The sequence below is a fragment of the Candidatus Competibacteraceae bacterium genome, assembly GCA_016713505.1.
Lineage (GTDB): Bacteria > Pseudomonadota > Gammaproteobacteria > Competibacterales > Competibacteraceae > Competibacter_A.
In genome coordinates this window covers 286,130-401,472 of the sequence record JADJPA010000002.1, presented here as the reverse complement: position 1 = coordinate 401,472, position 115,343 = coordinate 286,130, and the positions used below count along the sequence as shown (strand labels likewise).

Annotated in this window: 106 protein-coding genes and 3 pseudogenes (2 of these 109 running past the window's edge); 50 read left to right on the top strand and 59 right to left on the bottom strand. The window is 60.2% G+C overall.

Features of this window, described 5'->3' with window-relative positions:
• The 3 genes from IPK09_16800 to IPK09_16790 all read right to left on the bottom strand — a co-directional run.
• Positions 1–2,396, bottom strand: partial view of a response regulator gene (locus IPK09_16800; protein ID MBK7985257.1) — the 5' portion only. The gene continues 55 nt to the left of window position 1, outside the view; the window shows 2,396 of its 2,451 coding nt (coding positions 1–2,396); the start codon lies at positions 2,394–2,396; its stop codon lies beyond the left edge, outside the window.
• A gap of 89 nt (positions 2,397–2,485) precedes the next feature.
• Complete coding sequence (locus IPK09_16795; protein ID MBK7985256.1) at positions 2,486–3,511, bottom strand: ABC transporter substrate-binding protein; 1,026 nt, start codon at positions 3,509–3,511, stop codon at positions 2,486–2,488.
• Between the two features lies 1 nt (position 3,512).
• Complete coding sequence (locus IPK09_16790; protein ID MBK7985255.1) at positions 3,513–4,235, bottom strand: response regulator; 723 nt, start codon at positions 4,233–4,235, stop codon at positions 3,513–3,515.
• A 149-nt stretch (positions 4,236–4,384) separates the two neighbouring features.
• Between IPK09_16790 and IPK09_16785 the strand changes: the two genes are divergently transcribed.
• Positions 4,385–5,128 (top strand): response regulator transcription factor, encoded by a 744-nt coding sequence (locus tag IPK09_16785; protein ID MBK7985254.1) that lies wholly within the window; start codon positions 4,385–4,387, stop codon positions 5,126–5,128.
• 29 nt (positions 5,129–5,157) lie between these two features.
• On the opposite strand, the gene IPK09_16780 is transcribed toward IPK09_16785, so the two are convergent.
• Entirely contained in the window at positions 5,158–7,239 is a 2,082-nt protein-coding gene (locus tag IPK09_16780) for a PAS-domain containing protein (protein MBK7985253.1), read from the bottom strand.
• Positions 7,240–8,265: 1,026 nt separating this feature from the next.
• On the opposite strand from IPK09_16780, the gene IPK09_16775 reads away from it, so the two are divergent.
• From IPK09_16775 to IPK09_16670, 22 genes are all read left to right on the top strand, one after another.
• Entirely contained in the window at positions 8,266–10,296 is a 2,031-nt protein-coding gene (locus IPK09_16775; GenBank protein ID MBK7985252.1) for an AGE family epimerase/isomerase, read from the top strand.
• Positions 10,297–10,298: 2 nt separating this feature from the next.
• The gene (locus IPK09_16770; GenBank protein MBK7985251.1) at positions 10,299–10,937 is read left to right on the top strand and encodes a DJ-1/PfpI family protein; all 639 of its coding nucleotides are present in this window, start codon (positions 10,299–10,301) and stop codon (positions 10,935–10,937) included.
• Between the two features lie 4 nt (positions 10,938–10,941).
• Positions 10,942–11,787 carry a type 1 glutamine amidotransferase domain-containing protein gene (locus IPK09_16765; protein ID MBK7985250.1) on the top strand — a complete coding sequence of 282 codons (846 nt, stop codon included), beginning with the start codon at positions 10,942–10,944 and terminating at the stop codon, positions 11,785–11,787.
• Positions 11,788–11,848: 61 nt separating this feature from the next.
• A complete protein-coding gene (locus IPK09_16760) occupies positions 11,849–13,546 on the top strand; it encodes a thiamine pyrophosphate-binding protein (protein MBK7985249.1) in 1,698 nt (565 codons plus the stop codon).
• Between the two features lie 66 nt (positions 13,547–13,612).
• The gene (locus tag IPK09_16755; GenBank protein ID MBK7985248.1) at positions 13,613–14,023 is read left to right on the top strand and encodes a nuclear transport factor 2 family protein; all 411 of its coding nucleotides are present in this window, start codon (positions 13,613–13,615) and stop codon (positions 14,021–14,023) included.
• Positions 14,024–14,094: 71 nt separating this feature from the next.
• Complete coding sequence (locus IPK09_16750) at positions 14,095–14,577, top strand: nuclear transport factor 2 family protein (protein ID MBK7985247.1); 483 nt, start codon at positions 14,095–14,097, stop codon at positions 14,575–14,577.
• 9 nt (positions 14,578–14,586) lie between these two features.
• Positions 14,587–14,991 carry a nuclear transport factor 2 family protein gene (locus tag IPK09_16745; protein ID MBK7985246.1) on the top strand — a complete coding sequence of 135 codons (405 nt, stop codon included), beginning with the start codon at positions 14,587–14,589 and terminating at the stop codon, positions 14,989–14,991.
• 17 nt (positions 14,992–15,008) lie between these two features.
• Positions 15,009–15,302, top strand: a complete 294-nt coding sequence (locus tag IPK09_16740; GenBank protein MBK7985245.1) for a tautomerase family protein — start codon at positions 15,009–15,011, stop codon at positions 15,300–15,302.
• A 42-nt stretch (positions 15,303–15,344) separates the two neighbouring features.
• Positions 15,345–15,764, top strand: a complete 420-nt coding sequence (locus IPK09_16735) for a nuclear transport factor 2 family protein (GenBank protein MBK7985244.1) — start codon at positions 15,345–15,347, stop codon at positions 15,762–15,764.
• Between the two features lie 11 nt (positions 15,765–15,775).
• Entirely contained in the window at positions 15,776–17,308 is a 1,533-nt protein-coding gene (locus IPK09_16730; protein ID MBK7985243.1) for a GMC family oxidoreductase N-terminal domain-containing protein, read from the top strand.
• Positions 17,278–17,748 (top strand): VOC family protein, encoded by a 471-nt coding sequence (locus IPK09_16725; protein ID MBK7985242.1) that lies wholly within the window; start codon positions 17,278–17,280, stop codon positions 17,746–17,748. Before IPK09_16730 ends, IPK09_16725 begins: the two co-directional genes overlap by 31 nt.
• Positions 17,749–17,796: 48 nt before the next feature.
• Positions 17,797–20,298, top strand: a complete 2,502-nt coding sequence (locus tag IPK09_16720) for an alpha amylase C-terminal domain-containing protein (GenBank protein MBK7985241.1) — start codon at positions 17,797–17,799, stop codon at positions 20,296–20,298.
• A gap of 51 nt (positions 20,299–20,349) precedes the next feature.
• Entirely contained in the window at positions 20,350–21,249 is a 900-nt protein-coding gene (locus IPK09_16715) for an ester cyclase (GenBank protein ID MBK7985240.1), read from the top strand.
• A gap of 32 nt (positions 21,250–21,281) precedes the next feature.
• Entirely contained in the window at positions 21,282–21,722 is a 441-nt protein-coding gene (locus tag IPK09_16710; GenBank protein ID MBK7985239.1) for an ester cyclase, read from the top strand.
• Positions 21,723–21,737: 15 nt separating this feature from the next.
• On the top strand, positions 21,738–22,385 hold the full coding sequence (locus IPK09_16705; GenBank protein MBK7985238.1) for a hypothetical protein: 648 nt from the start codon (positions 21,738–21,740) through the stop codon (positions 22,383–22,385).
• Between the two features lie 75 nt (positions 22,386–22,460).
• Entirely contained in the window at positions 22,461–22,886 is a 426-nt protein-coding gene (locus tag IPK09_16700; protein ID MBK7985237.1) for an ester cyclase, read from the top strand.
• 26 nt (positions 22,887–22,912) lie between these two features.
• Entirely contained in the window at positions 22,913–23,320 is a 408-nt protein-coding gene (locus IPK09_16695) for a hemin receptor (GenBank protein ID MBK7985236.1), read from the top strand.
• 48 nt (positions 23,321–23,368) lie between these two features.
• Complete coding sequence (locus IPK09_16690) at positions 23,369–24,706, top strand: hypothetical protein (GenBank protein ID MBK7985235.1); 1,338 nt, start codon at positions 23,369–23,371, stop codon at positions 24,704–24,706.
• Positions 24,707–24,775: 69 nt separating this feature from the next.
• Complete coding sequence (locus tag IPK09_16685; protein ID MBK7985234.1) at positions 24,776–25,426, top strand: NAD(P)-binding domain-containing protein; 651 nt, start codon at positions 24,776–24,778, stop codon at positions 25,424–25,426.
• 60 nt (positions 25,427–25,486) lie between these two features.
• A complete protein-coding gene (locus tag IPK09_16680; GenBank protein ID MBK7985233.1) occupies positions 25,487–26,539 on the top strand; it encodes an aldo/keto reductase in 1,053 nt (350 codons plus the stop codon).
• Between the two features lie 33 nt (positions 26,540–26,572).
• Entirely contained in the window at positions 26,573–29,203 is a 2,631-nt protein-coding gene (locus IPK09_16675; protein MBK7985232.1) for a chitobiase/beta-hexosaminidase C-terminal domain-containing protein, read from the top strand.
• Between the two features lie 182 nt (positions 29,204–29,385).
• Positions 29,386–30,138 (top strand): hypothetical protein, encoded by a 753-nt coding sequence (locus IPK09_16670; GenBank protein ID MBK7985231.1) that lies wholly within the window; start codon positions 29,386–29,388, stop codon positions 30,136–30,138.
• 159 nt (positions 30,139–30,297) lie between these two features.
• Here IPK09_16670 and IPK09_16665 read toward each other — a convergent pair whose 3' ends face one another.
• From IPK09_16665 to IPK09_16555, 23 genes and pseudogenes are all read right to left on the bottom strand, one after another.
• Positions 30,298–30,501 carry a hypothetical protein gene (locus IPK09_16665; protein MBK7985230.1) on the bottom strand — a complete coding sequence of 68 codons (204 nt, stop codon included), beginning with the start codon at positions 30,499–30,501 and terminating at the stop codon, positions 30,298–30,300.
• 307 nt (positions 30,502–30,808) lie between these two features.
• The gene (locus IPK09_16660) at positions 30,809–31,132 is read right to left on the bottom strand and encodes a hypothetical protein (GenBank protein MBK7985229.1); all 324 of its coding nucleotides are present in this window, start codon (positions 31,130–31,132) and stop codon (positions 30,809–30,811) included.
• 261 nt (positions 31,133–31,393) lie between these two features.
• A complete protein-coding gene (locus IPK09_16655) occupies positions 31,394–31,783 on the bottom strand; it encodes a VOC family protein (protein ID MBK7985228.1) in 390 nt (129 codons plus the stop codon).
• 5 nt (positions 31,784–31,788) lie between these two features.
• Positions 31,789–32,340, bottom strand: coding sequence for a hypothetical protein (locus IPK09_16650; GenBank protein ID MBK7985227.1), 552 nt, complete (start codon positions 32,338–32,340; stop codon positions 31,789–31,791).
• A gap of 5 nt (positions 32,341–32,345) precedes the next feature.
• Positions 32,346–32,942 (bottom strand): LexA family transcriptional regulator, encoded by a 597-nt coding sequence (locus IPK09_16645; GenBank protein MBK7985226.1) that lies wholly within the window; start codon positions 32,940–32,942, stop codon positions 32,346–32,348.
• A gap of 226 nt (positions 32,943–33,168) precedes the next feature.
• Entirely contained in the window at positions 33,169–35,532 is a 2,364-nt protein-coding gene (locus IPK09_16640; GenBank protein ID MBK7985225.1) for a tetratricopeptide repeat protein, read from the bottom strand.
• Complete coding sequence (locus IPK09_16635; GenBank protein MBK7985224.1) at positions 35,529–36,656, bottom strand: ATP-binding protein; 1,128 nt, start codon at positions 36,654–36,656, stop codon at positions 35,529–35,531. Before IPK09_16635 ends, IPK09_16640 begins: the two co-directional genes overlap by 4 nt.
• A gap of 341 nt (positions 36,657–36,997) precedes the next feature.
• On the bottom strand, positions 36,998–38,629 hold the full coding sequence (locus tag IPK09_16630) for a cache domain-containing protein (GenBank protein ID MBK7985223.1): 1,632 nt from the start codon (positions 38,627–38,629) through the stop codon (positions 36,998–37,000).
• Positions 38,630–38,673: 44 nt separating this feature from the next.
• Positions 38,674–39,648: a PHB depolymerase family esterase gene (locus tag IPK09_16625; protein MBK7985222.1), complete on the bottom strand. Its 975-nt coding sequence runs from the start codon at positions 39,646–39,648 to the stop codon at positions 38,674–38,676.
• A gap of 42 nt (positions 39,649–39,690) precedes the next feature.
• Positions 39,691–41,277, bottom strand: coding sequence for a PAS domain-containing protein (locus tag IPK09_16620; GenBank protein ID MBK7985221.1), 1,587 nt, complete (start codon positions 41,275–41,277; stop codon positions 39,691–39,693).
• A 49-nt stretch (positions 41,278–41,326) separates the two neighbouring features.
• Positions 41,327–42,400 (bottom strand): hypothetical protein, encoded by a 1,074-nt coding sequence (locus IPK09_16615; GenBank protein ID MBK7985220.1) that lies wholly within the window; start codon positions 42,398–42,400, stop codon positions 41,327–41,329.
• A complete protein-coding gene (locus tag IPK09_16610) occupies positions 42,397–43,491 on the bottom strand; it encodes a chemotaxis response regulator protein-glutamate methylesterase (protein MBK7985219.1) in 1,095 nt (364 codons plus the stop codon). The genes IPK09_16615 and IPK09_16610 overlap by 4 nt, the downstream gene beginning before the upstream one ends.
• A complete protein-coding gene (gene cheD / locus IPK09_16605) occupies positions 43,491–44,153 on the bottom strand; it encodes a chemoreceptor glutamine deamidase CheD (GenBank protein ID MBK7985218.1) in 663 nt (220 codons plus the stop codon). The genes IPK09_16610 and cheD overlap by 1 nt, the downstream gene beginning before the upstream one ends.
• 11 nt (positions 44,154–44,164) lie before the next feature.
• Positions 44,165–45,016 (bottom strand): protein-glutamate O-methyltransferase, encoded by an 852-nt coding sequence (locus IPK09_16600; GenBank protein MBK7985217.1) that lies wholly within the window; start codon positions 45,014–45,016, stop codon positions 44,165–44,167.
• 73 nt (positions 45,017–45,089) lie between these two features.
• Entirely contained in the window at positions 45,090–45,644 is a 555-nt protein-coding gene (locus IPK09_16595) for a purine-binding chemotaxis protein CheW (protein MBK7985216.1), read from the bottom strand.
• 8 nt (positions 45,645–45,652) lie between these two features.
• Positions 45,653–47,722, bottom strand: coding sequence for a chemotaxis protein CheA (locus IPK09_16590; protein ID MBK7985215.1), 2,070 nt, complete (start codon positions 47,720–47,722; stop codon positions 45,653–45,655).
• Between the two features lie 6 nt (positions 47,723–47,728).
• Positions 47,729–48,094, bottom strand: a complete 366-nt coding sequence (locus IPK09_16585; protein ID MBK7985214.1) for a response regulator — start codon at positions 48,092–48,094, stop codon at positions 47,729–47,731.
• A gap of 76 nt (positions 48,095–48,170) precedes the next feature.
• On the bottom strand, positions 48,171–48,455 hold the full coding sequence (locus IPK09_16580) for an STAS domain-containing protein (GenBank protein MBK7985213.1): 285 nt from the start codon (positions 48,453–48,455) through the stop codon (positions 48,171–48,173).
• Between the two features lie 838 nt (positions 48,456–49,293).
• Positions 49,294–49,476, bottom strand: a pseudogene (locus IPK09_16575) (methyl-accepting chemotaxis protein).
• Positions 49,455–50,525 carry a hypothetical protein gene (locus IPK09_16570; GenBank protein MBK7985212.1) on the bottom strand — a complete coding sequence of 357 codons (1,071 nt, stop codon included), beginning with the start codon at positions 50,523–50,525 and terminating at the stop codon, positions 49,455–49,457. Before IPK09_16570 ends, IPK09_16575 begins: the two are co-directional and overlap by 22 nt.
• A gap of 86 nt (positions 50,526–50,611) precedes the next feature.
• Complete coding sequence (locus IPK09_16565; protein MBK7985211.1) at positions 50,612–51,022, bottom strand: cache domain-containing protein; 411 nt, start codon at positions 51,020–51,022, stop codon at positions 50,612–50,614.
• Positions 51,023–51,192: 170 nt separating this feature from the next.
• On the bottom strand, positions 51,193–53,268 hold the full coding sequence (locus tag IPK09_16560) for a methyl-accepting chemotaxis protein (protein MBK7985210.1): 2,076 nt from the start codon (positions 53,266–53,268) through the stop codon (positions 51,193–51,195).
• Between the two features lie 559 nt (positions 53,269–53,827).
• Positions 53,828–54,454 carry a hypothetical protein gene (locus tag IPK09_16555; GenBank protein MBK7985209.1) on the bottom strand — a complete coding sequence of 209 codons (627 nt, stop codon included), beginning with the start codon at positions 54,452–54,454 and terminating at the stop codon, positions 53,828–53,830.
• 593 nt (positions 54,455–55,047) lie between these two features.
• Here IPK09_16555 and IPK09_16550 point away from each other — a divergent pair.
• From IPK09_16550 to IPK09_16425, 26 genes are all read left to right on the top strand, one after another.
• Positions 55,048–57,576, top strand: coding sequence for a chemotaxis protein CheA (locus IPK09_16550; GenBank protein ID MBK7985208.1), 2,529 nt, complete (start codon positions 55,048–55,050; stop codon positions 57,574–57,576).
• 4 nt (positions 57,577–57,580) lie between these two features.
• Entirely contained in the window at positions 57,581–58,048 is a 468-nt protein-coding gene (locus IPK09_16545; GenBank protein ID MBK7985207.1) for a chemotaxis protein CheW, read from the top strand.
• A gap of 67 nt (positions 58,049–58,115) precedes the next feature.
• Positions 58,116–60,350, top strand: a complete 2,235-nt coding sequence (locus IPK09_16540; protein MBK7985206.1) for a cache domain-containing protein — start codon at positions 58,116–58,118, stop codon at positions 60,348–60,350.
• 29 nt (positions 60,351–60,379) lie between these two features.
• Entirely contained in the window at positions 60,380–60,751 is a 372-nt protein-coding gene (locus tag IPK09_16535; protein MBK7985205.1) for a response regulator, read from the top strand.
• A gap of 2 nt (positions 60,752–60,753) precedes the next feature.
• A complete protein-coding gene (locus IPK09_16530) occupies positions 60,754–61,941 on the top strand; it encodes a chemotaxis response regulator protein-glutamate methylesterase (GenBank protein MBK7985204.1) in 1,188 nt (395 codons plus the stop codon).
• A gap of 33 nt (positions 61,942–61,974) precedes the next feature.
• Positions 61,975–62,814 carry a protein-glutamate O-methyltransferase CheR gene (locus IPK09_16525; protein ID MBK7985203.1) on the top strand — a complete coding sequence of 280 codons (840 nt, stop codon included), beginning with the start codon at positions 61,975–61,977 and terminating at the stop codon, positions 62,812–62,814.
• Complete coding sequence (locus IPK09_16520; GenBank protein ID MBK7985202.1) at positions 62,781–63,278, top strand: chemotaxis protein CheX; 498 nt, start codon at positions 62,781–62,783, stop codon at positions 63,276–63,278. The genes IPK09_16525 and IPK09_16520 overlap by 34 nt, the downstream gene beginning before the upstream one ends.
• Complete coding sequence (locus IPK09_16515; GenBank protein MBK7985201.1) at positions 63,259–63,624, top strand: response regulator; 366 nt, start codon at positions 63,259–63,261, stop codon at positions 63,622–63,624. Before IPK09_16520 ends, IPK09_16515 begins: the two co-directional genes overlap by 20 nt.
• 86 nt (positions 63,625–63,710) lie before the next feature.
• Positions 63,711–64,199, top strand: a complete 489-nt coding sequence (locus IPK09_16510; protein MBK7985200.1) for a hypothetical protein — start codon at positions 63,711–63,713, stop codon at positions 64,197–64,199.
• 500 nt (positions 64,200–64,699) lie between these two features.
• Positions 64,700–65,257: a flagellar basal body-associated FliL family protein gene (locus IPK09_16505; GenBank protein ID MBK7985199.1), complete on the top strand. Its 558-nt coding sequence runs from the start codon at positions 64,700–64,702 to the stop codon at positions 65,255–65,257.
• Between the two features lie 4 nt (positions 65,258–65,261).
• Positions 65,262–66,299, top strand: coding sequence for a flagellar motor switch protein FliM (gene fliM / locus IPK09_16500; protein MBK7985198.1), 1,038 nt, complete (start codon positions 65,262–65,264; stop codon positions 66,297–66,299).
• 52 nt (positions 66,300–66,351) lie between these two features.
• Positions 66,352–66,690 (top strand): flagellar motor switch protein FliN, encoded by a 339-nt coding sequence (gene fliN, locus IPK09_16495; GenBank protein ID MBK7985197.1) that lies wholly within the window; start codon positions 66,352–66,354, stop codon positions 66,688–66,690.
• Positions 66,687–67,112, top strand: coding sequence for a flagellar biosynthetic protein FliO (gene fliO / locus IPK09_16490; protein ID MBK7985196.1), 426 nt, complete (start codon positions 66,687–66,689; stop codon positions 67,110–67,112). Before fliN ends, fliO begins: the two co-directional genes overlap by 4 nt.
• Complete coding sequence (gene fliP / locus IPK09_16485; GenBank protein ID MBK7985195.1) at positions 67,093–67,872, top strand: flagellar type III secretion system pore protein FliP; 780 nt, start codon at positions 67,093–67,095, stop codon at positions 67,870–67,872. The genes fliO and fliP overlap by 20 nt, the downstream gene beginning before the upstream one ends.
• Before the next feature lie 14 nt (positions 67,873–67,886).
• Positions 67,887–68,156, top strand: a complete 270-nt coding sequence (fliQ, locus tag IPK09_16480; GenBank protein ID MBK7985194.1) for a flagellar biosynthesis protein FliQ — start codon at positions 67,887–67,889, stop codon at positions 68,154–68,156.
• A gap of 5 nt (positions 68,157–68,161) precedes the next feature.
• Positions 68,162–68,941, top strand: coding sequence for a flagellar biosynthetic protein FliR (fliR, locus tag IPK09_16475; protein MBK7985193.1), 780 nt, complete (start codon positions 68,162–68,164; stop codon positions 68,939–68,941).
• Positions 68,941–70,062: a flagellar biosynthesis protein FlhB gene (gene flhB, locus IPK09_16470; protein MBK7985192.1), complete on the top strand. Its 1,122-nt coding sequence runs from the start codon at positions 68,941–68,943 to the stop codon at positions 70,060–70,062. The genes fliR and flhB overlap by 1 nt, the downstream gene beginning before the upstream one ends.
• Positions 70,063–70,174: 112 nt before the next feature.
• Positions 70,175–72,262 (top strand): flagellar biosynthesis protein FlhA, encoded by a 2,088-nt coding sequence (gene flhA / locus IPK09_16465; GenBank protein MBK7985191.1) that lies wholly within the window; start codon positions 70,175–70,177, stop codon positions 72,260–72,262.
• 60 nt (positions 72,263–72,322) lie between these two features.
• Complete coding sequence (flhF, locus tag IPK09_16460; GenBank protein ID MBK7985190.1) at positions 72,323–73,630, top strand: flagellar biosynthesis protein FlhF; 1,308 nt, start codon at positions 72,323–72,325, stop codon at positions 73,628–73,630.
• A gap of 25 nt (positions 73,631–73,655) precedes the next feature.
• Complete coding sequence (locus IPK09_16455; protein MBK7985189.1) at positions 73,656–74,507, top strand: MinD/ParA family protein; 852 nt, start codon at positions 73,656–73,658, stop codon at positions 74,505–74,507.
• Positions 74,504–75,220 carry an RNA polymerase sigma factor FliA gene (locus IPK09_16450; protein MBK7985188.1) on the top strand — a complete coding sequence of 239 codons (717 nt, stop codon included), beginning with the start codon at positions 74,504–74,506 and terminating at the stop codon, positions 75,218–75,220. The genes IPK09_16455 and IPK09_16450 overlap by 4 nt, the downstream gene beginning before the upstream one ends.
• Positions 75,221–75,255: 35 nt before the next feature.
• Complete coding sequence (locus IPK09_16445) at positions 75,256–75,999, top strand: flagellar motor protein (protein MBK7985187.1); 744 nt, start codon at positions 75,256–75,258, stop codon at positions 75,997–75,999.
• Between the two features lie 10 nt (positions 76,000–76,009).
• Positions 76,010–76,948 carry a flagellar motor protein MotD gene (gene motD / locus IPK09_16440; GenBank protein ID MBK7985186.1) on the top strand — a complete coding sequence of 313 codons (939 nt, stop codon included), beginning with the start codon at positions 76,010–76,012 and terminating at the stop codon, positions 76,946–76,948.
• A 45-nt stretch (positions 76,949–76,993) separates the two neighbouring features.
• Positions 76,994–77,524, top strand: coding sequence for a DUF2802 domain-containing protein (locus tag IPK09_16435; protein ID MBK7985185.1), 531 nt, complete (start codon positions 76,994–76,996; stop codon positions 77,522–77,524).
• A gap of 316 nt (positions 77,525–77,840) precedes the next feature.
• Positions 77,841–78,728: a DUF1566 domain-containing protein gene (locus IPK09_16430; GenBank protein ID MBK7985184.1), complete on the top strand. Its 888-nt coding sequence runs from the start codon at positions 77,841–77,843 to the stop codon at positions 78,726–78,728.
• A 236-nt stretch (positions 78,729–78,964) separates the two neighbouring features.
• The gene (locus IPK09_16425) at positions 78,965–80,347 is read left to right on the top strand and encodes an IPTL-CTERM sorting domain-containing protein (protein MBK7985183.1); all 1,383 of its coding nucleotides are present in this window, start codon (positions 78,965–78,967) and stop codon (positions 80,345–80,347) included.
• A gap of 9 nt (positions 80,348–80,356) precedes the next feature.
• Here IPK09_16425 and IPK09_16420 read toward each other — a convergent pair whose 3' ends face one another.
• The 32 genes and pseudogenes from IPK09_16420 to flgB form a co-directional block, all read right to left on the bottom strand.
• The gene (locus IPK09_16420) at positions 80,357–82,312 is read right to left on the bottom strand and encodes a flagellar hook-length control protein FliK (GenBank protein ID MBK7985182.1); all 1,956 of its coding nucleotides are present in this window, start codon (positions 82,310–82,312) and stop codon (positions 80,357–80,359) included.
• A gap of 42 nt (positions 82,313–82,354) precedes the next feature.
• Positions 82,355–82,822: a flagellar export protein FliJ gene (fliJ, locus tag IPK09_16415; GenBank protein ID MBK7985181.1), complete on the bottom strand. Its 468-nt coding sequence runs from the start codon at positions 82,820–82,822 to the stop codon at positions 82,355–82,357.
• Positions 82,823–82,847: 25 nt separating this feature from the next.
• Positions 82,848–84,221, bottom strand: a complete 1,374-nt coding sequence (fliI, locus tag IPK09_16410) for a flagellar protein export ATPase FliI (protein MBK7985180.1) — start codon at positions 84,219–84,221, stop codon at positions 82,848–82,850.
• The gene (locus IPK09_16405) at positions 84,205–84,999 is read right to left on the bottom strand and encodes a flagellar assembly protein FliH (GenBank protein MBK7985179.1); all 795 of its coding nucleotides are present in this window, start codon (positions 84,997–84,999) and stop codon (positions 84,205–84,207) included. Before IPK09_16405 ends, fliI begins: the two co-directional genes overlap by 17 nt.
• Entirely contained in the window at positions 84,992–86,002 is a 1,011-nt protein-coding gene (gene fliG, locus IPK09_16400) for a flagellar motor switch protein FliG (GenBank protein ID MBK7985178.1), read from the bottom strand. The genes IPK09_16405 and fliG overlap by 8 nt, the downstream gene beginning before the upstream one ends.
• Positions 86,003–86,005: 3 nt before the next feature.
• Positions 86,006–87,781, bottom strand: coding sequence for a flagellar M-ring protein FliF (gene fliF / locus IPK09_16395; GenBank protein ID MBK7985177.1), 1,776 nt, complete (start codon positions 87,779–87,781; stop codon positions 86,006–86,008).
• A gap of 38 nt (positions 87,782–87,819) precedes the next feature.
• On the bottom strand, positions 87,820–88,146 hold the full coding sequence (gene fliE, locus IPK09_16390) for a flagellar hook-basal body complex protein FliE (protein ID MBK7985176.1): 327 nt from the start codon (positions 88,144–88,146) through the stop codon (positions 87,820–87,822).
• Between the two features lie 174 nt (positions 88,147–88,320).
• Entirely contained in the window at positions 88,321–89,946 is a 1,626-nt protein-coding gene (locus IPK09_16385; GenBank protein ID MBK7985175.1) for a sigma-54-dependent Fis family transcriptional regulator, read from the bottom strand.
• Between the two features lie 41 nt (positions 89,947–89,987).
• Positions 89,988–90,563 carry a PilZ domain-containing protein gene (locus IPK09_16380; protein MBK7985174.1) on the bottom strand — a complete coding sequence of 192 codons (576 nt, stop codon included), beginning with the start codon at positions 90,561–90,563 and terminating at the stop codon, positions 89,988–89,990.
• Between the two features lie 25 nt (positions 90,564–90,588).
• Positions 90,589–90,831, bottom strand: a complete 243-nt coding sequence (locus IPK09_16375; GenBank protein MBK7985173.1) for a PbsX family transcriptional regulator — start codon at positions 90,829–90,831, stop codon at positions 90,589–90,591.
• A 93-nt stretch (positions 90,832–90,924) separates the two neighbouring features.
• Positions 90,925–91,245, bottom strand: coding sequence for a flagellar protein FliT (locus tag IPK09_16370; protein MBK7985172.1), 321 nt, complete (start codon positions 91,243–91,245; stop codon positions 90,925–90,927).
• Positions 91,242–91,678 (bottom strand): annotated as a pseudogene (gene fliS, locus IPK09_16365) (flagellar export chaperone FliS). Before fliS ends, IPK09_16370 begins: the two are co-directional and overlap by 4 nt.
• A 66-nt stretch (positions 91,679–91,744) precedes the next feature.
• Positions 91,745–93,772, bottom strand: coding sequence for a flagellar filament capping protein FliD (fliD, locus tag IPK09_16360; protein ID MBK7985171.1), 2,028 nt, complete (start codon positions 93,770–93,772; stop codon positions 91,745–91,747).
• A 74-nt stretch (positions 93,773–93,846) separates the two neighbouring features.
• Complete coding sequence (locus tag IPK09_16355; GenBank protein ID MBK7985170.1) at positions 93,847–94,377, bottom strand: flagellar protein FlaG; 531 nt, start codon at positions 94,375–94,377, stop codon at positions 93,847–93,849.
• Positions 94,378–94,457: 80 nt separating this feature from the next.
• The gene (locus tag IPK09_16350) at positions 94,458–95,918 is read right to left on the bottom strand and encodes a flagellin (GenBank protein MBK7985169.1); all 1,461 of its coding nucleotides are present in this window, start codon (positions 95,916–95,918) and stop codon (positions 94,458–94,460) included.
• A 117-nt stretch (positions 95,919–96,035) separates the two neighbouring features.
• Positions 96,036–96,647, bottom strand: a complete 612-nt coding sequence (locus IPK09_16345) for a tetratricopeptide repeat protein (protein ID MBK7985168.1) — start codon at positions 96,645–96,647, stop codon at positions 96,036–96,038.
• A gap of 125 nt (positions 96,648–96,772) precedes the next feature.
• A complete protein-coding gene (locus IPK09_16340) occupies positions 96,773–101,116 on the bottom strand; it encodes a glycosyltransferase (GenBank protein MBK7985167.1) in 4,344 nt (1,447 codons plus the stop codon).
• A 322-nt stretch (positions 101,117–101,438) separates the two neighbouring features.
• Positions 101,439–101,897 carry an IS1 family transposase gene (locus IPK09_16335; protein ID MBK7985166.1) on the bottom strand — a complete coding sequence of 153 codons (459 nt, stop codon included), beginning with the start codon at positions 101,895–101,897 and terminating at the stop codon, positions 101,439–101,441.
• The gene (locus IPK09_16330; protein MBK7985165.1) at positions 101,885–102,001 is read right to left on the bottom strand and encodes a hypothetical protein; all 117 of its coding nucleotides are present in this window, start codon (positions 101,999–102,001) and stop codon (positions 101,885–101,887) included. The genes IPK09_16335 and IPK09_16330 overlap by 13 nt, the downstream gene beginning before the upstream one ends.
• A 507-nt stretch (positions 102,002–102,508) precedes the next feature.
• Positions 102,509–102,990, bottom strand: a pseudogene (locus tag IPK09_16325) (DUF4351 domain-containing protein).
• A 152-nt stretch (positions 102,991–103,142) separates the two neighbouring features.
• Positions 103,143–104,351 carry a flagellar hook-associated protein FlgL gene (gene flgL / locus IPK09_16320; GenBank protein MBK7985164.1) on the bottom strand — a complete coding sequence of 403 codons (1,209 nt, stop codon included), beginning with the start codon at positions 104,349–104,351 and terminating at the stop codon, positions 103,143–103,145.
• 3 nt (positions 104,352–104,354) lie between these two features.
• Positions 104,355–106,256 (bottom strand): flagellar hook-associated protein FlgK, encoded by a 1,902-nt coding sequence (gene flgK / locus IPK09_16315; protein ID MBK7985163.1) that lies wholly within the window; start codon positions 106,254–106,256, stop codon positions 104,355–104,357.
• A gap of 58 nt (positions 106,257–106,314) precedes the next feature.
• Positions 106,315–107,322 (bottom strand): flagellar assembly peptidoglycan hydrolase FlgJ, encoded by a 1,008-nt coding sequence (gene flgJ / locus IPK09_16310; GenBank protein ID MBK7985162.1) that lies wholly within the window; start codon positions 107,320–107,322, stop codon positions 106,315–106,317.
• Between the two features lie 10 nt (positions 107,323–107,332).
• Entirely contained in the window at positions 107,333–108,154 is an 822-nt protein-coding gene (locus tag IPK09_16305) for an SPOR domain-containing protein (protein ID MBK7985161.1), read from the bottom strand.
• Positions 108,155–108,159: 5 nt separating this feature from the next.
• Positions 108,160–109,266: a flagellar basal body P-ring protein FlgI gene (locus IPK09_16300; GenBank protein ID MBK7985160.1), complete on the bottom strand. Its 1,107-nt coding sequence runs from the start codon at positions 109,264–109,266 to the stop codon at positions 108,160–108,162.
• Positions 109,267–109,280: 14 nt separating this feature from the next.
• Entirely contained in the window at positions 109,281–109,961 is a 681-nt protein-coding gene (gene flgH, locus IPK09_16295; GenBank protein ID MBK7985159.1) for a flagellar basal body L-ring protein FlgH, read from the bottom strand.
• Positions 109,962–109,967: 6 nt separating this feature from the next.
• Positions 109,968–110,753 carry a flagellar basal-body rod protein FlgG gene (gene flgG, locus IPK09_16290; GenBank protein ID MBK7985158.1) on the bottom strand — a complete coding sequence of 262 codons (786 nt, stop codon included), beginning with the start codon at positions 110,751–110,753 and terminating at the stop codon, positions 109,968–109,970.
• A gap of 11 nt (positions 110,754–110,764) precedes the next feature.
• The gene (flgF, locus tag IPK09_16285; GenBank protein ID MBK7985157.1) at positions 110,765–111,508 is read right to left on the bottom strand and encodes a flagellar basal-body rod protein FlgF; all 744 of its coding nucleotides are present in this window, start codon (positions 111,506–111,508) and stop codon (positions 110,765–110,767) included.
• Between the two features lie 16 nt (positions 111,509–111,524).
• Positions 111,525–112,838 (bottom strand): flagellar hook protein FlgE, encoded by a 1,314-nt coding sequence (flgE, locus tag IPK09_16280; GenBank protein MBK7985156.1) that lies wholly within the window; start codon positions 112,836–112,838, stop codon positions 111,525–111,527.
• Positions 112,839–112,865: 27 nt separating this feature from the next.
• Positions 112,866–113,570: a flagellar hook assembly protein FlgD gene (locus IPK09_16275; GenBank protein ID MBK7985155.1), complete on the bottom strand. Its 705-nt coding sequence runs from the start codon at positions 113,568–113,570 to the stop codon at positions 112,866–112,868.
• 14 nt (positions 113,571–113,584) lie between these two features.
• Positions 113,585–113,998 (bottom strand): flagellar basal body rod protein FlgC, encoded by a 414-nt coding sequence (gene flgC, locus IPK09_16270; GenBank protein ID MBK7985154.1) that lies wholly within the window; start codon positions 113,996–113,998, stop codon positions 113,585–113,587.
• A gap of 3 nt (positions 113,999–114,001) precedes the next feature.
• Entirely contained in the window at positions 114,002–114,391 is a 390-nt protein-coding gene (gene flgB / locus IPK09_16265; protein MBK7985153.1) for a flagellar basal body rod protein FlgB, read from the bottom strand.
• Between the two features lie 250 nt (positions 114,392–114,641).
• Here flgB and flgA point away from each other — a divergent pair, with 250 nt between their 5' ends.
• Positions 114,642–115,343, top strand: partial view of a flagellar basal body P-ring formation protein FlgA gene (gene flgA / locus IPK09_16260; protein MBK7985152.1) — the 5' portion only. 6 nt of this gene lie beyond the right edge of the window; only the first 702 of its 708 coding nucleotides appear in the window; the start codon lies at positions 114,642–114,644; its stop codon lies off the right edge, out of view.

The window sequence follows — 115,343 nt, the reverse complement described above, 5'->3', positions numbered from 1 at the left end:
TCCAGCAAGGGCCGGCCGGTTTGCGCCAAAAACTCACTTGCCTCCATCCTGAACGTATCGCCGCTAATAAAGATAATCCGGTCGAGCAACTGGGGATGGGAGTGTTGCAAGTGCCGATACAGGCCCGGACCGTCCAGGTCGGGCATCTTCAAATCGCTGAGAATCACGTCGTAGCTTCTAACCGCCAGCCGCCGCAGCGCCTCGTTACCGCTGGCGGCGGTATCGACCCGATGGCCCGCCGCAACCAACATTTCGCTCAGCATTTCGGCGATATCGGCTTCATCGTCGACGATCAGGATGGTGCGGGGCTGACTCCCGAGGTGTTTGGGCAGAGCGTCGTCCACCGACGCCGCCGAAACCGCCAGCGGCAGGCTGATGACGAAGCGGGCGCCGCCCGTCTCAACCGGTTCCAGGCTGATCTGGCCGCCGTGCGAAGCGATCACCCCGTAACTGAAGGATAAGCCGATTCCGGTGCCCATCCCCACCGGCTTGCTGGTGTAGAACGGCTCGAAGATGCGGGAACGGATGGCCTCCGGCACTCCTGGACCGTTGTCGGCGAATTCGATCCTTACCCGCTGTTCGTCCCGCGCAAAAGAGCTGGTGATTTCCAGGTAGCGCGGAGGATCGATCTCCAGCAGCGCCTGCTGGGCGTTGACAATCAGATTGGTAAAAACCTGAGTGAGTTGATCGGCGTCGGCGGACAGCTCCGGCAACAGCGGGTCGAGGTCCAAAACCGTACCGATGTCCGCGGTGCGCAGGCTGTAGGCGGTCAATTCGACGGCGGCCTCGATCAGCCCGTTCACCGACACCGGCCTGCGCTCTGGCGGTTGTTGTCGGGCGATGGACAAAAAAGTTTTGACGATCCGCGCGCAGCGCTCGGCGGCTTGGCGAACCTTGCTGAGTTTGGTTTTGAGCGCGGGATCGGTCGTTTCTTCTTCTAGCATGATCGCTCGCCCGACCACCACCGAGAGCGGGTTGTTGAGCTCGTGCGAAACCCCCGCCAACAAGGAGCCGAGCGCGTTGAGTTTCTCGCTCTGATGCAGCGCTTCCCGCTGCCGCGCGATTTCCCGCTCCGCCCGCTTGCGCTCTTCCAATTCTTGCTCCAGTTGCTCGTTGAGCAGAGCCAGCTTCACGCTGCGTTCGTTCAGGGCATTTTCCCGAGCGCCTATTTCAAGCGACATGGTGTTCAAGGATCGCGCCAACCGCCCGATTTCATCCAGGCGGTGATTGGCTAGATGAATATTGAAATCCCCGACGGCAATGCGATTCGTCGCCTCCATCAAACTGGTCAACGGCTTGGATAACTGCGTTCTCAGCACAAAAAACGAGGTGACGATTTCCACCAACAGCGCAATAACGCCCAAGAGTAAAATAAGGCGCGCGGTGACAAAAGCTCCCCTGATAATAATAGCCTTCGGAAACACGGTCACCAAATACCAACCCGGCCCTTGCAGCCGAGTGACCGCGAGATATTCATCATCTTCATCATTGTCGATGATGATAGCGGTATCAGCTTGGTTTTTCACTAACTTAAAGATCCGCTTTAAATTAGCATCGCCCGCTTTTGCAATCGACAAGTTGCCATTTTGGGCTTGAATGGCATCCATAAAACGCGGATGAGTCAACAACAGGCCATCTTCACGCAGCAGAATATTGTAAGTCCCTTCAATGCGGCTGCTGAGCATGCGTTCGATCAATTCATGCAATAACATGTCATGCCCCACGGACAACATATATTTGCCGTCAAAATTGACCGGCTCCGTCGTGGAGACCATCCAGTCATTGACGGCGTAATCAAAATAAAGCGTGGACCAGGTTGTTTTCCGCGCGGCGCGCCGATCGTCAATCACTAATACTTCGTCATTTTCATTTTCGTTTAAGGCCAGTTTGGCGTTGACCTCCCAGGAATTGGCGTTCAACCCCCAAGGCTTTCCAGGCCAGTAGATCAAGATCCCGTGCTCGGGGGTAGTGATGTAAAGGTTGACAAAACGCTGTCGCCAGGCGGGCCCGTACTGAGCCAGCAGGTCATAGCCGATCACCAAGCGCCGCCGCAGCTCGGCATCGAAATTGACGTACTTGCCGATAACCCCTGTAATATCTGATTTTTCAAAGAAAAAATCCCGCAGGCGAGTACTGCCATCTTCGCGCTCGGCAAACAGTTCCCCAAACCTCGTCTGCGGGTCAATCCCATCGAAATTTTCAAGGCGCTTGGCGTAGTCCTGGGCGAAGGTCCGCAAATTATCCTGAGCCAATACAAAAATAGCGCTTTCCCGCGCGCCCCACTCTTGCACGTAGCGCTGCAATTGCTCCAACGTCTGGGTTTGCAGGTTATGCTTGACGTGAAAATAACTGATGACAGTGGCCACGGTGACGATGGCGGTAATCCGAATCGCCATCTGAAAGAGGGTTTGCCGCGTTAACGAACGCGACGGGCGAGGAGCGGCCATACCGGTTCAACCCTCGCTGGAGGGATCGCTCGACGGGCTTAGCGAACGAGTTCCGCCAACGGCGGAACCGTGTCGATCCCCAGCTTCTCCGCCATTCTCACATTAAACAACAGTTGACCTTTCTTGTTGGCGGTAATGGGAATTTTGCTGGGCGCAACGCCATCGAGAATCTTGAGCGCGGCGTAAGCCGACCAGGTTCCCATCTCTTCAAAATCCTTGGCGACGCCCACCAGCGCGAAGGGTATCGACCAGCGGTGCTCCGTTCCAATCGGTATCTTGACATGGTTTTCAGCAAAAGCTCGCGCTTCTTGATCGTTCCAATCCACAATACCGACATGGCTGGTCATCATCGCCATATCGACTTCATCCTGAAGTTTTAAATAGCTTTGTTTCCACTCCTCGAAGGTCGTGGCAAAATAGATTTTGCTGAACTCGATATCAAAGCGTTTGATGTAATATTCCAAATTTTTTCGTTCGGACAAAGTATCACCCGCAATAAAGCCGATGCGATTTCCTTTTGCGTATTTCTTAAGATGCCTGAAGATTTCCGAAACCAGCGCCACCTCGATCATTCCCGTAACATTTTTATAAGGAAAGCCATAGACCGATGCATCCCAATTCACTCCGCAAAAGACAAAAGGCAGCTCGGCATCTTTATAATAAGGCATGATCAAATACTTGGACGCGTTATCGTCGCTGGCGATCACCACGTCCGGCCGAAACTCCTCGATCACGGCCTTTGCTTTGAGCGCGGCCGCCTGACTGAAATCCTCGGCGGGATTGCGTTTGGTATCCATGTAAATGATCTGGAGCTCGATCGGATACTTTTTTAAAACAGCCTCGATGCCCTGGGTGATAGGGTCGCTTCCTTCATAGCCGACATGGTAAGAATTGATATACAGGATTTTCTTACCTTCATAGGTTTGGCTGAAGGCGGCACCGATAACAGCAAGCATCCCCAGCAAGAGCCAGAGGCACTGCTTGCTCGACGGATAGCGGGTCGCGCCGATGCGCCCCTGCCAAGAGTGAGGGTTCGTGACCTTTACGGCAGTGCGGAATGGCATATCATTCCTCCTTATCGGGAACGAAGAGGTAACCTTTGCCCCATACCGTTTTGATAATTTGCGGTTTGGCGGGATCTTTTTCGATCTTGCGTCGAATCCTGGTAATGCGGACATCGATGCTGCGGTCGAAAGGATCCCAATTGCGGTTGTGCGCCAGGTCCAGGATTTGATCGCGGGTCAGGACTCGATTGGGATGCGTTGCGAACGCTTTGAGCAGGTCGAACTCCATCCCGGTAATGGTGATTTCCTCACCGTCGGTGTTGAACAGCTGATGCGATTCCAGATTCAGCACATACTTGCCAAAGCGGATGCCGGCCAGCTCTTGCTCGGCAGCGCGTTCAGCCGCCTCCGCCCGCGACAGCCGCCGCAGCACGCTTTTGATGCGGGCCAACAACTCGCGGGGATCGAAGGGTTTGCTGATATAATCGTCAGCACCCATTTCCAGGCCCACGATCCGGTCGACCACCTCGCCGACAGCGGTCAGCATGATGATGCCGACCGGGTGATGCTCGCGCAGGAAGCGAGCCAAGCTCAAGCCGTCTTCACCGGGCATTTTGACATCCAGCAGCACTAGATCGACGGCTTGTTCCGCCACGATGTGGCGCATGGTCGGGCCATCTTCGGCCGTCGTGATCTTGAAACCCTGCTTGACCAGGTATTCTTCGACCATCTCCCGCAATTCGGGCTCGTCATCGACAACTACAATATGTGCTTGATCGCTCATGGCACCTTCTCCGGCTCAGCGGCGCTAAAGATTTTGATGCAGTCCTGGTCCTGGTTTAAACACAGTCTAGTCGTTCGAACGACGCCAAACCGCTCCGATCTCCGCAAATATCCGAGCATGTTGATCGGGTATCGCTCAGGTGACAAGCCATGCGAATTCTTCTGGTTGACGACCACACTCTATTTCGCGAAGCGCTGCTGCACGTTCTCAAACAGTTCGACAGCACCGCCGTGGTGATCGAAGCGGCGACCGCCCAGGAAGCCATGCGCATGGCCGCCCACTATCACGACCTCGACCTGATCTTGCTGGATCTGGCCTTGCCGGGCGCGAGCGGCTTGGCCGCCTTGCCGGAACTACGCGAGTTGCGCCCGACCGTACCTCTGGTCATCCTGTCCGCCTCCGAAGAACCGCTCGCCGTCCGCCAAGCGCTCAAAACCGGGGCGATGGGCTACATCCCAAAATCGTGCAGCAGCCACGAGATGGTCTCGGCCCTGCGTCTGGTGATGGCCGGCGAGATCTACATTCCACCCGCCTTGCTGGCGGTTCTGGAAACCGTGGCAACCGCGCCGGACGCAACGGTCGACCCCGCCGCCGGAGCGGGCGGCCCCGAGACCACGGCCGCCCGCGCGCTACCGGCCCGATCTCCCGACCCAACTTCCGTTTCCGAAGAAGCCCGCTTCGACGGGCTGACCCCCCGGCAACTGGAGGTCTTGCGCCTGATGGCTCAGGGCTTATCCAACAAGAGCATCTGCAAGCACCTGCATGTGGCGGAAGGGACGGTCAAGCTGCACGTCACCGCCGTCATGCGGGCGCTTAAAGCCGCCAACCGAACCCAAGCGGTCCTTGAAGCCACCCGGCTGGGTTTGCTGGCCGCCGCGGCCAAACCGGATTGAAGGCGACGCCACAACCCCAGTGCCTTCGATCATTCACGCTCGTTGGCGCGGATCAGATGGCGCACGGCCGAGCGCAGCTTGGCGGGTTGCACCGGTTTGTGCAGCAGGGGATAGCCGCTCGCCTCCGCTTCGCGCAGGTGTTCGGGGTCGGTATCCCCGGTGATGATTAACGTCGGCACGTAGCGGCGCAGGTTCTTTTGCAAGACCGCCACCGCTTCCAGCCCGGAGACTTCGCCGCGCAAGCGATAATCCACCACCAACAGTTCGGGCGGCGCTTGGCTTTCAAGCTGGTTTTGGGCCTCGACCAGCGAAAGCGCCTTGATGACGGCGCAACCCCACCGCCCCAGCAGTCCGCTCATCGCTTCCAATACCGGGCTGTCGTCGTCCAGCACCAGCACCCGTCGTCCCTGCAACTCGCGGCCGGGAACCGCCGCCGACGCGGGCGAGGGGTAACAGGCGGAGCGCTCGGCAAGCGGCGGCGCGATGGTAAAACAGGACCCCCGCCCCAGCCGCGAGCGGACGGTGATGGGATAGCCCAGCAGCGCGGCCAAGCGCTTGACGATGGCCAAACCCAAGCCCAAACCCAAGCCCTGATGGCGGTCGCGCTCCGGGTTGCCCAACTGGTGGAACTCCCAAAAGATCGCTTCCAGCTGGTCCGCCGGAATGCCGGAGCCGGTATCGTGCACTTCGATCCGCAGCTGGCCGGCGCGGCAGCGGGCGCCGACCAGGACGCGGCCGTTGCTGGTATAGCGCAAGGCGTTGGCCAGCAAATTTCGCAAGATGCGTTCCAGCATCGCCAGATCGGTCTGGACGATGGCCCGGCTGAGCCGCACCCGCAAGCTGTTGGCGGTTTCCCGCGCCAGCGGCTGATATTCGGCATCTAGCCGTTTGAACAGTTCGGCCACCGCCACGGGCCCGATATGCGGGCGGATCACCCCGGCGTCCAGTTTGGAAATATCCAGCAAGGCGTTGAGCATACCGTCGATGGCGGCGATGGACTCCTCGATCTGCCCGATCAAGGGCTCGGTCTCGGCATTGCGGACCCGATCCGCCAGGTTGGCGAAAAACAGGCCCAGCGCGTGGATGGGCTGGCGCAAGTCGTGGCTGGCGGTCGCCAGAAACCGGGTCTTGGCCGCGTTGGCCTGCTCCGCTCCCTGGCGAGCGGTGTTCAGAATCTCCTCGCGGCGCTTGAGTTCGCTGATGTCGGTATAGGTGAAAATCTGGCTGCCGTCGGTCAGGGCGCTTTGGCGGATCTCGATGATCGCGCCATCCGCGCGCCGGTACTCTAGTTGCCCCGTTGACGGCAGCGCCAGCGGCGGGTCGGCGGCGTTCAAAACCGCGCTAAACGACTGACCCGCGTGCGGGCTGCGCTCATCCAGATCGAGCAAATTCAGCCATTGCCGGTTCCACATCCGCAGCCGGCCTTCATGATCGATCAAGCTGATACCCTGTTGGATGTTTTGCAGCGTCGTTTCCAGCAAGGCGGATTTTTCCTCGGTTTCCCGCCGCAGCGCGGCGTTCTCGAAGCGAAGCTGTAAGGAGCGGTTAAGCGTTTTGTAGACGTTTCTGGCATAGAACAAGCTCGCCGCCAGATTCAGACTCACCAGCAGCGCGACATCCGCGCCCGCCGCGCCGGCCCGCAGGATCAGGACCGCCGCCAGCGACAGCAAGGTCAGCGCCGAGGCCAGATAGGCCGGCGGATAAGACACCACCGCCATCAGCGCCTGAGCGTTCAAGACCACCAGCATCACGGTGATGATGATGAGGTTGAGCGGTTGCGCCGGGTCCAAGAACAAAACCGGCACGGCACCCCACGCCAGGCCAAAAGCCCAAGATAGCGCGGCGGCGGCCCGCCCCCAGGGAGGTATCGCTTCCACCGCCGGCCGGCGCCGCTGATACGCGCGCATCAACAGCCAGCGCACCGCCGCCAACCCGTAAAGCACCGCCAGCCAAACCGACAAACGATCGCGCGCCGCCTTATCCCACAGCATGAACACCAAGACGGTGCTCGACACCACATGAACCGCAATGGCGACTGGGATAGAGCGGAATAGAGTGCCGATCAGCTCGGCCTGAATTTCAGCCTGCGTAACGCGGTCACCGGGGTTCATGGCTTGGCTCATCTTGGTTACTCGGAAACATCAAAAACCAGCTCCATTCGCAGGTTGCGGTAAAAACGAATGCCGGCCCTCGATCAATACCCTGACTTGGCATTGTACCCGTGCCCCGAATAGCCCGGTTTTTGTTCGGGCCGACGCCGAACGGCACGATTCCTTTGCAACGGCTCATCAGCTCATTATTCGAGACCTTAAACCGGCTCATAGCGATAGCTCCATTGCAAAGCCTCCGGCTCCGCGAGCGACGCGGGATCGAGCAGGATGCAGGTTATCGGCTCGTATTTTCCGATGGCGGGACAGCCGGTTTGCTCCCAGCGAACTGGCTCGAACTCGGAAACGGCAACTCTACCGGCAATTTGTTACTTTTCAGTATTTTCAGTGCATTTTGATTCTTGCACCGAATGCCCCGATTGAGTATAGGCCTTCCGCTTTATAACTTTAGTCATAGTACTAAATGACTAAATCGTTTCAATTGTTTCAGTTGTTTCACGTCAGGTCAAATTGAATCATACGATAGGTTCAATTTGAACTGTCTTTCAAGACCAATGTTTCTAATTGCAATTAATTAAACGTAATTCTTTTTAAAATTTGCCAGAAAAATAGACAAAATCTTTTACTTTTCTCACTGGAAATAATAAAAAACTAATAACCTCTAAATTTTGGCCAACCGCTGATGCTTATATAAAAAATTAAATATTTTCATGGCATTATAAATATATCAACGGCTATATCGACTCAGAAATAACCACCCAGAAAGGCATTTTATAATTCCTTACTTTATGATTGGCACGATAGTGGCTTACATCTTCTGCGTCATTTGTTACTGCACTGATAAGTTGATGGCTTTTGGTAAGTCACTCGTTCTATGACTTCTGACTTATTTGAAAAAATTGATTTCCAACTTATAGTCAATAACAAGCAAAACTTAATGCAATTCAATCTGCGAACTGCTTGAGTCGGTAGAATGATAGAAGCAGTCATTCTTAGGCAAGCAGCCCAGGAGAAACCATGAAAGAACCCATGAAGTATTTCTCGCAAAGCATGACCCTGTTAGGCAAGGTCACGGATGTCAACGTCAAAGAGGCGTGCTTTACTCTGCGCTGCCGCAGCGGAGACAGTTTTCTGGTTCGGACCAGCTCGCAGACCACCTTTAACGTATTGCGCAATTTGGATGAACTCAGCCGGGATCGCGTCCCCGCGCCCCCGGATTTCAATTCTGGCGGCGGCATATCCGAGCTGGTGCGTAAATACGTTCATTCCGATGAGCTGGTCATTATTTACGGCATCTATCAGGCGCATCAAGGCAAGGAACAATTCCAAGCCAGTACCGTCACCCTACCCCATTACGAGAAAGGACGGTACATCTTCGAGGAATCGCACTGGTGGCTGACCCAGATTTCCCGCTTGGCCGACGAATGGCTGGACGATCTGTTCGGTGATCGCCGCACCTATGAAATGGATGACTTCGCCGAGTTTTATCAAACCAATCTCAACATTTTCGGCTTGCCGATGCAGGATGATAACGTGCAGGAATGCGCGACCTTATCCCGCCTGATCTACGGGCTTTCCTCGGCTTACTTATTGACTGGCAACGAGCGGTATCTGTGCGCCGCCAAGGCGGGCGTCCGCTATCAACGCTACACCTTCCGCACGTTAAGCCACGACGGACAAAGTTGTTTCTGGAGCTTTGGCAAACGCAAAATCCGCGACCGAGGGGCGAAAATCGCGGTGGCTTCGGAAAATCCGGACGACCGCGACACCATTCCGCTCTACGAGCAAATCTACGCGCTGGCCGGTTTGGCGCAGTACTACCGCATCACTCAGGATTGGGAAGTCTTGGAAGATATTCAGCGCACGGTTCGCACGTTCCAAAGATTCTATTTAGATTCACCCAAGAATGGTTTTAGTGGCTTGGAGGGTTATTTCTCCCATATCGATTACGCAACCCTGCGGCCGGATACCGAAGCACTGGGCGACAATCGCTCGCGCAAGAATTGGAACTCCATCGGCGATCATATCCCCGCCTATCTGGTCAATCTGATTCTGGCGCTGGACCCGCTGCCGCGCGGCGGTAAAGGCTGGGAAGAAATCGGCGAGTTTTTAAACACGTGTCGGACGATTCTGGACACGACTTCCCGACTGATCCTGCAGAAATTCCCCGACCCCAATCCCGAAGTACCGTTCGTCAACGAACGCTTTCACGCCGATTGGACCCCGGATCAAAACTGGCGCTGGCAGCAAAACCGCGCCGTGGTCGGCCATAACTTGAAGATCGCCTGGAACCTTACGCGCGTGGCGAGCTATTACCGGGTCTTGGCCGAAGAAGACCGCGACCGGGGCCGGGACACCCAAGCGCAACAGCACGAGCTTTATGCCACCGATTTTCTGAATCTGGCGAAAAAACTGGGCGATGCGATGGCCATTCATGGCCTCGATCAAGTCCGGGGCGGCTGTTTCGATGCGGTGGAACGCGAGCCGCAGCCCAACGTGCCGATCGAATTCACCTGGGGTAATACCAAAGACTTCTGGCAACAGGAGCAAGGAATTCTCGCTTATCTGATCCTCTTTGGCTCCACGCAGGAATACCGTTATTTGGAGCTGGCGCGCGAAATGGAGATTTTTTGGAACGCCTGCTTTTTGGATCACGATAACCGGGGCATCTTCTTTCGGGTCAACGACAACGGCCACCCCATTATCGAAGGCGCTTATGGCCAAAAAGGCGGCCATTCCGTTTCCGGCTATCACGTCTTTGAATTGAATTATCTGGCCCATATCTACACTCGTTCCTTCGTGCGTCCGGTGCTCGATCAAGATGAGGACGGCGCTAATTTCTGCCTGTTCTTCTGCCCGGATGCCAAGACGGGGCGCGCCACTCTCAATGTCTTGCCGGATTTCTATGCTCCCGGCGCCATAGAGATCGCGGGAATCTCAGTCAACGGCGTACCGCGCGCGAGCTTCTCCGAAGACAACTTCCAAATCGACCTGGAGGAAGAAGAACTCGGTTCTCCCATCGTCGTGGAATTCCGTCCCAAGCTTCTCAAGAAGGTGTGACCGTGGCTCTTCAACCGCTAGCGAGCAAAAAAATCGCGGTGCTGGTGGAAAGCCAGTACGTGCCCGGCGAAATCGAAGCGTACCGCTACGGCTTCGGCGCGCTGGGGGCGGAGGTGCACTTCATGTCGCGGCTGTGGAATCAGCCGAAACAGACCTTCGTCGGCGAGGTGGAACAACCGGGCCAAACACCGCAGACCTTGGATGTCAGCATCGACTTCCAACACGTCGCGCTGGAGGACTACGCGGCGGTGATCATGGCGGCCAACTACACCAGCGTCCGGCTGCGCTATTTCGAGCCGCCACAGGGACAACTCATTGCCCCGGAAATGGTCCGCGCCGCGCCGGCGGTCGAGTTCTTCGCCCGCGCCATGCGGAACCGGCGCATCGTCAAGGGACCGCTGTGCCACGGCTTGTGGATTCTGACGCCGTACCCGGAGTTGCTGAAGGGGCGCAAGGTGATTTGCCACGAGGTGGTGCTGGCGGACGTGTTGAACTGCGGCGCGATTTACGTCCCGCAAGACGCGGAAAACGGCGGGGTGGTGGTGGACGGCGATCTGGTCACCGGTCGCAGTTGGCATGTAGTGGAACCCTTCATCCAGGCGGTCGCCCGGCAGATTTTGGCGTTAAACGCGGAGGTTTGAACTCATGAGTCGCAAGATTTTGATCGTGTTGTCGGAATGGGGTTTTTGGGGCGAGGAGCTGATCGGCCCGCTGGACGTATTCGACGCCGCCGGCTACGAATCCGTGTTCGCCACCCCGACCGGCAAGCGGCCGGTCGCCATCACCGTCAGCAAGGATGCGAGCTTCGTCGATCCGCCGCTGGGCCGGCCGGTCACCACGCCGGAAATGGCGGCCAAGGTACAGGCCATCGACGATCCGGCCAACCCGCGCCTGGACAACCCGATCAACCTGTCGGCCTGGTTTCCGATGCAGCCTTACTGGAGCGCCCCCGAAGTGTTGCGCCAGTGGGAGAACTACTACCGGGAGGTGGCGCGCGCTCAGGAACAGCTCAGCCAATACGACGCCTTGTTGATGGTCGGCGGCAGCGGCCCGCTGGTCGACATGGCCAACAACTACCGGGTCCACGAGCTGATTTTCGGCTTCTTGCGCCAAGGCAAACCGGTGGCGGCGGAATGTTACGCCGTGACCTGTCTGGCCTTCGCCCGCGATCTCAACGACCGCAAAAGCATCATCTGGGGCAAGCGGGTCACCGGCCATTGCAAGGAATACGACTACCTGGACGGCACCGGTTTCATGGAGCGCTACAACCAGTTTCTGAATTTCAACATGGGGCCGCCGCCCTACCCGCTGGAATACATCCTGCGCGACGCCACCGGTCCGGACGGCGGCTACATCGGCAACGTCGGCCGGGAAACCTCGGTCATCGTCGATTACCCCTTCATCACCGGCCGCTCCACCCCGGATTCCACCCTGACCGGACAGATGGTGGTGGAAACCTTGGAGCGGGGCCTGCGCCGCTTCGGCTGGTGAGCGCGGGCGAGACGGCGACAAGCGAACGAGCATCGAAATCTCGATGAATAAAGGTGAAGTCATGACCGGGAAAACAGGACACCGCAAGCTCTTGGAGCAACTGGAAGCGGACGGCGTTCGCTATTTGTTCGGCAATCCAGGCAGCAGCGAGGAAGGCTTGCTCGATGAAATTTCGCGCTTCCCGGCCATCGATTACATCCTGGGCTTGCAGGAAGCGGCCATCGTCGGCATCGCCGACGGCTACGCTCAGGCGACGCAAAAACCGGCGGTGGTGCAACTGCATTGCAGCGTCGGCCTCGGCAACGCCATCGGCAGTCTGTATCACGCCAAGCGGCGGCGCTCGCCGCTGGTGGTGATCGCCGGCGAGGCCGGGGTCGCCCACGACGCGATGGACGCGCAGATGGCGGCGGATTTGGTCGCCATGGCCCGGCCCGTCACCAAGTACGCCGCCCGCGCCATCGACTCGCGCAGCTTGCTGCGGCTGCTGCGGCGCTGCCTGAAGATGGCGGCGACCCCGCCGTTCGGACCCGTGTTCCTCTCGGTGCCGCAGGATGTGCTCGACGCGATCAACGACGAGCCGGTCCTCCCGACCGTCACGCCCTCGGCGCGGGTCGTCCCGGAACCGTCGATCGTGGCCGCCGTCACAGCCATGCTGCGCGGCGCGCAGAACCCGCTGATTCTGATGGGCGACGGCGTGGCGCACGCGCAGGCCCAGCCGGAGCTGGCGCAATTGGCGGAAATTTGGGGCGCGCGCGTTTACGGGGTGATGGCCTCCGAGTTGAATATCTCCTGGACCCACCCGCTCTATTGCGGCCTGCTCGGCCACATGTTCGGCCATTCCAGCCAGCGCGTGGTGGCCGAGGCGGATGCCGTGGTCATCTGCGGCACCTACGTCTTCCCGGAAGTGTTCCCGCTGCTGACCAATCCGTTCCGGCCGGACGCCAAGATCATCCATATCGACCTCGACCCTTACGAGATCGCCAAGAACCATCCGGTCACGGTGGGGCTGCTCAGCGACCCGAAACTGACCTTGAAGGCGTTGGCCGACGCGCTGGCCGACACCGTGACACCGGCGCAGCGGGTCGCGGCGGCCGAACGTATTCGGACCATCGGCGCGGCCAACGCACGGACCCTGCTGGATGCCAAGACGCGGGACGAGGCGGCGCGCGACGCCCTGCCCCTACACATGTCCGCCTTCGCGGCGGAATTGGCCAACCACCTGCCCGAGAACGCGATTCTGTTCGACGAATCGCTGACTCACTTCCCGGAGCTGACTCGCTGGCTGCCGCCGCACGCGCCGGGCTCTTTCTTCCAAACCCCCGGCGGCACGCTCGGGGTCGGCCTGCCCGGCGCGATCGGCGCCAAGTTGGCCCATCCGGAGCGGACGGTGCTGGGTTTCTCCGGCGACGGCGGCTCGATGTACACCTTTCAGGCGCTGTGGACGGCGGCCCATTACCGGATCGGGACCAAGTTCGTGGTCTGCAACAACGGCGGCTATCGGCTGCTCAAGCTGAACTTGCTCGATTACTGGCGCGGCCTGGGCCTGACGCCGAACCAGTTCCCGGAGTTCCCGCCGTCGTTCGACATCGCCGATCCCGGCCTGGATTTCGTCGGGCTGGCCCAGGCGCTGGGCGTACCGGGTCAGCGAGTCGCAACACCCGCCGACATCACGCCGGCGATTGAGGCGATGCTGGCGCACGACGGACCGTTTTTGATCGATTTGCTGTTGGACGGCAGCGTCCAGCGGCCCGTGAGTTGAAAGGGGGTAGCCGTTATGCCGGATCACAACACGTCGAGGGGCGCGGGGCCTTTCCGCCGCGCGGAGATCGAGGCCTTCGTCGCCGACTGGTATCACAAACTCGATATTCACGCCCCGGCCGACCGCTTGGTCGCGCTGGTGGACGAACGGGTTGAGATGCAATTTCCGGAGGGGACCGTCCGGGGCGCGGAGCAATTCCGCGCTTGGTACGAAGGTGTGATCCGGCTTTTTTTCGACGAACTGCACACCGTCACCCGCGTCGGCATCGACTGGCGAGACGATCGCTGCTTGGTCGACGTGGTGGTCAACTGGCAAGCCCGGCGCTGGCGGCCGCCCGCGCCGCGCAGCGAGTGGATCGGCTTCGACGCCTACCAGCGCTGGGAAATGGTTCCCGCGCCGAGCAATAACAGTCGATGGGTGGTTTCCCGTTACACCGTCGACGAACTCCGGCCGATGCCGGGGTCGCCGCCGCTGTGACCGCACTCGCCCCAACCGCCAATTACTTTCATACAACCCATTGAAATTTTAGCAAAAGAGAGGACTACCCCATGGCAGACACCCATCCCAATATCGCGCTGGTGCAACGCATGTACGAGTGCTTCAACCGCAACGACATGGCGACGATCCGCAACGAGATTTTCGCGCCGGATCTGGTCTGGAACCTGCCCGGCCGCCACCCGCTGTCGGGCACCAAGAACGGTGCGGAGGAAGTACTAGCGTTTTTCGCCCAGTTGGTGCGGGCCAACATCCAGGTCACCCTCGACCCCCAGCGCGACCCCAGCACCGGCGTCGATACCTTCGGCGACGACACGGTGGTGGAAGTCCATCGCGGCCAAGGCACCACCACGGTGCGCGACGCTGGCGGCAACGAATCGCAAGTGACCCTCAACGCCCTCAACTGCACCCATTACCGCATTCAAAACGGCCGGATCGCGCGGGTGCAGGTGTACATCAGCGACCAGCACGCGGTGGATAACTTCTTCAACACCGTCTACCAGCTCAGGCCGATCCCCGACCGGCTGGCGGCTTAGGAGATTCTCATGGCCATCATCACCGCCGAACACGTCGCCGCCGCCTACGCGGCGCTCGCCACCGGCCAACGCAGCCAAATCGCCGAACTGTGGGGCGAGGATTTGCGCTGGCTGGTCCCCGGCCACAACCCACTCTCCGGCTGGAAGAACAATCTAGACGAGTTCATTCAGTTTATGGGCACGGTCGGCCGGCTGTCGGACAACAGCTTCCGCATGGCCTCGGTCGCGGTCATGACCGCCGACAACTTCTCGGCGGACGTGACCCGCAACACCGGTTACCGCGCCGGCCAGCCGGAGCGCCAGCTCGATATCGACGTGATCCATTGGCTGACTTGGCGCGACGGCAAGGTGGTCGAGGGCCGGGGCGCGATCTTCGGCGACGGCACGGCCCAGTACGACGAATTCTGGACCTGAGACCGGGAGCAACCGCCATGCCCATCGTCAGCGTCAAGGTCATCGAAAACTTCTTCACCGACGAACAGAAAACCGCGCTGGTCAAGGATCTGACCGACGCCTTCTGCAAGGCCACCATGGAAGCGGCCCGGCCCTACGTTTACGTGATGGTCGAGGAGGTCAAGCAAGGCCAATGGGGGCTGGCTGGCCGGCCGTTGCCGGACCCCGATTTCCTGATCAACGACTTCGTACCGATCATCGAGGACGCCGCCGACGAATTCGTCAAGGCGTACAACGTGCCGCGCCGACGGCCGCGCGGACCTTCAGCCTAATCGCCCTTTTGCCGGACTTCGCCTGATACAGGAGCACGCTTTATGAGCACCCGCGATGTGATCGACCGCTATTACGAAACCGCCCGGCGCGGCGCTTGGGACGAGTGGCTGACGCTGTTCTCCGAGGACGTGACCGGCGACGAGCAACTGGCCGGTCATTTCGAAGGCATCGGCGTACTGCAAGGCGCGATCGGGGCCATCAGCTACGGCTACCGCAAGTTCCAGATGCTGCCGCTGGAGATCGTGGTGGACGGTGAGCGGGCCGTGGTGATCTGGCGCTGCGACGCCGCCAACCGGGCCGGCACCCCCATCGCCTACAACTACCTGCCGGATCGCGAGGTGGTGGGCGCGAATTACTTCCGCCTCGAAAACGGCAAGATCAAGTACCTGCGCACCATCCACGACGAAACGGCGTTCGCGCCCTTCAACCACCCCACCAACCCCAAAGCGCCGCCGGGTTGAGGACACGTCCCATGAGTGCTTACGACTTCGTTATCGTCGGTGCGGGATCGGCCGGTTCGGTGCTGGCCAACCGGCTGAGCGAAGACCCGAACGTCCGGGTGCTGGTCCTGGAAGCCGGCCGTTCCGACATCCCGACCGAAATCGAAAATCGGATTCAAGTTCCGGCCGCGTGGCCGACCCTGCTCGGCTCCGAAGTCGATTGGGGCTACCGCAGCGTGCCGCAACCGGGCCTTGACGGCCGGGAAGTGTACGAGCCGCGCGGCAAGCTGCCCGGCGGCACCAGCAACCTGTACGTGCTGATGCACATCCGCGGCCACGCCTCCGATTTCGACGGCTGGGCGGCGCAAGGCTGCGCCGGTTGGGACTACCGCAGCGTGCTGCCCTACTTCCAAAAACTGGAAGATCAAGAAGATGAAACCGGCCCCTGGACCGGCAAGGGCGGCCCGATCTCGCTGTTGAACGCCGGACTGCACGAACCGAATCCGACCTCGGCGGCCTTCATCGCCGCCTGTCGGGAATTGGGTTATCCGGCCACGGACGATTTCAACGGCCCCCAAATGGAAGGCACCGGCTGGCATCACGTCAACATCCGCGACGGCAAGCGCTGTAGTTCGCGGGAAGGTTATTTATTTCCCGCCCTGGCGCGGCCGAACGTCACCTTGAGCGCCAACGCCCAAGCGACCCGGCTACTGTTCGAGGGAGCGCGCTGCGTCGGGGTCGAGTACAGCCAAAACGGCCAATTGCAGAGCGCGTGGGCGGAGCGGGAAGTGCTGGTCTGCGCCGGGGCGATCGAATCGCCCAAGCTGTTGCTGCTGTCTGGCATCGGCGACCCGGAGCAGTTGCGCCGGTTCGATATTCCGGTCGTGGCGGCCTTGCCGGGAGTCGGCGAGAACTTTCACAACCACATTCTGACCGGTCTGATCCAGACCACCGCGCGGCCGGTGCCGCCGCCCCATCTCAATCTGTCGGAAGCGGCGCTGTTCTACAAATCCGATCCCAGCCAAAGCGGGCCGGACATCCAGATCGCGTTCGTGCATGTGCCGTTCGACATCCTCATCGGCCAACAAAACCCCAACGCGGTCAGTATCTTGCCCGGTGTGGTGCGGCCGACTTCGCGCGGTTGGGTGCGGCTGGCGAGCGCCGATCCCTTGGCCAAACCGCTGGTCAATCCCAACTACCTCGGCACCGAGGACGACACCCGGCGCTTGGTGGGCGCAGTGAAACGCTCGCGCGAGATTTTCGCCACCCGCGCTTTTTCCGAGTGGGTGACCGGCGAGGTGCTGCCAGGGCCGAGCGTCAGCAGCGACGCGCAACTGCGCGAGTTCGTGCGGCGGCGGGCCGACTCGTACCACCATCAAGCCGGCTCTTGCAAGATGGGGGCGGACGACCGGGCGGTGGTGGACCCCAGCCTGCGCGTGCGCGGCTTGGAAGGGCTGCGGGTGGCCGACGCCAGCGTGATGCCGGCGGTGCCGTCCGGCAACTGTCACGCCGGCATTCTGATGATCGCCGAAAAATGCGCCGACTTGATCAAGGCCGGACCGTAGGAGACGCTCTCATGCAATTTCACCACCTTTCCCTGAACTGCAACGATCAACTCGCCATCGAGCGCTTCTACAGCCAGCATTTCGGCTTCCACCGCGCCCGCGTCATCGACCTGCCAGACGGCCGCCAGATCGTGTTTCTGAGCGACGGCGACATCTATCTGGAGCTGTTTCCAGCCCAAGGCGCGCGGCCCGCGTCGCTGGATGCGAATAACGAGGGACTGCTTTATCCCGGCGTGCGCAATTTCTCGTTTCAGGTGGACGATGTGGAGGCCCAGCTCGCGGCGATGGGCAATGACGCGAGGATCACCTTCGGGCCGCTCAGTTTCGACGCCTTCATCCCCGGCTGGCGCAGCGTGTGGCTGTCCGATCCCGAAGGCAACATCGTGCAGGTGACCCAAGGCTTCACCGATCAGGACCACCCGCCCCCGCCGCCGGCTTGAGCGGATTTCGGGCGCGTTAGCGAGCGGAAGGCTGAGAGGGAGATTTTCATGGCATTGATTCCCGTGCGGTTCGAGTATCTGACCGGATTGCGGCCCGCGTTGTTCGACAACGCCCGACTGTCGGGCAATTGGGACGCGCGAGGCTTGCGGTCGGAAACCTGGAGTTCGACGCCGATGGAGGCGTTCACCGCCGAGGACGGCTGCCCCGCGTTCCGAGCCACGGTGCGATTGGACGACAGCCAGCTCGGCCAAAGTTTCCGCTGGGGCGTGACGGCGGATGCGCCGCAGCGCGCCGACGCCTGGGCCATTCCCACCGAAGTCAGCGACGCGGGCGCGACCGAGCGTCACCGCCTCTTTACCCTGCGCGCCGCCGGCCAAGCCGAACGCTATTACCTGACTCACTGCCGCCGGCTGGGCGCGAACAAGCTGTCCGTCGCCGGTCAACCCGCGCCGGCGATCCGTTTCGCGGTGTGGGCTCCGAACGCGCGCAACGTGGAACTGGTGCGCGGCGAACCGGCGGGCGGTTACATCTGGAACGATGGGCGCGGCGTCACGGCGACTTTGCCGATGCACCGCGCCGAGGATGGCGTGTGGACGACGCAGGTCGGCGATGCGCCCGAACTGACGAGCTTCGCCGCTTTCGATCATACCCTTTACCTGTTCCGCATCACCCGCGAAGACGGTTCGGTCGCTTATCGCACCGACCTTTATTCCCGCTGCCAAATCGGCAGCGGCGGCAAGAATCCTGACGCCCCCGCACCCGGCGCAGCGCCGTGGAACGGCACTCGGCAAGACTTGGACGGCACGAAAAGCTGCTCGGTGGTGGTCGATCCCGACCGGATCGTGCGGCCGTTTCGCCAACTGGACGCCGGCGGCAATCCGGTCTGGCCGGAAACCGATTGGGTGGATGAGGCAGCGTTTTGGCGGGATGAGTTCGATCCGAACCGACCGTTGCCGACCCGCATCGACGATCTGGTGATTTACGAACTGCACGTCGACGGGCTGGGCGCGGGGCAAGTGCCGCGCGGCACCTTGGCCGAAGCCATCGCGCTGCTCGATTATCTGGTCGATCTCGGCGTGAACTGCGTCGAGTTGATGCCGACTTCCGAGTTCGAGGGCTGGACTAACTGGGGCTACGGCACCTCACATTTTCTGGCCATCGAATACGCCGGCGGCGGCCGCGATCAATTCAAGCATTTCGTGCGCGAATGCCACCGGCGCGGCATCGCCGTGCTGCTGGACGTGGTGTACAACCACTACACCCACGACGGCGAGCGCGCCGAGTGGGCTTACGATTCCACCGCGCCCGAACGCAATATCTACTACTGGTATCAAGGGCGGCCCGACGATTATCCCGCCTACGAGGCGGCGGCGCGGCGCGACCCGCAACAGACGCCCGCCGGCCACGGCGGTTACATCGACAATATGTCAACGGGCTACGCGCCGCGCTACTGGGAAGAAACCGTGCGCAAGCTGTTTATCAGCAGCGCGGCCATGCTGGTGAGCGAATTTCACCTCGACGGCTTCCGGGTCGATCAGACCACCTCGATCCACTCCTACGCGGTCTTGCACGCCAACGGCGCGCCCGCCGACGCCGCGCGGGCCTTCGGCGCGAAATTCCTGCGCGAGTGGACGCGGACGCTCAAGCTGATCAAGCCGAACGTGTTGCTGACCGCCGAGGATCATTCTGGCTGGACGGCGGTCACCCAATCGAGCGAACAAAACGGCCTCGGCTTCGACGCCACTTGGTACGCGGATTTTTATCACCACCTGATCGGCGACGCCCAGAACGACGCCAGCCGCGCCCGGCTGCTCAAATTCGCCGGCTACGGCGACGACCGGCCGCTCGCGATGAACGCATTCGCCGGCGCGCTGGCGGACAGCGCCACCGCCAAGGTGGTCTATCACGAATCGCACGACGAAGCCGGCAATTCCTATTACGAGGAAGGCGGCCAACGCGTTTATTCGGCGCGAACCTTGGTGGTCGCGGTCAACGGCGCGTCGCTCGGCAACGCCGAGACCCGGCGCTACGCCGAAGCCCGCGCCCGCGTCGCCGCCGCCCTGACGCTGCTGGGGCCGGGCGTTCCGATGTTTTTCATGGGCGAGGAAGTCGGCGCGACCGAACCGTATCGCTACGGCGATTTCATCAACCACCGGGAGAACTTTCCGGCGCTGCGTCAAGGGGCGGGTGCGAACCTGTTTCGCTTCTATCAAGAACTGATCCGCTTGCGGCTCGCCCGCCCCGCCTTGCGCTCGCGCAATATCGAGGTGCTTTACACCCACGACGCCAACCGCGTGCTGGCCTTCCGGCGCTGGAATGACAACGAAGATTTGCTGGTGATCGCCAGCTTCAACAACCGTTTCTTTGTCGACGGCTATCAGATCGACAGCGCGCGGATCGGCAACGGCCCATGGCGGGAGATTTTCAACAGCGACGCGGCCGGTTACGGCGGCGGGAACTTGCTCAACACCGGCGCGATCACTCGCAACGGCGGCGGCTTCGCCGCCCGCCTGCCGGCTAACAGCGTGCTGGTGTTCCAGCGGCAGTGATTTTTCTCGCAACCGGCGCACAGTCCGGTCGAGCGACAACCGAGGTGGATCATGACTCAAACCAATCTGTTGGAACAGAACAAGCGCATCGTGCGCCGCGCCATCGAGGAAGGCTGGAATCCGGCCAACCTCGCGGTCATCGACGAACTGTACGCCGCCGACTTCCTGTTTCATCAGGAAAGCGGCGAGGCCGCGCGCGGTCTGGAGGCTTTCAAGACCTGGATCGCCACGATTCACGGCGCGTTCCCGGACATTCGCTACCAGATCGAGGCGATGCACGCCGAAGGCGATAGAGTCGCCACCCGCTACACCGTGCGGGGCACGCACACCGGCGATTTCCGGGGCCTGCCGCCGACCGGCCGGTCTTTCAACCTGAGCGGGCATCTCATTCACCGCGTCGCCGACGGCAAAAAGACCGAAGGCTGGGGGATTTGGGACACCTTGGGCTTGATGATCCAACTCGGCGTCATCCCGCCGGTTCGGCTGGGCGGCCCGCCGCCCGTCGATACCGCCGCCAACATCGCCGCCACCCGTCGCCTGTTCGACGCCTTGAGCAGCCGCGATCCCTCGGTGTTACCCGCCGCCATCGACGACTTGATGGTCCCCGAATTCGTCACCCACGGCGATGCCCTGTTCCCGCTGGTCTACGGCCGCGACGCGCTGCGCCAGGCGATTCCCCGCTTCAAGGCCGCCTTCCCCGACGCCACCGCGACCGTCCAACAGATTTTCGCCGAAGGGAACAAAGTCGTGGTGCACGTCCGGGTCAACGGCACCCAGGAAGGCGACTGGATGGGCGCGCCCGCCACCCGCCAGCCGATGAGCTGGACGGCCAGTTCCATCATCCGCTTCAACAGCGCCGGCCAGATGGCGGAGCGCTGGGTGATCGAGGATGAATTGGGCGTGATGCAGCAGCTCGGCCGGGTCTCGCGTTTTTCGGGTCAAGCGGGCTGACGCCTTCACCCATCGACATCAGGAGCACAGCAATGGCAACGGTTGAAGACAGAAACAAGGCCAGCATCAGGCGCTTCTACGACGAAATTATCAACCAAGGCAAGGTCGCCGTCGTCGATGAACTGATGGAGCCGAATTTCGTGCATTACGGCGAGACCCTGTTTCCGCGCATCGAAGGCAGCGCGGCGATCAAAGCCGGGGTACAGGGCGTGATCAACGGCTATCCCGACGGCCATACCACCGTGGAAGACCTGGTGGCCGAAGGCGATACGGTGGTGTGTCTGCTGTCCTGGCGCGGCACCCATCGAGGCCCGTTCATGGGCGTTCCCCCGACCGGCAAGGTTTCGACCTGGCGGGGCATTTCCACTTACCGCTTCAACGCGGCGGGAAAAATCATCGAACGCTGGGCCAACATGGATGTGATGGGACAATTGCGCGATCTCGGCATGATTTCAGAAATCCCTTTAGGGTAATCGGGGTACCGATCCATGATTATGGACCAGAACGCCTTAACGAAAGACAGCGCTACAACCGGTTGGAATAAAAAATCCGACCATTCGCAGCACCATTACCAACCATCGACGTGGTGGCAGTGGTTGTTGGTGTATCCCACCGTCATTATTGCCGTGATCGGCGCGATTCCAACTTTTGTCGAGCTTTACAAATCGTGGGATCGAAACATTCCTTTCGGCATGAGCCGCATGGCTTCCGAGGAAAACAAACTCTGGAAGAAAAACTTCGAATGCAGTAAGGGCGAATTTCTCAGCGTCAAGAATGAGTTAAATATCGAAGTGGGCACCATCATCTGCCGTTCCGGCGATGTGCTATTGCGCATACAGACGCCCGGTCAGACCTCCATTTACCGGTGGGTCGGCTTGGAATCGCTCACTTCCGAGAAAATGGCCGTTGCTAATTTTTTCATCAGTTCCGCCCATGCCGCCCGCGCGGGCGCGGATTTGAACCCGATCCTTTTGGCTCAGGCCAATTCCACCGTTTTATGCCAACGCTGGGTCAATTCTTGGAAATTACTCAGGCGTATTTCCATTCAAGGCCAAGGTTGTTTTGACGAAATCGTCAATACCTATAACGGTCGGATCGAACAACGCAACAGCGCGACCTGCAATCAGAAATGCTAATCCAACAATCGATTCCCCGCGCATTTGACTCGGTTCGCCATTGTCCACGCTCCAAAGTTCACAGGAGAGCACGCCATGTCAGAAACCAATAAAGCCCTCGTCCGCCGTTTTTACGCGGAAGTGATGAGTCAAGGTCAGGTCGAGGTCTTGGACGAGATCATGGCCGCCGATTTCCGGGATCATGGCGAAACCCTGTTCGGCAGCCCGCAAGGCCGCGAAACCTTGAAACAAGGCATCACCCGATCGCGCGGCGTCTTGGGCAATCTGAACGTGCAACTGCACGATGTCATCGCCGACGGCGAGATGGTCGGCGTGCGCGGCACCATGCGTTGCATCCACCAAGGAGAATTCCTGGGCGTCGCCCCCAGCGGCAACGAATTGAGCTGGAACGGCGTGGCGCTATTTCGGGTGGTGGACGGAAAAATCACCGAGCGCTGGTTCAATTCGGACAGCTTGAATATCGCGCAGCAGCTTGGCTTGGTGACTCCGCTCGTATCTTAACCGAGCCATTCTAAGAGGAAATGGCCATGAACCAGCAAGCCATTGATCTTTTGCAAGATTCTTGGAAAAAGGTCGAACGCATCGCGCCTCAGGCGGCGGCGTTCTTCTATCAAAATCTATTCTCCGCCGACCCAAGCCTCAAACCTTTATTCAAGGGAGATATGGCAGATCAAGGAAAAAAACTCATGCAAATGATAGGAATGGCCATAAGCACTTTCAACGATCAGGAAACGCTGGTTCCCGCCCTTCAAAACTTGGCCAAGCGTCATGTTGGATATGGCGTTCGAGAGTCGCAATACGCAACGGTTGGAGACGCATTACTCAAAACGCTCGGTCAAGGTTTGGGCGGGGATTTCACGCCATCGGTCAAGCAGGCTTGGGCAGATGCGTATGGCCTCATGGCGGCCGTCATGATCGCCGCCGCTCAATCATGATCCCGCAATAAGTTTACTCCGTTCCATGCGAGCGTAGAGGCACGGGCAATGATGGATGAAGCGTTGGCGAATCTCGATAAGATCGAGCACATCGTGGTGCTCATGATGGAAAACCGTTCCTTCGACCATCTGTTGGGCTACCTATCGCTTGAAGGCGGTAGAACCGATATGGATGGCCTGACCGGCGATATGTTCAACCGATCCCAAAACGGTACCGTTCATCGCATCCATCATCTGAATCATACGGTCTTTGAACTGGACCCCTGTCACGCGGGCAGTTGCGTGGACGAGCAGATTTCCGACAACAACGGCGGATTCGTTTTGAATTTCGAACGGATGTGCCAACCCGCCGATCCCGGCGCGATCATGGGCTATTACAACGCCGCCGATTTGCCCATTTACGACCATCTGGCGAGGGAATTCGCGATCTGCGACCGCTGGTTTAGCTCGGTGCCGGGGCAAACCTGGCCCAACCGGCTGTATGCGGTGACCGGCGGTAGCGACGGCAGCCGCGAAAACCGGCGAATCCCTTTTTATAACCGGCCCTCCTTCATCCGCCATTTGGACGCTCAAGACGTGTCCTGGCGCTGGTATTGCCACGATTTCGCCACCCTGCGGCTGGTCGATGGGCGCTATCGGCTGGGAAACACCGACAAATTCTTTTCCTTCGCGGAACACTCGATTTTTGAGACCGAGGATTTTCTCAGCCACGCGGCGGCGGGCGAGCTGGCCGCCGTGTCGTGGATCGATCCCAATTTCGCCGATTACGGCAATTTTCAGTATTCCAACGACGATCATGCGCCGGCGGACATTCGGATCGGACAAACCCTGATCAACCGACTTTATCAGGCCCTGCTCGAAAGTTCGGTTTGGAACAAGACGCTGCTCGTCGTCGTTTACGACGAGCACGGCGGCTTTTACGATCACGTCCCGCCGCCGGCGGCGGCCGACGACCATCCCCTCTTGCGCCGCTACGGCTGCCGCGTCCCGGCGCTGATCGTTTCACCTTGGACGCGGCGGGGAAGCGTGGCCCACACGGTGTTCGATCACACCTCCATCATCAAAACCGTTCTGCTTCGGTTCTGCCGCCGACCGGACGGAACGATTCCCGACATGGGCGCAAGGGTCGCCGCCGCAAACCACCTCGGCGGCTTGTTGGTCGAACCGGCTCCACGACCCGCTCCGCCGCAAACTGACCTGCTGGCCTTGAGCGAGCGAGTGGCCTCCCAACGCGCTGCGGCGAGCGTGGCGGCGCGGGCTTCGCCAGCAACGCTCGACCCCAACGAATTCCAGCGCGGGCTGCTGGCGTGCCAGCGCGAGTTGCTCGCGCGACAGCCGTATTCGTCACCACCCATCGAATCGATTTCCGTCAAATCTGGCCAATGATGTCCGCGCGCTTAAGACGCTCGGACAATTTGCAATTCCTGTTCGGATAAAACAGCGAGGAGAGAAATCATGAAAATCGGCATTCTCGGCACCGGCAACGTGGGTCAAGCCCTCGGACTCGGCTTCGCGGCTCTCGGCCACGAGGTCAAAATGGGATCGCGAGACCCCCATCAAGAAAAAATCAAGAATTGGGTCAATCAAGCAGGCTCGAAAGCCTCCTCCGGCACCTTCGAGCAAGCCGCCGCCTTTAGCGAGTTGGCGGTGCTGTGCACGGTTTGGAGCGGCGCGGAGAACGCCATCAAGTTGGCTGGCCCGGATAATCTGGCCGGTAAAATCGTGATCGATACCATCAATCCGCTCGATTTCTCCGACGGTATCCCGCCAAAACTCGCCATCGGCCACACCGAATCCGCCGGCGAGCACATCCAGCGCTGGCTGTCCTATTCACGGGTGGTCAAGGCCTTCAACATCGTCGGCAGCCCGCACATGTTCAAACCGGACTTTCCCGATGGTCCACCGGATATGTTCATTTGCGGCAACGACAATCAGGCCAAGGCCACCGTGACGGAAGTGCTGAAAAGCTTTGGCTGGTCGGTGGTCGATATCGGCGGCATCGACTGCGCCCGCTATCTCGAACCGATGGCGATGGTTTGGATCCGTCATTTCTTCCGCATCAATTCCGTCAATCACGCCTTCAAGCTGTTGCACAAAGCAGCGTGAAGGCCGCGGTTCCCGCGCTCGCCTTGCGCGAGCGGGAACCGTAACAAAGGAGTTCACGCCATGCGTTACAAACTCTTTGGCAATAGCGGCCTGCGGGTTTCGGAGTTGTGTCTTGGCGCCATGACCTTCGGCGAGGAATGGGGCTGGGGCGCGTCCAAGGACGAAAGCCGCCGGCTTTTTGAGGCGTTCGTGGCAGCGGGCGGCAACTTCATCGACACCGCCAACCATTACACCAACGGCACCAGCGAAAGCTATGTGGGCGAATTCATCGCCGCCGAGCGCGAGCGCTTCGTGCTCGCCACCAAATACACCCTGAACGGCCGCCCGGACGACCCCAACGGCGGCGGCAACCACCGCAAGAGCATGATGCAGGCGATCAACGCCAGCCTGAAGCGGCTCGGCACCGATTACATCGACCTGTATTGGTTGCACGCCTGGGATTTCATGACCCCGGTCGATGAGGTGATGCGCGCCTTCGATGATCTGGTGCGCTCCGGCAAGGTGCTCTACATCGGCATTTCGGACGCGCCGGCCTGGATCGTGTCCCGCGCCAACACCCTGGCGGAACTGCGCGGCTGGAGTCCCTTCGTCGGCCTGCAACTCCAGTACAGCCTGATCGAACGCACCCCCGAACGCGATTTGCTGCCGATGGCGCGGGCGCTGGATATCGCCGTCACCGCCTGGGGACCGCTGGGCGGGGGGCTGCTCACCGGCAAATACAATCCCGAGGCCGACAAAAGCGTCTCGACAGACGCGCGCTACACCGTCAGTCCCTGGGGTCAGGATTTGATGAGCGAGCGCAATCTCGACATCGCCGCCGCCGTGGTCGAGCTGGCCGAGGAAATCGACCGCACGCCTTCGCAAGTCGCCATCAACTGGATTCGACAGCAGCGGCGCGGGGTCATCATTCCGATTCTCGGCGCACGCAAGCTCTCGCAGCTTCAGGACAATCTGGCGGCGCTGGACTTCCTGCTGAGCGACGAACAGCTACGGCGATTGGATGCGGCCAGCGCCATCGCGCCCGGTTTCCCGCACGACTTCCTGACGCGGGAAGGCGTCCGGCAAGTCATTTACGGCAACACCTTGCCGTCCATCGACAACCACCGCGTCTGACAGCGGACGCGGATCGCCAAGGAGAGTCAGGCCATGCCACTCGTCGTCCATTTCAAGAAACCCAGCGATTGGCGCGCCAGCGTCAATATCCATTATTGGGATACGACTCCCGCCATTCCGCCGACGGCGTGGCCGGGCGCGGCCATGACCGCCGAGGGCGACGACTGGTTCAGCTATTCGTTCGAGACCGCCGAAACGGCTAGCCTCGTGTTCAACGACGGCGAGGGACGGCAGACCGCCAACCTGCGCCGCGATCAGATGGGCTGGTATTACCGCAACAGCCAGTGGTACGACGCCAACCCGGAACGACCCGCCGTGCCGGTCATCACTGTGTCGCCGCCGGCGCAAACCTACCTGACACCGCAACAGGTGGTCTTGCAGGGCAGCAACCGGACCGATGTCATCCATTACACCACCGACGGCGCGACGCCGACCGCTTCCTCCCCAATCTATGCCGGACCCATCGAAATCGCCCGGCCGACGACACTGATGGCGTTCGGGATCAATTCGGCCGGCGATGTGGGGGGCATCAGCACCTTCCGCTACACCATCGATCCCAACGCCGATCTGGAACGGCCGACCATCGGCGCGAGCGTCGCCAGCGGCACCTATGAAACTCCGGTCTCCGTCGTTTTCACCGTCCGCGACAACCGGCCCGCGCCGGTCGTGGCCTATTTCACCACCGACGGTTCCGCGCCGACGCCAGCTTCGCCGGTTTACGCGCGCGGCGACGCCACGACCGGATTGACGGGGAATGCCATAGCGGTCGCCTCCAGCGCAACGATTCGTTTTCTCGCCATCGACGGCGCGGGCAACGAAACTCGGCAAAGTTTCTACTACAACATCGGCCCGGCCAGCGCGCCGGGCGACTTCCGCGAGGAAACCATCTATTTCCTCATCACCACCCGCTTTTACGACGGCGACCCCAACAACAATTATTTCTGTCGCGACCGGATCAAGTTCAACGCCGCCACCGGTCAAGCCGAAGACCCGCACTGGCGCGGCGATTTCAGGGGCTTGATCCAACAGCTCGATTACCTCCGCGATCTCGGCTTCACCGCCATCTGGATCACCCCGCCGGTCGAGAATCGCAGCGGCCTCGACTACCACGGCTATCACGCCTATGACTGGACCCGGATCGACCCCCGGCTGGAATCGCCGGACGCCACCTATCAAGACCTCATCAACGCGGCGCACGCGCGCGGCATCAAGATCGTGCAGGACGTGGTGATCAACCACTCCTCGCAATACGGCATCCGCGATCAGGTGTGGGTCGATCATCTGCCGATCAAATACTACGTGCCGCGCGGCTCGCAACCAGGGCGGGTCAACAACGGTCCCTATCAAGGCAACCTCGGCGATTACCGCAACCCCAACCGCGAGGACAACGACAACCCGCTGGCTCCCGCGTGGTTTCGCGAGCGGCAAAGGTCCGACCCGGCGGGCGCGCAACCGCTGGTCGATCCGCGCACCAGCGCCACCGTGCCGAGCCCCGGTTACGACCCCAACCGCTTTTTCGGGGTGGACGCCAACACCCTGAACCCGGAGTGGTATCACCAGCAGGGCTTCATGGCCGGCGGCGATTGGGAAAGCGTGGCGATTCAGACCAAACATCTGGCCGGCGATTGCCTCGATCTGGCGACCGAGCGGCAGAACGTCAAGGACTACCTCATCAACGCCGTCAACCGCTATTTGGATATGGGGGTGGACGCGCTGCGCATCGATACCGTCAAGCATCTTGCGCGCGAGAACCTGCTGGAGTACGTCAACGCCTGGAAGGCGCACAAGCCGGGGTTGTTCGTGTTCGGCGAAAACTTGGTCAAGGGCACCGGCTGGGGCGATTTGGGCGGCGATAACGCGCCGAGCGACCTGCGACCTTGGTGGTATACCCGGCTGGGCAACGACCGCCGCGACCCGAATTCGGGGGGCGATTCCGGCTTCGCGGTATTGGATTTCTCGCTGTTCTCCACCTTTCGAGACAACCTCAGCCGAGGCGGCTACGGCGGCATCGGCGGCATTCTGGGCATGGATTGGGTCTACGGCGACGCCACCCAGCTCGTGACCTTTTTGCAGAATCACGATGTCGGCCCCGACAACGATTTCCGCTTCCGCTTCCGGGGCGAGCAGTGGATGGCGGCGGCGGCCTACAACCTGCTCTGGACGATACGCGGCATTCCCTGCCTCTATTACGGCGAGGAAATCGAGTTCATGAAAGGCGCGCCGCAAGACATCATCGGCAACGACGACACTTTGGACAGCACCGGCCGCGCCTATTTCGGCGACCATCTGAGCGAGCAAGCCATCGCCGTCACCCAATCCCATCCGCTCTACCAGCACATCAAGCGGCTGAATCTGATCCGCCGCGCGATTCCCGCGCTTCAGAAAGCACCGATGAGTCAGGTCAGCGAATGGGGCGGCGGCATGAGCTTCGTCCGCGACTACAACAACGGCGAAAGCTACGCGGTCGTCGGGCTGGCGATGGGCGGCGATCAGGACATCACGGTCGGCAACATCCGAAACGGTGCTTATGCCGACGCCGTGACCGGCAACCGGATCACAGTGTCCGGTGGGAACATCGCTTTCCATGTCCGGGGCAACTCCGCCGGCATCTACGTTTTGAACGGACCGGGCAGGATTGGCGAGGATGGGGTTTATTTGAGGTAGACGTTGGATCGAAAATAAATACATCGCCAAACCTGTTGATTATGCAAAATAAATTTTATGGCTTCTTCATACTTTCTTCCGTGGCTACCGGAATGCTGCTCGCCGGATTACGCGCGTTCGATGTTGATTTTTCAGGCATGTTGGGGCGACTGTTTTTCCGCCAAGCTGCTGCGGGAGAACACATGACCGTCAGACATCCACCCGAGAGCTGGTTCTGGTCGCACGACATCGATCCCGAGCACATCGATGATGTGATGATGCCCGGCTTTTGCCTGGTGCGCTTGTCGAGCTATGGCGCGGGCAGCCGTCGACGGTTTGCCGCGGTGGCATTCAAAGCACCTGGACCCGAGCGGAGTTATGTGACCGATCTTGATGCGGCGGCGGCCGATGCGTATTTGCGTCAAAACGATGTTCGGCTGGTGGCCATCACGGCCGGTATTGATGACTCACAACCGCGCTTTTCGCTGCTGGTGGAAAAAGGACCAGGACCGCGGACTCGCCTTCATACCGATCTCGATGAGGCCGGCGTACAAAAGCTGCTCGACGGTCGCCACGGCATCGTTGACTTCGTTACGTATCGGGTGGCTGGCGTTCGTAAATATGCGGTGATTCTGGAGGAGCGGCCTGAACCCTCATGGTTTTTTACCCAGGTCACGGCGCGCGATCTCGACGCCAAGCTGGCGGCGCTGGATGCTACCTTGCTGCGTTCGCGCGCCTACGTTGCTGAGGGCGGCCAACGGTGGTTCGCGGCGGTCGCCGAACGCTCCAATGTCGGCAAACGAGCGTGGTGGTATAGCGATATCGATGGCGACACCGTCGCCAAACATCTGGAGCGCAATAACGCTTATCCTATCGATCTCGATGCCACGCAAGACGAACGAGGCGTTCGATTTACGGTGGTCATGTATGAAGCGAAGGCTTTGGAGAATGAGTGAGGCTGGCGGGGCTGCTTCAGAAATACGAAGGCGCGGTAAAACTTTCCCTTATGAAAAACTTTCCCTCATGACCGCATCGGAGACGAAACGGGCGCTGCCGCTGGTCTCCGATGTGGTATTGCCAGCAAGAAACCTCGCGTTTCACCGGCCAGTTCCCGCTCACACATACTGCGGTTCCTGGCTTTGATACTGCGGCAACAGGTTGAACCGGGCCGGCGCCAACAAGGCGATCCGATCCGAAATCAACCGCAGGATGTAGTTGTGATCGTGCGCGCGAATCGCCATATCTGGCGAATAATAGATCGCGTGAGGCTCGCCGCGCCATTTGAACCGGCGAATTTCTGGCGAATGGGTTTCATTCATGGAATAGCCCTCGAAGCTAGTGACGGTCATTAAAAATAAGCATTATTCATGCCATTTTATAAGCTATTTCGGGGGTTATTCCGTTCCCGCATGAAGCGTGCTCGCGCTAAAAAGATGCGGGAACCGACGGCGAAAAGGCGATGTTGGCGACCCGAGCAAACCTCTAGCGAGGGTGGGTACGGCCTCATGAAAACACCCGAACGGTCGGCTCCGCGCCTTCAGGGTGTGCCGGGAGGATGATGGGCGGCTGTTTCCAACTCAGGTCAATTTGGACCGGTTCAATTTGCCAAGCGGGCAGCAAAACCGCTTAATTCATGACCAGGGCGGCGGCTTGTTCGCGGGTGAAAAACTGCGTTCCTCTCACGAAACCCGCCATCACGGACGACAGAATCGCAGTGACGCGACCGCCGGCATCGCGCTCCGCCACCAACGCGGACGGCAAGCCTTCCAGCAAATGCATGGGCGCGGGCCGCCCATCGGCAAAGCACGCCCGATACACCACGCCGGTCTGCGTATCCAGAAAGGCCGGCGCAAAGCCTTGTGATCGATTTCCGGCACTGACGCCACCCGTACCCCGAAAAACACGGTTCTGCCGCCGCAGCACGTTGGCGGTCAAACCGACCGGTCTCATCTGTCTGGCTGCGCATTGGGCGCTGGTGCGATGGCTCAAAGACTCAGTGTTCATTGCGGTCTCCGGTGCTGGAAAACGTGCCCTCGACGAGACTTTTGCAAGTAATACGCCAGAACGACCCTATCAGATACGCTAACCGCGATATTAATTTGCAGCCGAAGGAACCCCTTAGCACAGGATTTCCGCCGACATGCCAGCAGAGGCAACGGGCTTAACCGCCGCTCTCGCCCGACGCCAGCGCGCGGTGAGAGCGGGTTTACCTCAGCAGGATTTCAATAATTGAATGGCGCACAGAACCGCCCCTTGCGGGTCCTGTAGCACGCAAAACCGTCCGACCTCCGGGATATCCATGGGCGGACGGAGCAGTTTGCCGCCCAAGGCCTCCACTTGGCCGGCGGTGGCGTCCACATCGTTCACGGTGACGTATACGCCCCAGCTGGGCGGCATCCCCGTGCAATCGGGCGGCAGGGTCATGATGCCGCCGACTTGTTCGCCACCGACCTTGATCAAGGTGTAATTGACACCGGTGTTTGAATCGTCCTCGGTCGTCCAGCCAAACAACGTCCCGTAGAACTGTTTGGCCGACGCCACATCGGTGGTCATCAGTTCGTTCCAGCAAAAAGCGCCGTGTTGCAAGCGAACATCGTCCATCGTCATCACCTCGTGGTTGGAGAAATCGCCGATAAATCTCGAAAAGACAGTGACTCACCTTCGGGCGACGCATCCCGACTCGGCCAAAGCCGATGCACCACCCAACGCGCCACGCCCAAAATTTCAAAATCCTGAACCGCACGAGCGCCGTCGGCTGAACGATGGCAACCAGCCGGCTCCAGGGTTAATTTCCCACCGGCATCGCGGTCCAGACGCCGCAGCACGAATCCGTTCGCAACCGCCACCAACACCACGCTACCCGCCAGCGGCGGCACGGCCCGATCGATCACCACCAGATCGCCGTCGTGCAGGCCCGCCTCCCACAACGCGTTACCATGGACGCGGGCCAGGAAACTCGCCTCGGGATTCCGAATCAGATGAGCGTCCAGATTCAGCCAGCACTCCACTTCATCATCGACAGGCGCGGGAGCCTCGGTCGGCACTGGACCCGCCAGCAACGGCCAGCCGATAGCCGATTCCGGCGCGGCGGCATGATCGGAAACGGGCTGAGGATGGCCTATCCGACCGACAGTCGGTTCAGGAGCAAGAGCCAACATGGGCGTTACCTCCGAGGTGAGCGATAAGAACGAATCAGGCCGACCACCACGCCGAAAATGTCCAGATTTTCGCCGGGTCGAATGATCGGATAACGCGGATTGGCCGGCCGCAGGATGGCAGCGCCGTCCTCCACCGCCAACGTCTTGAGCGTCAGCTCGTTGTTCAGCACGGCCACGACCAGATCGCCGGGTCGGGCGGGAATATCCCGCTCCACCACCGCCAGATCGCCTTCATAAATACCGGCTTCGATCATCGAATCGCCGGTGATCGGAATCAGCGTGGTCCGAGAGGGATGGCGGACCAGCAAGCCATCGATAGAGCAAGCTTCGCCGCCGTCGCCGGCCAACGCCGGCAGGCCAGCCGGAACGGCGGTTTCCGCCAGTGGCCGTTCGAAGAAACGCGCGGTCGGCGTCCAGCGGTTATCGGGCGCGCGATCCAAATAGCCCGCCGCGCGCAAGCGTTCCAGCACCTTGGCCACGCCGTCACGCGAGCTCAGTTGCAAGATGCCGCGCAACGGGCCATACGCCGGCAGGCTGCGCCAGCGGGCGTAGTAATCCTGCAAGCGGGCCAGATAAATCCGATCATCGGAACGTTTGGGCATGAGCGCGACCGTTAGCGTACATTTGTACGCCAAAAATAGGCCGGGAGTCGTAAGGTGTCAAGTAAAACTTGTATCGAGACTGATTTTCGAACGGCGGAAACGCGTCCTACTCGCTCGTGGCGTCAGGCGGTTTCATCGGGAGCGACCGGCTTGGGAAACGACGCTTCGAAAACGACGCGCCCACCAAGCGCACGAGCCGCTTGGCGGAGCCCGCCTGATGAATGTTCTAATACCGCCGCGCATCGCGCTTGTTGATCCGGGCCATGATATCCAAGATGAAATCGCGTTTTTCACGGGCGATTTGATAGAGCACCGTGCGATCTTGCAGAGCTTTCAAGGCGAGGATTAACGGCTCGAAGCTCGCTTGAACCCCTTTGTCCAGCGTGAGAAGAATCTCTAGAAGCTGAGTGCGCAGCGGCGCCAAAGACGCCAGCACGATGGCATGTTCCAAAACAATTTCATGCAAACGCTCTTGTTCGAGCGGAGACGCTTGGCAATAAAGCTGGATGATTTTTCCAAAGACAGCCTCGACCTCCGCGTAGCGATGCTGGTCCGCGAGCAGCGCGCTCAACGCAGCCCAGCCGAGAACGTCTTCCCCATCCAGATCGAGCGCTTGCCGGATGGCCGTTTCCGTTTCCGGGTAGCGGTGCTGAAAAGCCAGCACGCTGCTTAAAGCGAGCCAGACAAGCGGATTGTTATCCTCGATGGCGATGGCTTGCCGGAAGGCCGCTTCCGCTTCTTCATAACGCCGTTGGTCGGCCAGCGTAAGACCCAGCTTTTTCCAGACGTAGATGTTCTTGGGATCAAAGGCCAAAAACTGCCTGCACGCTGCTTCAGCCTCGACGTGGCAATTCTGGCTGTCGAACAAAAAAATCAAATGCCCCCACGCCACGATGTCGTGCGGCGCAAATTTCAGCACCTCGCGAAAGGCCGCCTCCGCTTCAGCCAGCCGACCAAAAATTTCTGACAACAAAAATCCTGCCACCCTGGCATGATCGATCGTATCGCATTGAAAACCGCCCAGTTCTGACACCCGCGATCCGGCGGCGGCCAACAGGCCCGCTTTTCGAAGCTGCTGGTTCACCCGGCTCAGCCAGCCGCTCTCACGCGGTTTGAAATCGAGTTCCCGGCGCGTTTCACGATCCAATAGCCACAGCAATTCAGCCACCGGGTAGCGCCAGCCAAAGCGTTCGATGGGATCGGCCGGCAAGGCTTCCGCAAAATGGCCGCGATCGTCGGCGGCGATCGCATGGCGCACGCAAACCTCGAAAGCCAGCGTGCGATCGCCGGGTTCATCCGCCGCTACCAGCAGCGTGTGCAAATGCGCCAGTTTTTCTTGCCGGTCAAGGTGCGATACGGTGTTCTTCAGTTCCCGCTCCAAGCGTTCCGCCCAATCCTGGTAATCCTCCGAGGTGTAAAACACCTTCATGAACGCCACCAGCCAACGCAACCTGGCTCGGCCGTCACGGCTGTAACGCATCAGGTAATAAATGTTGTAAAAGCGTTCGGCAACCTGATAGCGCTTTTTCTTCTCGGTGCCGCTCGCCTCCTCGATGAAGCCCTCGTCCACCAGCCGCTTGATCTGAGCGCTGATGTTATTGGACGGCTTGCGCAGTTCCTTGCGCAGCTCATCCACCGTCACCGGGTCCCAGCGACGGGCGATGGCATCGAACACGCGCCGGCCCTCCTTGGCCAGCCCCTCAATGCGATGCTTGAAAAACGGCGTGCATTCATCCAGCAGCCGCTCCAGATCGCGCCGTACATCCCCGTCCAAGCCTTCCCGCAAAATGCGATAGCCGAGCTTGGCCAAACGCGGGTTGCCACCGGTGAGAATGCGCAAGGCCCGCACCCGCTCCGGCGCTTTCTCTAGAATCTCCGGCACGGCGGGATCATGGTTGGCGGCCGCCAGCGCGCGCAGCACGGTTTCCAATTCGGTCTGATTGAATCGTTCCAATAAGAACGTGCGGAAAAAATCATGAAAGGGTTGGCCGATTTCGGTGATCTCGGCGAAATAGCTGGCGGCCGTGCCGATCAGCATCAGCCGCGCATCGTCCATCAACAGCGCGCGCAAACGATGCAGCGACGCTTCATCGTGGACGGCGGCGAAGATGTCATTCAGGTTGTCCACCAACAGCAGCGCCCGCTTGCCCGACGCCGCCAGCAACTCGAAAAAACGGGCCTCGGCGCACGCCGCCAAGTCATCATTGGGATGATCCAGCAATTCATCGGCGGCTTGCGGCGAATGGCGCAATGCCGCCTCCAGATGGCGGATCGCCTCCAACCAGAAATCCGCCAGATCACCGATGCCGTACTGCTCCTCGTGAAAGCTGACCGGCAACCATTCGGCGCCCAGCAACGCATCGCCCTTGACCCGGTGGCGGATGGCGCACAGCAGCATGGTCTTGCCCATCCCGCGCGAGCCAATGACGATCAGGTGTTGCTGGGGCTTGTCGGCCGTGTTCTGGCGGATGATGTCCAGGATGCGTTCGAGCAAGCCCTTGCGGTCGATGAATTCCCGCAACAGCCGCTCGGCGCCGAGCGTGGCCGGATTGTAGAGGTTCAGATACGAACCGCCGCGCCGCTCGTTCATACTCGCCCCTTGCGCCGCCAATAGTCCCGAAGCAGATTGGAGAAAAAGACCAAACGTCCGTCGTCGCTTTCGCGCAGGTAGCCATCGTGTCCCAACACGTCGAGCACGTAGTTGAAATCCTCGGGCTCGATGGCGGGCGCTCTGGCCGGGAGTTCGGCTTCAGTCATCCCAGCGGTCGAATCGGCGATGCACCGGAGAACGGCGCGCGCCGCCTCGGCCAGCGGCGACGGGAAGACATCGTTCAGCCGTTTCCACATGTGTTCGGCGTACTGATTGCGCCTGCCGAAAACCACCTTGTCATAAAGCGGCTTGACCTCGGCGACGGTCGTCGGCCGGGGCGTGGCGTCCTGCAATTCGGCGACGAACAATTGGAGAAAGTACGGCCAAGCCGTCCGTGACAGCTTCAGAAATTCCGCCGCCATTTCAGCGGCGAGCACCGCGTCCATGCCGCAGTTGTCGCAGGCCAGACGCTGGGCCAGCGCGATGGCTTCGGCCTCTTGCAACGGCCACAATTCCTGTCGCCGCAGATCGTTGATGGCGTCGGGAAACCCCAACCGCCGCACCACGCTGTCCAATCCGATCGAGCCGGTCAAGAGAAACCGCACCCTGCCGCCGAGGTTCTCTTGCCGCCACGCCCGAAACCAGCGCAAGGCGTTTTCCGCTTCCAGCTCGCCGTGCTGCTTGGCGAACAGATTCAGCATGATCGGGAACTCATCCAGCAGAAACAGCACCGGCCGATCGAGCTGGTTCAGTTCCGTCAGCAGCCGGTCGGCCGAAACCGTCCAGTCGCTTGGCGCCAGCTTGAAAAACCGCGATTCGATACGGGACAGCAAGCCGCCGACTTGCTGCTTCGCCTCAAACCATCCCTGGTGCTCGACCAATGCCTTCGCCATCTGGGCAATCCAATCTTTGGGATGGCTGAAACGTTCCAAGTCGATATAGAAAGCTTTCGTTCCAGCCGAGGATTGTCTCGCCAAGGCTTTCAACAAGCTGGTCTTGCCGGTCCGACGGGGTGCGATGAACAGGACATGCTCGGCGACCAAGCCTCGTCGCAAGACGGTCAGGACATCGTCGCGAGGGAAAAAATCATCTCCCGTCGCGGGGGTACCAATAATGAGTCGCATGACAGCTGCCATCGTGTCATCCTCCAAGCCATCCCGAAGGCCAAAATATAACAACAAATTTATTGCGCAACAATTCTTTTGCGCAAAAGAATTGTTGCGCAATAAATTTGCAACACCAAAAGATGTACCGCGCGGAGGAATGAGGGAGTTAGAGGAACTGGCTACGGAGCAAGGAGTCATCCATGACTCATGTTGGCGAGCGGACCTGATGCTTCGAGAGGTTCACCAGCACAATCGGTCAATGCTGCTCCGCCAAACACCAGGATCGATCCTCCTTGAGAGGCGGTCTAACGAGAGCGTTCTGAGCGGGTGCGGCCACCGAAGCCGTTTCTGATCTGGTGCTAGGCTGTCGACGTAAGAACCATAGCCGCTTCCTGCTGGCCGACCTTGAAGAAGGCCATGAGTTGTTGGAGCTGTTGGGCCTGATCGCCCATGGCCCGGCTGGCGGCGGCGGTCTGCTCGACCAGAGCGGCGTTTTCTTGCGTCGCTTGATCCATTTGCAAAATGGCTTTATTCACTTGCTCGATGCCCAAGGCTTGCTCCCGGCTGGCGCCGGCCATCTCGGATACGATGTCGTTGACTTTTTTGATGGCGCTGACAATTTCTCGCAAGTTCTGACCGGAGCGCTCGACCAACTGTCCGCCGTCCTCGACCTTGGTCACGCTGTCGGTGATCAGGGCCTTGATCTCCTTGGCGGCGTCGGCGCTGCGCTGGGCGAGCTTGCGGACCTCGCCGGCCACCACCGCGAAGCCCCGGCCCTGCTCGCCGGCTCGGGCCGCTTCCACCGCCGCGTTCAGCGCCAGCAGGTTGGTCTGGAAGGCGATCTCGTCGATCACCCCGATGATGTCGGCGATCTTTTTGCTGCTGTGGTGGATCGCCCCCATCGCGACGACCGCCTGATCGACCACTTGGCCGCCTTGTTCGGCTTGCTGGCAAGCCGCGCTCGCCAGTTGGTTGGCTCGCCCGGCGTGGTCGGCGCTTTGTCTCACCGTGCCGGTCAGCTCTTCCATGGTCGCGGCGGTTTGCTCCAGCGCGCTCGCCTGCGCCTCGGTGCGCCGGGCCAAATCGTCGTTGCCCTGCGCGATTTCGGCGGCGGAGCCGTTGACGATGTCCGTGGTGTCGCGCACTTCACGCGCGATCCGCCGCAGTTCCACCGTCATCGTTTGCATCGCCATCAAGAGTTGGCCGGTTTCATCGCTGGCGCTCGTTCTGACATCAACCGTCAAATCGCCTTGGGCGACTTGCCCGGATACCATGGCTGCTTTCTGAATTCGCCGGCTCAGCTTGCCGGCCGCCAGCCACGCCATAACGAGCGTGAGACCGGCGACCAACAAAACCCCCAAACCCGACAACATGATGGTTTGACGCAGTTGGCGGTCCACTTTTTGTTCGATTTGGCTTACGGCGTCGTCAATATCGTCAATATAAAAACCCGTGCCGATCATCCACTGCCATTTCTCCAAACCCGCCGCATAGCTTAATTTGGGAACGGCTTTTTTCTTGGACGGTTTATCGAAGATATATTCCACATATCCGCCACCCCGTTTAGCCTGCTCGATCATTTCACGGACATAGAACACACCGTTAGTATCTTTTAAACTTGAAAGATTTTTACCCTCCAACTCCGGCTTGGGGCGCAGCACCAGATTGGTGCCATCGGGTAGATAGGCGAAGAAATAGCCATCCTTGCCGTAACCCAGTTGCCGCAAAATAACGCGCGCTTGTTCTTGCGCGGCCTTATCGTCGGCCGCCGCTTTTTCATACAGCGGTTTGATGGCTGAAACAGCCGTGTCCACGTAGTTTTTGAGTTCGGTCTCCTTGGAAGCGCGCATGCTGCCGCGAGCCGTTTCCACTTCCTGTCGACCGAGCTGATAAGTCTGATAAATCGCTAGTCCGGTCAATACCGCGGTCAGGATGATAATAGGCAGGATCACCAATAAAATAAGCTTGATTTTGATAGAAATTGTTTTCATGGTATTGACTGATTTTAGAAAGAATTTCAATCACCGCCGGCGTTTCAAGGCGCCAGCCCCCAAAACTGAACGATGCGATAACTCGCACAAATCCCGACCGGTAACACATAGTCAGCTGGAATACCGCATTGCGCTGGGCCTGGACCCGGATCGATGGGCTGTCCGTGTCCCATGCCTTTTATCGAATAAAACTCGACGCGCGGCTGGCCCGCGGCGTCACGATAAACTCGATGCGAATAATCAGGACCGGCTTCTTCCACACCGGAACTCAGGCCGATACCTTGTAGCGCGGTCCACTGCTCCACCAGCTCGCCGGCGTTGTCCGCATCGACCACCCAATCCGAATCGCCCTGCCAAATCGATACCACGGGCCAGCCGTGCGGTTTCACGCCGGTTTCCGCGACGGTTTCCCGGATCGGAGCGGCCCATTGCGCCGGTTCCAAATCTCGCCCCCAAAACTGGCAGCGCAAACCACTGATCAAACCGCTGGCGCAGCCGTAGGGGATACCGGCTACGATTCCTCCACCGGCAAATAGCTCGGGATAAACAGCCAGCAGCACGGCGGTCATGGCGCCGCCCGCCGACAGACCGGTCACGTAAATACGTTGGGGGTCGATGGCGTGATCGGCCTGCATCCGGGCGATCATCTGCCGGATCGAACCGACTTCGCCCCGGTCGCGACCGATCGATTCCGGCTGAAACCAGTTGAAACAGCGTTGGCCGTTGTTGGCTTCTTGCTGTTCGGGCAACAACAACACCAAGCCCCACCGGTCGGCCTGCTGCATCCAGCCGGCTTGGCGAGCGTAATCCAGCGCGGTCTGCTGGCAGCCGTGCAAGGCGACCACCAGCGGCGCGGGCGCGCGCGGCGTGTCAGGTCGGTACTGAAACATCCGCAACCGGCCCGGATTCGGACCGAATTCCGCCACCTCGGCGGACGTGCCGGACCAGGCCGGCGCGGCGGCGAGCGCCAGCAATCCCAAACCCAGCGCGCGGGCCAAACTCTGCGATGACTTGAACATGGGGCGGTTCCTCCGGCGGACGCCAGCGGAAACCGCGCGCTCTCACTCAGTGCTGACGTTGAAGATGCTGACGGCTTCCAACAGCGTATCCGCTTGATGGTTGAGCATGACGGCGGCGGCCGTGATCTTTTCGGCAAACGCCGCGTTCGCCTGCGTGGCCCGGTCGAGCTGCATGGCCGCTTCGTTCACCTGCCCGATGCCCGAGGCCTGTTCGGTGGTCGCGCGGTTGATGTCGCCCATGATCACCGTCACGCGGTTGATCGAGGCTACCATGTCCGCCATCGCTTTGCCGGTCTCCTCGGACAGCTTCGCGCCCGATTCGACCTTGGTTAGCGAGTCGGAAATCAGATTCTTGATCTCCTTGGCGGCCGTCGCGGTCTTTTGCGCCAGATTGCGCACTTCGGCCGCCACCACGGCGAAACCTCGGCCCTGCTCGCCGGCGCGGGCGGCTTCGACCGCCGCGTTCAGCGCCAGAATGTTGGTTTGAAAGGCGATTTCGTCGATCACCCCGATGATGTCGGCAATTTTGGCCGAACTCTGGTTGATGTCGGCCATGTTCGCCACCGCCAGGTTGACCACCTGACCACCTTGCTGCGCCATGCTGGATGCCGACGAGGCCAATTGGTTGGCCTGCCGCGCCAGATCGGCGGTCTGCTGCACCGTCGCATGGAGTTGCTCCATGCTGGCGGCGGTCTGCTCCAGGCTGGAGGCTTGCGATTCGGTGCGGGACGACAGATCGACGATGCCGGACGAAATGTCGCTGGTCGCCTCGTGCATGGCGCGCGCTTGAGCGCGCACGTCCGACACGATGCCCCACAGATTGACGTTGGTTTGATTGAGGCCGCGAATGGCTTGCCCGATGGCGTCGTGGCGGGAGGTCACCAAGCGGTCGGTCAGGTCCGCGCCGGCAATGCGCTGGGCCATCCGCGCCACGCCGTGCAGCGGCTGCGCCACCGAACCATTCAACCACCAGCCCAACATGCCGGCCACCGCCAGACCCACCATACCCAGCACGCCGAGTCGCGCGCCGTCCGGCCCGACCGCGACCGCCGCGCCGTCCAGCCATTGCCAGCGCGCCCACTCGAAACCCAGCATGGCGATCACCACCGTCAGCAGCGCGATCCAGATGCGGGCGCGGACCCCGAGTTGGCTCCAGCCATTGAGCTTGCCGAGCCAATCGGCGCGGACCACATCGCCTCCGTGCACCCCGTGTCGGCTCTGGCCGGACCGTATCGCCTGATACAGCGCGTTAGCGCTGGTGATTTCTTCACGGCCGGGCTTGACCCGCACCGACATGTAACCGACCGGCCGACCGTCCTTGACGATCGGTGTGACGTTGGCTTTCACCCAATAGAAATCGCCGTTCTTGCGCCGGTTCTTGACGGGCGCGGTCCATTGTCGGCCGGACTGCACCGTCCGCCACAGATCGGCGTAGGCCTCCGGCGGCATGTCGGGATGGCGCACCAGATTGTGCGGCTGGCCGATCAGTTCCTCCTTGGTGTAGCCGCTGGTTTCGATGAAAGCCGGATTGGCGTAGGTGATGTAGCTGTCGAGGTCGGTCATGGAGACCAACGCGACATCGTCGGCAAGCTCGTATTCGGTATCGGTGACGGGGAGATTGGTGCGCATGAGGGTTCAACCGGGTTCTGATCGTGTCGGGCAAATGCGGGCGAGCCTGTTAAAACAGTTCGACATCGCCTTCATCCATGGATTGTTGCAAAACGGTTTTGCTTTTCTGGAACAGCCCGGAGCGCTGCATGGCGTCCAGGCTGGCTTGCAGTTCGAGCAGGGCCTTGCGGGTATCGCCGCCGTTTTGAGCGGCCTCGGTAAAGGCCCGCAAGCGGTTGCGCAGCTCCGCCAGCACCTGCTCCTGCTCGCCAAGCTCCCGATCGGCATGACCCAACAACTGACCGACGATGTCCTCAAACTGCAACGACTGCACCGCCAGGCCCACGCTGCGGTCGATGCTCTGGCTGATATCGGAAACTTGGCCGAGATGTTCGGAGATGAATTCGTTCATGACGCCCAGCTTGGCGAACAGGATGTCGGCGTTGTCCTTGGCCTCGATCAAGGAGGCCATGTCGCGCATCGCCATCTGGTTGACCACATCGCGGGTTTCGTGGACGATCTTCTTGGACTGCTCCACCTGCACCCGGATTTGCTCGTTCAGGCGCGCCGAGCTGTGCGACAGGTTGCGCATTTCGGTGGCGACCACCTGAAAGCCTCGTCCCGCCTCACCCGAACGCGCCGCTTCGATGAAGGCGTTCAGCGACAGCAGGTTGGTCTGCTTGGTGATCATTTCGACGTTGCTGAGCAGCGAAAAGGTCTGATTCACCACGTCGGTCATGGCTTCCATCTTGGCGATCACCCCGCTGCTTTGGGCGCTGACCTGCGTCAGGGTGTCCATGAAGCCCTGTAAGATCACCGACATGCCGTCGGCGATTTCCCGCACGCTGGCCCGGTTGGCGCTCCCCCCGCCCGCCTTTTTCTGGGATACCTCCTCGATCAAGGACGCCACCAACTGTTGCTGGGCGCGCGTGTGATTGTTCAAGCCATTGAAACTGTTGCCTAGTTTGACCACCGCATCACTGATGATAGTCTTGCCCCGGCGGATGTCCTCGTGAATCTTGCCTTCCTTCAAGGACAAAAGGTGTTGCAGGGCGATCAGAATCTCGGTCGCGATCCGCGACAGCTCGTCCGATTGGTCGTCCGCCAGCCCGACCGCCCGAGCGCTGATATCATTGACCTTCATCGCGCATGTTCCTCCGCAAAGCGCAACATCTGTCCGGCCACCGCCTCCAAAGGCAGGATCTTGTCCACGCCCCCCAATTTCACCGCCTGGCCCGGCATCCCCCACACCACGCTGGTCTGTTCGTCCTGGGCGATGGTGGGCGCGCCGGCCTCGCGCATTTCCTTCAAGCCCCGCGCGCCGTCATCGCCCATGCCGGTCAAGATCACGCCGACCGCGTTTTGGCCGGCGTTGGCCGCCACCGAGCGAAACAGCACGTCCACGCTGGGCCGATGCCGGTTGACCGGCGGGCCGTCGTTCAGGCGGCACATGTAGCGCGCGCCGTCGCGCACCAGCATCAAATGCCGGTCGCCGGGCGCGATGTAGGCGTGTCCCGGAAACACTTGCTGGCCGTCGGCCGCCTCGCACACCGCAATCGCCGATACGGAATCCATGCGGCGGGCAAACGGCCCGCTGAAGGCTTCGGGGATATGCTGGGTGATGACGATGCCCGGACAGTTCAACGGCATTCGGATCAACACTTCCTTGATCGCTTCGGTGCCGCCGGTGGAGGCGCCGATGGCGATGATGCTCTCGGTGGTCTTGAACGGCCGCCGCTGGCCCTCCCGTTGCAAGATCACGTCGGCCGAATACTTTTCGACCACCCGCATCGGCTGGTTGGCGGCGGGCGGCGGGCGGCGTTCCTGCACCCGAGCGCCGGCCGCGATGCGGATTTTCTCCCGGATTTCCAGGGCGTAATCGTCCAGGGTGTGCGCCAGGTCCACCTTGGGTTTGGTCACGAAGTCGATGGCTCCCAGTTCCAGGGCTTGCAGGGTCACCGCCGCGCCCGATTCGGTCAGCGACGACACCATCACCACCGGCATCGGCCGCAACCGCATGAGGTTGCTGAGAAACGTCAAGCCGTCCATGCGCGGCATTTCCACATCCAGGGTCAGCACGTCGGGATCGAGCTTCTTGATCTTCTCCCGCGCCATATAGGGATCGGTCGCCGAACCCACCACTTCGATGCCGGAATCCCGCGCCAGCATTTCGGTGAGCATCTGACGGACCAGCGCCGAATCGTCGATGATCAACACCTTGATTCTGTCCGCCATCAGCCGAAATCTCCGAACAGTTCGACCTCGCCGCCCTTGCTCTCCGGCCGGCGCAGGTCGTCGCGGTAGGCGGTCTCCTGCTTGATGATGGTTTCGCTGCGCACGTTGCGCAGCTTCTTGACCAGCACCTTGCCGGTCGCGGGCAGGTAGGCCATCCGGCGCGGCAAGTCGCCGCCCACATCCTCGGCGGCGATATTGAGACCCTCGGTGCGCAGATAGGCGCGCACGAAGCTGATGTTTTGCAAGCCGATGTCGGTCATGCCGCCCATGATCCGCCCGCCGCCGAACACCTTGATTTCCAGGTTTTCGCGGCGGCCACCGTACTTCAAGACGCAGTTGATCAACCGTTCCATCGCATAGCTGCCGTAAGCGGCGTCGGCGGTCAACCCCCGATGCCCCGACTCGTCGCCCGGCCGGCTTTCCTCGGGCAGCATGAAGTGGTTCATGCCGCCGATGTTGGCCACCTTGTCGCGCACGCAGGCCGAAATGCAGGAGCCGAGCACGGTGGTGATCATCTCCTGGCAGTGGGTGACGTAATATTCTCCCGCCAGAATCCTGACCACCTCAACGTTCTGGACCGGATCCCAGTAACTGCTCATGTGTCCGAATTCCGGCAGGCGTAAATGCTTCAACCGGTTAGTGGCGCGCGTGGCTGTCGTCATCATCGGTTACCTTAAAGGCATCGTTGGTAGATGGTCTTGCCTAACGGCGCGAACCGTTCGGTCACCTTGAACAGCGATTCGGAATGGCCGACGAACAGATGGCCCTGCTCGTCCAGCAGGTCGGCGAAGCGCTCGAACAGCACTCGCTGGGTCGGTTTATCAAAATAAATCACCACGTTACGGCAGAAGATGACATCGAACGGACCGCGCATCGGCCAGTCGTCCATCAAGTTCAACTGTTTGAACGTAATGAGATCGCGCAGCGCCGAGGCAGCCCGAACCTGGCCGGCCTGCGCCCCTCGGCCCTTTTGAAACCAGCGTCGCAAGCGGGCGTCTGACAAATCCTTGACGCGACTTTCGTCGTAAACACCGCGTTCGGCGGTCGCCAACACGTTGGAATCCAAATCGGTCGCCAGGATCTTCACGTCCCAACCGACCGACGGCAGGGTTTCCCGCACCACCATGGCGATGGAATATGGCTCCTCACCGGTCGAACAGCCGGCCGACCAGATGCGCAACCGCCGGTTGCCGAGGCTCTGCTTGCGAATCAGCTCCGGCAGCAGCTCCTTGGCCAGGAACTCGAAGTGATGGGATTCCCGGAAAAACGAAGTCAGGTTGGTGGTGAGCGCGTTGACGAATTCGCTCATTTCCACGGTATCGTCATGCGCCTCCAGCAGATTGCAATAATCCTCGAAACGCTGCATCCCCCGCTGGCGCAAGCGCCGCGACAGCCGGCTGTAGACCAGCTCGCGCTTGCCATCCGCCAGCGAAATGCCCGCAATGTCGTTGATGATCTGCCGGACCCGCTGAAAGTCCCGATCGGAAAATTCAAACTCGATATTCACCGCACACCCGCCTTGCATCCCTGAATCACGATCGCGTTGGGTTGGGCCACGAAGCACGGCCCACCCTCATGATCTTTTTGATAGTATTGAATTATGCAGCCGCCGCATGGGCTTCCGGCCGCGCGGTTTCCAACGCGAACATTTCTTCCACGCTCAACAGGCGATCCACATCCAGCAACATCACCATGCCGGCCTCGACCGTCACCAGCCCGCTGATGAATTCGGTATGCACCGCCGTGCCGAAATCCGGCGCCGGCTGAATGTCGGCGACGTTGAGGTTCAACACGTCCGACACGCCGTCCACCACCGTGCCGATGATCCGGCTGCCGCTGGCCGACTGCACCGTCACCACGATCACCACGGTGGTCTTGGTGTACTCCACCGATTCCAGATTGAAGCGCAAGCGCAAGTCGATCACCGGCACGATGGCGCCGCGCAGGTTCATCACGCCGCGCACGAAGGTCGGGGCGTTGGGCACCTTGGTCACCGGCGCCCAGCCGCGGATTTCCTGCACCTTCAGAATGTCGATGCCGTATTCCTCGCCCGCCAGGCTGAAGGTCAGATACTGCAATCCTTCGGCGGTGGCCTCGCGCTTGAGCAAGCCGCGCGAACCCAGCGTGGCCAATTCAGTCTTTTTTACGTCCATCATCTACCTCACAACGCTACGTTATTAACCCGGATCAAGCCGGAGATATCGAGAATCAAACCCACCCGACCGTCGCCGAGAATCGTGGCTCCCGCCACGCCGGACACCCGCCGGAAATTTTTTTCCAACGATTTGATGGAAACCTGTTGCTGCCCTTCCAGATCGTCCACGAACAGCCCGATCTGGCGGCCGTCGGCCTCCACCACCACCAGCAAGCCTTTTTCCAAATCACTTACAGCACCTTCCGTGCCGAACAAATCGTACAAGCGCAGGATCGGCAGCGGTTGGCCGCGGAATCGGAACACTTCGCCCTTGCCGGCCACCCGGTTGACGGCGTCGGCCTTGATTTGCACCGATTCGATGATCGACAGCAGCGGGATGATGTAGCAATCCCCGCCGACGCTGACCAACTGGCCGTCCAGGATCGCCAGGGTCAGCGGCAGGGAAATCGTGATGCGGGTACCCCGGCCGGGCTGGCTGGCGATTTGAATGCTGCCGCCTACATCCTGGATGTTGCTGCGCACTACATCCATCCCCACGCCCCGGCCGGATACATCGCTGAGTTGCTTGGCGGTCGACAGGCCCGGATGAAAAATCAATTCGTAAATCTGCTCGTCGCTGTAGTCTTCGCCGGGCCTGAGCAAGCCTTCTTCCAAGCCCTTGCGCAGCAGTGCGTCGCGGTTGAGACCGCGCCCGTCGTCGCCGACTTCGATGAAGATGCTGCCGCTTTTGTGATAAGCGTCGAGGCTGATGACGCCGGTTTCCGGCTTGCCAGCGCGCAGCCGTTCCTCGGGCGGTTCCAGCCCGTGATCGAGACTGTTGCGGATCAAGTGCACCAGCGGATCGCCGATCTTTTCGATGACGGTCTTGTCGAGTTCGGTCTGTTCGCCGTTGATGCGCAGTTCGACCTGCTTGCCGAGCTTGCCGCTGACATCGTGCACCATGCGCGGAAACCGGCTGAACACCGAGCTGACCGGCAACATGCGGATCCGCATGACGTGTTCCTGCAAGTCGCGGGTGTTGCGATCCAACTGATCCAGCGCTTCATGCAGCTTGTCCAGCCGGCTCATGTCGAAGTCCTCGCCCAGAGCGCTCAACATCGACTGGGTGGTAATCAGCTCGCCGACCAGATTGATGACTACATCCACCTTGTCGATGCCGACCCGGATGGAGGCGCTGTCGGATGCCGCCACATTCACCCGCCGGTCGCCCCTGCGGCGATCCTCGCCCTTGCGCCGTTCGAGCAACAACTCGCCTTGCCGCCCTTCTTCGCTGGCCTTGGAACCCGCCGGCGGCACTACCACAGGCTCGGCCGCCGGCTTGGCGGCCCGCTCTGGGGCGCTTTCCGCCGTCAAAGGTTCGACGCTCAGCTCGCAGTCGCCCTCGACCCAGGCAAACACGTCATCCACGGCGTCGCGCGCCACCTCACCGAGTAGTTCCAGCTCCCAGGCCAAATAACAATCCTCGGGCCGCAACTCCGCCAAGCGGGGCAGGCGCGCCGTATCCGGCCGGACCGTCAACGACCCCAGAGCCGCCAGTTCGCGAAACATCCGCACCGGATCGTTACCGCTGTGCATCAACTGAGGATGCGGCTTGAACCGAATGCGCCAGCCGGTCGTTCGGGGCGTCGGCGGCGGTTCGGCGGGCGCGGCGGATTTATGCGGACCCGCCCCGGCTTCCGTTGGCTCTTTTTTCAGCAGCCGCGCCAGCCGCCCTTGTAGGTCTTGAATCCGCTCGGGTTCGACGGGGATGTTCTCGCGCGCGGCGACCAACATTTCTCGCAAACAGTCCACCGACTCCAGCAAAACATTCATCGCTTCGCTGGTGACGCCGAGCCGCCCTTCCCGCATCCCGTCCAACAACGTTTCCATCAGATGGGTGAAATCGGTCACGTCCTTGAAGCCAAACGTGCCGCTGCCGCCTTTGATCGAATGGGCGGCCCGAAAAATGGTGTTGATCTTTTCCAGATCCGTCGCCGTACCGGGCTGTAGGGCTAGCAGGCCAGCCTCCATGACATCCAGTCCTTCAAAGCTTTCCTCGAAGAAGGTTTGGACGAACTGACCGATATCGATGGCCATATGCTGTCATCCCAAGACTTTGTTGACGGTCGCCAACAGTTTTTCCGGATTGAAGGGCTTGACGATCCAGCCGGTGGCGCCGGCGTCCTTGCCTTCCATCTTCTTTTCGGTGGTGGATTCGGTCGTCAGGGTGAGGATGGGGGTGAACTTATAGGCGGGCAGGGTCCGCAGTTCGCGGATCAGGGTAATGCCATCCATGTTAGGCATGTTGACATCGGTAATCACCAGATTGGCCGCCGCGCCCTTGGCAACGTTCAACGCCGCCTGGCCGTCTTCCGCCACCATGACCTGATGGCCGGCTTCCTTGAGGGTAAATTCCACCATTTGCCGCATGGATGCGGAGTCATCGACTACGAGTATCGTCGCCATAATTGCGTTTTCCTTTCATTCAAATCAGTGATCGTTTCCCGGCCCGACGCCTGGGATCGCAGGGAGCGGGTATATAGGTTTAACGGGTTGCGGTCGTTTCCAATCCCAACCGGTCGCTCAATCCCAGCAAGCGCGCTCCCTCCACTACCGCCGGGGAAGGGTTGCGCCAATTGACGGACAGCCCTTGCGACTGGGCTTCGGACATCAGGCTCAGAAACAATTGCAAGGCTGCCGCGTGTATTTTTTGCACGGCCTGACCGTCGATCTCCAACGGTTCCGAGGTTTGCAGCGCGTCCAGCAACTGCTGGTGTAACGCACCGACAGTTGCAATATCGAGTTCGGCTTGGCATTTGATGAAATTCATTGTTTAACTCCTAAAACTCTTCCCAGTCTTCGGAAGCCGCGGCAGCGGCTGCTTTCGGTGCGGCCGCGACCCTGCTCGCAACCGGACGAGGCTTTTTCATCGCTGATTTGCCTTCCAAAATATTCAATAACGACACGACTTTATCGGAAAGACGGTCGATCTTGCCAAGCTGGATTCTGGCTTGATCATCTCGACCTTCTCTTTGCAAGGAAATAAGCGTCTTGATGGCGCTGTGAAATTCGGCATGTTGTTTTTCTACTTCCTTCATCTCGTCTAAATACCCGAATTTCGTCATGCCGCCCGCATACAGCCATTTGCCAAAATCGCATTCCCGATGCGAAACCAGCTCGGCTTCCGTCAAATTTTGCTCGCCGTTTAAAAATTGCCTCAGGCGCGACTTCCAGGCCAAATGCTTGTTCGCCGCCAAGGAAAAATCGATGCTACCTCCCACCGACATCGGCGCTCTCGCAGCTTTGGTTGCCACCGCGCGCTGGGGTTGCCTGTTATCCTGATCCTCTTTGATCGCCACAAGCTTCGTCTCGTTTTCGTCGAGCTTGAAGAAGGCCATGAGCTGTTGGAGCTGCTGGGCCTGCTCGCCCATGGCGTGGCTGGCGGCGGCGGTCTGTTCGACCAGGGCGGCGTTTTGCTGGGTGGTCTGGTCCATCTGGAGGATGGCTTTGTTGACCTGTTCGATGCCGGAGGCTTGTTCCCGGCTGGCGGCGGCCATTTCCGCCACGATGTCGCTGACTTTCTTGATGGCGGTGACGATCTCTTGGAGGGTCTTCCCGGAGCGCTCGACCAACTGTCCGCCGTCCTCGACCTTGGCGACGCTGTCGGTGATCAGGGCCTTGATCTCCTTGGCGGCGTCGGCGCTGCGCTGGGCGAGCTTGCGGACCTCGCCGGCCACCACCGCGAAGCCCCGGCCCTGCTCGCCGGCTCGGGCCGCTTCCACTGCGGCGTTCAAGGCCAGCAGGTTGGTCTGGAAGGCGATCTCGTCGATCACCCCGATGATGTCGGCGATCTTTTGCTGCTGTGGTGGATCGCCCCCATCGCCGCCACCGCTTGCTCCACCACCTGGCCGCCTTGCTCGGCTTGCGCGCGCGCCGCGCTCGCTAGCTGATTGGCTTGTCCGGCGTTCTCCGCGCTTTGCTTGACCGTCCCGGTCAGCTCTTCCATCGAGGAGGCCGTCTCTTCCAACGCACTGGCCTGCTCTTCCGTCCGCTGCGCTAAATCCGAACTGCCTCGGGCGATCTCGGCTGTGCCGTTACGCACGTTGGTAGCCACTTTTTGCACCTGAGTTAACACGCCGCTTACATGCTGGACCATGGATTTAATATCAAACAGCAAGCTACTGTTATCATTTGCTTTAATAGATATGGTTTCCTTCAAGTTTCCAGAGGCTAAGTTTCTTGTGATGTTAGCTGCATAAGTAGGCTCACCGCCTAATTGCCGTGCGACGCTTCGAGCAATAATTACGGTTACAACAAAAGATACTATAATCGCCATTAAAGATAGAACGGCAAATAACACAAGCGACTTATTAAAAGCCTGCACACTATCATCTTTTATTTTTTTATTATCCAGGTCATATTTCTTGATGATTTCGCGTAGTTGATTATCTAATTTACTAAACGACTCATCAGCGGACTGCATTACCATGGTGCCCATATTCATATCAACCGCGCTTAATTCTATGCCTTTGAGCACGGTTTCATGGTAACTTCCTACCATTGATTGGATATCATCAAGTTCTTTTGTCATTAAATAAGATTCTGCTTTCTTAAAATCTTCTTTAGCTGTCTCGATGATTTTAGAAATTTGCTGAGTTTTTTCTTGAACTTTATCTTGAGCAAGAGTGGAAGACCAAGCTAATAACCGATAAATTTTAGCTTGGGCATCTGTCATTTTTTGATAACCTTCTTGTAGATTTCCAATAGAATTCTGCCTTGAATAAATTGTATCAGAAGCCTTTTTTTCGGAATATAGACCCCAATACGCTGTAGCTACAAGAGCGCTTAAAAAAACTATGATCAAACTTGGCGCAAAAAGAATTTTGTAAAAAAGCTTCATTTGATTCTCCCTGAAGCAACACACGTAAATAGGCCTATTTTAATCCGCATGGCCATAAGCAATTATGACCATGCGGCACCTTGACCTTAACGCTTATAAATTCCAGAACATACGGCCGTATCTTTTAATCTTTCGCAAAATATTGTTTTAGGTAATATTTTTTTGGTCACTGGGTCGGTAAATTTATAATCCACCGAGAAGCTGTCTTGAGTTTTAGCCTTTTCGCTTATTTCATTTAGGAACGCTTTTCCATCAACATCTTTCAAGTCAATCATGTTTCTTCCAACCAGCTTTTCGTTGGTGCCATGCGCTAAAGTATTACCTTTAACATCATTGACAAAGACATATAAATCTTTGTTTACAAATTCTGGATTCTTGGCGGTAAAATCGGCATAAGCCTTTTCTGGCCCGGCACTCTGAATATGAGCGATGGCTTTTTTAACAAGTGCTTGGGCTTCTTCAGCGGTTCCAAATTCAGCTGCAAAGGCGTTAACCATTAATCCAAAAGTTAAACTAATACCTAGCAATACAGTTCTCATTTCACTACTCCTTAATCGTGTTGAATCGCAGTTAATCCAGTTTTTCTTTTCAAAAACAACTGATTTTAATGCTTCAATTGCTCAGTTAAAACACTGAACCCAGCGTGGTGATACGGCTTGTCAGACTCTCAAAACTCTTCCCATTCCTCCGAACCTTGGGCAGCGACAATCTTTTTCTCGACCGGCGCGGGACGAATAGCAGCCTTCGGTTTGGCCGGAATCGGTTTGCTGACGCGCGAACTAGCGCCAACAATCGCCCGTAGCTCCGGGCGCGTCTTGGCGACGTTCGCCGTTGGAGCGCTCGTGGCCTGGGAGGCAAGGGCGGCCTGCCCGTCGAGCTTGAAGAAGGCCATGAGCTGTTGGAGCTGCTGGGCCTGCTCGCCCATGGCGTGGCTGGCGGCGGCGGTCTGTTCGACCAGGGCGGCGTTTTGCTGGGTGGTCTGGTCCATCTGGAGGATGGCTTTGTTGACCTGTTCGATGCCGGAGGCTTGTTCCCGGCTGGCGGCGGCCATTTCCGCCACGATGTCGCTGACTTTCTTGATGGCGGTGACGATCTCTTGGAGGGTCTTCCCGGAGCGCTCGACCAGCGCCCCGCCGTCCTCGACCTTGGTCACGCTGTCGGTGATCAGGGCCTTGATCTCCTTGGCGGCGTCGGCACTGCGCTGGGCGAGCTTGCGGACCTCGCCGGCCACCACCGCGAAGCCCCGACCCTGCTCGCCGGCTCGGGCCGCTTCCACCGCGGCGTTCAAGGCCAGCAGGTTGGTCTGGAAGGCGATCTCGTCGATCACCCCGATGATGTCGGCGATCTTTTTGCTGCTCTGGTGGATCGCCCCCATCGCCGCCACCGCTTGCTCCACCACCTGGCCGCCTTGCTCGGCTTGCGCGCGCGCCGCGCTCGCTAGCTGATTGGCTTGTCCGGCGTTCTCCGCGCTTTGCTTGACCGTCCCGGTCAGCTCTTCCATCGAGGAGGCCGTCTCTTCCAACGCACTGGCCTGCTCTTCCGTCCGCTGCGACAGGTCCGAACTGCCTCGGGCGATTTCAGCGGATGCGGCGCTGACTTGGCTCGTGGTTCGGCTCACTTGGCCGACCATATTTTTGAGCTGAGCAACCATGTCCCGCATGGCGGCGTAAATCCCAGTCTCCTTGCCGGTGCTCTCAAAGTGTACGGTGAGGTCACCTTGAGCGATCCGTTCAGTCAACGCCGCCAAATCCATTGGCTCACCTCCAATCGGTCGGCGGATGGCTCGAACTAATAGCCAAGCCAAGGCGATCCCTAGCAGTACCGCACCGATCGATAGCCAAGTCACCACCGCAACCGCCACTTCGTTGGACTGTTGAACTTGCGGGCCGAGATGATCCTGAGCGGTACGATATTGCGTTCTGAGTTCCTGCGTCGTCTTACTGATCGCACCGCCGAGCTGAGCGAGGGTATTTTTAGTAATGTCGTCGGCTTGCTCGATTGAGTCCAGCAATTTGGGCAGCATCCCTAAATAAGATTTATGAATCTTTTCAAAATCCTCAAGCAGTTCTCGATAAGAATCGCCAGCCTTTTCAGCCCTTACATCCATTTCATCTTTAACAGCTTCCAGCTTGGAAGCAATTTCTTCTTTTGCTTGGTCAAAGTCAGCGCGGAGGCGAGATTGAACATATTTAAGGAGTGCATAATGTGCAATAAGTAATTGGTTTTCTACTTTTCCAGCCGACATCAGCAGCTCAGCATTATTTTCTTTGGCCGCATTTTCGATAACGCTTTCGACAATCCGCCGCATGTCGAGGCCTAGTTCGGCCATATCTCTAATTATTTCATTCTTTTGTTGAGTTAATGTCACTGCTTGAGTAAAACTACTATCATATTTATTGATTAGCTGATCTATTGACTCAGCCATTTTGACATGTTCTGAATCAACTGTGTTCTTCAGACGTTTGGCCTGCTCGTGCATCTCTGTGGAAAAATCTTGATATTGCTTTGCATAATCGCTGTTTTCTTGATTGATGTACTTTTGAATCGCCAGACGAGCATTTAGTAAGCGCTCTTCAAACTCAGCAACTTGCAAGCTATTTCGACCGATGGCGCGATATTCGCCAAAACCCTTGAAGGAGGCCTGCAAGCCCCAATAGGCTGTTCCCGAGACAATGACGAGCAGCGTAATAACCAGAGCAAAGCCTATATTAAGCTGAGTACGCAGTCTAAGTTTTTTAAACATTATATGCCCCGATCTGTTATGAGCTGTGCTTTCGTAAGTGTTATCAGCGCCATCATTCAAAAAACCCTTATTAACCCAAAATAGCAACCTCTATAGTTAAATCCGCTTTATCAAGATTGTGCGTTTCTTAAAACTCTTGTCACTTCCCATGCTAGTGGCCTCAGCAGCTTTGTTATCAAACTGACCAATTAGTGATGGCTTGCCGCCGACTTATTGGAAGGAGTGACTGAGGCGTGCTGGTCAGCCTTCTGAAGGCTACAGCATGATGAAACCTTGTGCTTGGTTGCAAAAAGCTCTGAGGGACCGTCGAAGCACTGTAAAACTCAAAATTCGTCTCTTTATAAATTCGCTTGCTGATAACAAATATAGTAAAAGCTACCAACAAGCGATTGTTATCAAAGCTATTCTATGAATTTATAAGCAACTGCATACCTATCGCTGAATACTAACCACCCATCAATCTACTATTGAGATAGCATCCCTCTGATAATCTTGAACGCTCTAGAGCAAGGCCATGAATAGAATCTATTCATTAACCATCTAGATTATTCAAGTCCTTTTAACTGCTTTTTGAAACAGAATCGGAGCTATTAGTCCCGGTATTACTAACTACTTTATTACCAGATTCCGTACTAGTGGAGGTTCCCGTAGTAGTGGCGCTACTAGAATCTGTCGTAGTGTGAGCGCTTTTTTGAGTTGTGGCCTGCATGAGATCATTCCAACCAGGTTCGCTGGAAGGAATATTGCTTAGGCCCAATTTACTGGCGGTCGTTGTTGCTGAATCCGATAAAAATTTTTCTAATAGCGCTTGTTTGGTGGAATCGAATTCACCACCTTTTATGATCTGAGCCAAGCTAAAGGTGCTTTCAGCCAATTCAGTGTCTTTACTTTCATAAGCCTTGGCCTGTAGCTTATCGAAAGCATTATCTAAATGACGATTCCAGTTAAACTCACCGGTTTTCTTTTCCAACCGATCCAATCTCGCATCTAGCTTTTCTTCCATCGTTTCGGACATTTCAAAGATTTTTTGAGCTTTCTCAGAATCCCCCGCATCGATCGCTTCCTGCTGTAATTTGTCAAATGCCTGATCCCAGCGATCCCGCCGCTTTTCCAGGCGATCCAGACGACGGCTACCGCTATCACTGGCTTTTTCATTGAGTAAATTCATGTAGTTACTAATTTTCATAAAATATTAGCTCACTCTGAATAAAGGAGTCTTCATGCCAGTCGAGTATGACCGGCCATAGCGGCGAGCAAGCAATATCAATACCAACCTACCAAATACTTTCTGCGGTACTGTCACTTTTTCTCTGCATTACGCCCTGGAAAAACCGGGCCTCGCTGGAAGCCGACCAAATATATCTAACTAAAATTATTAACTATTTTTAAGAACCTACCGCCGAGTGGCGCTGTGTGTTTGCAAGCTCGATAAAGTCGGATCTTGCCTGCAAATATCAGCAGGTACTCACACGATGTCGCGCCGCAATCGCCATCTCGCATCACCCTGTGCCTCCCAAATGGCAATGCCAATATTTTGGCGACACCCATCTTTCGCTGAGTCAATCCTTTGTCGCCGCTTCAGCAGCGCCGCGCGGCATTGCGCTTTGCAAGAAGCGCGATCAATCCGCCAAGGCGCGTCAAGCCCTTGCGGAGGCTCATTCAGCAGGTTGGTTCGGTTATTGCTTTAGGCGGTATCGCTTACCCCCATTAATAGATTCACCACCGATTTATCACTGACGGCAAAGGCCAATGCCTAATTTCTGAGCGACGCTATCGGCTATGGATGACATCCTTAAAGAATTCCTGACCGAAAGCATGGAAGGTCTGGATTTACTCGACACCAAGTTCGTCATGCTCGAACAAAATCCCGATGATCGGGACACACTCGCCAGTATCTTTCGCACCATTCACACGATTAAAGGAACCTGCGGCTTTCTCGGTTTTGGCCACCTCGAAAAACTGACTCACGCCGGTGAAAACCTGTTATCGCTGCTGCGGGATGGCAAACTGCAATTCACCCGTGAAATCGCCAGCGCGCTGCTGAACATGCTGGACGCGGTGCGGACCATGCTAGGGGAAGTCGAACGCACCGGAGGCGACGGTGAAGAAGGCTATGAGCATCTGATTGACACCCTGCATCGCCTTAAAGAAGGCGGTGCAACCTCGGTTTCCGAATCGCCGGTATTGGAATCCGTACCGCCGGATGAGCCGCCGCCGACAGCAGATAACCCGCCAGAACCCGCGACGGCTGATTTTTTCCTGGAGGCCGCGCCGCACTCGGCAGCGGACACGACAAGTCCCGCACCCGACGATATCTTTTTGGAGGCTCCACCCGCCGCGAGCCTGTTGCCGGCTCTGCCCCCCATCTCGTCCGCGCCAAAAGCAAAAGCGGCGGCCAAAGCAAGCTCGGCGTCCAGCGCCCTGCCCGATAATCTGATTTTTTTCGGAGAGCCGCCCGCCAAACCGCCCGCTCCCGCGCCGACGCCCGCTCCCGCCGCAGCCATTCGTCCCGCGCCGGCCACGCCCGCGCCCAAAGCCGAGCCTGCCCCGGCAGCGCCGGAGCGCTCCAGCGCCGTGTCCGCCGCACCCGCCGCACCCGCCGGCGCACCGCCGACCATCGCTGACAGTTCGATCCGGGTAGATGTACCGCTGCTGGATAAATTGATGAATCTGGTGGGAGAACTAGTGCTGGCCCGCAACCAGATCCTCGAATACAGCGTGTTGCAGGAAAATCCGCCCTTGCTGGCCGCGTCGCAGCGTTTGAACCTGATCACCAGCGAGTTGCAGGAAGGCATCATGCGCACCCGGATGCAGCCTATCAACAACATCTGGGCCAAGTTCCCCCGCGTGGTGCGCGACCTGTCGGTCAGCTGCGGCAAGCAGGTGCGGGTCGACATGGAAGGTAAGGAAACCGAACTCGACAAAAGCCTGATCGAGGCGATGAAGGACCCGCTGACCCATTTGATCCGCAACGCCATCGACCACGGCGTCGAGTTGCCGGCGATCCGCCAGGCCAACGGCAAACCGGCGGAAGGTTGTCTGGCGATGCGCGCCTACCATGAAGGCGGCCAGGTCCACATCGAAATCGGTGACGACGGGGCCGGCATCAACCCGATCAAGCTGCGCGACAAAGCGCTCGAAAAAGGGCTGATCACTCAGGAGCGCGCCGCCGTCATGAGCGATCAGGACATCCGCCGCCTGATCTTTTTGCCGGGTTTTTCCACCGCCGAGAAGATCACCAACATCTCCGGGCGCGGCGTCGGCATGGATGTGGTCAAGACCAACATTGAAAAAATCGGCGGCGTCATCGATCTGGAAAGCGAACTCGGCCGTGGCACCACCTTCAAGATCCGCATCCCCCTGACGCTCGCCATCGTGCCGGCGCTGATCGTCACCAGCGGCAAACAGCGCTTCGCCATCCCCCAGGTCAACCTGCTGGAACTGATCCGGGTCAACGAGGAGCAGCGCGCCACCGCCATCGAATACGTCCACAGCAATCCGGTTTATCGGTTGCGCGGCAAGCTGTTGCCCATCGTGCATCTCAACCGGGAGCTGGCCCTGAACAGCGGCTCCACCTCTGGCGTCATCAACATCGTGGTGCTGCAAGCCGGCCAACACCAGTTCGGACTGGTGGTGGATCAGATCAACGACACCCAGGAAATCGTGGTCAAACCGCTCGACAAGGTATTACAGGACATCCCGGTGTTCGCCGGCGCCACCATCATGGGCGACGGGCGAGTGGCGCTGATCCTGGACGTGTTGGGCATCGCCCAACAGGCGCGGGTGTTGAGCGACAGCCACGACCAGCACCTGTCGGCGCACGCGCGAGAAGCCAAGGAGCACGAAGCCGAACGGCAGACGCTGCTGGTGGTCCGCTCGCCCGGCAACGGCCGGCTGGCCATCCCGCTCGCCCCGGTCTCCCGGCTGGAAGAAATCGAACTCGATCAGGTCGAGGGGGCCGGCGATGTCGACGTGGTGCAGTATCGCGGGCAAATCTTGCCGCTGATCCGGCTGCGGGACATCCTCAGCGAGCGCCGTTCCTTCGATCGTTCGTTCGGAGCCGAAGACGGCGGCGCCAATACCAAGCTGTTGCAAGTCATCGTGTTCGGCGATGGCGCTCGCCGCATCGGTCTGGTCGTGGATGAAATTCTCGACATCATTCAAGGCGTTTTCGAAATCAAGGGCCGCTCGACCCGCAGCGGCGTGGCCAGCACGCTGGTCATCCAGGGCCGGGTGACCGAACTGTTCGACGTGCAAGGTTTCTTGCAACACGCGGCGCCGCTGCTGGCGCTGGTCGAGGAGGCGTGACGCGATGGCCGACCAGCGCCAGCTTTGCACCTTTTTCCTGGACGAGCGTTTCTTCGGCATCGAAGTCGAGAAAGTTCAAGAAGTCATCCGCTATCAGACGATCACCCCGGTTCCGCTGGCCCCGAACGTGGTGTGCGGCCTGATCAACCTGCGCGGTCAGATCGTGACCGCCGTCGACCTGCGGCGCTTGCTGCAAGTCGGCGAACGCTCCGACGAACGCCTGCCCATCAACATCGTCATCCAGACCCGACAAGGGATTTTCAGCCTGTTGGTGGATCGTATCGGCGATGTGCTGGAAGTGGACGACGACTGTTTCGAACATCCGCCCGACACGCTCGACGGCATCGCCCGCGAACTGATCAGGGGCGCTTACAAATTGCAGGGCCGCCTGCTGCTGGTGCTGAGCGTCGACAAACTGTTCAGCCGGGACATTCTGAATCGCGCCCCCAAGCGGGCGAGCGCCCGATCGTAGCGCAAGGCGAAGGATTTTACCGGTGCGAAACCGCACCGAACAAGATGGTACGAGGAGCATGAGGCTGATGAATGTGCTGAAACACTTGAACTTGCGCGGCAAGCTGGCCCTGATCGTGGGCTGGGCGGTCGCCAATATGATCTTCTTGGTGGTCCTGTCGCTCGGGATGCGCTGGCAGGACTTGCACCAAGAACCCCGGACTCTGGCGTCCAATCTGGTCGAAATGGCCAGCGGCATCCTCGACCGCTATCAGAAGCAGGAACAAGCCGGCGCGCTCACTCGCGAACAGGCCCAAAAACTGGCCATCGAAACGCTGCGCAGCATGCGCCAGCAGGAACTTTATTTCGTGGTGCTCGACAAGGAGCAACGGCTGCTGCTGCACGCCGCCCGCCCGGAGCTGGAAAACCAGCCCGCTCGCGGCGGTCGCGACGCCGGTCTCCCGGCGGAATTGCTGCAAACCGCCTTGCGAGACGGCAGCGGTTTCGCCGACTACGAGACACCGCGGCCCGGCTCCGGCAAACCCGTCTTAAAAACGGCCTACGCCCGGCATTTCACACCGTGGGATTGGGTGCTGAGCGCCGGCGTTTATGTCGATGAGATCCGCAGCGATTTCTTCGCGACGGCCTTGCGAGAAATCCTGCTGATCACCGCGCTCGCGCTGCCGCTGTTCATCGTGTTCTTCCGACTGCGCCGGAGCGTGCGGACCAGCATCAACGGCGTGCTGGAACTGGCCAATAATCTTGCCGGCGGCGATCTTTCCCATCAAGCGCCCGTCGCCTCTAACGACGAACTGGGCCAAATGACCGGCGCGCTCAACCAAGCCGTACAAAACATTCACGCCGTGTTGCAGGCCGATAAAGTGAATTGGGCCGAGGTCGCCGAAGAGCGCAAGCAAGTCGGCCGGGTGCTGTCGATGGTGCGGAGCACCCCCTCCCAACTGATGTTTGCGGATCGCGAGCTGCGGCTGCGCTATTTGAACCCCGCCATGGAACGGCTGCTGGGCCGGATGGAAGGGTCTTTGACGGTCCCCGCTGCCGGGTGGATCGGCCAGCCGGTCGAGTTGTTTTTCCCGCAACAGCACGATTTGCGCCGCATCATCGCCGATCCGGCGCGACTGCCACACAAGGCGGCCGTCACCCTGGGCGGCGAAACCTGCGAACTGTATTTCAGTGCCGTTCACGACCGCGACGGCAGCTATCAAGGGCCGATGATCACCTGGGAGCGGGTCACCGACAAGGTCAAGAACGAGCGCAGCGTCAAGGAAGTGGACGACCGTGAAAAAGAGCAGAACCACCTGCTGCAAACCAAGGTCGACCGGATGCTCAAGGTGGTCAGCGCCGCCGCCGGAGGCGATTTGACCCAGGAACTGGCGGTCGCCGGCAACGACACCATCGATCGCATGGCGCAGGGGTTGGACCAACTGTTGGCCACCTTGCGCGACAGCATGGCGCGCATCGGCCAGACCGCGCAGACGCTGGCCGGCGCCGCCGAGGAACTGACCATGGTCAGCCAGCAGATGGGCGGCAACGCCGAGGCGGCCTCTCATAAAGCGACCATGGCCGCCTCGACGGCCGATCAGGTCAGCGCCAACGTCGAGGCGGTGGCGACCGCCACCGAGGAAATGGGCGCCAGCATCCGCGAAATCGCCCTGAACGCCGCCGAAGGGGCCAAGGTCGTCGCCTCGGCGGTGACCATGGCGCAAAGCGCCAACACCACCGTCCGCAAGCTGGGTGAAAGCAGCGCCGGCATCGGCAACATCATCAAGGTCATCACCTCCATCGCCGAGCAGACGCATTTGCTGGCGCTGAACGCCACCATCGAAGCCGCCCGCGCCGGCGAGGCCGGCAAGGGTTTTGCCGTGGTGGCCAACGAGGTCAAGGAGCTGGCCAAGGAAACCGCCAAGGCCACCGAGGAAATCGGCCGCAAGATCGAAGCCATTCAGATGGACACCGGCAGCGCCGTGGACGCCATCGGCGGCATCAGCACCATCATCAACCAGATCAACGACATTCAAATCACCATCGCCAGCGCGGTCGAACAGCAGACCGCCACCACCAACGAGATCGGCCGCAGCGTATCAGAGGCCGCCCGAGGCAGCGCCGAAATCGCCCAGAACATCACCAACGTGGCCCAAGCGACCCAAAGCACGCTCGGCAGCGCCAACGATGTGCACATGGCTTCCAGCGAAATGGCGCGCATGGCGGCCGAACTGCAACAGTTGGTCGACCGCTTCCGCTACGAACCCGGCGCCTTTCACAGCGGCCATCGACCGGGGCGCGGCGTCATCCGCGCGGTGACCTGAACCAGCGGCGCAACGGAGAGGGCAAAGACATGGCGGTATTGGTCATCGATGACTCCCTGGCGATGCGGTCGCTGCTCAGGGACATCCTGAGCGGTTCCGGTTTCAAGGTGGTCGAGGCCGGCGACGGCCGCGAAGCGCTGGAATGTTTGAAACGCGGGGACGACATCGAAGCGGTGCTGGTGGACTGGCAGATGCCGCACATGGACGGTTGCGATTTCCTGCGCGCCGTGCGCCGCTTCGAAGCCTACCGCGACTTGCCGATGCTGATGGTCAGCGCCGAGTCCGAGCTCGAACGCGTCGCCGAAGCGCTGGCCGCCGGCGCCGATGAATACGTGATGAAGCCGTTCACCCGCGACGCGTTGCTAGGGAAGCTCAACTTATTAGGACTTTCAAGTCATTAGCCATGTTCAATAAAATTCGCTTGATGCTTGTCGACGATTCGGCGCTGATCCGCCGCTTGCTGGCCGATGTCTTATCCGGCGACCCGATGCTGGAAGTGGCCGGCCACGCTCAAAACGGCCGGGTAGCACTGGAAAAACTAGCCGCCATCAACCCGGATTTGGTGATTCTGGACGTGGAAATGCCGGAGATGGACGGCCTGCAAACCTTGGCGGAAATCCGCAAGCGCCAACCCCGCCTGCCGGTCATCATGTTCAGTTCGATCACCGAGCGAGGGGCGATCGTGACGCTCGAAGCGCTGGCGCTGGGCGCGAACGATTACGTCACCAAACCGTCCAACACCGGCAACATGGCCACGGCGTTGCAGCGGGTGCGCGACGAGTTGATTCCGCGCATCAAGACCTTTTGCCGCCATTTAGCCGCCCCGGCGCCGGCGGCTCAGCCGACCCCCGTCACGCGGGCGCCAGCGGAACGGCCGCCGTTCGGACAGCCATCACCCGGACAGTCGCTCTTCGGACAGTCGCTCTTCGGACAGTCGCCTTTCGGACAGTCGCCCCCTTTCAAACCGGACAGCAGAGCCAGTTCGCTGCCGGCCCCGCCGCGCCCGCGCCAGCGGGTGGATGTGGTGGCGATCGGCGTTTCCACCGGCGGCCCACCCGCCTTGGCCGCGCTGCTACCGCATTTTCCGGCTACCTTTCCGGTGCCGATCGTCATCGTCCAGCACATGCCGCCGATCTTTACCCGCTTGCTGGCCGAACGGTTGGCCAATCAATCGGCGCTCAACATCGCCGAAGGCGCGGCGGGCGAGTTGCTGCTGCCCGGTCAGGTCCGGGTGGCGCCCGGCGGCTCGCATATGCTGCTGGAGCGCCAAGGCGGACAAATCCGCCTGCAACTGAACCAGAACGAACCCGAAAACTCCTGTCGGCCGGCGGTCGATGTGCTGTTTCGGTCGGTGGCCGAGGTTTATCGCGGGAACACCCTCGCGGTCGTGCTCACCGGCATGGGTAACGATGGCTTGAAAGGTTGCGAGGCGATTCACAAGGCTGGCGGGCAGATCCTGGTGCAGGACGAAGCCAGCTCGGTGGTTTGGAGCATGCCGGGCTTCGTGGCGAAAGCGGGGCTGGCGGAAAGTCAAATCCCGCTCTCGCAACTGGCCGTGGAAATCATCCGCCGCATTCGGACTGGCCGTTAACCGACACTCGAACCTCTGCTCGCCCTTATCCCGATGAATAATACGATCAGCAGGAACGATTTCAATTACATCCGCGATCTGGTCCAGCGCCGTTCCGCCATCGTGCTGGAGGCGGACAAAGCCTACCTGATCGAGACGCGGCTCGCTCCGCTGGTCCGGCAGACCGGATTCGCTTCGCTGCAAGAATTGATCGCTTCCTTGCGAATCGATGCGGGCGAAAGCCTGCATCATAAAGTGATCGAGGCCATCACCACCCATGAAACCTCGTTCTTCCGCGACGGCCATCCGTTCGAAACGCTCAAGACCACCATCCTGCCCGAGTTGCTCGCCAAGCGACCGCCCGGCCAACCGCTGACGATCTGGTGCGCGGCCTGCTCCAGCGGACAGGAGCCGTTCAGCGTGGCGCTGCTGGCGCGCGAGCATTTTCCCGACGCGGTCAAGGGGCGGTTGCGGCTTTTCGCCACCGACTTGTCCGCAACCGTTCTCGAACGGGCCCGCGCCGGCCTGTACACCCAAATTGAGATCAATCGGGGCCTGCCGGCGGCGCTGCTGACCCGCTACTTCGACAAGCAGGGCCTGCACTGGCGGTTGAAATCCGAAATCCGCCGCATGGTGGATTTCCAGCAGAGCAATCTGGTCCAGGCGTGGCCCAGCTTTCCGTCCCTGGATGTCATCTTCCTGCGCAACGTCTTGATTTATTTCGGCGTGGAAACCAAGCGGGCGATCTTGGCCCGAGTGCGCGGCATTCTCAAACCGGATGGTTATCTGTTCCTGGGGTCTTCGGAAACCACCCTCAATCTGGACCCCGCTTTCGAGCCGATCACTCTGGGGAAAACCGTATGCTACCAGCTGCGCCAAACCAACTTTTCGTAGAGCTGCCCGCGGACGCGCTCCAGGAAGCGGCGGAAAACATCTGGAGCGCCATGCTGGAACTGGATATCCAACGGGATGACAGCGGCTCGACCGGCTCAGCGACCGACGGGCTGCTGGCCGGTCAAGTCGATATCCAGGGCGGCTGGCGCGGTCGCATGTTGCTGGTTTGCCCGAAGACCATCGCCCGCAAGGCGGCGGCGGCCCTGTTCAAAATCCCGCCGCCGGCCGTGACTGAAACCGAACTGCGCGATACCGTCGGCGAACTGGCCCACATGCTGGGCGGCAATTTGAAAAGCTTGCTGCCCGCGCCGTCCCGCCTGTCCCTGCCGGTCGTCACCGAGCATTACAATACAACCACAGCGGGCCGGCCGGCCGGGCGCATCACCCTGCGCTGCGAAGGCCAGCCCTTACAAATCAGCTTGTTCGAACAGGAGTGTATGCAGTATGAAAATTTTGATCGTTGACGACAGCAGCGCCATGCGCATGATCGTCCGGCGAACGTTGCGGGAGGCGGGTTACGGCAATCTGGAGGTCTTGCAAGCCGGCGACGGCAACCAAGCGCTGGACGCGGTGCGCAAGGACGCGCCCGATTTGATTTTTTCGGATTGGAACATGCCCAACAAAACGGGCCTGCAACTGTTGGAAGCCCTCAACGAGGAAGGCTACAAAATCCCCTTCGGTTTCGTCACCACCGAGTCCTCGGCCGAAATGCGCGCCAAAGCTTCGCAGGCGGGCGCCAAGTTTCTGATCACCAAACCGTTCACCGCCGAAATCTTCGCCAAGGTCTTGGATGCGTTTCTCAAAAAATAAGCGCCTTCCGAGCGCCAACCGTTCCAAAACCCGCTTCCAACGGGCCTTATCCATTTTAATTCAATGACACAACAGGGAATTTATTTATGGCAACGACTACTTTCATCCTGCCCAACGTCAAGGCGATGGCGCAAACGCTCGAAATGCTGTTCGGCGGCAACGTGCCGGTCACGCCCGGCAAACCGTTGGACACCAAACCCGGTTGCGGCAATCTGATCGCGACCTACGTTTCCGATGACGACAAGCCGGTCGCCGTCGCGGTCTGCGATTTGCCGTTCGCGGCCAACGCCGGCTGCGCGCTGTCGATGCTGCCGGCGGCGGCGGCCAAGGATACGCTCAAGACCAAGAAGCTGGAGCAGGCCATGCTCGACAACCTTTACGAGGTGATGAACATTCTCTCGACCCTGCTGATGAACGAGCAGACCCCGCACCTCAAGCTGGCGACCCTGTATCCCGACATCGGCAAACTGCCGGCCGACGCCAAGGCGCTGCTGGGCGCGCTGAAGGGGCGAGTCGATTACAGCGTCAACGTCCCTCGCTACGGCATCGGTGGTTTGGCGTTGTTGACGACTTGAGGAACCACCGGCTCCGTTGCCGCCCGATCGCCTTTTGTTTCCGCTCGTTTCCCACCCGCCGGCGAAAAGCGAGCGCCAAGGACTCCGAAGGCGACCGTCATTGCTTTGGGTTTTTTCCTGCGGCAACCGTGCAAAAAACCGGAAATGACCGGGTTCCCGCGTTTCGCTGGTCGATCGGACAATACCGCCATCCCTCGCCCCATTGCGAAATCCAAGCCCGATCGCCCATCGTTCCAAGCAACGTTGAACCCACGCATCCGCGCTCGGGCCGACCTTATTCAGTGACGGTCGTCGCCTTCGTTTTGCCCCGCGCCTGAAAAGCTTCCAACTGACGACAGGATTTTGGCGGTTCCAGCCATTTCGCTTCCGCCAGTTTCCCGACATCGCCCTCAAACAATCCTTATAGCTTTGAAATTTATTTAAAAATAGCGCAGAAACTCAATGGCGCGCTATTTGCTAAATAAAAGTTTGTATCGATTTTCCAAGCTTTGAGAACCCGCATGGCTCAGAAAGAAGAAGCCAAGACGCCCGCCAAAAAAGGCGGCCTCATGAAAATCCTGCTCATCGTGGTCGGCGCCCTCGTTTTAGTGGCCGGGGCGGTCGGCGCGACCCTGTTTTTCACCGGAGCGCTGCACCAGACCGCCGAAGCTCCCAGCGATCACAAGCCGGCGGCGAAACCCGCCAAAGCCGCTAAAGCCGGCGGCGGCCATGGCGGCGGCGAAGCGCCGGCCGGTGGAACCGTGGCGATCTATCAGCCGCTCGATCCACCCTTCATCATCAACTTCGACGACCAGGGGATGATGCGTTACCTGCAAATCGGCCTGTCGGTGATGGCTAGGGATAAAGTGGTGATCGACGCCGTCAACAACAACATGCCGCAGATTCGCAACAACCTGATCCTGCTGTTCGGCAATCAAAAAATCGAACTTCTCAACTCCAACGAGGGCAAGGAAAAACTGCGCGCCCAAGCCCTGGAGCAGGTTCAGACCATCCTCAATCAGGAAATCGGCGAACCCGGCATCGAAGCGATTTATTACACCGCCTTCGTGATGCAGTAACGCCATGTCCACCGACGAATTTCTGACTCGGGACGAACGCGATGCGCTGATGGAAGTCGTTTCCAAAAAGGCCCGGGAATCCGGCGCGCAAGCCGGAGCTTCCAAGGAAGAGGCCACGCTCTACGATCTGGCGAGTCAGGACTACGCCATCAACAGCCTGCTGCCGGTGCTGGAAACCATTCACGAACGCTTCGCCCACCGCCTGCGGATCGGTCTGTTCGAGCTGGTGCGGCGGGAGCTGACCGTCAGCGTCGGCACCATCGAGAAACGCAGTTATACCGATCTGACCACCTCGCTCAGCGTGCCGTGCAGCGTCAATATCATCGGCATCAGCCCGCTGAGCGGCCCGGCCTTGCTGATCTTCGATCTGGAACTGATCTTCCTGATCGTGGACACCTTTTTCGGCGGGTCTGGCCGGCTGTACCAATCGACCAACGCGCGGGGTTTCACCACCACCGAAACCCGCTTTATCCAACGCTTGCTGCAACTGTGCTTCAGCAGCCTGGAAGAAGCCTGGTCGCCCTTCGCCGCGCTGAAATGCAGCCACGTCAGCTCCGAAAACAAACCGCAGTTCGTCACCTCGCTCAATCCCGGCGAACCGCTGGCGGTGAGCAGCGTGACCGTCGGCCGCGACGCCATCTCCGGCGCCCTGCACTTGGCCTTGCCTTACTCGATCCTGGAGCCGATTCGGGAAATTTTGCTGAACAGCACTTGCAAGGAACGCCCCAAGTTCGACCAGCAGCTCACCGACCGCCTGCGCGATGGCATTCAGGAAAGCCAGATCGACGTGCGCTGCGCGCTGGCCGGGTTCGAGCTGAGCCTCCGCGAATTGCTGGGATTGCAAATCGGCGACGTGATTCCGGTCAACATTCCCTCCACCGCCGTGCTGCGGGTCGAGGATGTTCCGGTCTACAGCGGCTCCTACGGCGTCGCCCAAGGCTGGCGCGCGCTCAAGATCGAACGGCCGCTCGGCTCGGCCAGCGACTGGCTGGAACAGTCGGCGGCGATTCATGATTTCGCGCCGTTCGCGGCCAAATCGTGAGCGCCCTTCCCACTCCCGCCGAAACGCCCTACCGCTTTCCTAGAGACCTCCCATGAACTCTCAAGCCACCCCCATCGAACCGGAGCAAACCACGTTCGACGCTAGCGCGGAGTTGCCCGGCGGCAAGACCGGGCAAAATCTCGATCTGGTGATGGATATTCCCATCACCCTGTCGCTGGAGCTGGGCCACACCCGCATGAGCATCCGCGAACTGTTGCGGCTGACCCAAGGCTCGGTCGTCAAACTGGATCGGCCGGGCGGCGATCCGCTCGACATTCTGGTCAACGGTTGTCTGGTGGCGCGCGGCGAAGTGGTGGTGATCAACGAGCGTTTCGGCGTGCGGATCACCGATATCGTCAGTCAGGAAGAACGGATTCGGCGGCTGCGATGAACCTCTGGCCAGCAACGAGCGCGCTGCTGCTCGCCCTGGCGGCGCGGGCGGCGGCGGGGGGCGAACCGGGCCGGCTCGAACCGGCCGCGTCGGCCCTGCCCGGCGGCGGCCTGTTGGTGCAGCTGACGCTGGGGCTGGTGGTGGTGCTCGCCCTGGCGGTGGGCTTAAGCTGGTTGCTGCGCCGTTACGCCCTGCCGCGCGACGGCTTGATCCGGCTGGTCGGCGGCTTGCCGCTGGGCAGCCGGGAGCGCCTGTTGTTGGTCGAGGTGGACGAAACCCGCCTGCTGCTCGGCGTCACCGCCACCCAGATTCAGACCTTGCACGTGTTCGCGCCGGGCAACGCTCGACCGACCCACGCGCCGCCCTTCCGGCTCGAACCGTCACCGCTTGCGGAACCGCCTCATGACCTCTCGAAACCCTGAGCGCCCACTCTTAACGACCCGCGTCTGGCTGCTGGCGCTGCTGGCGCTGCTGGCCGGTCCCGCGGCGTTGGCCGCGCCGGCGGGCTTGCCGGCGGTGACCGTGATGCCGGCGGCTGGCGGCGGCGAAACCTGGTCGCTCAGCCTGCAAATTCTCGCCGTGATGACGGCGCTGACCTTGTTGCCGTCGGCCTTGCTGATGATGACCGCCTTCACCCGCGTCATCATCGTGCTGGCCTTCCTGCGCCAGGCGCTCGGCACCATGCAAACGCCGTCCAACCAAATCTTGATCGGTCTGGCGCTGTTTTTGACCTTTTTCATCATGGCCCCGGTGTTCGAGCGCATCAACGAACGGGCGCTCGCGCCTTACCTGAACGAGACGATCAGCTTCCAGCAGGCCCTTCAGGAAGGCCAGCAGCCGTTGCAGGCGTTCATGCTGGCCCAGACCCGCGAGAGCGATCTGGCCCTGTTCACCCAGCTCTCCGGCCGGCAATCGCTGGAGTCCACCGATCAGGTGCCGTTCTCCTTGCTGGTCCCGGCTTACCTCACCAGCGAGCTCAAGACGGCCTTCCAGATCGGTTTCATGTTGTTCATTCCTTTTCTGATCATCGATCTGGTGGTGGCCAGCGTGCTGATGGCGATGGGCATGATGATGCTGTCGCCGATGATGATTTCCTTTCCTCTCAAACTGATGCTGTTCGTGCTGGTGGACGGCTGGAGCCTGCTGATGAGCACGCTGGCCTCCAGTTTCTATCTGCCCTGAACCCGGAGACCGCCGTGACCCCGGAAACGATCATGACGCTCGGCCAGCGGGCCTTGGAGCTGGCCGTGCTGGTGTCGGCGCCGCTGCTGCTGTCGGCCCTGGTGATCGGCGTGCTGATCAGCTTGTTCCAGGCCGCGACCCAGATCAACGAAATGACCTTGAGCTTCGTCCCCAAGCTGCTGGTGCTGGTGGTGGTCCTGCTGCTGGCCGGACCGTGGATGCTGGAATTGCTGGTCGATTTCACCCGCACTCTGTTCAAGGACATCCCGCACTTGATCGGCTGATCGCCATGCCACCGAGCAGCGCCGAAATCGCCGCCTGGGTCGGAACCTTTCTCTGGCCGCTGACCCGAGTCGCCGCCCTGATCAGCATCGCGCCGGTGCTGGGCGCGCGGACGCTGCCGCGCCGGATTCGGCTGATGCTGGCGCTGGCGCTGACCTGGGCCATCCTCCCGCTTACGCCCCCGGTTCCGGCCGTCGAACCGTTGAGTCCGACCGGTTTGCTGATTCTGGCCCAGCAGGTGGTGATCGGCCTGAGCATGGGCTTCGTGCTGCGGCTGGTGTTCGCCGCGCTGGAACTCGGCGGCCACATGATCGCCACCCAGATGGGCTTGAGTTTCGCCAGTCTGGTCGACCCGCAAAACGGCGGGCAAACGCCGCTGCTGAGCCAGTTCTATACCCTGCTTGGCACCTTGGTTTTTTTGAGCCTGAACGGCCACCTGCTGCTGGTGCAGTTGCTGGTGGACAGCTTCAAAACCCTGCCGGTGGCGGCGGCCGGGGTCGACCGTGATGTGCTGTGGGTCCTGGCCAACTGGGCCAGCCACCTGTTCGCCGGAGCGGTGTTGATCTCGCTGCCGGCGGTCGCTTCGCTGTTGGTGGTCAATCTCGCCTTCGGCGTCATGACCCGCGCCGCGCCGCAGCTCAACATCTTCGCGGTCGGTTTTCCGATCACCCTGATCCTCGGTCTGTTGATTCTGCTCTACAACCTGCCGACCCTGCTCTACCAACTGAACGGACTGTTCGATGAAGGTTTTCGCACCATCGGGCAACTGACCGGAGGGACCGGCTGATGGCCGAGAACGAAGACGGTCAGGAACGCACCGAGGAGGCGACGCCACGACGGCAACAGCAAGCCGCCGAGAAAGGCCAAGTCGTCCGCTCCCGCGAGTTGACCAGCTTGGCGATGTTGCTGATGGCCGCCACCGGCTTGCTGGTCTTGGGGCCGGGCTTGCTGGCGGGCTTGGCCGCGCAAATGCGCGCCGGTCTGGCGCTCGATCCGAAAAAAATCGCTGATACCGGCCAGATTCCCGCCGTGCTGGGCCACGCCTTCAGCGACCTGTTGCTGCTGCTGGCACCCTTCCTCGGGCTGATGCTGGTCATCGCGCTGGCGGCTCCGCTGGCGCTCGGCGGCTGGACTTTCAGCCTGGCCTTCAAATGGGAGCATCTGAACCTCATGGCCGGCATCGCCCGGCTGTTCTCCTGGCAGTCGCTGATGGAACTGCTCAAGGCCCTGGGCAAATTTCTGGTGGTCGGCGGCGCGGCGGTCATCCTGCTGTGGCGGGGCGAGGCGGAGCTGCTGCACCTGGGTCGGGAACCGCTGGGACCGGCGCTGGCCCACACCGCCGACACCCTGGGTTGGACTTTTTTGATTTTGACCCTGCCGATGCTGTTGATCGCCGGGGTGGACGTGCCGTTTCAGTTGCTCACTTTTTTCCGCAATCTGCGCATGACCAAGCAGGAAGTGCGCGACGAAATGAAGGACAGCGAGGGCAAGCCGGAGGTCAAGGGCCGCATCCGCCGCTTGCAACAGGAGTTCGCCCAGCGCCGGATGATGGAAAAAGTGCCGACCGCCGATGTGCTGGTGACCAATCCCGAGCACTACGCCGTGGCCTTGCAGTACCAACCGGACACCATGAAAGCGCCGGTCATCATCGCCTCGGGCGCCGACCACATGGCGCTGCGCATCCGCGAACTGGCCGGACAGCACAAAATCCCCAGGGTCGAATCGCGGCTGTTGGCCCGCGCCTTGTATTACAACGGCGCGCTGGACAAGCCGATTCCGGTCGGTCTGTATCAAGCGGTCGCCCAAGTGCTCGCCTACGTTTTCCGGCTGCGCCGGGACGGCGAACTGACCGGCGACCCGATCGTGATGAACGAGGTGCCGGTGCCGGCCGAGCTGCGCACCCAATAGCGATGGATGACATGACCCCGCCACGACCCACATCCCCTTGCCGGTCGCTCGAACGCGATCCGCCCGCCGCTTTCGCCAGCACGCGACGCCATCCAGGGCAGGATTGCTTGCCATGAATCTGGCCGCGACTCTCACCGGCATGGCTCGCTCCGGTTTGGGCGCGCCGGCCCTGCTGGTCGTCATTTTGATGATGGTGGTGGTGCCGCTGCCGCCGTTCGTGCTGGATGTGTTTTTCACCTTCAACATCGCCCTGTCGCTGGTGATCTTGCTGGCCACCGTCTACAGCGAGCGACCGCTGGATTTCGCGGTGTTCCCGACCGTGCTGCTGGTCAGCACCCTGCTGCGGCTGGCGCTGAACGTGGCTTCGACCCGGGTGGTGCTGCTCAACGGCCACGCCGGCGGCGACGCCGCCGGCAAGGTGATCGAAGCCTTCGGTCATTTCGTGGTCGGCGGCAACTTCGCGGTCGGTCTGGTGGTGTTCGCCATCCTCACCATCATCAATTTCGTGGTGGTGACCAAAGGCGCGGGCCGGGTCTCCGAAGTCAGCGCCCGTTTCACCCTGGACGCCATGCCCGGCAAGCAAATGGCTATCGACGCCGACCTCAACGCCGGCATCATCGACCAGGCCGAAGCCAAACGCCGCCGCTCCGAAGTGGTCCAGGAAGCCGATTTTTACGGTTCGATGGACGGCGCCAGCAAATTCGTGCGCGGCGACGCCATCGCCGGCATCCTGATTCTGTTCATCAACATGCTGGGCGGTATCGCCATCGGCACCCTGCAACACAACCTGCCGCTGGCCGAGGCCGCCCAGTTCTACACCTTGCTGACCATCGGCGATGGCCTGGTGGCGCAACTGCCTGGCCTGCTGTTGTCCACCGCCGCCGCCATCATGGTCACCCGCGCCTCCGGCTCGCAGGACATCGGCGAACAAGTGACCCAACAGTTGTTCGGCAGCCCGCAAACGCTCGGGGTCACCGCCGGCATCATCGGAATGTTGGGGCTGATTCCGGGGATGCCCAATCTGGTGTTTCTAGGCTTGTCGGGCGGTGCGGGTTACATGGCTTGGCGGCTGTCCCAAAAGCGCCGGACCGCGCCTTCGCCCACCGACGGCGGCGCTGGGGCATCCGGCGGACCCGGCGAAGCCGACAGCGCGGACAACCGCGAAGTCGGCTGGGACGACGTGCCGCCGCTCGATACCATCGGCATGGAAGTCGGCTACCGGCTGATCGCCCTGGTGGACCGCAATCAGGGCGGTCAGTTGCTGGGCCGGATCAAGGGCGTGCGCAAGAAGCTGTCGCAGGAACTGGGTTTCCTGATTCCCCCGGTCCACATTCGCGACAATCTCGATCTGGCCCCGACCGCCTACCGCATCACCTTGCTGGGCGTGACCGCCGCCGAATCCGAAGCCTTTCCCGACCGGCAACTGGCCATCAACCCCGGCCAAGTCCACACGCCCCTGCCCGGCCTGGCCACCCAAGATCCGGCCTTCAAACTGCCGGCGGTGTGGATCGAAGCCAACCTGCGCGAGCAGGCCCAGACGCTCGGTTACACCGTGGTGGACGCCAGCACGGTCATCGCCACCCATCTCAACCAGATCCTGCTCGGCCACGCCCACGAACTGCTGGGCCACGAGGAAACCCAGCAACTGCTGGATCGGCTGGCTCAGGCCATGCCGCGCCTGGTTCAGGATTTGGTGCCGAAAACCCTGGTGCTGCGGGTGGTGGTGCGGGTGCTGCAAAACCTGCTGGTCGAGCAAGTGCCGATCCGGGATATGCGCACCATTGCCGAAACTTTGGCGGAGCACGGCTCCCGGAGTCAGGACCCCGACGTTCTGACCGCTGCCGTCCGCATCGCACTCGGCCGGATGATTATTCAGAATATCAATAGCTTGGAAGACGAACTTGCCGTCATCACCCTCGCCGCCGAATTGGAACAGATATTGCTCCGTACCTTGCAGATGGGTAGGGACGAGCAGGCTCCCCTGGAACCGGGACTGGCCGAACGCTTGCACAAGGCCTTGATGGACACTACCCAGAAACAGGAGTTGGTGGGTCAACCGGCGGTTTTGCTGGTTCCGGACGCGATCCGCGTCATGCTGGCGCGCTTCGTGCGGCACGGCATCCCCAATCTCCACGTCCTCGCTTTCAGCGAAATTCCCGAGGACAAGAAACTCAAGGTCATCGCTACAGTGGGCAAGTAGGCAACCGCAACGCTGCTTGCCTCGGACCCCGAAGCCGCGATAACAGCGTGAACGAGTGCCATGAAGATCAAACGACTGAACGCCGCCAACATCCGTGAGGCCATGCGCAAGATAAGGGAAGAACTGGGTCCGGATGCCGTGATCCTCTCCAACCAGCGCTCCGAAAACGGCTTTGAAATCATCGCGGCGGTCGACTACGACGAAAAGCTGCTGGAAGGGATGCAACCGCCGGCCGCGCTCGATCTCCGGCCCCGGCGGCGGGCGGCGGATGCGGCGGCCGAGGCCGAAGCAGACGGCGAGGCGGTGACCCCAGTCGAAGCGAAGCTCAAACCCGCGCCGTCGGTGATTCCAACGTTGCGCGCCACCCCGGCCCCGGCCGCCGAGCCCGCGGCCGCGCCGCGCCCCGACAAGGCCAAGGTAGTGTGGTCGCAAGACCCGCTGCTGGTCGAGATGCGCCACGAGCTCCAAATCATGCACACCCTGCTGGAACAGCAGCTTTCGGGCCTGGCCTGGGGCGAGCTGGGCCGCCAACAACCCCACCGCGCCGACCTGCTGAGCCAACTGCTGGACTTCGGCTGCCATCCTAACCTGTGCCTGCGGCTGGCCGATGCCGCCGCCGAGCGCGACCCCGCGCGGGCGTGGCGGCTGGCGCTGGAAACGCTCGGGCGCGGCTTGTCGGTCACTCAGGACGATATTCTCACTAAAGGCGGCATCGCGGCGCTGATCGGCCCGACCGGCGTCGGCAAGACCACCACCATCGCCAAGCTGGCGGCGCGCTACAACCTGCGTCACGGTCCGAACCGCGTGGCGCTGATCACCACCGACAGCTACCGGATCGGGGCTTACGAACAGCTCTGCACCTTCGGCATGATCCTGGACGCGCCGGTGCGCCTGGTCCGCACCGCCCAGGAATTACAGGAAACCCTCAAGGTGTTTTCCGATAAGTCCTTGATCCTGATCGACACTGCCGGGATGAGCCAGCGCGACCTGCGCCTGTCGCAACAGTTTACCCTGCTGGACGATCCCGCCCGCATCCGCAGCTATCTGGTGCTGGCGGCCAACGCCCAGCACGCGGTGTTGCAGGAAACGATGGCGGCCTTCGCCCGCGTGCCGTTGAGCGGCGCCATCCTGACCAAGATGGATGAAACCACCCGGCTGGGCGCGGTGCTCTCGGCGGCTCACGAACAAGCCTTGCCGCTCGCCTACATCTGCAACGGCCAGCGGGTGCCCGAAGATCTTCAAGCGGCGCAGGTCGACACGCTGATTCGGATGGGCGAGGAATTCGCCGGACTGTACGGCGCGGCCCCGGTCAACGACGCGCTGGCGTTGACCTTCGGGAAGAGGTTGACCGCCGATGTCCGCTGTTGAGCCGCTCTACCCGCGGAACGCCCGAATGCAACCCCGGCCCTCCCACCGCCCCGTGCGCGTGATCTGCGTCACCAGCGGCAAGGGCGGCGTGGGCAAAACCAACATCACGGTCAATCTGGCGCTGGCGCTGAGCCTGCAACACCAGAGCGTCCTGCTGCTGGACGCCGACCTGGGCTTGGCCAACATCGACGTGATCCTGGGTTTGCACCCGCATTACAACCTGTCGCATGTGATCAGCCAGGAGCGGACGCTGGAAGAAATCATCATCAACGGACCCAACGGCATCCGCATCATTCCGGCCAGTTCCGGCATCAAGCGCATGGCGGACCTGACCCCGGAGGAAAACGCCGGGCTGGTCGGCGCGTTCAGCGAGTTGAACGATTCGGTGGACGTGCTGCTGATCGACACCGCCGCTGGCCTGTCCGACAGCGTGATCACCTTCAGCCAAGCCTCCAACGACGTGTTGCTGGTGGTCTGCAACGAACCGGCCTCGATCACCGATGCCTACGCCATGATCAAGCTGCTCAGCCAGGAGCACGGCGTCGATCATTTCCAGATTCTGGCCAACCGGGTGGCCGCCGCCCAGGAAGGCCACGAGCTGTTTAACAAACTGGTCCGGGTGACCGACCGGTTCCTGGACGTCACCCTGAACTTTTGCGGCTTCATCCCCGAAGACCCGCAGTTGCGCAAGGCCGTGCAAGCGCAGCGTACGGTCGTGGAAGCCTTTCCGAACAGCCGCTCGACCGAAGCGTTCCACCGGCTCGCCGCCCAGATTCTCGGACGCTGGCCCATGCCGCGCAGCGCCAGCGGTTATTTACAGTTTTTTGTCGAGCGGATGATCGATCCCAGTTACCGGTTCAAGGAACGCACCGCATGAGAGGCGTGGCCCTGTACGCCAGCCTCAACGGTGATACGCCGGACGATCTGATCGCCCGGCACGCTCCCCAGGTCAAGCGCATCGCCTACCATCTGCTGGCGCGACTGCCGGCGTCGGTGCAGGTGGATGACCTGATTCAGGCCGGCATGTTGGGTCTTTTGGAAGCCGCGCGCCGCTACGATCCGACCCAGGGCGCCAATTTCGCCACCTTCGCCGAACCGCGCATCCGCGGCGCCATGCTCGATGAAATCCGCAAGGGCGACTGGACGCCCCGTTCGATCCATCGCAAGGCCCGCGAAGTGACGGCGGCGATCCGCGCCGTGGAGACCGCGACCGGCCGCGAGGCCCAGGACCGCGATATCGCCGATCGGATGGGCTTATCGCTGGCCGACTATCACGACACCCTGGCCGAAGTGCGCGGCCAGAAACTGCTGTCGCTCGATGAAGCCGGCCCGGATGATGAGAGCGAAGCCCACCGCGTCGCCGCCCCCAACTGCGATCCCGCTGAAAGCGCCAACCGGGATTCGATGCTCAAGGCGCTGGCCTCGGCCATCGACGGGTTGCCGGAACGCGAAAAACTGGTGCTGTCGCTGTATTACGACGAAGAGCTGCACCTCAAGGAAATCGGCGCCGTGCTGGGCGTCAGTGAATCGCGGGTCAGCCAACTGCACGGTCAGGCGCTCGCCCGACTGCGGGCGCGGGTGGCGAGCTGAACGGTCCCAAGCCCTGACCTCATCGGAGCGGAATCATGGATATCCTTACCCTCGCCGGCCTGGTCGTCGCGTTTGGGGGCATCGTCGGCGGCATGTTGATCGAAGGCGGCCACATCGGCTCGCTGATCAACGGCCCGGCCTTTCTGATCGTGGTCGGCGGCACCGTCGGCGCCGTGCTGGTGCAAGTGCCGATGGACCTCTTCAAGCGGGCGCTCGGCCGCGCCAAATGGGCCTTCCTGCCGCCGGTGTTCGCCATGCAGCCCGCCATCGAGAAAATCGTCGAATGGAGCAACATCGCCCGCAAGGAAGGTTTGCTGCGGCTGGAGGATTACATCCAGCAGGAGCCGGACCCCTTCGCCTCCAAGGCGCTGCAACTGCTGGTGGACGGCAAGGAGCCGGAGGAAATCCGCCACATCCTGGAAATGGATATGTCCATCCGGGAAGAAAATGACTTGCAAGCGGTGAGCTTTTTCGAGGCGCTCGGCGGCTACGCGCCCACCATCGGCATCATCGGCGCGGTGCTGGGCCTGATCCACGTCATGGGCAACCTCGCCGATCCCAGCAAGCTGGGCGGCGGTATCGCCGCCGCGTTCGTCGCCACCATTTACGGTCTGATATTGGCCAACGTGTTCGCCTTGCCGATGGGCAACAAGATCAAGAGTTCCATCAAGAAGCAAACCCGTCTGTGCGAGCTGATCATCGAGGGCATCATCGCCATCGCCCACGGTGAGAACCCGCGCAACATCGAATCGCGCCTGCAAGGCTTCACTCAAAACTGAGGTCATCGCGATGAGCCGCAAAAAGCACGCCGAAGCCCATGAAAACCACGAACGCTGGCTGGTGTCTTACGCCGATTTCATCACCCTGCTGTTCGCCTTCTTCGTGGTGATGTATTCGGTGTCCTCAGTCAACGAAGGCAAATTTCGCGTGCTGTCCGAATCGATGATGGCGGCTTTTCGCTCCACCACGCCCAACAGCATGAAGCCGATCCAACTGGGCGGCATGGTCGGAACACCCTCCCCGCAATCGGTCGGCCAGCCCAACATGAGCCCCAGCGTGGCGCCCGACTTGCGGCCGCTGCCGGCGGCGGTGATCCAACGCCCGCAGCGGGCGGTCGCCAAGAAAGCGGGCCCCGCTCAAAACTTCACGGTCGCCGCTGGCAAATCTGAAGGCGATCCGAATCTGGCCAAGGTCGCGGCCAAGCTCAAAAGCTATTTGTCGGAGCTGGTGCGCACCGACATGGCCAACATCCGCAGCAGCGAGTTTTGGGTGGAGGTCGAGATCAAGAACAGCATCCTGTTCGCCAGCGGCAGCGCCATCGCCAATCCGGAAGCGTTGCCGTCCTTGGCGCTGATCGCCGAGGTGCTGCGGGAAATCCCCAACCGCATTCAGGTCGAGGGTTTCACCGACAACCGGCCGATCAGCACCCCGGCTTACCCGTCGAATTGGGAGCTGTCGGCGGCCCGCGCCGCCAACGTGGTGAGCGTGATGATGAAAAACGGAGTGCGCCCGGAACGCATGTCGGCGATCGGCTACGGCGAATACCAGCCCATCGCCGACAATCGAACCGAGCAGGGTCGCTTGCAGAACCGGCGGGTGGTCTTGGTCATCATGGGCAACACCGACACCCGCTATCCCGCGGAACCCGAGCAAGTCACCGCCGCGCCCACCGCCACGGTTGCGGAGAACTCGGGGACGACCGGAAAAGCTTCCGCTAAAATACATTGATCAATAAACTGACATTCCTGTCCACGAACACGCCGGGGCTGATTCATGCATGATGCTTTGCTTCAGGGTCTTGCGATTGCCGCTCTGCTGGCGGGCAACGTGCTGTTGGTCGCGCTGGGTTTTTTCGCGGCCCGGTTGTTCCATCCGGCTCCGAAAGCCGAGGCCGTCCAGGACGAACCGCGCGGCTTGCGACAGGATTTGAAGGGCATCGCGCTGTCGCTGGCGGCGCTGGGCGAGCGTTTGGTGAAGCTGGAAGTTCAAATTGGACAATTACAGGGACCGAGCGGCGGGCCGGGGCTGCCGCTCAACCGGGACGCCGACCAGAAATTCTTCAAAGTCGCGACCAAGCTGGCCCTGCAAGGGGCGAGCGTGGAGGAAGTGATGGAGCTGTGCGGCTTGAGCCGGGGCGAGGCCGATTTGATCTGCATGTTGCACGCCAACAACCAAGTCAGCCCCAGCAGCATCGCCGCCGAATCGGTCCAGCAGTTGACCGCCCGCATGGCGGCTTCGGCCGAGGCCCTGGCTGGCGAGACCGCTCAAGCTTCGGAAAGCGCGTCATTGCGGCGGGTGGGTTAATAACATCATTCACAACGGTCGAGCGCGCGGTTCGTTCGATTGTTCGTTCGATTGCCTGACGCGCCTTTAGCTCCTTTCGAGCGCTTGAATGGGCGAGTGAAAGGAAAAAAGTCTTAAGCGCCCGATCTCTCCATTTGGGCAGGCTGAAAAGGAGCTTCCCGATGGCAAGACCAGTGGCTCACGAAAGGGAAAATGCCCTCGCTCGATCTCGAATTGCGCCAAGGCTCCACCGTGTAAGCTGATGACTGCCACCGTCATCGCCTGGGACGCGTGTCGCACCGAACGAAAACGGCTAGACGTTAGAGGGAATCGTGAAATGACCGCTCGCGAGCTTCAAGGATTTGTCGGTACAGCGCCGGAAGCCCACTACCGCCATTTCCGTCTTGCTAAAGGACTGACCGCCATAGCAGCCAACCCTGGAACGCGCCGCGTTCCCCACGGATTGATCGCACTCGGACTGTCAATCGTCTTGTTAGCACCCTTGGCCGCGACCGCCGCCGGCCTTAACGACACCGGCCAAACCTGCTACGACGCTACTACCACCTTGGTCGCTTGCACGGCGGCCAACGCGGGCGACGCCGCGCCTTATCCCCGTCAAGATGGCCGCTACGGGCGCGATGCCGCCGCCGCCGCGGGAGCGTTGCCCAAAACGGGCGGCGGCGCGGCCGGCTTTGACTTCACCGCGCTGGACGCTGACGGCAATCCCACCGCCCCCACTGCCGGCGCGACCCCCCATCCTTGCGTCTACGACCATGTGACCGGCCTGACGTGGGAAGTGAAAACCGACGACGACGGGCTGCGCGACAAGGATTGGCGATACACCTGGTACAGCATCGATGCGGCCACCAACGGCGGCAATCCGGGTACGGCCAACAAACCGCTCGTGGTCTGCGGGAGCGCGCTGACCAGTTGCAACACCTCCAATTACATCGCCGCCGTCAACGCGGTCGGCCTATGCGGCCACCAGGATTGGCGTTTGCCTCGCATCCAGGAGCTTCAGTCCATCGCGCACTACGGTCGAAGCAATCCCGCCATCGATACGAGCTATTTTCCCAATACCGTGGCGGCCGGCTTCTGGTCCGGCTCGACGTATGCCAAAAACACCGCGCAAGCGTGGGATGTCTTTTTCACCTCCAGCGGCGTTTATACCGACGTTAAAAACGCCGGTTATCTCGTGCGGTTGGTGCGCGGCGGACCGTTTTAGATTTTTAACGGATTTTGGCTTTGAGGAATGGAGCATGGCCTTTCACGATCACGATCGCGGGTCGGTTTTCCGACTGTCCGGGATGGCAGCCATTTTGACATGGTTTTTCTCCGCATCGGCTGGGGCGGATTGCACCGGCCACGCCGTCTTATAGTCCCGCAACCGTCACCGTGACGGCGGGCGCCAACTCAACGGCGACCGTGACCAACACGGCGAACTGGATAACGTATCCCATTGTGACCGCAATCGATCCGGCGGCGGGCGGCACAATAACGTGCGAACCCAATCCGGTAAATCACGGGCAGGCGGCAACCTGCGCCGCGATTCCCAATACGGGCTACACGTTCGGCGGCTTCAGCGGCGACTGCGCGGGTTCGAGCTGTGCGCTGAGCAACGTCACCGGCCTCAGAAGCGTCACGGCGTTGTTTACGCTCAACAGCTATGCCGTGCTCATCGCCGCCAGCCCGCCAGGCGGCGGCATCGTAAGCTGCGCCCCCAATCCAGTAGCACACGGCGGCGACAGCACCTGTACGGCGACGCCGAATACGGGTTACAGCTTCAACGGATTCAGCGGCGACTGCGCGGGTGCTGCTTGCGCTTTAAGTAACGTAACCAGCGCCAAGAACGTCACGGCCAGCTTCACGCTTGACAGTTACTCCGTAACCGCCACGACGGGGCCAAACGGCAGCATCTCTCCGGCTTCGCAAACGATCAATCATGGCAACGCCGCCACGTTCAGCGTAATGCCCGATACCGGCTACATCGCCTCGGTCAGCGGTTGCGGCGGGACCTTGAGCGGCAACACCTACAGCACAGGCCCCATCACCCAAGCCTGCACGGTGACCGCCAGCTTCTCGAAGAGCGATAGTTATCCCATTACCCTCACGGCGGTACCCCCGGAGGGTGGATCGGTCAGTTGCACCCCCAACCCCGTCCCTCAAAACGGCGCTAGCACATGCGCGGCCGTTGCCAGTTCCGGTTATCTGTTCTCGGGTTGGAGCGGTGACTGTGCGGGCACCGGCGCTTGCGCCCTCGACAACGTGACCAGCGCCAAAAATGTCGCGGCCCATTTCACCCGGATAACCGCGAGTAAAACCTTTACCGGTCCGACTTCCACAGGCGGCAATGCCACGGTTACGTTCTCAGGCGGCGGCGATAACTGCGATTTTTCGCCCGACACGCGCTTTGTGTCGGTTGAAAGCGCGCCGGTCGCACCGCCCGCAACCCACCGATTCCTTGAAGGGTTGCTTGAGTTCGCGCTCGATTCCTGCGAACCGGGCAGCACGGCGACATTCACGGTCCGCTATCCCGCTCCGCTGCCCGAAAATGCCAGCTATTGGAAATACGGTGCTACACCCGATCAAAGCAGCCCACACTGGTATCCGTTGCCGCAAGCCCACCTCGCGGGCGACACCGCCACTTTCACCATCACCGACGGCGGCTTGGGCGACGGCGATCTAACCGCGAACGGCCGCATCGTCGATCCGGGCGGGCCGACCGTTCTGATGGCCGTCGAGATCCCGACCTTATCCGATTGGATTTTGTTGGCGCTCTCAAGCCTGTTGCTAGGAATGGGCGGCTGGCGGTTGCGGCGGATTGGGAGGCCAAACGCTAACTAATGACTGAGCTCAAACGTAATCATCCACCGCGCCCTTCAAACCGCGCGTGCGCGGTTGAGATTTCGTTGGTTCAGCCGTCGTTTCCGCGCCGGGAGCGGTCGTGGGCGTCCTGTGGTCATCGCGTCGGCCGTATGCGGATTGCTCTCCGGCCCCGGCCTGCTGGCGGGCCAGCGATTGATCGGCCACCTGAGTGTGATTGAGGCTGATTCCCTGAGCATCCAGCAGTTCTCGCAGGCGCGGCAAGGCGGTTTCCAGCACCTCCCGCACGGCGGCTTCGTGGCTGAAGAAGCTCACGTTGGTCTGATTGTGATGCAGCGACACTCTGACTTCGAGCGGCCCCAAATCAGGCGGATTGACCTTGATTTCGGCTTCATGAACCTGATTGTTCACCATCCAACTCAGTTGCTGGCCCAGCGTCCGCTCCCAATCCTTCTGATGGAGGTTCAGCACCTCTGGAGCCGCCAGCAGAGATCCCGAAGAGGTCGGCGCATCCAGGCGCGTCGGTCCGAGTGCGAGCGGGCTGGCCTGAGTTGGCGTCGCGCTATTGGGCGGCGTTGGCGCGTCGGGGCGGTTGGCCGCCACTTCCGCCAAGGCTTGCTCGGAGAACGCGGCAAGCCCGCTCGACGGTTGGCCGACCGGCGTTAAGCCGCGACCCGCCTCGTTCAGCCCTTTGAGCGAAGGCATGGTCACCAGAGGGATGGCCTCTCGATCCGTTTCAAGTTTCGGTGAGGGCGGCTGGATGGTGGTCGCGATGCCCGATGAGGGCGATGGGGCGACGGCCGCAACGCCCGGCGCGACCGATGGCTCGACGCCGGCTCGAACCAAGGATTCAGCGAGATTCGGCTGCCATTGCAACGGATGAGCCGCGCTCGGTCGGACCAGCGGCGCCGGTAGGGATGTCGGCGGAGCCAATGGCCGCCAATAATTGGCGATACCTCCGTCATCGACCGAGGCCGTCACGGTAGAGGCCAAACCAAGCGGCGCGGGCGGCCTGGCATTAACGACCGGCTCTACATCGCTCGTCGCTTCCGCCTCCGATCCGGCCGCCACAACCGCCTCGACCGGCGGCCGAGCATCGGACGGGCGGACGGGCGGGGCTTGCAAAGCTTCCGCCAGCACCGGCGACGGACCCGCTGCCGGCGCGGCTACGGCGGGAGCCGTCGGCGAAACGGCTACCGCGGGCTCTCGGCCGGCGCCGGCCGGCACCGCGCGCGCGGTCGGTTCCGGCGCTGGCGGCAAGCCGAGCGCCTCCAGCGCGATCTTGGGAGCGCTCGCCCCTGACGGAATGGCTGAAGTCAATACCGGCGGCAGCCCGCTTGCCTTCTCGGCTAGCGGAGCAACCAGAGCAGCCGCCTCCGCGCCGTCCTTCGCTACCTTGGCGGCCGCCTCACCGACTAATTTGATCGCGCTCCGACCGCCGCCAGACAACCGATCCGCCGCGGGCGCTTGACGCAGCATGGCGCGCAGCCGTGCGGTATCGACCGCTGTAGCGGTTGCCGTTTCGTCGGACGGGGCTAGCTCGGCACCGGCAGCCTGTTGTTCATTGCGCAACGCCGCGCGGGCGTCCATGAACAATGGCAAACCCGGCCAAACCGTTTCAGCCGGCACCTCTGCGCTGGCGGTCTCCGAACCGTCGCTCGCCTCGATTCCGGCGGTCGGTTCCTCCGGCTCACCCGATCCATCCGCGCCAGTCACCTGCTCCAATCCCGCTGGCGGCGTTGCCGCCGCGAGCGGTTCTCCGGCGTCACCGGCCCGCGCCGCGAGATCGATCGCCGCCGGACCCGCCGCCAGCGCGCTCAATACCGCCGTAGCGGGATTTTTCGGCGCGTCCGACTGGAGCAGCTGACTGAAGGAGAAAGACGAGGCTGTGGCCTGCCCGTCGGCTTCAACTCCGGTGCCCGCCGCAATAGCCTTGACGGCCGCACCGTTGGTCGCCGGTACAGTGGCGAGTTCAAGCTGAGCCATACTGTCGTCCTCTCTGAAAATATTTGCTGTTCGAACCGTCAACTACGAACCTTCCCCATCCGCCGAGCGGGGTCGGGCGTTCGAGCCGCGCAGGTTGCGCTCGTCGCTATCGCGCTGCTCGCGCTGGTCTTCCCGCCGCGAGCGGGCTTTCCGATCGCGCGCCAGCACTTCTTCCAGCGCCTTGGTCTTGGCATGGGTTTGCACCCAGTCCTGGCGCTTGCGTTGCAATTCCTGTTGCAAACGCTCCAATTGCCGCCGCGATTGGGCGACGCCCTGATCCAGATTGTTGAGAAACGCGGCGTAATCCTGAAAACGCCGCGCCGAAATCCCGCTGCCGCCTTCCTGCTGGAACTGATTGGCGTACTCGCCCCGGAACAAGGTCAGCTGCTGTAGGCGGTTTTCCTGTTCGGCCAGCCGTTGTTGCGCTTCCGCCAGCCATTTGGCCGCTTCCTCCTCGCGAGATTGCGCGACCTGGACCGCCGCCTGCAACGGATGGGGTTTCGGCGCCATCAGGTTTCAGCGTCTTTTGCCGTTTTCAACGCGTTTTTCCTTCCTTGGGTTTCGGTTGCAAAACCGTTTCCAAGGCTTGCAAGCTGTCGGCCAAGGTCACCTGTTCGTCGGTCTTCTGCATCAAAAACTGCTTGAGCGACGGGTGGTAGTCCCGCGCCTCATCCACCACCGGATCGCTGCCGGCCACATAGGCCCCGACGTTGATCAGGTCGCGATGCTGCTCGTAGGTGGAAAAAATATGTTTGAACCGCCGCGCCAGTTGTTGGTGGCGGGGACCGCTGATCTGCGGCATCACCCGGCTGATAGAGGCTTCGATGTCGATGGCCGGATAATGGCCGGATTCGGCCAGCCGTCGCGACAGCACCACATGACCGTCGAGAATGGCGCGGGCGGCGTCGGCGATGGGGTCCTGTTGGTCGTCGCCTTCGGCCAGCACCGTATAAAACGCGGTGATCGAGCCGCCGACCGCATCGTTGCCGGCCCGCTCCACCAGACGCGGCAATTTGGCGAACACCGACGGCGGATAGCCCTTGGTCGCCGGCGGCTCGCCGATGGCCAAGGCGATCTCGCGCTGGGCCTGGGCGTAGCGGGTCAGCGAATCCATCAGCAGCAGCACCTGCCGGCCGGAATCGCGGAAATACTCGGCGATGCGGGTCGCCAAGGCCGCGCCGTACAGCCGCTTGAGCGGCGGGTCGTCGGCCGGCGCGGCCACCACCACCGCGCGGGCCATGCCTTGCGGACCCAAAATTTCCTGAATGAATTCTTGCACCTCGCGGCCGCGCTCGCCGATTAGGCCCACCACCACCACCTCGGCGTTGGTAAAGCGGGTCATCATGCCCAGCAGCACGCTCTTGCCGACGCCGGAGCCGGCGAACAGGCCCATGCGCTGGCCGCGCCCCACCGACAAAAGCGCGTTGATGGCGCGCACGCCCACGTCCAGCGGCTCGCGGATGGGCTTGCGCAACAAGGGATTGATCGACTCGCCGCTCAACGACACCCACTTGATGCGCGGCGGCGGCGGCAGACCGTCCAAAAAGCGACCGGAGCCGTCCAGCACCCGGCCCAGCAGCTCGTCGCCCACCGGCACCTGGCTGACCCCGCCGGTCGGCACCACCCGCGCGTTGGGCATCAGGCCGTGAATGTCGCTGCTCGGCATCAGAAACAGTTTGCCGCCGGAAAAACCGACCACTTCGGCCTCGAACCGGCTGCCGTCGGGATTCGCCACCAGACAGCGGGCGCCGACCGGGGCCACGCAGCCGGCGGCTTCCAGGGTCAACCCCACCAGTCGGGTCAGTTGGCCTTCCACCACCAGGCCCGGCGTCTCGGCGATCCGCGCCCGGCGCTGGGCCAGCCGCGCGCTCCACTGCCGGCCGCGCTCCGCTTCAGGCGTGTTTGCCATTGTGCTCACGTTCGTCCCCCAATACGGTCGCGATCACCGCGCCCAATCGCTTTTCCAGCGTCGCGTCGATTCGCGACAGCTCGGCATTGACCAGACAACCGCCTCGGCTCAAGGTCTGATCCTCGACGATCCGCCAAATCGGCTGGTCGTCGCGGCCCAGCGAGAGCACCTCGCGAATCAGCTGGGCGTCGTCGGGGTGCAGGCGCACCTGCACGTCGGTGCTGGCCACCGGCAACAACCCGACCGCTTCCCGCACCACCGCCACGATCTCGCCCGGCGAGGTGCGTAGCTCCCGCCGGATCAGCCGTCGGGCGATTTCGGTGGTCATCCAGGTCAATTGTTCCTCGACCGCCGCATCGAGCGCCTCCAAAGGCCGGCCGAGCAGCCCCAGGATCCGATCGAGCTGCTGGACCCGTGACGCCAAGTCCTCCCGGCCGCCGGCCAGCCCTTCGGCGTAACCGCGCTGGTAGGCTTCCGCGTAACCTTCCTGCTGGCCCTTCTTGTAACCCTGATCGCGACCTTCCCGGCGGCCTTCCTGATAGCCGGCGGCGAAACCTTCCTCGTGGGCGTCGCGCTGGATGGCTTCGATTTCCTCCAAGGTCGGCACGGTCGCGCCGACTTTTTGCGGTTTCTGTGGACGCGGCGGGCGGGCGTTGCCGCCGGTTTCCCCGACCGGCGGCGCGCTGGAAATCGGTTCCGGTTCGGGTGGCAGCTCCACGCTGGGCAGCTCCCAGCGCTGGTAGGCGGTCAGTTGGTCGCCGGAGATGACTTTAGACAAGCTGGTCTCCCTTGCTGCTCAAGGTGATCTCGCCGGCCTCCGCCAACCGTTTGGCGGCGGACATGATTTCCTTCTGGGCGTTTTCCACGTCGCTGAGCTTGACCGGCGGCATGGCTTCCAGATCGTCGCGCAACAGATCGGCGGCGCGCTTGGACATGTTGCCCATGATCTTCTGCCGCACCGCCTCGTCGGCCCCGCGCAGCGCCACCAGCAGCATGTCCGAGGAAATCTCGCGCAGCAGCGTCTGAATGTCGCGGTCGCTGAGCCCGAGCAGGTTTTCGAACACCACCATGAGGTCTTCGATCTTGCCGCCGAGATCGGCGTCCACTTCCTTGATGTTGTCGAGAATCTGGCCTTCGATGGCCGCATCCAGCCGGCCGAGGATTTCGGCGGCGCGCTTGGGTCCGCCGATCTTGGAGGTGGCGGCGGCGTTGATGTTGCGCATGACTTGCTTCTCGATCAGTTCGTTCAATTCGGCCAGCGCGCCCGCCGGAATCTCGTCCAGAATCGCCACCCGCAACAGCGCCTCGTCGCGCAGCGGCGACGGCAGCAGGTTGACGACCTCGGCGGCTTGGTCGGGCCGCAGCGAGGACAGCACCAGCGCCACCACCTGCGGGTGTTCCTCGCGCAAACCGCCCGCGATGGCGCCGGCGTCCATCCATTTCAGCGAATCGACTCCGGTTTGCTGCTCGCCGTCGAAGATGTGTTCCAGGATGCCGCGCGCCTTCTCGCGGCCCAAGGCGCGGGTCAGCACCCCGCGAATGTAGTTTTCGCCGTCCAGCGTCAGCGTGCTCTGATTGTGCACTTCCTCGTTGAAGGTATGGACGATTTCGCTGATCTGATCCCGGTTGACGTTGGCCAGATTGGCCATGGCGACGCCGAGCTTGTGCAGTTCGCGTGGGTCCAGATGGCGCAGGATTTCAGCGGCGTGACTTTCGCCCAGCGCCATCAGCACCACCGCCGCCCGTTCGACACCCTTGAAAACCGTCGTCAATTCCGCCATCGCTTATCCTTCCTCACCGGCCAGCCAGTTACGGATCACCTGCACCGCGCGCTTGGAATCCTCGGTCACCAGCGCGCGGGCCAGATCCATCCGCTTTTCCAGTTGTTCGGCCGGACCGTTCAGCAGCGCCTTGGGCCGAGCGTTTTCTAGGGCCCCGCTGATTTCGACCTGATCTTCCAGCAAGCCATCGACGCCCTCTTCGGGTGCGGGCAACGCGGCGGCGGCGGCGTCTTGGGCGATCACCTCTTGCTTGACTTCGACCGGAGCCGGCAGCGCGCGGCGCAGCAGCGGCCGCACCACCAACAGCAGCACCGCCAGCGAGATCACGCCGACCACGCCCCATTTCACCAGCTCCAGAAACCAGGGCTGCTGCCACAGCGGCAACGGCGGCTCCTCGATTCCCGGTGCGAAGGCGGCGTTCAACACGTTGACGCTGTCGCCTCGCTCGGTGTTGAAGCCGACGGCTTGTTTGACCAGGGCGGTGATGCGCTCCACTTCTTCCGGACCGATCGGTTTGCGCACCGGCTGCCCGTTTTCCAGAACGGTGCGGTCGTCCACCACCACCGCCGCCGAAACCCGCGCGATCCGGCCCGGCACGCCCCGGCTGTGGGTGACGCGCTTGTCCAGTTCGTAGTTGCGGGTCACTTCCTTGCGACTGGGCGTAACCACGGTATTTTGCGCGGTCGGTCCGGGAGCGGTCCCCGGCGCGGCCGGATTCTGCGGGTTTTGCGGATTTTGCGCGTTTGGGTTGGCGGTCGCCGGATTCTGACCCGCCACTTCCGGGACGGTCGCCGCGCCGGGCGGCTGGTTGGACAGCGCGCCGGGCACGCCCGCCGGATTCAGCCGGGGATTGGTCTCTTCCAGCAACTGCTCGCTGCGCACCGGCCGCGGCTCTTGCCGGGGTTCGTAGCGCTCGGCGGTCTCCTCGCTGGTGGTGAAATCCAGCTCCAGCGAGACCTGAGCGCGCACCCGGCCCGCGCCCCACACCGGCGTGAGCAGGTCCTCGATGCGGCGGGCATAGCGTTCTTCCAGCCGGCGGGCGTACTCCAGTTGATCCAAATTGAGATCGCTGCCGCCTTCCCGCTCCGGCCGGGTCAGCAGATTGCCCGCCTGATCGATCACCGACACCTTATCCGGGCTGAGCTTGGGGACGCTGGAGGCGATCAGATGGACGATGGCCGCCACCTGGCCGGGGTCCAGCGTCCGGCCCGGATGCAGCCGCACCAGCACCGACGCGGTGGGCGGCTGTTGCTGGCGGGCGAACACGGTTTCCTTGGGAAAGGCCAGATGGATGCGGGCGGCTTCGACCGAGCCGATGGTCATGATCGACCGGGCCAGTTCGCCTTCCAGCGCGTGCTGGTAGCGGGCGGTTTCCATGAACTGACTGACGCCGAAGCTGTTTTTTTGCTCCAGCGCTTCCAGGCCGTTGACGGCGCCGCGCGGCAAGCCCTGGCTGGCCAGCTTCAAGCGCGCTTCGTGGACCTGTTCGGCCGAGACCAGCAAAGCGCCGCTGCGGGTGTCGATCTTGAACGGGATGTTCGATTTTTGCAGGGCTTCCATGATCTGACCGGCATCCGCTTCGGCCAAACCTCGATACAGCACATCATAGGTCGGGGTGTTGAGCCACAGCGCCCCGGCCACCAGCAGCGCCAGCAGCGCCGCGACGCCGGCCAAAATGCCGATTTGCGCCGGCCCCGGCCGACGGAATTTGCCGAATTCCCGACGCCAGTCGATCCGCGCGGGCGGATTCGGGACCGGCGCGCTTTCAGCGTCCGCCACGGTGGGTTCCTCTCATCTCATCATGCCGCTCGATGCGCTCAGATCGGCATGTTCATGATGTCTTGATAGGCGGAAATCAGCTTGTTGCGCGCTTGCAGGGTGGCCTGAAAATTCAGCCGGGCTTTCTGCTGGGCGATCATCACGCCCGCCAGATCCTGCTCTTGGCCGGCATCGAAGGATTCCGCCATCCGGTTGGCGTGCTGCTGGGATTCGTTGACATCACCCAGCATGGATTTGAACAGCGCGCCGAAATCGCCGGCGGAGTGGCCGGCATCGGCGCCGGCCGGAACGGCGGTCGCACCGGCTGACTTCCCCAGCGGACGCAAGCCGTTGGTCAGCGGATGGGTCGTTTCGATCGAGTTCATCGGTTTCTGCTCGCTAATCGGTTGGGCCGCCCCGAGGGCGAAAGACAATCCGTTGGGAGCAAAAACCATGCCCTATCAAAGTTCGATTCAATAACAATGTCTTATTGGAGTGATTAAGGGGATGCCAATTATTTGGCGCACCGGGCAACGCTTCCGGCCGCCAACGGTCCGACATCACTCCTCGATGTCGATATCGCCGCGCCGGATATTGTATTTGCGCATTTTTTCAACCAGGGTGGTGCGGCGCATCTTCAGCAAGGTGGCCGCGTGCGCGACCACGCCGTTGGTCTCGTCCAGCGCCGACTGAATCAATGAGGATTCGAGTTCCATGATGTACTGGCGCAGATCGAGTCCTTCCGGGGGCAGCCCGTTCAACTCGTTGGCCAGCAAGCGGCCCGACGGCGTTTCCGCGCGCTCGGCGCTTCCTCCCGCCGCCACCGCCTCCAGCGCGACCGCTTCCACCACGACGGGCTCGGCTGGAATATAGGCCCGGAACTTGGCCGGCAGGTCGCCTGGCTCTACTTGGCAATGCGGCTTGAGAATGGTCAGGCGCTCCATCAGATTGGCCAGCTCCCGCACGTTGCCGGGCCACGGATAGTGGTTCAGGCTGCGCAAGGCCGCCGGACTGAGGCTGACCCGAACGCCCTGTTCGTGCGCCATCCGCTCGATCAATTCATCGACCAGCAGCGGCAAATCCTCCAGCCGGTCGCGCAAGGACGGCATTTCGACCGGAAAAACGTTCAGCCGGTAATAGAGGTCTTCCCGGAAGCTGCCGGCCTTGATCATCTCGTCCAGATCGCGATGGGTCGCCGCGATGATCCGCACGTCGGCTTCCAGGCTGCGATCGCTGCCGACCCGCTCGAAACTGCGCTCTTGCAACACCCGCAGCAGCTTGACTTGCATGTTCAGCGGCATGTCGCCGATCTCGTCCAGAAACAGCGTGCCGCCCTTGGCCAGTTCGAACCGGCCGCGCCGGGCGGAAATGGCGCCGGTGAAGGAGCCTTTCTCGTGACCGAACAGCTCGCTTTCCAGCAGGTTGTCGGGAATGGCGCCGCAGTTGACCGGCACGAAAGGGCCCTGGCTGCGGTTGGAAAAATAGTGAATGTTGCGCGCGACGACTTCCTTGCCGGTCCCGGACTCCCCCAGGATCATCACGGTGGACTCGGACGGGGCGACGCGCTGGATCATCTCGCGCACTCGCACGACGGCCGGACTGTGGCCGATCAGACTGCGGAAGAGCTCGGCGTTGCGCCGGCCCGCCGCGGTGGTGCCTCCCCGCGTGTCGCGACCGGTGGCGCTGGGTTGCAGTCTGGCCAGAATCGCGCTCAATGCTGAATGGCGGAACGGATGCGCCAGATGGCCGCCGCAACTGGCCTCCAGCGTGGCCGGCAGGCGGATGGGCTGCTCGGCTTCCTCGACCAGGATCAACGCCGCCTTGGGCGCGAGCGTGCGCAGGGCGTGGATGATGTCGCTGGGCGGCTGCTCGGCGGCGCCGTAGCGCCCCAGAAAAATGCAGCGCAACTCGATATTGTGCTCCACGTGGACTCGCCAGTTGGAGGAATCCGCCCGCGTAATGTGGCTTTCTTCCATGAACCGCAGCAACAAACACAATTCATCGCCCCGTTGGGGGTCGTCATCGATTACGAGCAAAGCGGTCTTCATCAGGGACTCGTCCTTCAAGGGATGAAGCATGCCGCTGATAAATCGGCCATCAATCGGCAAATCACTTCGCCAGCCTTCGATCCACCGCGTCACGCTTTCGCCATGCTGGCGGCACTGTTTGGAGACAGCCGCAGCCATAACGAGAGAATTGTAGTGAAGACTGGGCAGGTATCAAAGCTTTAACGCATGCCACTGCGCCGGCTGTGGGCTACGGCGCGGCGGTGTTGGAGGAAAATATAGCGTTCCAGGGCTTCCTGAAGGGGCTCGCTGGGATCTTGAAACCGGGTTTGGACGTGCCAGCCCCCCGGATAGGGCGTCGTGGCGCTGACCCGAGCGTGGAAGACCAGCGGGCGGGGGTAGCTGAGGCTGCAATACAGTTCGATCCGCAACAGGCTGCCGGCCGGCGGCGCGGCCTCGGCGTGCCAGCTCAATCCGGTCACGGCCAGGGTCAGGGTATGCTCGGCGGGAATGTCCTGCTGGCGCGCGTACAACTGTCCGACCAGCTCAAGCAGCAAACCGACCTTGAAATCCAACCGTTTGAGTTCGGTGGCGTTGGCCAGCGCGGTGGGGTCATCCCCGGAATCGCCGGCGTGGATATCCAGCGCGAACAAGGTATGCAGGTTGCTGAGATTGGCCCGTTCCTGTTCCCGAATTGCAATGGTGTCCGGCAAATCCGGCAGCTCGCGCCACGCCAGCGGTAGCCGGCCGGTGAAGACCAGGCCGGGAGCGGCTGGATCGGCGGCAGGGGTGGCCATGTTGGGGTTACACGTCAGGGGACGCTCAGCCGAGACCCGACCGAGGACAACGCCCTGTCCGGACTTCCTCGGGTCGATTTTCTGGCGCGATCCCCGTCAGGCGCCCATCAAGGGCGACCACGGGCGCCAGAGGTTCGATGATGACGCAGCCGTTTTCCGCCCGCACCTGAACCTCCTGTTCGAGATTGAGGCTGGCGGCTTCCATGACAGCCGCCGGAATGCGCACGGCCGGGCTGCTACCCCATTTTTTAATGACTCGCAGTGGCATGGGTTCTCCTCGTTCTATGTCTAGTCCCAAGACACAGACAGTCTACTCCACTGCACGTGGTATTTTCGACTCAAGGATGCAAAAAAATCATGTTCAGAAAGTCTGATAAGCGTGGCGAACGCGGCGGCCCTGACCGAACGACTTGAGATAGTCGCCCAATCTGTCCCGTTCTTCGCACGCCAGTTCCAGTAATCTGGCGTCGCAGGACAGCGCGGCGCGGGCGGCTTCCTCAAGCGCGGGCGTGAGATCGGCGGGCGGCGCTTGCTGGAATAATTCCTCCAGCAAGGTCCGCCGATTGGCTTCCCATTCGGTCACTTCGTCCCAACCGCCGGCCTCGGCCAGTTCGAGCATCTCGACGCTCATCAAGCGCAGCAGCTTGATCCGCTGCGTCCAGTCGTCGGCGCTGAGGGTCACGCCGGCGCGGCCGCGCTGGCGGCCTCTTCGGCGTTGGCCGTGCCGCCGATGGCGTCCCAGGCTTCCTTGACGGGGCGCAACAGGTCGGCCACTTCGTCGAGCAGGGCGATATCCGACTTCAGATTGGCTTCCACCAACCGCCGTTGCAGGTAGTCATACAGGGCGTCCAGGTTGCCAAGCAGGCGATATCGCCGCCGGCATCGAGATTCAATCCGTCGCGCAAACCGCCGATGATGTCGATGGCCTTACCGATCTGCTCGCCCTTGGCGGCGAAATCCTGACGTTGGATGCAGCCCTTGGCGACGGCGATGCGCTCGAACGCGCCTTCCATCAACATCTGAATCAGCCGGTGCGGGCTGGCGTAAGCGGCGCTGGCTTCGGTATTGACTTGCTGGTACTGGCGCAACGCTTTGGGAATATTGGGTGTAGCCATGTCGGTTCCTCGACGGTTTTGTGAATGTCCCAACAAATGTGCAAATTGGATGCCGGTTTCAGAGTTCTACTTCGAGCTGGAAGACGCGCTCAATTGCTGGGTCAAATAATTGCCGGTGGCGGTCAGTTGGCTCACCAGTTTATCCATCGCCATGAACTGGGCACGATAGCGGCTTTCCAGAGAGGTCATCCGCGTGTCGAGCTTTTCCCGCTCGTCGCCGAGCCGATCCACTTGCTTGTTGAGGCTTTCGGTGCGACCGTTGAGCGGGCCATCGCCGCTGAGCACGTCGTTCAGCAGATTGTCCAGCCGCTGCGCGAGCCCGTCGGACAGCGAAACCTTACCGCGTTCGCCGGCGCTTCCGCCCAACACTTCGACCGCGATCCCTGTTGCGCCGCCGCCGGCTCCGGTGAGCTTGCGGCCGGAACCGGTTGCTTCACTTCCGCCGATGGTGCCTTGAACATCCTTGCCTGGGGTGCTGCCGGCAGCGCCGGTACTGAAGCCTAGAGCCGCGTTTGCCGCAGTGAATTGAATGCTGGAACTCGCGCCGTAGCTGGCCGAGGTCAAGGTAAATTTATCGCCGCTGAAACTGACGCTGACCGACGCACCGGCTGCTTTTAAGGCGGAATCGCCATTGATCTGGCTTTGCAGGTCAGCGGCCAGTTGGGCTGGGGTGAAGGTTCCCTGCGACAGGCTAATCGTGCCGGACTGCGCGCCGTTGACTTTGAGGGCGAAGGTGTTGTTACTGCTGTCAAGCGTTAAGGAGCCGGCGGTTAAGGTGACGGCGGAACCGGCATAACTACCCTGCGTCGCCAGCTGGCTGACCGCCACGGCGTAGTCGCCCGTTTTGCTGTCGTTGGTGGCGCTGGCGTACTTGACCAGCGGATCGGTGGTGCGACCGGCGCGGGCGAACAGGCCGGCGACGCCTTGCGGGTCGACCGCGACGGCTTTTTGCAGCTTGCCGCTGTCGAGTTTGAGGGTGCCGTCGCGCTCGGTGGTGATGCCCAAATCAGCCAGCGAATCCAGTTGCGGCGAGGCCCCGCTCACCATTTTACCGAGCTCGCCGCGCAGTTGGCCGAAGATGGAACGCACGCTGAAATCGCCTTGCAGCGCGCCGGCTTGCTTGGTTTCGGCGTTGTAGCTGGTCAGCGCTTTGACCGTATTGGCAAGTTCGTTGAACGCCTTGACGAAGGATTGCACGCCGCCGCTGATCGCGCTGTTGTCTTGCGAGACCGCTAAAGTGGTCGCCGCGCTGTCGGTGGATTTGAGATCGACCGTGACGCCGGGGATGGCTTCTTTCAGCGTGTTGCTGGCGCTGGTGACGGCCAGTCCGTCGATGACGGCGCGGGCATCCTGACCGGCCAGCGTTTGAATCATGTTTTTGCCGGACCCCACACTCTGAGTCGGGTCATACGCCAACAGCGATAGCCCGGCCACGTCGGCGTTGTTGCCATCGCCGTCGGCCGCCGTGATCTTTAGGCTGTTGGCCGCGCCGGTGTTGGTGGAACCCAGCACCAACCGGTAGCCGCCGCCGTCGTTGACGATGCTGGCCTGGACGCCGATCTTGGCGTCGTTGATGGCTTTCGCCAGCCCGCTTAGGGTGTTGTTGGCGGCGGTGATGTTGATGGTCTTGACCGATTGTTCCGGGTTGGCGGTGAAGGTGGGGCTGGCCTCGGTGCCGCCGTAGCTGCCGAATTGAAAGGTGAGCGTGCCGGTGCCGACTTCATCCGTCAGGCTTTTGAAGCGCTGATCGGCGGACGTGGCCAGCCGTTGCGCCTGCGCCAGTTGGTCTACCTTGACGCTGTAGGAACCCGCCGGAGCGCCGGTGCTGGCGCTGGCGGTAAACAGCTTATCGTTGGCGACCGCGGCCTTGGCGGTCGCTTGAAAAGTGTTGGCATCTTTCAGGCCGGACAGCGCGGAGCGAAAGGTCGACAGCGCGCTTTTGAAATTGCCGATGGCGGAAATTTTCGTTTGTAGCGCGGCCTCCTTGCGGTCCAGCCGCTGGGTGGCCGGTTGTCGCTCGGCCGCCATCAACTGCGTGACCAAACCGTTGATGTCCATGCCGGAACCCATGCCGGATGCCGTGATGGTCGCCATGTTACCCTCCTTGCGCTCGAACGCTTAGAGCCCGTTAAAACGCGCCGTTACAACGCCTGTAAACTCCGCCGCCCTCATGCCGTGGCGCGGAGCAACCAACCTTCCACTTTCAATCGCCCGCTTTCCTTGCCGTGCGCTGGACTTTTACCCGGAGGTCCCTGCCCCTGTTCGGCTTCCATGTCCTCGAAGAATTTAGCGAGCGCCAAGGCTTCTTCCGAGGGAATTTGCCGCACGACTTCCTTGGTTTCCCGATCCACGATCCGCACCACCATTTCCTGGTATTTGTCATCGATCTCAAATTGCAGGTTGGTGTTGTAATCGCGCAGTTTCTGGTTGAGCTGATCCACGGAATCCGTCAGTTGCTGGCGACCCGACGCGCCCGCTTGCGAATTTTTCTGCTGGCCGTTGAGATCGGGCTGCCGTTTCCATTCGGCATTGTCGGCGCTGGACGATTGGGTGACGGCGGTTTGCGGTGTGGTGAGGGGCTGGGCCACCGCGCTCTGGACCGTGGCCGGTTCGGGCGGCGTGGAACGCGCGCCGGGAGCGGTCCTGGCCAGCGCGGGGTTGGCGCCGGCAAGGCTGCTGATACTACCGATTTCGCTCATGGCGGTCCCTCCTTGAGAGAGCCGAAAGCGGGGCTTGAGCGTCTGTCTTGCTCAAGCCCCGCTCATTGCTACTTCACTGATTACCGGAGCAGCGACATCACGTTCTGCTGGCTCTGGTTGGCCTGCGACAGCATCGCGATACCGGCCTGTTGCAGGATCTGCGACTTGCTCATGTTCGCCGTTTCCGACGCGAAGTCGGCGTCCTGAATTCGCGAACGCGCGCCGCTCAGATTATCCGATACATTCTGCAAGTTACTGATCGTAGAGGTGAAGCGATTCTGGACCGCACCGAGATCAGCGCGTAGATCGTCAACGAAGGCCATGGCTTTGTCGAGCACGCTCATGGCGCTGTTGGAGCCTTTCTGCGTGGAAATATCGATGCTACCCACGTCGCTCAGAGTTGAAGCACCGGCGGTAACCGCATTGGTGCCACCGCTTGCCACGATCGAGAAGCTCTTGCCCGATTCGTAAGTCACTTTTCCACCTACTGTAACGCCACCAGTAGCAGCGGCAGCTATGGTTTGCGTACTCGATCCTTTATTACCATTAGTTAGAGCATCAGATACCGTAATACCGGCGGTCGAGCTTGCTTTACCAGCCAATGAAATATCATACCCATCTGAGTTTTCTAGAATTATTTTGCTCTTATCACCTTCGGCCAGCCTGGCGGTCACTCCGGTTTTACCGGACACATCATTGATGGCAGCCGCCAAATCCGTCAGATCACTCGTATTGCTCACGCTGGTGGAAATCGTGACGCCCGTAGAATTCTGGCCCGACAAATCGAAGCTGACCGCACCTGTGGCCGTTACTTCAAGATAGGCATCCGTCTTGGCTCGGGCCGTAACACCTGTTTCCGCAGTGACTTCGTTAACTTTAGCGGCCACATCGCGTGCCTCCATGCCGGCGGTGACATTGACGGTTTTGCTGCCCACGGACCCATTGACCACCAAACTCCCGGAAGTGACCGCGTTGGCGCTGCCGCTGGCCGTCACACCGAAAGCCGCAACAGCTGTGGTCATTTGCTGCGCACCGATCTTCGACGCCTGCGCATTGCCCATGCTGACGGAAATCGTCTGATCCGCATTGGCGCCCACCTGGAATTTCTGAGCGCTAAATGTGCCGTCCAGCAGTTTTTTGCCGTTGAAGGACGTGGTGTTGGCGATGCGGTTCAATTCCTGCTGTAGCTGTCCGACTTCTTTTTGCAGCGAAGTCCGGTCGGTACCGGTGTTGGTATCGTTGGCCGACTGCACCGCTAGCTCACGCATGCGCTGCAAGATATTGGTGGATTCCTGCAAAGCCCCTTCCGCCGTCTGCGCCAGGGAGATACCGTCGCTGGCATTGCGGGTGGCTTGATTCAAGCCCTTGATCTGGGCGGTCATGCGGTCGGCGATCGCCAAGCCCGCCGAGTCGTCTTTGGCGGAATTGATGCGCATGCCGGTGGTCAGGCGCTGCATGGCGGTATTCAGCTTATCCTGACTACCGACCAAGCTGCGCTGAGCGTTCATGGAAGAAATGTTGGTGTTGATTCCGAGTGCCATGGCCGTTTCTCCGATTATTGAGATTGAAAACTACGTTGTTGTTTGGAGTTCAGGTCTTTTTGTATCAAGATTGAACTCATCGCCTGATCTCAAGTATCGGCGGCAACGCCTGGAGCTTTAGGGTTTATTGAAAAATTCTTGTTGTCGTAAGGCTTCCTCCAGATTCCCGCGCGCCTCGGCATAGTCTGGCCGTAACGCCACCGCCCGGCGAAAACTCGCGACGGCTTCCGGCCAGCGCTTCAATTCTGAAAACACCTTGCCGAGATTGTTGCACGCCAAGACGTGACTGTGATTCAGCTCTAAGGTGCGCTGGTAGCTGGCCGCGGCCTCCTCGAAGCGTCCCAGCGCTTGCAGCGCCTTGCCCAAGTTATTGTGATAAGTATCCGCCGTTGGATTTTCTCGTAGGGCTTGGCGGATCAGCCGCTCGGCGGTTTGATGATCGCCGCGCTGCGAATAAATCACGCCCAGCAGATGCAAGGCATCGATATAACTTGGTTCGGCCTCGAACACTTGGCGGTACACGGCTTCAGCATCGTCCAGGCGCTTTTCGCGGTGCCATTCGGTTGCTTGAGCTAAAAGTTGGTTGAAAATGTGCTCGGCTTGCCGCCCTTGTCCCGCTTTCGCGCGCTGCTCGGCCAGCGCTGTCGCTTGTGTCAACGTCAGGAGATGTTCGTCAATTCGCACCGTGAGCTGCTGATCGCCACGCATCAAGCTTTGCAGTAGCTGCATGGCGGCATTACGCGAGCCGGGCGATGATTTAGACGGACCGGGGCCGCCACGTTTGGGATTTTTTCGTGACACTGGATTCACACCTTTCCTTTAACGATGGTCAGTTCACTTTTTAACTCTTTAGATCAATCTGGTAGCAACGCGCGTAACCATTCATCGAGGTGTTGATCCAACATCCAGTTGGACAAAACCCACTCGTGCAGCCGTTCACCAGCGACACGGGTCGCCGCCAAGTCATGAACGTGCTCGCGAATTGCATTGATCCAGGCTCGTGGGTTGTTAGGAACGCGAGTGACCGGCGCATTCCGGTACGGCAAAATGTCGGTGGCGATCACTGGATAACCTACTGCACCGTATTCCAGCAGCCGCAGGTTGCTCTTAGCAGTATTGAAACGATTCAGTTCAAGCGGAGCGATAGCGAGATCGAGATCGAGCGCGGACAAAGCGGTTGGATATTGATCAAAGGGAACTGCAGGATGCGCTTCGGCTACATGATATCGAAGCTTGGGCGGACACATGCCCATGAAAACCCAATCCACTTCGTTAGCGGTGGCTTCAACCACAGGTAAGATAAATTCGAGATCGCCACCGTGCTGCTGAGCACCCGCCCACCCCACTCTTGGCTTGTGACGCGCGCCTCGCGACGGCTGCAAATCTCCCCAGCGGGACCGTTCGAGAAAGTTGGGGACCACCCGGATATCGGCAATCATGCCGCGCAAGGCTTCGGCGATAGGTTCGGTGGTTACAACGGCTCTATGGCAGAGCGAAAGCCCGCGCCGTACCCGTGCTTTGGTATCTTTACCGAAATGCTTGCGGACAGCGCTTTTTTGCGGCACAGAAAACACGATGTCGTCTTGGCCAAACACTCGAAAAATATCCGGTAGCAATTCCGCATACTCTTCCAGATGTTCTAAATGAAAATCAGTGAAAGAATTTTGTAGAAATAAAACCGTAGGCTTTGCTCTGACGAGCTCTGGAACAGATGGTAAAAACCGTTTTTCACTGTTTAAGACGGGCAATAGAAAGCTGCATATCTGCTCGCTTTGTGTTAGCTCCTTAATGGGGCCGATAACTCGATATTGCCCTACACCCATTTCATCAGGGGGTAATGCGACAATTCGAGGTAATGTCTCAAAGTTAGGATGCCAAGAAACATCAAATTCATTATCGATCACCCACTCACGTTGCCGCAAGCTCAAATGACGATTATAAGCCGGATCGTTTCCAAGGCGATGAAACCATTTCTTGATGAAAGCCCTGCGAGAATTTCGATTCTTCTTCTCTCTATTGGCGTCATATTCAGACTTGAGGCTGCTACCACCATGATGGACCAACGTTACAAAAGGGGTCCAAACAATCCGAAAACCTCGTTCACCAATTTTTAGACAAAGATCAATATCATTATAAAGAATGGCGAAATCCTTTTCATCTAAACCCTCTACTTCAAAAAACAATTCTTTACGTACCAACATGCACGCGGCAGTCACCGCCGAAAAATTCTGCGTTACCTGTGCCCGGTCTAAATAACCTAGCTCTGTCATCGGCAGGCCGATACCAATATGCTCCGCAATTCCATTAAGCCCAAGAACAACGCCTGCATGCTGTATGTTCTGATCAGCATAAACCAAGCGACAACCGACCGCACCGACATCATCTCTCAACCCGATAGCAACCAACCGATCAAGCCAATTTTCCTGCAAAATAACCGTATCATTATTCAGCAAAACCAGAAACTCACCTTTTGCTTGCTGAGCTGCAAAATTATTGATCGCCGAATAATTATATTCTTGTGTATAGCGTAAAATTTTTACTCTTTTATCATGCTCTGCCAAATAGTTTAAATAACCAAAAACCATAGAATCTTTACTATCATTATCTACAATGATAACTTCAAATTTACAATAATGTGTTTTTCCCAAAAGACTTTCGATACAAGGCTGAAGCAGATCAAGATGGTTTTTGGTAGGGATAATGATCGAAACCAGCGGCTGATAAGACACGAGGTAATTTACAAAAAAACTACCTTTTACCAAGCCATGATCCACTTCCGCAGCAATATTGCATCGACTTAAATGTTGCCTAATTAAATCAATACCTTTTCTTTCGAATTGATCGGAATTATCGACTACACTATCTAGTTGATGGAAGAAGATTTCATCAATATGACCTATCGCCTTTTCACCAAAAACTTCGTAACAATATAACGCTGCTGCATAGTTAAAAGATAAAATAGATTTAAGTTCTTCGCCAACCATCAATTCCCAAAGCTCGCGGTGAATCAAACAGGCATGGCCGACATAACACGTTGAGCGCAATAAATCTAGATTAGCATTCGGTTTAAATAAAGGATCTTTGAACTGGCCGTCGCTATCAATACGATCTTCATCTAGATAAACAAAACGCCATTCTGGATGATGTGCCACCTCCGCACAAACCAGTGCCGAGAATCCTGGCTCGACGCGCAGTCCAGAAAAACCGAGCAAGAACCAGTTGCTATCAGAGTTCGCAACCACAGTGTTAACCGCTTCGGCCAAATCGATTTCTGCAATGTTAACCCAACCCAGTGGTGGCAGTGTTTCAAACAATGGATCGGGGCAGGCGGCAGGTGAAAATACCGTGAGTCGCCAGGTGCGTAGCGATTGTGCTGCGAAAGCATCAAGCGTATCAGCCAGCGCGCTATTAATACCAGAATCGACAATTAGAAGTATGTGGATATCAATCGCACTGTCGAGCTTGGCAGCATAAGCTGTCAGCCTAGCAACAGCCAAATCAGACCAGCGATGGCGTTTGAACCAATCCATCAATGAAAATGGTGATAACTGTAATTTAGGGCTAACCATATCCGAGTCAAGCCCTGTCGCCATATATATAAAATCCCGTTCAGACTTTAACCATTTATTGATTTTCTCCTGACTAAACTTTAAACCAAATAAGGCTGCGACTTGCAGGCTGAGTTCAACTGCATGTTCGTTGATATCGATATCTGACTTGGTAAAATAATCGATACGTTTGAAAGTATGGAATAACCCGCGCAGCACTACATGGCTTAGTAAAGGTGGCGAATCTGGAAGCCACTCTAGATCAAAGCAATCTGCTTCTCCATTCTTATCAATTAAAAAATTAAAGGGCGTACAATCCCACAATTCTACTGGCAAAACATGATCAGCTATTGGAATTTCAGCACTACTTAACGCTCTGCTGAAAAGATAATCGATCCAGGGTTTTGCCCATTTTGCTATTGTTTCAACTGACCATCCATCTTCAGATAGAAGTCTTGGCAGGCTGTTAAAGAGTATTTGACCATGTTTATATTTTTCTTTTTCCAAATTTTGAGTCAACGATGCCTGTTCATATAAGCCATCTGGATAGAGGCGACGCTTATGAACTACTAATTTTTCATCAACAGTTTTCTCGATAAAAGTTTCCTTTGCATACTCTGCTCGACGATTAACGCTATAAATATACGCGCACACCTTTTCAAGGTTATCCTTAAGTACTGGTGGGAGTTGATTATTAGTTGAAGCCAATATCAAAAACGAATTGGCCACACTATCTACAATGCCTTCTTCAACAATACCATACCAAGCTGATTGTTCTGAAAAAGCTCCTACGTAAGGCCGTCCTTGGGCTCGAAGAGATTGTTGTACTAAAAGATTACCCACAATCTCTGATGTATTAGGATGCTTAAGTCCTGTCTCTGTAATAATTACGTTAGGCAATTTATAATCTGGAAAAGGAAACAAAAAAGCAGGTTTTCCTAACCCCGCAACTTCAAGTAAACGCTCCAACTGTCGTCGCCCGAAAGTCACAGCCGTATTTCTTTGATAATGATCACTAATCCCAGAATAAGGAGTACCGAGATGATCTTCAGGAGCGCCAGCAAAATATTTCAGCCCAAAACGATTCTCTATTGCTATAATTAATGTACCTTCTGGTTTTAGAAGGGATCGTGCGAGCCTTAACATCTCTAATGGTGGGTTTTCCCCTGATATGAAGATGCGACTATATTCGAGCACACCAATAAGAGTAACAACATCATACAGCTCTTCATTATTAAAATTTTCTGCATTATCACAGAATACCGAAACGTTATCGAGATCTCGACAACGAGCACTAGCAATACTAGCACGGCGCAAACTTCCCTCTAAGGCTGTAACCGATGCGCCAATCTCACCCATATAACGAGTCATCGCACCACAACCACAACCAATTTCGAGAATATGCCTTTTTTTAATAAAAGGCTCGAACGGCCTTAGAAGATTGGCTCGAAGCTCACTAAAATGATACATGCTAGGCCAATCAATTATATAACGACTTAAGGCGCGACCGCGCAGGCTAAGATCTTTTGTTTTTTTAATCGAATCCAGAAGGTAATTCTCTGCCGTATCACCATCAGAATAACCAAAATATGGTGTTTTTTCTTTAGGCAAAAAAATATGTAAATCATTGCTGAAAATATATTCAGCCATATGCCGCTCCTGAATTGGTAGATCTTAGCTCAGCATCAAATGGTACTTTTTCTTGTACCTAGCTATCTTACAAGCACTTAATAGACCAAATTACTTAAATTAAAGAATTTAAAAGCTAATTTTACTAAAAATTGATGATCAGTTTTTTTAAATAGAACTGTCTGTCAGAATTTTGGCATATTGGTGAGATACGGACTTCGATGAAGAGCGGGTGAATAATTATTAAACCCATTCAGAAAAATACTAACCCGCAGGCCGCCTTCAATCGATCAAAAACGATCTTCCACGGGGAGAAAGCCATATCCGAAGCGGAGGTAGTGACTCACTTAGGGGAGCAGGCTAAATTGTACTGATGCAGGGAGAGGCGGATAACAATTTCGTGCATCAGGATGGATTTGGAAAAGGACAAGGTTTTGCGAACGAAGCGGCCTAGGCGCTGGCGCGGCGTGTTGTTGAAACGCTCGATGTGGTTCGTGAGTCCCCGCTTGGGGTAATACGCGCGATGTTGCGGGGCGGGCAAGACATTGTGATAACTCTCTAGGTGGTCGGTACAAAGTGGGCCGTGTCGGTAGGCGAGCGGGATGCGCTCCCAAAGGAGCCGGGCGGTGGCATCATCACGCGGGCCGAGCGCATAAGCCACGATCTGGCGGGTACGCCGACACAGCGCCAGCCACAGCCAGACCACCCCCCGGCGGCGATGGCCCACGAAGCTCCACAACTCGTCCAATTCTAGGGTCTCTTGGGGCTGGGCGGGAGCCAAGGTCGCCTCTAGGGGCGGCACGCTTTCGGCTTTTTTTTAAGCCACTTTGCCACCGTGTTACGCGACACCCCGAACATCCGGGTCAACCCCCGTAACGAGGTACGCTCTTGATAAGCCCTTAAAATCCGCTCTTTAGCCGCCTCCGGCTACCCCAGCGTGCAAGGGTCCTCCCGGAAACTCCGCCCGCACTCGCCACACTGATAACGTTGCTTGCCATTCCCTGTTTTCCCATGCTTGCGCTGTGCTCACTACCACAATGATAACAGTTCATCGCGCTAGCATAACCTCGCTCACCTTGGTGAGCCACTACCGAAGCGGATGAAATGGAAATACTGGCCATGCTGATCGTATCCTACTAAAACCGGCAATAGCCTAAGGGTTTGTGAAATCTTTCCCCGAGAACCGCCAAAAAGGACCGAGCTATCAAGCTGACGTTCCATGTCTGCTACAGAGTCGCCCACGCTTAGCTGGCCAATCCCGACATGCGAATGCTGGAGGCGTTCACCTTGCGAGAAGACGGTTGGTCGTTACTCGATATCTTCGAGGACGACGACTCGATTCAGGACGAGACGTTCGCGGCGGTCGCCTTTTCGCTCGGTGAGCTGTGGACCTGATACAGCAGCCTCATTTCTTCAATGCCCGCCGCTGGCTCCAAACATCTCCTCCAGACTGCCAGCCTCCAATACCCGTAGCGCCCACAGCTCCAACTGTGTTGAATCGGCTTGATTGAGCCGAGCTTCCGCCCATTCCGGCAACGGCCCAAACCGACGGGTCAGTTGTCGCCGCAACAACAATGCCTGTCCCCGCGAAATGCCTTTCTCCATGCCCTTTTCCATCCCGCGCTGGGTGGCGATCCGTTCGAAGCTACTCACATAACGCATCCGTTTTTCCTCCTCAAACTGTTGCACATCCGCCCATAACTTACCCGCACTAACGAATCCGTCCAGCGCCGTCCCAGCTTGGCGTCTCGGACCACCTTCTGCAACTCCTTGTCCAGAAAGGTATAGCCTTGCGTCCAGTCGATTCCGGCATGGGCTGTCGGGAAATAGAACTCCATAAAGGCCGGAAAGAACCGTTCCAGAACAGTCTTCCACGGGGAATCGTAGTCAGTCATTGCCGTTTTCTTTAAATGATCCTAAAAACGCCGATCCTCGGAAATACCCGCCCGCGGTGTAGCGGATCGAAACCGGAGTTTGGAACGGTAAGAAATACGGAACGCCGTGTGAGGAGAAAAGCCGCGACATCCGGCGCGGCTTTAGAAAAGTGCTATCGCATGTAATTGAATAGCGAGAGACTTTGAATGCGCACGAACGATTGTTGCGCCACTTGCAGGGTAAAGGTTTCCTGGCTCAGGCGGGTCGCGGCCTCGGCGTAGTCCAAACCACCGACATCGTTGATGGTTTGCTGGAGATGCGTGGCGAAATCTCCATTAACGGTGGTTTGTTCTTCCAGCGCTTTCAACCGCGAGCCGGCTTTGGCGCGCACGCCGGTCAGATGCTCCAGACCCTGATCCAGCGCGGCCAACCCGTTAGCCAGCGCTTGGTTGAGTTGTGCCCCTTTGGCCGGTGTGCCGCCACTGGTTTCCAGCGCGGTCGCCAGATCGTCCAGAGTTTTGAAAAAATCCTGTCGGGTCGCCGGCTGGATTGTGAACGTATCGCCAGCGGCGGGGCTACCGCTGACGGCGGTCTGCAAGCCGGCAAATTGAATGCTTCCCTCGTCCTTGTAACTTTGAGTGCTGAGAACGGCCGTACCGGTCGTGGTATCGGTCACATCGAAAGTCGTGGCGGAGGTAAAAGCGATGCTGTAGGAGTGGCCCGCAAACGCGGTCGGATCGGTGACGCTCCCGACGGCGATGCTGCCGTTGCCGGTGTTGGTGGCGGTGGCCGTCACCCTGAAACTGCCGTTGCCGTTCAGCGCGCCCCGAAAAACCTCGTCGCCTGAATCGCTCACCGGAACATCCAGCGTAGGTCCAGCTTTCACCAAGCGTTGGCCTTGATCGCCCTGATAGATCGCCTGATTGTTCGCATCCAACACGAAAGGTTGGCTGCGGCTTTGAAAGCCGGAAAACAAGTACTCGCCGTCGCCGTCCTTGGTGTTGGCCAGACTGAACATCTGACTGTGAATCTGCCGGATTTCCTTGGCGATATCCCGGCGGTCGTTATCGTTCAAGGGCGCATTGTTCGCTTGAATGGTCAATTCCCGCGTCCGCTGTAACAGCTCGCCCGCGTCTCCCAAAGTGCTTTCTTCGAGGCTCATCCGGCCGCTGGCCACATCGATATTGCGCTGGTATTGGTCGTAGCGGCCGAGTTCGTCTTTCAAGCTCAGCAAACGGGCGCTGCCGACGGGATCGTCGGAATTGGCCAAAATGCGTTGGCCGGTGGCCATTTGTTGCTGCACCTTAGCCAGCGCCATTTGCCCTCCATTCATGGCCTTGGCGCCTTGCTGGTAAAACTGAGCGGTGGCGATGCGCAACATGGTTTATCTCCTGATCGCATCCAGCAGGCTTTGGATGACGGAATCACCGATTTGAATCACTCGCGCGGCCGCCTCATAGGATTGCTGGTATTTCATCAAGTTAGCCGCTTCCTCATCAAGGTTGACGCCGGACACGCCATCGCGCGCTTGGTTCGCCTGCTCCAGCAAGGCCGTTTGCGCTTTGAGGGTACTTTGGGTAGTGCTGCCGCGCAGGCCGACCTCGGCGGTCATTTGACCGTGCAGGTCCTGCACGCTGTCGCTGCCGTTGAGCAAGGTCTTCTGGGTTTGCAAGCCGCCGAGCTTGAGCGCGTTACGGTTGTCGCCGACGCCGCCCGCGTTGGAGCCGACCTGGAAGGTGTCGCCCACCACCGGGGCGCCGGTAATCTGTACCCGCCAGCCGTTGACATCGATATCGGCGCCGCTGGTATAGCTGATCGGGGCGCCACCGTTGACGGTGTATTGGGTGGGACTGGTAAATTGAATGCTTGTGGCGCTCAGCAAATTGGGATCGCTCGCATCCAGCGCGGCGCCCGCCGAAATTTTGCCGGTTCCGCTATTGCTCTGGGCGGCGGAGGTTTTGATCGGGGCGGCGGCGGCGATTTGACGGGGATCCTGAAGGGTCGCTTTGAAGTCCCGCGCCGCCGTACCGGTCGGCTGGATGAAAAAACGAGACCCGGCGGCGGGCGCGGTATTGACGGTGATGCTCAGTCCATCCACGTTCAAAGGGCTGGAGCCGCTGGCGACGGTTTTATCGTCCGACAGGCGACGCAAGCTGTAACTGCCTCCAACGTAGGACAATTCGTAGTCGCTGGGCTGGGCCTGACCGATATCGGTGATGGCGACGCTCAAGGCGTTGCCGTCGGCGTTGTAGGTCGTGTAATCGGAATTGTTGGTGTTATTGGCGATTTTGGGGCCACCGACTTTGAAGAAGTCAGTACCCAACTGGTTGTTGAGATCCATCCCCAGCCTGTGCTGGTCGTTGACGGTTTCCGCCAAGCCGGCCGCCATCAACCCCAGTTTGTTCTGGGCGGGATCGAGCACCTGCTTCTGAAAAGCCACCAAACCGCCGATTTCGCCGCCGTTCAAAAAATCGGTGACGATGGCGCTGGTCTGCTTGAAACGGATATCCAGCTTGCGCGGGTCGGACGAGGCAGGGGCCGTTTCCAGGGCGTTGGTCTTGTAACCTTGCACCAGGGTCTGACCGTTACCGACGAATACCGTCAAGGTGCCGTCCGATTGCTCCAGGGTGCTGACCGGCGCTTTCCGGGCGAGATCGGCCACCATCTGATCGCGCTGATCGAGCAGATCGGGCGCGGTGCCGCCGGTGCCGCCCTGGGCTAGCACGATGGTTTGATTGATCTTGGCGATGCCTTCCGCCAGGGAGTTGATGTCGCCGACGGCATTGCTCAGGCTTTGATTGCTGCCCTGGCGCAAGGCATTCATCTGATTGTCCAATTCCTGAAAGCGAGCGGACACGGTGTTCGCCTGACCGAGCAGGGCCTGACGCGCCGGCAGCGACGCTGGGCTGTTGGCGACATCCTGCGCGGCGGCGAAAAATTGATCGAGCGCCGGGGCCAAGCCAGTATCGCCGGTACCGAGCGCGCCGTCCAACTGGCTGATCCACTGGTCCATCGTTTCCGACTGGGCGACGTTCGAGCTATGACCGCGAACCTGCTGGGTCAGGAAATCGTCGTAAGCGCGGGTGATGGATTGCACGCTGACGCCGGTGCCGACATACATCGGCCGCCCCGCGCTGCCGGCGAAGAACGGGATGTTGCTGCTCACCGAGGTCCGCTGCCGGCTGTAGCCGGGCGTGTTGGCGTTGGCGATGTTATGGCTGGTGGTGGCCAGCGCGCGCTGAGAGGCCATAAGCGCCGTCAAGCCGGTGCGCATAACGTCTACCATGAATCAGCTCCTTTGGCCCTCAAGACCTGGTGTGGCGGGTGCCGCCGAACATGGGAAGCTACCCCTTCACATTGGATATCGGCTGGGAAATCGCCGACTTTAGGGTTTCCAGCGCTTCATCGAAGGCCGGACCGTTCATCAGCCCCAGAATCTTTCGGGCATAGCCGGGATCGGTGGCGTAACCGGCCCGTTGCAGCTCGCGCAGGTAGGCGGAACCGTCCTGCACCGAACCCAGCGCTGCCTTATAGCGCGGATTGACCTGCAAGAACCGCACGTAATCGTTGAAGCTGTCGGCGTAGGACGGATAAGCCCGGAAACCGTCCATCTGGCGCACCGCCACGCCGTTGACGAATTCGAAGGTCGAATTGACCACCCGCTCGCCGTCCCAACCCCGGCTGGCCTTGATCCCGAACAGATTGTGGCTGGTGCGGCCATCGGCGAAACGCGGTACTGACCGGCCCCAAGCGGTTTCGTGGGCGGCCTGGGCGATCAACACTTCGGGTGCGACGCCCAGGCGGCGGGCGGCTTCCTGCGCGTGCGGCCACATCCGCCGCACGAAGGCCACCGGCGAGCCGGGCTTGAACGGCGCGTCGCTGACCGGATAGGGATTAGTTTCATTCTGGCCGGGCGCAACTTTCACCGACGAGGCTTGAACCGGCATCGCCACGTTCGAGCGGATGCGCTCCACCTGCCGCAAGGTCGCCAGCGGATCGCCGACGATTTCCGGCGATACCGGCCGCACCGGCGGGTTGAGGCTCTCGCCGCCACCCAACTGCCGGACGATGGTATCGGCCAGCCCCAATTTGCCCTGCTGGGCCATGCTCAGCGCGATTTGCTGGTCGTACATTTCGCGATACAGCCGGGTCTGGTCGCTGTCCATCAGCCCGCCACCGTCGCTAGGGCTGGCGGCACGCATACTTTTCAGCATCATCTGGACGAAGACCGCTTCAAACTGCTTGGCCGCCTCTCGGATCGCCTCGGGCGAATTTTGCCGGGCCTGTCGCCGCAAGCCGGCCAAGCCGTTTAAGTCCGTGTAGACGAAGGCGGAGTCTGTCGCGGCGACCATGAGCGACTTCCTAGCGCAGCTTGGCCTGAATCTCTTCGAAGCGTCGGATCCAGGGCTTGATGGTGGGCGTGCGGACGGTCAGTTTGGCAGCCGCGGCTTGCGCCGAAGCAGCGTCCGAATAATCCCCCTCCACCAGTGAATACCAAGGCCCGGACCGGCTGCCGGTCGAGTAATAGGCTTGCGGTTCGGCCGAAGCCGTCGCCGCCGCGATCGCCTTGAGCGTGTCCATGCTCTTGCCGCTGTAAATCTGCACGGTGTAATGCTTGGCATCACGGGCTTTCAGCCATTCCGAATCTTGCAGATCGCCCTCGGCGGCTGGTTCGGACGCGGCGCTGGCCTCGGGCGATGGCGCGACCGGAGCAGCGGGCGCAACGGGCGCGGGGGCGGCCGGCGGATTGCTGGCGGGATGACTGTTACTCGCTTGCGCTTTGGCTTCGGAGGCGAGCAGCGCCGCTTCGGCCGACGGCTGAGCCGTCGCCGGGGCGACAGTTGGAGGCTTAGGCGTTTCAGGAGCCGCATCGTGCCGGACCGGTTCGGATTTCGGCGGCGGATCGATCAAATGAGGCGGGTCGGCCACCACGGCAGGCTTTGCTGTTGTCGTCGGCGGAACCGGTCCGACGGCGGCGCGCTCCTCGAACTCATTGGCTGGATGCGCCGGATGCCGTTCGGCGGGCGCGACGGGCGCGGCCCGCGGGTGGGCCGTCGCACTGTCTGCTGGCTCGACCGAACTGGCCGAGTTGAGCATCAGCTTGATCGCGCCCGCTTGCAGCCCGAGAGCGGCCAGCAAGGTGGCGGCCAGCACTGCTGGAATCTTCCAATTGGCGGTGTTCATGGTCGTCAAATCACGATGAGTTCGGCTTTGAGAGCGCCAGCCGCTTTCAGCGCTTCCAAGATGGCGACCAGATCGCTGGGCGAGGCGCCGACTTGGTTGACCGCCCGGACGATATCGTCCAGCGCGACGCCGGGATTGAACAGAAACATCGGTTTCTTTTCCTGGTTGACCGCAATATTAGCATTCGGCACCACCACGGTCTGACCGCCCGACATCGGGGCGGGCTGGCTGACCACCGGGTCTGAGGTAATCGTCACCGTCATGTTGCCGTGCGACACCGCCGCCGGACCGACCTTGACGTTCTGACCGATCACCACCGTGCCGGTGCGCGAGTTGACGATCACCTTAGCGGTGCCTTGCGCCGGCACCACCTCGATATTCTCCAACACCGCGATCAGGCTGACGCGTTGGTTGCGCTCGGCCGGCCCGCGCACCTGTACCGAGGTGGCATCCACCGCCTGCGCGACCTCGCCGCCCAACGCCTTGTTGACCGCTTCGACGATGCGCTCGGCGGTGGTGAAATCGGCCTGCCGCAAATTCAGCACGATGGGACCGTCCTTAGCAAAGGTGTCGGGAACCTGACGCTCCACGGTGGCGCCGTTGGGAACCCGGCCGGCGCTGGGGACGTTGACCAGGATTTTCGACCCCCCCGCCTCGGCCCCCAGTCCGCCGACGACCACGTTACCCTGAGCTATTGCATAGACCGCGCCATCCGCGCCTTTCAAGGGCGCCAGCAGCAAGCTGCCGCCGCGTAGGCTCTTGGCGTTGCCGATCGAGGCCACGGTCACGTCGATGGTCTGACCCGGTTTGGCGAACGGCGGCAGCTCGGCTTGCAAGGACACGGCCGCGACGTTCTTCAATTGCAGGTTGACTTCCGGCGGAATGGTCACGCCCAGATTGGACAACATGCTTTTCAGGCTCTTGACCGTGAACGGGGTTTGGGTGGTTTGATCGCCGGTGCCGGTCAGGCCAACCACCAGCCCGTAACCGACCAGTTGATTGTTGCGAACGCCGGCGACCGTGGCCAAATCCTTGATGCGGTCGGCCCAGACGGCTTGCGCCAGCAAGCCCAGCAGCAAGCCCAGCGTAAAACGGCGCAACATCGCAGCCATCCCAAGGCCCGCCCCTAGAACGGCCACAGCGGGCTTAAGAAAAACCGGCCGAACCAGCCGATGGTATTGGCGTCCGCCAGCGCACCGTTGCCGGCGTAGGTGATCTTGGCGTCAGCCACCCGGTTGGAGGGGATGGTGTTGTCGGAGGCGATGTCCTCGGGCCGGATGACGCCGGAAATCTGCACCACTTCCTCACCCTGATTGAGCGTCAACATCTTTTCGCCGCGAATGGCCAGGTTGCCGTTGGGATAAACGCCGACCACCACCGCCGACACATCGCCGGTCAAGCTGTTGCTCTGATCGCTGGAACCCTCTCCGCCGAGCTTGCGCTCGCCGTTGGCGGAATTTTCCAGCATGACCGAACCGAGCGCGAACGGCACGCCGAGCACCGTCGGATTTTGAATGTCGATTTCGCTTTTCTTGCTGGCGTTGGTGGACGCCGACTTGGTGGCGGCGGTTTTCTCGACCAAGCGAATCACCACGGTGTCGCCGATCCGGCGCGCGGTGCGGTCCTCGAACAACCGCATGTCGGCGCCGGCCTGATAAATCGTGCCCGACCGGCGGGAGCTCGGATCGACCGGATCGGCCAGCGGCATGACTTGCGGCGTGACCGGCTTGAAATCGTAGTGCGGCGCCAAGCCGCTGCATCCCGACAGCAGGACGATGAGGGCAAGCGCGGCGGGGGCTTTGTTCATGGCGGCTTACAGATTGTTATTGACGTACTGCAACATCTGATCGGTGGTGGCGATGGCCTTGGAATTCATTTCGTAGGCGCGCTGGGTTTCGATCATGTCCACCAGCTCTTCCACTACGTTGACGTTGGAGGTTTCCAGCGAACCTTGCGAGACCGGCCCCAGCCCGTTAGTGCCGGGATTACCGGCCTGAGCCGCGCCGCTGGCCGCCGACTCCAGAAACAGGTTATTGCCGATGGGCTGCAAGCCGGCGGGATTGACGAAATCCACGGTCTGTACGGTGCCGACCTGATTGGGAGCTACCTGACCGGCGAGCTGCGCGCTGATCGTGCCGTCGCTGCCGACCGTGATGCTTTGGGTATTAGGGGGCACCGTGATTTCGGGCTGCAACAAATAGCCGTTCGAAGTCACGATCTGCCCTTCCGAATTCATCTGGAACGAACCGTCGCGGGTATAGGCCACCGTTCCGTCAGGCATCTGAATCTGGAAGAAGCCCCGGCCGTTGATGGCCATATCCAGCGCGTTGCTGGTTTGCACCAGATTGCCCTGAGTGAAGGTCTTGGCGGTGGACACCGTGCGCACCCCGGTCCCCAGCATCAGCCCGGACGGCAGTTGAGTGTTTTGCGAGCTTTGGCCGCCGGTCTGGCGCACGTTTTGATACAGCAAATCCTCGAACTGGGCGCGGCCGCGCTTGAAGCCGGTGGTATTGACGTTGGCCAGGTTGTTGGAAATGACCGACATGCGGGTCTGCTGGGCGTCCAGACCGGTCTTGGCGATCCACAAAGCTGAAGTCATAAGGGTGGTTCCTATTCCAGACGCAACAATTGATTGGTGTTGCTAGAGTTGTCCTCCGCAACCTTCATCATCTTGACTTGCAATTCAAAACGGCGGGCGGATTCGATCATGCTCACCAGCGCTTCGGCGGGGTTGACGTTGCTGCTTTCCAGCGCGCCGTTTTGCAGCCGGACCGCGGCGTCCGCCGGAGCGGGCTGGCCGTCGCTGGCCCGCATCAGGCCCGCGGCTTCCTTGTACAGCGTCCCGTCGGCGGGCTTGACCAGCTTGATGCGATCCACCGCCACCAGGTTTGTCGGCCCTTCGCCGAGCGGACGGATGGAAATGGTGCCGTCGGCGCCGATTTCGATTTTCTCGGCGGGCGGCAGGGTGATGGGACCACCGTTGCCCAGCACCGGCCGGCCGTTGGCCGTGGTCAGCAGGCCGTTGGCGTCCACCTGCAAATCGCCGGCGCGGGTGTAGGCTTCGCCGTCGTCGGGTGCTTGCACCGCGATCCAGCCTTCGCCCTGGATGGCGACATCCAAATCGCGGCCGGTGGTCATGATCCGGCCGAGTCGGGTGTCCACGCCCGGCCGTTCGGCCATGGCGTAAACCCGCGTCGGCAGGCCCTGATCGCCAAAGACCGGCATACTGCGAAAATCGCCCATGTCCTGGCGAAAGCCGACCGTGTTGGCGTTGGCCAGATTGTGGCTGACCAGCGCCTGCGCCCGCAGGGTTTGCTGGGCGCCGGTCATTGCGACATACAACATGCGGTCCATGGCGCGGGTCCGTCACTCAGCGGATTTGCAACAGGGTCTGGGTCATCTGATCGGCGGTACTGATGACCTGCGCGTTCGCCTGGAAGTTACGCTGGGCGCTGATCATCTTGACCAGTTGTTCGGTCAGCTCGACGTTGGACAGCTCCAGCGCGCCGGAGCGGACCAAGCCCAAGCTGGAGGTGCCAGGTTGGCCGACGATCGCCTCGCCGGCGGCGGCGGTTTGCACCCAAGACGCATCACCGACCGGACTCAAACCCTGCTTGTTGCGGAAATTCGCCAGAGCGACCATGGCCTGCGCCTTGGACTGGCCGTTGCTGTAGCGACCGAAGATGGTGCCATCCTCGCCGACATCCACGCCGACCAAGCGGCCGCTGGCAAAACCGTCCTGGGTGACCGAATTGGTGCTGGATTTGCTGCCGAACTGAGTGGAGCCGGTGAAATCCAGACTCATGGCCAGCGGCGTGGTGGCGCCACTGTTGGGGTTCAAAGCGGCCAAATTAACCGTGATGGGGAGAGGATCGAAAACGTTGGGTGTGGTAGGGTCGCTGTCGTGATCCAGAGTCTTGACGATCTGCCCGTTGGTGTCGAAGGTGATGGTATTGTTGGTAGGCGTAACAGCCGCCGCGACCGGCGGTGTGGCAGCGGGATCGCCCAGCGGATTCTTACCATCGGCGCCGTAATAGACCGTCCAGCTATTGGGCGTGCCGGAGTCCTTGACAAAGTAGGTCGTCAGCGTGTGCGAGGTCCCTTGGCTGTCGTAAAACGTCGAAGAAGTGGAATAGTTGTAGCTTTTGGGATTGGCGTAATCGAAGGGTGTCACCGTCGGTGCGTTATCGCCGGCGTTCAAATTGATACCAAAAAGCGTTTTGGAGGTGGCCTTGGCGTCGTTTTGCTTGGTGTCCAGAAAAATATCGCTGGTCTGAGCGGCGAATCCCGCATCTCCCAGCGACGCAAAACCCTGAAGCCGTTGGCCGGTGTTATTGACGATATAACCGTCCTTATCGATCCCGAAACCGCCGGCGCGCGTGTATTTCATCACATCGCCGTCCCGGAGCATGAACAAGCCTTCGCCGTCCAAGCCCAGATCCAGCGGATTGCCGGTGGTATCCAGGTTGCCCTGCTTGAATTGCTGGGTGACGGCGTTCAGCTTGACGCCGGTGCCGATGCTGCGGCGGGTGGACGTCCCCAGATCGCTGAGCGAGAAGATGTCGCCGAATTCGGCGCGGGATTCCTTGAAACCCGTGGTGTTGTTGTTGGCGATGTTGTTACTGATGACGCCGAGATCGGAGTTGGCGGCATTCAGCCCGGTAAGGGCGGTGCGAAACGACATTTTTAATCTCCTTGCGGATACCTAGGATTAATGAACTTCTTTGACCTGACTGAGGCCGTAGCTGCCGATGCCGGCGAGATTCAAGGTAGTCTCCTTGCCGGTCTGGCCCAGCGAAACGCTGTCGACCTTGGTCCAGAACTGCGTGTCAAAACTGCTGCTCTTGCCGTCGGCCACCGTCCCTTCCACCCGGAAGGTGTACAAACCTGGCGCCACCCGCGCGCCGTTGCCGTCCAGCCCGTCCCACTGAAAATCCACAGGTCCTTTCGGTTTCGCGCCCAGATCGATCCGTCGGATTTCGCTACCCGCGGCACTGGTGACGACCACCGTGACCTTGTTGGCGGTTTCGGTGATGTTGGCGCGGCCAGCGATGGGGCCTTCCGCGTTGAGGTAGGCTTTCTGGCCGTCGACCAACACCGAGTGGCCGACTAGATTGGACGCTTGCAAGGCGTTCATCGACTGAAGCGACTGGGTGAGGGTATCGAGCGACTGCTTCATCTCGATGATGCCGTTCAGGGTGCTGAACTGGGCCAGTTGCGCCATGAATTGCTGGCCGTCGAGCGGCTTGGTGGGGTCTTGATTCTTGAGCTGCGTGGTCATCAGCCGCAGGAAATCCGCCTGATCCATTTGATCGTTGGCTTTTTTCGTGTCGGTCTTGGGTTTCGAGCTGGCGTTTATGCTGTCGAACAGCGTCGAATCGAGTCCGCTCATGCCGGCGCCGGAGGTGGTCGTCATGGTGTTTTTCCTGGTTAATCGCCCAAAGCGAGCGTGCGCATCAGCATCTGCTTGGAGGTGTTGAGCACTTCCACATTGCTCTGATAGGAGCGCGACGCGGAAATCATGTTGGCCATTTCCTCGACCGGATTGACGTTCGGCAGATTGACGTAGCCTTGCGGGTCGGCGAGCGGATGGTCCGGCCGATACTCCCGCCGCAGCGGCGCTTGGCTCTCGACGATGCCCAACACGTCCACGCCGGCCACTTCGGCTTCATTTCCGGCGGCGTCGAGTTGCGTTGCGAACACCGGCTGGCGCGCTCGATAGGTGTTTGCCGTGCTGCTGCTGATGCTGTCGGTATTGGCCATGTTGCTGGCGGTGGTGTTGAGGCGCACGGTCTGCGCCCGCAACGCCGAACCTGAAATATCGAAAACTTTCAACAAGGACATTCATTACTCTCCACGGATGGCGGCCAGCAGGCCCTGCACGCGGTTGCCCATGAACTGCAAGCTGGCTTGATAGCGTAAGGCGTTGTCGGCGAAGGCCGCTTTTTCCTGCTCTTCCTCGACCGTGTTACCGTCTATCGCCATCTGAGCCGGCGTCCGATACAGCGGTGCGCCGGGCGCTCCGCCTTTGGCTTGCAGGTGCGCGGCGTGGGTCACCTCAAGCGCGCCTTGCCGATCCTGCAAACCGGCCAAGGTGGCTTTAAAATCCAGATCGCGGGCCTGATAATTGGGAGTATCGGCGTTAGCCAGATTGGCCGCCAAAATCTCGGCGCGGCGAGAGCGCACTTCCAACGCCTGGCTGTGGACGCTCAAGGCTCGTTCGAAACCGATGGCCATTTCCGCAACTCCTGAAACCGTATCCGACGCGAACAGATCGTTGATTGGGACGGACCAGCGCCGGAAAAACGGCGCGCCCGTGATACTTCTTTAGCAGAAGCAAAGGACATGCCGCTTCATGATAAGGCGTCATGCTGAGGCTTGCCGCCGGTTTGATTGAAGGTATGTTGTGGCATAGTCACTGCTTCGCCGCTCCGCTTTACAGGCGGAGCGAGGTCCCATGCCACCACCCATAATCAGGAGCGGCCGAATGCGAAGACTGCGTTGGTTGGCGGGTAGCCTCACGCTCTGGTGCGGGCTGACGATACCGGCGGGAGCAGCCGAGGAGGCGATCCAACCGCTGGACACCATCCAGCAACGCGCCTCCGAATTCCTGGCGGCGCACTATCGCAACCGAGCGGAACCTCCAGAAATCCTGTTCAAGGAACTCGACCCCCGCTTGCGGTTACCGAAATGCGCCGTGGCCCTGGATGCCTTTCTACCCGGTGGCGCGAAGCCGTTTGGCGCTACCTCGGTCGGCGTGCGCTGCCGCGGTGTCCGGCCGTGGACCGTCTATCAAAGAGCCAACGTGCGGGTTTTCGAGCGGGTGTTGGTCGCCAGCCGCTTCCTGGCCAAGAATACGATCCTGAGCCCGGCCGATCTGCAAGCCGAACGCCGTGAGCTATCGACTTTGACGGAGTACGCCACCACGTCCGAAAACCTGCTCGGCAAGCAGTTGCGCCGCGCCCTGCCAGCGGGGGCGGTAGTAGTACCGCAAGCGGTCAAAGGCGTGCCGCTGATCCGGCAGGGTGAAACGGTCACGCTCGTCATGCGCCAGGGCGGAATGGAGGTTCGCTCCAGCGGGATCGCGTTGGGCGACGCGGAGCTGGGTCAGCGCTTGCGAGTGCGTAACGAAAGCTCCAAGCGGGTGGTCGAAGGCACCGCGACGGCCAGCCGTCTCGTCGAGGTTGGA

Bases quoted from the DNA above. Each gene is read 5' to 3' on its own strand.
- IPK09_16795 (MBK7985256.1), bottom strand. From the start codon at position 3,511: ATGCCATTCCGCACTGCCGTAAAGGTCACGAACCCTCACTCTTGGCAG.
- IPK09_16790 (MBK7985255.1), bottom strand. From the start codon at position 4,235: ATGAGCGATCAAGCACATATTGTAGTTGTCGATGACGAGCCCGAATTG.
- IPK09_16785 (MBK7985254.1), top strand. From the start codon at position 4,385: ATGCGAATTCTTCTGGTTGACGACCACACTCTATTTCGCGAAGCGCTG.
- IPK09_16780 (MBK7985253.1), bottom strand. From the start codon at position 7,239: ATGAACCCCGGTGACCGCGTTACGCAGGCTGAAATTCAGGCCGAGCTG.
- IPK09_16775 (MBK7985252.1), top strand. From the start codon at position 8,266: ATGAAGTATTTCTCGCAAAGCATGACCCTGTTAGGCAAGGTCACGGAT.
- IPK09_16765 (MBK7985250.1), top strand. From the start codon at position 10,942: ATGAGTCGCAAGATTTTGATCGTGTTGTCGGAATGGGGTTTTTGGGGC.
- IPK09_16760 (MBK7985249.1), top strand. From the start codon at position 11,849: ATGACCGGGAAAACAGGACACCGCAAGCTCTTGGAGCAACTGGAAGCG.
- IPK09_16750 (MBK7985247.1), top strand. From the start codon at position 14,095: ATGGCAGACACCCATCCCAATATCGCGCTGGTGCAACGCATGTACGAG.
- IPK09_16745 (MBK7985246.1), top strand. From the start codon at position 14,587: ATGGCCATCATCACCGCCGAACACGTCGCCGCCGCCTACGCGGCGCTC.
- IPK09_16740 (MBK7985245.1), top strand. From the start codon at position 15,009: ATGCCCATCGTCAGCGTCAAGGTCATCGAAAACTTCTTCACCGACGAA.
- IPK09_16735 (MBK7985244.1), top strand. From the start codon at position 15,345: ATGAGCACCCGCGATGTGATCGACCGCTATTACGAAACCGCCCGGCGC.
- IPK09_16730 (MBK7985243.1), top strand. From the start codon at position 15,776: ATGAGTGCTTACGACTTCGTTATCGTCGGTGCGGGATCGGCCGGTTCG.
- IPK09_16725 (MBK7985242.1), top strand. From the start codon at position 17,278: ATGCGCCGACTTGATCAAGGCCGGACCGTAGGAGACGCTCTCATGCAA.
- IPK09_16720 (MBK7985241.1), top strand. From the start codon at position 17,797: ATGGCATTGATTCCCGTGCGGTTCGAGTATCTGACCGGATTGCGGCCC.
- IPK09_16715 (MBK7985240.1), top strand. From the start codon at position 20,350: ATGACTCAAACCAATCTGTTGGAACAGAACAAGCGCATCGTGCGCCGC.
- IPK09_16710 (MBK7985239.1), top strand. From the start codon at position 21,282: ATGGCAACGGTTGAAGACAGAAACAAGGCCAGCATCAGGCGCTTCTAC.
- IPK09_16705 (MBK7985238.1), top strand. From the start codon at position 21,738: ATGATTATGGACCAGAACGCCTTAACGAAAGACAGCGCTACAACCGGT.
- IPK09_16700 (MBK7985237.1), top strand. From the start codon at position 22,461: ATGTCAGAAACCAATAAAGCCCTCGTCCGCCGTTTTTACGCGGAAGTG.
- IPK09_16695 (MBK7985236.1), top strand. From the start codon at position 22,913: ATGAACCAGCAAGCCATTGATCTTTTGCAAGATTCTTGGAAAAAGGTC.
- IPK09_16690 (MBK7985235.1), top strand. From the start codon at position 23,369: ATGATGGATGAAGCGTTGGCGAATCTCGATAAGATCGAGCACATCGTG.
- IPK09_16685 (MBK7985234.1), top strand. From the start codon at position 24,776: ATGAAAATCGGCATTCTCGGCACCGGCAACGTGGGTCAAGCCCTCGGA.
- IPK09_16680 (MBK7985233.1), top strand. From the start codon at position 25,487: ATGCGTTACAAACTCTTTGGCAATAGCGGCCTGCGGGTTTCGGAGTTG.
- IPK09_16675 (MBK7985232.1), top strand. From the start codon at position 26,573: ATGCCACTCGTCGTCCATTTCAAGAAACCCAGCGATTGGCGCGCCAGC.
- IPK09_16670 (MBK7985231.1), top strand. From the start codon at position 29,386: ATGACCGTCAGACATCCACCCGAGAGCTGGTTCTGGTCGCACGACATC.
- IPK09_16665 (MBK7985230.1), bottom strand. From the start codon at position 30,501: ATGAATGAAACCCATTCGCCAGAAATTCGCCGGTTCAAATGGCGCGGC.
- IPK09_16660 (MBK7985229.1), bottom strand. From the start codon at position 31,132: ATGAGACCGGTCGGTTTGACCGCCAACGTGCTGCGGCGGCAGAACCGT.
- IPK09_16655 (MBK7985228.1), bottom strand. From the start codon at position 31,783: ATGGACGATGTTCGCTTGCAACACGGCGCTTTTTGCTGGAACGAACTG.
- IPK09_16650 (MBK7985227.1), bottom strand. From the start codon at position 32,340: ATGTTGGCTCTTGCTCCTGAACCGACTGTCGGTCGGATAGGCCATCCT.
- IPK09_16645 (MBK7985226.1), bottom strand. From the start codon at position 32,942: ATGCCCAAACGTTCCGATGATCGGATTTATCTGGCCCGCTTGCAGGAT.
- IPK09_16640 (MBK7985225.1), bottom strand. From the start codon at position 35,532: ATGAACGAGCGGCGCGGCGGTTCGTATCTGAACCTCTACAATCCGGCC.
- IPK09_16635 (MBK7985224.1), bottom strand. From the start codon at position 36,656: ATGCGACTCATTATTGGTACCCCCGCGACGGGAGATGATTTTTTCCCT.
- IPK09_16630 (MBK7985223.1), bottom strand. From the start codon at position 38,629: ATGAAAACAATTTCTATCAAAATCAAGCTTATTTTATTGGTGATCCTG.
- IPK09_16625 (MBK7985222.1), bottom strand. From the start codon at position 39,648: ATGTTCAAGTCATCGCAGAGTTTGGCCCGCGCGCTGGGTTTGGGATTG.
- IPK09_16620 (MBK7985221.1), bottom strand. From the start codon at position 41,277: ATGCGCACCAATCTCCCCGTCACCGATACCGAATACGAGCTTGCCGAC.
- IPK09_16615 (MBK7985220.1), bottom strand. From the start codon at position 42,400: ATGAAGGTCAATGATATCAGCGCTCGGGCGGTCGGGCTGGCGGACGAC.
- IPK09_16610 (MBK7985219.1), bottom strand. From the start codon at position 43,491: ATGGCGGACAGAATCAAGGTGTTGATCATCGACGATTCGGCGCTGGTC.
- cheD (MBK7985218.1), bottom strand. From the start codon at position 44,153: ATGACGACAGCCACGCGCGCCACTAACCGGTTGAAGCATTTACGCCTG.
- IPK09_16600 (MBK7985217.1), bottom strand. From the start codon at position 45,016: ATGCAAGGCGGGTGTGCGGTGAATATCGAGTTTGAATTTTCCGATCGG.
- IPK09_16595 (MBK7985216.1), bottom strand. From the start codon at position 45,644: ATGGACGTAAAAAAGACTGAATTGGCCACGCTGGGTTCGCGCGGCTTG.
- IPK09_16590 (MBK7985215.1), bottom strand. From the start codon at position 47,722: ATGGCCATCGATATCGGTCAGTTCGTCCAAACCTTCTTCGAGGAAAGC.
- IPK09_16580 (MBK7985213.1), bottom strand. From the start codon at position 48,455: ATGAATTTCATCAAATGCCAAGCCGAACTCGATATTGCAACTGTCGGT.
- IPK09_16570 (MBK7985212.1), bottom strand. From the start codon at position 50,525: ATGAAGCTTTTTTACAAAATTCTTTTTGCGCCAAGTTTGATCATAGTT.
- IPK09_16565 (MBK7985211.1), bottom strand. From the start codon at position 51,022: ATGGTTAACGCCTTTGCAGCTGAATTTGGAACCGCTGAAGAAGCCCAA.
- IPK09_16560 (MBK7985210.1), bottom strand. From the start codon at position 53,268: ATGTTTAAAAAACTTAGACTGCGTACTCAGCTTAATATAGGCTTTGCT.
- IPK09_16555 (MBK7985209.1), bottom strand. From the start codon at position 54,454: ATGAAAATTAGTAACTACATGAATTTACTCAATGAAAAAGCCAGTGAT.
- IPK09_16550 (MBK7985208.1), top strand. From the start codon at position 55,048: ATGGATGACATCCTTAAAGAATTCCTGACCGAAAGCATGGAAGGTCTG.
- IPK09_16545 (MBK7985207.1), top strand. From the start codon at position 57,581: ATGGCCGACCAGCGCCAGCTTTGCACCTTTTTCCTGGACGAGCGTTTC.
- IPK09_16540 (MBK7985206.1), top strand. From the start codon at position 58,116: ATGAATGTGCTGAAACACTTGAACTTGCGCGGCAAGCTGGCCCTGATC.
- IPK09_16535 (MBK7985205.1), top strand. From the start codon at position 60,380: ATGGCGGTATTGGTCATCGATGACTCCCTGGCGATGCGGTCGCTGCTC.
- IPK09_16530 (MBK7985204.1), top strand. From the start codon at position 60,754: ATGTTCAATAAAATTCGCTTGATGCTTGTCGACGATTCGGCGCTGATC.
- IPK09_16525 (MBK7985203.1), top strand. From the start codon at position 61,975: ATGAATAATACGATCAGCAGGAACGATTTCAATTACATCCGCGATCTG.
- IPK09_16520 (MBK7985202.1), top strand. From the start codon at position 62,781: ATGCTACCAGCTGCGCCAAACCAACTTTTCGTAGAGCTGCCCGCGGAC.
- IPK09_16515 (MBK7985201.1), top strand. From the start codon at position 63,259: ATGAAAATTTTGATCGTTGACGACAGCAGCGCCATGCGCATGATCGTC.
- IPK09_16510 (MBK7985200.1), top strand. From the start codon at position 63,711: ATGGCAACGACTACTTTCATCCTGCCCAACGTCAAGGCGATGGCGCAA.
- IPK09_16505 (MBK7985199.1), top strand. From the start codon at position 64,700: ATGGCTCAGAAAGAAGAAGCCAAGACGCCCGCCAAAAAAGGCGGCCTC.
- fliM (MBK7985198.1), top strand. From the start codon at position 65,262: ATGTCCACCGACGAATTTCTGACTCGGGACGAACGCGATGCGCTGATG.
- fliN (MBK7985197.1), top strand. From the start codon at position 66,352: ATGAACTCTCAAGCCACCCCCATCGAACCGGAGCAAACCACGTTCGAC.
- fliO (MBK7985196.1), top strand. From the start codon at position 66,687: ATGAACCTCTGGCCAGCAACGAGCGCGCTGCTGCTCGCCCTGGCGGCG.
- fliP (MBK7985195.1), top strand. From the start codon at position 67,093: ATGACCTCTCGAAACCCTGAGCGCCCACTCTTAACGACCCGCGTCTGG.
- fliR (MBK7985193.1), top strand. From the start codon at position 68,162: ATGCCACCGAGCAGCGCCGAAATCGCCGCCTGGGTCGGAACCTTTCTC.
- flhB (MBK7985192.1), top strand. From the start codon at position 68,941: ATGGCCGAGAACGAAGACGGTCAGGAACGCACCGAGGAGGCGACGCCA.
- flhA (MBK7985191.1), top strand. From the start codon at position 70,175: ATGAATCTGGCCGCGACTCTCACCGGCATGGCTCGCTCCGGTTTGGGC.
- flhF (MBK7985190.1), top strand. From the start codon at position 72,323: ATGAAGATCAAACGACTGAACGCCGCCAACATCCGTGAGGCCATGCGC.
- IPK09_16455 (MBK7985189.1), top strand. From the start codon at position 73,656: ATGCAACCCCGGCCCTCCCACCGCCCCGTGCGCGTGATCTGCGTCACC.
- IPK09_16450 (MBK7985188.1), top strand. From the start codon at position 74,504: ATGAGAGGCGTGGCCCTGTACGCCAGCCTCAACGGTGATACGCCGGAC.
- IPK09_16445 (MBK7985187.1), top strand. From the start codon at position 75,256: ATGGATATCCTTACCCTCGCCGGCCTGGTCGTCGCGTTTGGGGGCATC.
- motD (MBK7985186.1), top strand. From the start codon at position 76,010: ATGAGCCGCAAAAAGCACGCCGAAGCCCATGAAAACCACGAACGCTGG.
- IPK09_16435 (MBK7985185.1), top strand. From the start codon at position 76,994: ATGCATGATGCTTTGCTTCAGGGTCTTGCGATTGCCGCTCTGCTGGCG.
- IPK09_16430 (MBK7985184.1), top strand. From the start codon at position 77,841: ATGACCGCTCGCGAGCTTCAAGGATTTGTCGGTACAGCGCCGGAAGCC.
- IPK09_16420 (MBK7985182.1), bottom strand. From the start codon at position 82,312: ATGGCTCAGCTTGAACTCGCCACTGTACCGGCGACCAACGGTGCGGCC.
- fliJ (MBK7985181.1), bottom strand. From the start codon at position 82,822: ATGGCGCCGAAACCCCATCCGTTGCAGGCGGCGGTCCAGGTCGCGCAA.
- fliI (MBK7985180.1), bottom strand. From the start codon at position 84,221: ATGGCAAACACGCCTGAAGCGGAGCGCGGCCGGCAGTGGAGCGCGCGG.
- fliG (MBK7985178.1), bottom strand. From the start codon at position 86,002: ATGGCGGAATTGACGACGGTTTTCAAGGGTGTCGAACGGGCGGCGGTG.
- fliE (MBK7985176.1), bottom strand. From the start codon at position 88,146: ATGAACTCGATCGAAACGACCCATCCGCTGACCAACGGCTTGCGTCCG.
- IPK09_16385 (MBK7985175.1), bottom strand. From the start codon at position 89,946: ATGGCTGCGGCTGTCTCCAAACAGTGCCGCCAGCATGGCGAAAGCGTG.
- IPK09_16380 (MBK7985174.1), bottom strand. From the start codon at position 90,563: ATGGCCACCCCTGCCGCCGATCCAGCCGCTCCCGGCCTGGTCTTCACC.
- IPK09_16375 (MBK7985173.1), bottom strand. From the start codon at position 90,831: ATGCCACTGCGAGTCATTAAAAAATGGGGTAGCAGCCCGGCCGTGCGC.
- fliD (MBK7985171.1), bottom strand. From the start codon at position 93,772: ATGGCGACCATCACGGCATCCGGCATGGGTTCCGGCATGGACATCAAC.
- IPK09_16355 (MBK7985170.1), bottom strand. From the start codon at position 94,377: ATGAGCGAAATCGGTAGTATCAGCAGCCTTGCCGGCGCCAACCCCGCG.
- IPK09_16350 (MBK7985169.1), bottom strand. From the start codon at position 95,918: ATGGCACTCGGAATCAACACCAACATTTCTTCCATGAACGCTCAGCGC.
- IPK09_16345 (MBK7985168.1), bottom strand. From the start codon at position 96,647: ATGCAGCTACTGCAAAGCTTGATGCGTGGCGATCAGCAGCTCACGGTG.
- IPK09_16340 (MBK7985167.1), bottom strand. From the start codon at position 101,116: ATGGCTGAATATATTTTCAGCAATGATTTACATATTTTTTTGCCTAAA.
- flgL (MBK7985164.1), bottom strand. From the start codon at position 104,351: ATGTTGCGCATCGCCACCGCTCAGTTTTACCAGCAAGGCGCCAAGGCC.
- flgK (MBK7985163.1), bottom strand. From the start codon at position 106,256: ATGGTAGACGTTATGCGCACCGGCTTGACGGCGCTTATGGCCTCTCAG.
- flgJ (MBK7985162.1), bottom strand. From the start codon at position 107,322: ATGGTCGCCGCGACAGACTCCGCCTTCGTCTACACGGACTTAAACGGC.
- IPK09_16305 (MBK7985161.1), bottom strand. From the start codon at position 108,154: ATGAACACCGCCAATTGGAAGATTCCAGCAGTGCTGGCCGCCACCTTG.
- IPK09_16300 (MBK7985160.1), bottom strand. From the start codon at position 109,266: ATGGCTGCGATGTTGCGCCGTTTTACGCTGGGCTTGCTGCTGGGCTTG.
- flgH (MBK7985159.1), bottom strand. From the start codon at position 109,961: ATGAACAAAGCCCCCGCCGCGCTTGCCCTCATCGTCCTGCTGTCGGGA.
- flgG (MBK7985158.1), bottom strand. From the start codon at position 110,753: ATGACTTCAGCTTTGTGGATCGCCAAGACCGGTCTGGACGCCCAGCAG.
- flgF (MBK7985157.1), bottom strand. From the start codon at position 111,508: ATGGACCGCATGTTGTATGTCGCAATGACCGGCGCCCAGCAAACCCTG.
- flgE (MBK7985156.1), bottom strand. From the start codon at position 112,838: ATGTCGTTTCGCACCGCCCTTACCGGGCTGAATGCCGCCAACTCCGAT.
- IPK09_16275 (MBK7985155.1), bottom strand. From the start codon at position 113,570: ATGACGACCACCTCCGGCGCCGGCATGAGCGGACTCGATTCGACGCTG.
- flgC (MBK7985154.1), bottom strand. From the start codon at position 113,998: ATGTCCTTGTTGAAAGTTTTCGATATTTCAGGTTCGGCGTTGCGGGCG.
- flgB (MBK7985153.1), bottom strand. From the start codon at position 114,391: ATGGCCATCGGTTTCGAACGAGCCTTGAGCGTCCACAGCCAGGCGTTG.